Source organism: Frankiales bacterium (genome assembly GCA_016125335.1).
Classification (GTDB): Bacteria; Actinomycetota; Actinomycetes; order S36-B12; family CAIYMF01; genus Longivirga.
In genome coordinates this window covers 55,496-169,310 of record WGLY01000002.1, presented here as the reverse complement: position 1 = coordinate 169,310, position 113,815 = coordinate 55,496, and the positions used below count along the sequence as shown (strand labels likewise).

Sequence of the window (113,815 nt, the reverse complement as noted above, 5' to 3'; positions counted from 1 at the left end):
CGACCCCTCGCCAAGGGCGCCTCCGGCGGCGAGCTCTCGCGCGTCATGCTCGCGGTCGAGGTGGTCCTCGCGGGCACCGAGCCCGTGCCCACCCTGGTGTTCGACGAGGTCGACGCCGGGGTCGGCGGCCGCGCGGCGGTCGAGGTGGGCCGACGCCTGGCCCGGCTGGCGCGCAGCAGCCAGGTGCTCGTCGTCACGCACCTGCCGCAGGTCGCGGCGTTCGCCGACCGCCAGGTGGTGGTGCGCAAGAGCGACGACGGCCGGGTGACCACGTCGGACCTGCGCGTCGTCGCCGACGAGGACCGCGTGCGCGAGCTGGCGCGTATGCTCGCCGGGCTCGAGGGCTCCGAGTCCGCCGCGGCCCACGCCCAGGAGCTGCTCGACCTCGCCGCGGCCGACCGCGCCGCGCCGGGCGCCCCGGGGCGCGGCGCGACCGTCGCCGCGGGCACCACCGCCGCAGCCGCGGCCCACGAACCCGCCACAGCGGACCGCACCGAACCTGTCACCACCCCACGACGCAGGAGGGCACGAGCATGACCGAGGTCTTCGAGTTCGCCGACCGGGCCGTCGAGGCGATCGCCGCCGACCACCCCGTGTTCGCGACGTTCATGGGCGTCGCGGGCTACGACGACCGGATGTCCGACTGGAGCCTCGCCGCGGCCGACGCCCGCTACGCCCGGCACCAGGAGTGGCTCGTGGCGCTCGACGCCATGCCGATCGCCAACGACGACGACCGGCTCGCGGTCGCCTTCATGCGCGAGCGGCTCGGGGCCCAGGTGGAGCAGCACCGGCTCGGCGAGCACCTGCGCGATGTCAACGTGATCGGCAGCCCGGTGCAGGCCTGCCGCGACGTGTTCACGCTCATGGCCACCGCGACCGACGACGACTGGCGCACGATCGCGGCCCGCCTCGAGGCCGTGCCGTGGTCGCTGGGCACGCTGCGCAGCGTGTACGAGGAGGGCATCGCGCGCGGCGTGCTGCCGGCCCGGCGCCAGGTGCTCGGCGGTGCCGACATGGCCGCCGTGGCCGCGGGCCTGGCCGCCGACGGCACCCGGGGCGAGTCCTGGTTCGACGGCTTCGTGGCCCAGTACGCCGGCGGCGACGACGCGCTCTCCGCCCGGCTGCGCGAGGCCGCGGCGGGCGCGGCCGCGGCGTACGCCGACCTCGCCCTGTGGATGCGCGGCACCTGGGCGCCCGTGGCGCTGGAGCAGGACGGCGTCGGCCGCGACCGCTACACCGCGATGGCGCGGGTGTACCTCGGGGCGGAGATCGACCCGGAGGAGACCTACGCCTGGGGCTGGCAGGAGCTGGCCGCGCTCACCCACCGGATGAACGACGTCGCCTCGCGGCTCTACGGCGGCGTGACCCCGGCCGAGGCCCAGGCCCGGCTCGACACCGACCCCGCCTACCGGCAGGGCGACGCCGAGGGCACCCGCGCCTGGCTGCAGCAGGTCACCGACGAGACCATCGCGTCGTTCAACGGCACCTACTTCGACATCCCGGAGGAGATGCTGCGCTGCGAGGTGGTGATCGCACCTCCGGGCGCCGCCGCCGCGCCCTACTACACCCCGCCGAGCGAGGACTTCAGCCGGTCCGGCCGCACCTGGCTGCCGGTGCTCGACGAGTCGTCGCTGCGGGCCTGGTGGCTGCTGTCGGTCTGGTACCACGAGGCGGTGCCGGGCCACCACCTCCAGGTCGCCTACGCGATGCTCCAGCGCGAGCGGCTCTCCCGGTTCCAGCGCGTGGAGTTCGTGTCCGGCCACGGCGAGGGCTGGGCGCTCTACGCCGAGCGGCTCATGGACGAGCTCGGCTACTTCTCCGACCCGGGCTACGAGCTCGGGTTCCTGTCCAACCAGGCGATGCGCGCGGTGCGCATCGTGCTCGACATCGGCCTGCACCTCGGCCTGGAGGTGCCCGCCGACATCGACCCCGTGCTGGTGGAGGGCCTGGCCGCCGACCCGCGCGGACGGGTGTGGGACCGCGAGACCGCCCGCGACTTCCTCGCGGTGCGCGGGCTCCAGTCCGACACGTTCGCCGCCAGCGAGGTCGACCGCTACCTCGGCATCCCCGGCCAGGCGATCTCCTACAAGGTGGGGGAGCGGGTCTGGCTGGCCGCCCGCGAGGACGCGAAGGCGCGCGAGGGCGAGGCGTTCGACCTCAAGGCCTGGCACATGCGTGCCCTCGCCCTCGGGTCGGTCGGTCTCGACGTGCTGCGCGCCGAGCTCGCACGCGGCTGAGCCGCGACCGGTGATCCGCGCGCGGGCCCGCGGGGCCGTGGCCGCTGCAGCGCTCGCGCTCGCCGCGGCCGCGGTCCCGCTGGTCGCCGCGCCGGCGGCCGTCGGCGTCGATCAGCAGCAGCCCGCGGCGCTGCGCTCCCCGGTGAGCGTCACCCGCCACTGGCGGGCGAGCGCGCCGCAGCGGATCGTGCTCGGCCGCTCGGTGCAGGGCCGCACGATCATGGCGCTGCGCCGGGGCCGGCCGGACGCGCCGTACGTGCTGCTGCTGCTCGGCCAGATGCACGGCAGCGAGCCCGGCGGCCGGGCGGTGGCGGCCAAGGTCGCCCGGATGAACCCGCCGGCCGGCCTGCAGGTGTGGGTGGTCAGCACCATGAACCCCGACGGCGCCGCGGCGCACCGCCGCACCAACGCCCACGGCGTCGACCTCAACCGCAACTTCCCCTACCGGTGGAGCCCCACGACGTCGAGCCCCGCCTACGCCCCGGGGCGCCGGCCGCTGAGCGAGCCCGAGTCGCGGGCCATGGCGGCCTTCCTCGACCGGCTGCGCCCGGACCTCGTGGTGTCGCTGCACCAGGCCTACCGCTCGGTCGACGTGAGCAGCGCCAAGACCCGCACCTACGCGCGCCGGCTGGCCGCCGCGCTGCGGCTGCGCACGGTGCGGGTGCCGTGCGGCACCGGTCCGTGCCACGGCACCATGACCAGCTGGTACAACGCGCTCTACGTCGGCCAGGCGATCACCGTCGAGCTGCCGGCCTCCGTGCCGCCGAGCTGGGCGACCCTCGACGCGCGCGGGATCATGTCCGTGGCGGCGCAGCTCGTGCCCACGCCGACCCCGACGCCCACGCCGACCCCGACGCCCACACCGACGCCGACACCCACCCCGACCACCACGGCCACGAGCGCGCCGGCCGCCTGAACGGGTCGTGCCCCGGCACGCGGCCGGGCCCCTCGCGGCGTCCGGCGCCCGCCGGCGTCCGACGCCGGACCCGCGCGGCGAACACGCCGGGCGCGACCGGTCCGGCGGTCGCCGGGCACTGATAGCCTGGACCTCCGTGAACCCGCAGACCACGAAGCACCTGTTCGTCACCGGAGGGGTCGCCTCCTCCCTCGGCAAGGGGCTCACAGCCTCCTCGCTCGGCAACCTGCTGAAGGCTCGCGGGCTGCGCGTGACCATGCAGAAGCTCGATCCCTACCTCAACGTGGATCCGGGCACGATGAACCCGTTCCAGCACGGCGAGGTCTTCGTCACCAACGACGGGGCCGAGACCGACCTGGACATCGGCCACTACGAGCGCTTCCTCGACGTCGACCTGCACGGGTCGGCCAACGTCACCACCGGCCAGGTCTACTCGCAGGTGATCGCGAAGGAGCGCCGCGGCGAGTACCTCGGCGACACGGTGCAGGTGATCCCGCACATCACCAACGAGATCAAGGCCCGGATCCGGCGCATGGCCGGCCCCGAGGTCGACGTCGTCATCACCGAGGTCGGCGGCACGGTCGGCGACATCGAGTCGCTGCCGTTCCTCGAGGCGGTGCGCCAGATCCGCCACGAGGTCGGCCGCGACAACGTCTTCTTCCTGCACGTGTCGCTGCTGCCCTACATCGGGCCCTCGGGCGAGCTGAAGACCAAGCCCACCCAGCACTCCGTGGCCGCGCTGCGCAGCATCGGCATCCAGCCCGACGCGATCGTGCTGCGCGCCGACCGCGAGGTGCCCACCAGCATCAAGCGCAAGATCTCGCTCATGTGCGACGTCGACGTCGAGGCCGTCGTGGCCGCGGTCGACGCGCCGAGCATCTACGACATCCCCAAGGTGCTGCACGGCGAGGGGCTCGACGCCTACGTCGTGCGCCGGCTCGGGCTGCCGTTCCGCGACGTCGACTGGACCGACTGGGACGAGCTGCTGCGCCGGGTGCACCACCCCGCGCACGAGGTCACCGTCGCCCTGGTCGGCAAGTACGTCGACCTGCCCGACGCCTACCTCTCGGTCACCGAGGCGCTGCGCGCGGGCGGGTTCGCCCACGACTGCCGGGTGAACGTGCGCTGGGTGACCTCCGACGAGTGCGTCACTCCCGAGGGCGCCGAGCGGCTGCTCGGCGACGTCGACGCCGTGTGCGTGCCCGGCGGCTTCGGCGTCCGCGGCATCGAGGGCAAGCTGGCCGCGCTGCGGTTCACCCGGGAGCGCGGCATCCCCACGCTCGGGCTGTGCCTGGGCCTGCAGTGCATGGTGATCGAGTACGCCCGCGACGTCGCCGGGCTCGAGGGCGCCGGCTCGGCCGAGTTCGACGAGTCGACGCCGCACCCGGTGATCGCCACCATGGCCGACCAGCGCGACGTGGTCGCGGGGGAGCGCGACATGGGCGGCACCATGCGCCTGGGCCTCTACCCGGCCAAGCTCGCCGAGGGCAGCATCGTGCGCGAGGTCTACGGCGAGACCTACGTCGACGAGCGGCACCGCCACCGCTACGAGGTCAACAACGACTACCGCGCGCAGCTCGAGTCGGCCGGCCTGTGGTTCTCCGGCACCTCTCCGGACGGCCGCCTCGTGGAGTTCGTCGAGCTGCCGCGCGACGTGCACCCCTACTACGTGGCCACCCAGGCCCACCCCGAGCTGCGCTCGCGCCCCACCAAGGCGCACCCGCTGTTCGCCGGTCTCGTGGCCGCCGCGCTGGCGCGGCGCGGCACGACCGTCACGCTCGCCCACGCCTGAGCAGGTGAGCGACCCCGGCCTCGGCGGCGTGCCGCCGTCGGACGACGACGTCGTGCTGGCGCCCACCTGGCCCGGCGACGTCGACTCCCTGGTCGACGAGCCGGACCCGCGCACGGTCGAGCGCAGCGAGGTGGTGCACCACGGGCTGGTGTGGGACCTGCGCCGCGACACCGTCGACCTCGGCGACGGCCAGCGCGTGGTGCGCGAGTTCGTCGCGCACCCCGGGGCGGTGGCCGTGCTCGCGCTCGACTCCCGCGACCGCGTGTACCTGCTGCGCCAGTACCGCCACCCGATCGGGATGTCCGTGTGGGAGCCCGTCGCCGGCCTGCTCGACGTCGCGGGCGAGTCCCCGTGGGACGGCGCGGCCCGCGAGCTGGTGGAGGAGGCCGGCCTCACCGCCGCCCGCTGGGACGTGCTGGTGGACCTCGAGAACTCGCCCGGCGGGTCGAGCGAGACGATCCGCTGCTACCTCGCGCGCGACCTGGCCCCTGCGCCCGGCGGCCGACCGGCCGGCGACGGCGAGGAGCGCGACCTCCCGCACGTGTGGGTGCCGCTCGAGAGCGCGGTGGCCGGGGTGCTCGCCGGTCGCCTCACCGCGCCGCTGACGGTGGCCGGGGTGCTCGCGGCGTACGCCGCACGCCAGGCGTCGTGGAGCACGCTGCGCCGGGTGGACGCGCCCTGGCCGGTGCGCGCCCACGTGACGGGCAGCGGCCGCGCCCGGCTGCCCGGCTCGTCGGGCGGCTGAGGCCGGGCCCCGTCACAGGGCGATGCCGGCCCCGGGGAAGTGGTCGAACACGAGGCTGGTCTGGGTCGACTCGGTCTCCGGGCGGGCCGAGAGCGTCTGGGTCACGAAGTTGCGCAGGCCCTCGGTGTCCGACGCCGCGACGTGCACGAGGAAGTCGAAGGCCCCGGCGACGAAGTAGACGTTGAGCACGCCCGGCTCGTGGGCGAGCCGCTGCCCGAGCTCCACGAGGCTGTTGCGCGCGCCGGGGCGCACGCGCACGGACACGATCGCCTGCAGATCCGCGCCCACCCGGGCGTGGTCGACGTCGGCCCGGAACCCGCGGATGACCCCGCGCCGCACCAGGTTCTGGGTGCGCAGCAGGCACGTCGAGGGGGCGATGCCCAGCCGCTCGGCCAGCACGTTGTTGGGCAGCCGGCCGTCGCGCACCAGCTCGCCGAGGATCTGCCGGTCGAGGGCGTCCAGGGGCTTCTGCACCGGATTCGGCGTGGACCGGGACGCCGGGGCGCTCCTCGAACGGGGTGCAGGCATGGCCAGATGATACTGAACCCAGTGCGGCGCCTCTACCGCTTGGCCGGTCCCAGGTTCATCCTCCTGCCCAACCGGCAACGCCCGGCGACGACGGCGAGCAGCGGAGGTAGTCGTGAAGGTCGCAATCCCGCGCGAGGTCAAGGACAACGAGTTCCGCGTGGCGATCACGCCGGCGGGGGTGTTCGAGCTCGCCCGCCACGGCCACGAGGTCTACGTCGAGCAGGGTGCCGGCGTCGGCTCGTCGATCACCGACGAGGAGTACGTCGCGGCCGGCGCGACGATCCTGCCCACCGCGGACGACGTCTGGGGCACCGGCGAGCTCGTGCTCAAGGTGAAGGAGCCCATCGCGGAGGAGTACCACCGCATGCGCAAGGGCCAGACCCTCTTCACCTACCTGCACCTCGCCGCCTCGCGCGAGTGCACCGAGGCGCTGGTCTCCTCCGGCGTCACGGCGATCGCGTACGAGACCGTCGAGCTGCCCGACCGCTCGCTGCCGCTGCTCGCCCCGATGTCCGAGGTGGCCGGGCGCCTGGCCCCGCAGGTGGGCGCCCACGCGCTCATGCGCGCCAACGGCGGTCGCGGCGTGCTCATGGGCGGCGTGTCGGGCACCTACGCCGCCAAGGTCGTCGTGCTCGGCGCGGGCGTGTCCGGGCAGAACGCGGCCGCGATCGCGCTCGGCATGCAGGCCGAGGTGCTGCTGCTCGACCTCAACATCGCGCGGCTGCGGCAGGTCGACGCGATCTACCAGGGCCACATGCAGACCGTCGCGTCCAACGCCTACGAGGTGGAGCGCGCCGTGCTCGACGCCGACCTCGTCATCGGCGCGGTGCTCGTGCCCGGGGCGAAGGCGCCCAAGCTGATCAGCAACGAGCTGGTGTCGAGGATGAAGCCGGGCTCGGTGCTCGTGGACATCGCGATCGACCAGGGCGGCTGCTTCGAGGACTCGCGCCCGACCACGCACTCGCACCCCACGTACACCGTGCACGACTCGGTCTTCTACTGCGTGGCGAACATGCCGGGCGCGGTGCCCAACACCTCGACCTACGCCCTGACCAACGTCACGCTGCCCTACGCCGTCGCGCTGGCGAACAAGGGCTGGGCCCAGGCGCTGCGCGACGACGCCTCGCTGGCCCTCGGCCTCAACACCCACGAGGGCAGCATCACCTACGGCGCCGTGGCCGAGGCCTTCCCCGACATCGCCTCGGTCTCGCTGGAGTCCGTGCTCGCCTGATCAGCGGGCCGCGCGCGGCCACGAGCCCCGGCACCCCTCGGTCATCGGCCGGGGAGCCGGGGCTCGTGCGTTATGTCAGGTAAGGTCGGGGGGTCATGACCGCGACCCCGCCCACCCCGCTCGCGCGCGCCGTGCGCGCCTACCTCGACCACCTCACGGTGGAGCGGGGGCTGGCGGCCAACTCCCTGGCCGCCTACCGGCGCGACCTCGCCCGCTACGAGGCGTTCTGCGCCGAGCACGGCATCACCGACCCGGCCCGCGTGTCGGAGGCCGACGTCGCCGACTTCCTGGTCGCGCTGCGCTCCGGGGACGCCGAGCACCGGCCGCTGGCCGCCTCGTCGGCCGGGCGCGCCGTCGTGGCGGTGCGCGGCTTCCACCGCTTCGCGGCGCGCGAGGGGCTCGCCGAGGCCGATCCCGGCCGGGCCGTGCGCCCCCCGGCGCTGCCCAAGCGGCTGCCCAAGGCCATCTCCGTCGCGGAGGTCGAGGCGATCCTCGAGGCGGCCGGCGCCGACGGCACGCCCCGGTCGTTGCGCGACCGCGCGCTGCTCGAGGTGCTCTACGGCACCGGGGCGCGGATCTCCGAGGCGGTCGGCCTCGACGTGGACGACCTCGACCGCGACGACGCGTCGGTGCTGCTGCGCGGCAAGGGCGGCAAGGAGCGGCGCGTGCCCGTCGGGCGCCCGGCGCTCGCGGCCGTCGAGGCCTACCTCGTGCGCGGTCGGCCGGCCCTGGCCGCGGCGGGACGCGGGGGACCTGCCCTGTTCCTCAACCACCGCGGCGGACGGCTCACCCGGCAGAGCGCGTGGTCGGTGCTGGCGGCGGCCGTGGGGCGCTCGGGGGTGACGGCCGAGGTCTCGCCGCACACCTTCCGGCACAGCTTCGCCACGCACCTGCTCGACGGGGGCGCCGACGTGCGGGTCGTGCAGGAGCTGCTCGGCCACGCGTCGGTCACCACCACCCAGATCTACACGCTGGTCACGGTCGACCGGCTGCGCGAGGTGTACGCCCTCGCCCACCCCCGCGCACGCTCCTGACCTGCGGCGTCGCCTCGCGCCGCGGCGGGCCCGGTGCGGCGCGGGCCGCGGCGCCCGGCCCCGGACGGGTGCCGGCGTCCGCCGTCGCCTTGCCTGGCCGGTCCCCGGGCCCCTAGGGTGACGCTCCATCGCCAAGGCGATCAGGTGCTGTATCGAATCAGAGGCGAGTCTGCTTGTGGCTAAGTCGACATTAGCGGCGGGGGTCGGGGAGATGGACGGCGGCGCGGGTCCGCGCGCGACAGGGTCCGAGGCGCCCACGGCCGCCGTGGGCGGGGAGCAGCCGGGCCCCCCGGCCGCGCTCGCGCTCGAGGAGGTCCTCGACGCCACCGGGCGCCCCCGGGTGAGCTTCCCGGAGCCGGCCCCGCTCGAGCACCACGGCCCGGCACGGGTGATCTCCCTGTGCAACCAGAAGGGCGGCGTCGGCAAGACCACGACGACCATCAACCTCGGCGCGGCCCTGGCCGAGGCCGGGCGGCGGGTGCTCCTGGTCGACTTCGACCCCCAGGGTGCCCTGTCGGTGGGGCTCGGGGTCAACCCGCACGAGCTCGACCTCACCGTCTACAACCTGCTCATGCAGCGCGACGTCGCCATCGACGAGGTGCTGCTCAAGACCGGCGTGCCGGGCCTGGACCTGCTGCCGGGCAACATCGACCTGTCGGCCGCGGAGGTGCAGCTGGTCTCCGAGGTAGCCCGGGAGCAGACCCTGAGCCGGGTGCTGGCCCCGGTGCTGGGGGAGTACGACGTCGTGCTCATCGACTGCCAGCCCTCGCTGGGCCTGCTCACGGTCAACGCGCTGGCGGCGTCCGACGGTGTGATCATCCCGCTCGAGTGCGAGTACTTCGCGCTCCGAGGTGTCGCCCTCCTCATGGATACCATCCAGCGGGTGCAGGACCGGATCAACCCTCGACTTGAGGTTGAGGGAATCCTGGCGACGATGTTCGACTCCCGCACGCTGCACGGTCGCGAGGTGCTGGCCCGCGTGGTCGACGCCTTCGGCGACAAGGTGTTCCACACCGTGATCGCCCGCACGGTCCGCTTCCCCGAGACGACCGTCGCGGGCGAACCCATCACGACGTACGCGTCGAGCTCGACGGGCGCCGCGGCGTACCGCCAGCTCGCCCGGGAGGTGCTGGCCCAATGAGCCGACGAGCGACGCTGCCGGGGGCCGACGAGCTCTTCCGCCGGACCTCCGAGGCGGTCGAGGCGCCCGCGCCGGGCGCCACCGCCACCGCGGTGGCCCCCGAGCCGGAGGCGCCGGTCGCGTCCCGGCCGGCCGAGGAGGCGACGGCGGCCGAGCCGGCAGCCGCGACCGAGCCGGTGCGCAGCCGGCCGACCCCCCGGCGGCGCAGCCGGGGCGGCGACCGGCGTCCCACCGGGCGCGAGCGCCACGACGAGAAGATCACCGTGTACGTCTCGCCCGAGGAGCTCGTGGACATCGAGCAGGCCAAGCTGGCCCTGCGGGCGCAGCACGGGCTCGCGGTCGACCGCGGGCGCATCGTGCGCGAGGCCGTGGCCGTGGTGATCGCCGACCTCGAGGCCAAGGGCGAGGAGAGCATCCTCGTGCGGCGCCTGCGCGGCGTCTGAGCCGGCGCAGGATCCGGCTGGCCGTCCGGGCCGGCTGGTCCGGCGCGGGGCCCGGCACCGTCCGCCACCTGCGGTGCGCCGGCAGCAGCAGCACCGGCGCGAGCGCGGATGCAGTTCCGGCGGCGGTGGCTGCGGGCCCCCGGCGCTCCGGCGCCACCCGGTGATGTCGGAGCGCCTGCGGGAACGTCTGCGCAGGTCAGGAGCCGTGGATTCGTCGACTTGGCGGTGAAGCGCCTCGTCAAGGCCCGCGCCGCGCGGGTCCGGCCGCCGGGCGGGTCGGCGTCCCGGGCCCCGCGCGGCAGGTACGGTTCCCGGCGTGATCGAGACCGCGGCCGCGAGCGCCCCCGGACCGGCGTCGCCCGCCGACGACGGGTCGCCGGACGCACCGGCCCCCGCGGCCGGGGCCGGCAGCGCCGCGCCCGCCGCGGGCTCGGGCTTCTCGGTCCGGCTCGAGGAGTTCGAGGGCCCGTTCGACCTGCTGCTCTCGCTCATCGCCAAGCACCGGCTCGACGTCACCGTGCTGGCCCTGCACACGGTCATCGACGACTTCCTCGCCCACATCCGCCGCCACGGTCCGGACTGGGACCTCGACGAGGCCACGGAGTTCCTCGTCGTCGCCTCCACGCTGCTCGACCTCAAGGCGGCGCGGCTGCTGCCCTCCGGCGAGGTGGAGGACGAGGAGGACCTCGCCCTGCTCGAGGCGCGCGACCTGCTCTTCGCCCGCCTGCTGCAGTACCGCGCCTACAAGGAGGTCTCCGGCGTCTTCGCCGAGATGATCGCCTCCGGGGGCCGGCGCCACCCGCGCCAGGTGGGCCTGGACCCGGAGTTCGCGGGCCTGCTGCCGGAGGTGCTGCTCGGCCTCGGGCCGGAGGAGTTCGCGTCGCTGGCGGGCCGCGCCCTGGCGCCGAGACCCGTTGCGGCCGTGTCGGTCTCGCACATCCACGCGGTGCGGGTGAGCGTGCGCGAGCAGGCCGCCGTCCTCGTCGACCGGCTGCGCCGCCACCCCTCGTCGACGTTCCGCGGCCTCATCGCCGACTGCGACTCGACCCTGCTGGTCGTGGCCCGGTTCCTCGCGCTGCTCGAGCTCTACCGCGAGGGCTCGGTGGCCTTCGACCAGCTCTCGCCCCTCGGCGAGCTGCACGTGCGCTGGACCGGGAGCGCCGAGGGCGAGGTCGAGGTCGCCGCCGAGGAGTACGACGGCGCCCCCCAGGCTGCTCCGGCGCCCGAGCCGGACGCGCCGCAGGCCACCGCCGACGACGTGGCCGCCTACCTCGAGGCGCTCGGCACAGGCATGGACCAGGACACACCGGACACGCCGGACATCCCGGGCGTGTCCCACGCGGTCAGCGGTGCGGCCGGCGGCGGCACGACGGACGAGGCGGAGGAGCACGGGTGAGCGAGCCGGACGACCGGACGCCGGAGGCGTCCGCGCAGGCACCCACGGGGGCGCTTGGGGCCGACGAGGCAGCAGCGGGCCCGCCGAGCCCCCCTGCGCCTCCTGAGGCCGCAGAGGGCCCTCAGGAGGCGCAGGAGCCGCCGGAGGCGGCGGAGAGCGCCGCGGCGCCGGACGGCACCGAGGAGGACGACGTCCCCGAGGCGACCCTGGGCGCCCCGAGCCTCGACGCCGCGCTCGAGGCGGTGCTGCTCGTGACCGACCAGCCGCTCGACGTGGCCAGCCTGGCCACGCTCGTGCGCCGTCCGGTGGGGGAGGTGGCCGAGCGCCTGGTGGCGCTCGCTGCCGACTACGCCGAGCAGGGGCGCGGCTTCGAGCTGCGGGAGGTGGCCGGGGGCTGGCGCTTCTACACCAGTGTCGCCTGCGCCGAGGTGGTCGAGCGGTTCGTGCGTGACGGCCAGCAGGCGCGGCTCACCCAGGCGGCGCTGGAGACCCTGGCCGTGGTCGCCTACCGGCAGCCGGTGAGCCGGGCACGCATCTCCGCGGTGCGCGGGGTCAACGTCGACGGCGTCATGCGCACGCTCACCACGCGCGGGCTGGTCGCCGAGGCGGGCCACGACGAGACGACCGGAGCGATCCTCTACCGGACCACCGAGCTCTTCCTCGAGCGGCTGGGGATCCGGTCGCTGGAGGAACTGCCGCCCGTCGCAGACTATCTGCCCGATATCGAGATGCTTGATGAATTCATCGAGCAGACCTCAAGTTGAGGTATAGCCATGAATCGTGATCGTGAAGATGTCAGCGAGATCCGACTCCAGAAGGTCCTGGCCGCGGCCGGGCTGGGCAGCCGGCGGGCCTGCGAGCAGCTGATCGACGAGGGCCGGGTCGAGGTCGACGGCCAGGTCGTGCTCGAGCAGGGCATGCGGGTGGATCCGTCCCGCGCGGTGATCAAGGTCGACGGCATGCGGATCCCCACCGCGCCGGGCCACGTCGTCCTCGCCCTCAACAAGCCGCGCGGGGTGCAGTCGACGATGAGCGACGAGCGCGGCCGCCCGTGCGTGGGGGACTACCTGCGCGGGCGCAAGGAGCGGCTGTTCCACGTCGGCCGCCTCGACGCCGACACCGAGGGGCTCCTGCTGTTCACCAACGACGGCGAGCTCGCCCAGCGCCTGGCCCATCCCTCGCACGGGGTGACCAAGACCTATCTGGCGCAGGTGCGCGGGTCCATCGAGCGGGGCCTCGGCAAGCGGCTGCGCGACGGGGTGGACCTCGAGGACGGGCTGGTGCGGGTCGACCGCTTCCGGGTGGTCACCTCCGCCCCGGGGCGCTCCCTCGTGGAGGTCGTGCTGCACGAGGGACGCAAGCACGTGGTGCGCCGGCTGCTCGCCGAGGTGGGCCACCCCGTCGAGGGACTGGTCCGGGTCAAGGTCGGGCCGATCGGCCTGGGGGACCTGCGCTCGGGCAAGGTGCGCACGCTGTCGATGCAGGAGGTCGGCGAGCTCTACGCCGCCGTCGGGCTCTGAGCGCTCGGGCTCCGACCGGTCCGGGACGGTCGACGCGGCCCCGGAGGTGCGCGCCCCGCGGCCTCCCGCGTGCGCTCCCGTGGCCGGCGAACGCCGGTCACGTTGGCACTCCCAGAACGACGTAGCGCCTGGTCGCTTCGTCGACAAAGCGCCGTGCAGACCGATCTCCCCCGGTCCACCACGGAGCACTAGATCCCTTTGTCGACAACGGCGGAGCGAGGGCGCCTCGTGCCGGGCGTCGTTTCGTCGACAAATCGCTGCGGAGCCCCGTCAGCGCCGGCGGCCGCCCGACCCCCCGCCGCGCCGCAGCGTTTGTGCTGGTCAGCAGCCCTTCACCGGCGGTGACGGTGGCGGACCCACACCGACATGACCCGGCTGGACGCACCGCGGCGCAGCTCTCGCCGCGCACGGCGGGCACGAGGGCCGCATCGCTCCCGTGGCGCGGTGGGCGTCCGGGGGAGGAGTCGGCTGGGAGACGTGTCGCATCGCCGTCAGATCGTCACGTCGCTGCTTCGACAGAAGGTTTGATCGGCATATCGACATCCTGTTATAGCGTTCCATCGGTACATCGGCAGCACGATGTACCGACCAGTCGGGGAACCGATGTGCAGACATGACGGCGACTCGGTGAGTCGCTACGTCGCGTCGTCGCGTCATCGCTAGGGTGACCTGCGACGACCAGCGAGGAGGAGCCGACGTGGCACTGCGAGCGATCCGGGGTGCCACCCGGTTGCGGGCCGACGACGCTGAGGAGATGGCTGAGGCCGTGGTCGAGCTCGTGGCGACGATGCTCGAGCGCAACGGCATCACCGGCGAGGACCTCGTGTCGATGATCTTCACCGCCACCCCCGATCTGGTGTGCATGTTCCCGGCGGCAGCGGCGCGCGGGCTCGGCCTGGGCGACGTCCCGCTCATCTGCGCCCAGGAGATCGACGTGCCCGGCGCGCTCAGCCGCGTCGTGCGGGTGATGGCCCACGCCGAGCTCGACCGGCCCCGGTCCGCGGTCAGCCACGTCTACCTGCGCGGTGCCGAGGTGCTGCGCCAGGACCTGGCGCAGTGAGCGACGTCGGCGCCACGGGGCCCCGGGGGGCGGGGGAGCGGCCGCCGGCCGAGGCGGGGCCGCCCGCCCGCGTGCTGGTGGTCGGCTCCGGGCTGATCGGGGCGTCGGTCGCCCTCGGCCTGCGCCGCCAGGGCGTCGAGGTGTGGGTCGACGACGCCGATCCGGAGGCGGTGGCGGTCGCGGTGGGCAGGGGAGCGGGCCGCGCAGGGCGCCCCAGCGACGCCCCCGACGTCGTGGTGGTGGCCGTTCCCCCTGCCGCGGCGGCTGCAGTCATCGATGCGATCCTCCGTATGTACGTCGATGCGACCGTGAGTGATGTGGCGAGCACTAAGTCTCATCTTCAACACGAGGTCGAGAGTCGAGGGTCGGATCTGTCCCGATATGTGCCCGGCCACCCCTTGGCCGGGCGCGAGGTGTCCGGCGCCGCCGCGGCCCGTGCTGATCTGTTCGCGGACCGGGTGTGGGCGCTGGCCCCGACGGCGGTGACCGATCCGGCGCGGGTCGACGTCGTGCGGCGGATGGTGGAGAGCCTCGGCGCGGTCGTGGTGCTCACCGCAGCGGCCCGGCACGACCGGGCCGTCGCGCTCACCTCGCACACCCCGCAGGTGGTCTCCTCGCTCGTGGCGGCCGGGCTCGACGGCCTCGGCGAGGCGGACGTGCGCCTGTCCGGCCAGGGCCTGCGGGACGTGACCCGGCTGGCGGCGTCGGATCCCGACCTGTGGACCGAGATCCTCACGAGCAACGCCGGCCCCGTCGCGGACGCGCTCGACGGGCTCATCGGCCGCCTGGAGGCCGTGCGGGACGGGCTGCGTGCCGGGGGCCCGCCGGGGGCCGACCGCGTGCGGGCGGCCCTGGCCGCCGGGGTCGCGGGGTCGCGCCTGGTGCCGGGCAAGCACGGCGCCGGGGCCGTGGCCTACACCGTGGTGCCCGTCGTGGTGGCCGACCGCCCCGGCGAGCTGGGGCGGCTGTTCGCCGACGTCGCCAGCACGGGGGTCAACCTCGAGGACGTCCGCATCGACCACGCGCAGGGACGCCCGACCGGTCTGGTGGAGCTCGAGGTCGCCCCTGAGCGGGCCGAGGCGCTCGCGGCCGGGCTCCGGGGCCGGGGCTGGGAGCTGCGCGTCTGACCTGCCGCTGCGCCGGGCCGGAGGAGACGGCCCGCGCTTCGACGGCGTCGCTGCCGGCGCGGTCACGGCGGTGCGCGGCCGGCGTCGGGCCCGTGGTTTGTCGTCGTGGTGGCTTGTCGACAAAGCGTGATCCGGCATGTGCGGTCCTCCGGTGGTCACGAGGAGCAGGTCCGCGGCCCGGACGCGTGCGCGAGAAGTCGACAAGCAGATTCGCCGCTGTGGCGGCACGGCGCCGCGGTGCGCACCGTGCCTGGTCGCCCGCTGGCCTAGAGTCGGGTGCCGCAGCAGGCCCTCACGTCGCCCCCGAGCCGGCCGCCGCGACCGCCCCGCGAGCCCCGCCCGACCGCCAGCCAGTCCGCCAGCCCCGACCGTCAGCCCCGACCGCCGGCCCCCACCGCCCGCGAGCCCGACCACCCGGAGGACCGACCGTGACCCGCCGCCCCAGCCCCGCCACGGCCGTCGTCGCCGTCGACGGCCCCTCGGGGTCCGGCAAGTCCAGCGTGTCGCGGGGGGTCGCCCGGGCGCTGGGCCTGCGCTACCTCGACACCGGGGCCATGTACCGGGCCATGACCTGGGCGGCGCTGCGCGACGGGATCGACCTCGCCGACGCCGACGCCGTGGCCCGCACGACGGCGTCGGCCCGCCTGGAGTGGTCCACCGACCCGGACGAGTCGCGGGTGAGCGTCGACGGCACCGACGTCTCCCGGGCCATCCGCGAGGAGGCGGTGACGGCCACGGTGTCGCAGGTGGCGGCCGAGGCCCGCACCCGCGCCGTGCTCGTCGCGCTGCAGCGCGAGGCGGTGCAGGACGCCCTCGACGCCGGGACCGGGATCGTGGTGGAGGGCCGCGACATCGGCTCGGTGGTGCTGCCCGACGCCGACCTCAAGGTCTGGCTGGTGGCCGACCCCGAGGTGCGCGCCGCCCGGCGGGCCGCCGAGGACGCCGCCGCCGGCCGCGTCGCCGCGCCGACGGCCGGCACGCTGGACGCCGTGGTGGCCGACCTCGCGCGCCGGGACGCCCACGACGCCACACGGGCGGCGTCCCCGGCCACGCGCGCCCCGGACGCCGTCGTCGTGGACGCCACGCACCTCACCCTGGCCGACGTGGTCGACGCCGTGGTGCGCCTGGTGCGCGAGCGCACCGGCGACGCCGTCGACGAGGGCGCATGACGCCGCCCCGCGGCAGCGCGGTCCGCCGCCACGCCCGCGCGGGAGGTCCGCGGTGAGCGGCCTGGTCCCGCACCGTCGCTCGGGAGGCCCGCCCGCCCCGGGGAGCGGCGCCGACTCACAGGTGCCGGGCTCCGCGACGGCGGCCGCCCCGTCGACGGCGCGGGCGGCCACCGGCCGCAACCTCGCCGCTCTGGCCGTCAAGGCCTGGCGGGTGCGCGGCCACGGTGCGGACCTGGTCCCGCGCGAGGGTCCGGTCGTGCTCGTGGCCAACCACGCGGGCGTGCTCGACGGCGTGCTCGTCGCCGCGCGCTGCCCCCGTCCGGTGCACGTCCTCGTCTCGGCCGACCTCGCGGTCCCGCCGTTCACCCACCTGCTGGCCACCACCGGGCAGATCCCGATGAGCTCGGCGTACCCGGACCGCGTCTCGCTGCGTGCGGCGTCGGCCGTGCTCGGGGGCGGCGGCGTGGTGGCGCTGTTCCCGGAGGGGGAGGCCGGGGCCGGCGACGTGCGGCACGCGCACCACGGTGCGGCGTACCTCGCCCTGACGTGCGGCGCCCCCGTGGTGCCGGTGGCGGTCCTCGGCTCGCGCCCCCGCGGCGCCCGACGCGACGCGCTGCCGCGGCTGCGCTCCGCGGTCGACGTCGTGTTCGGGGCCCCGGTGCTCCTGCGGCCCGAGGGCGATCCGCGCCGGCGGGCCGTGCTCACCGGCGCGGGCGAGCGCGTCCGGCAGCTGCTCGCCGACCATGTGGGCGCGGCGATGGCCGCGACCGGTCAGACTCTTCCCGGTCCACCGCCCCTCCCCGACACCCCGCGCCGGAGCCACACGTGAGCAGCGACGAGACGCCGACCGACCCCCGCCCGCAGGACGGGGTCGACCGCGACCTGCTCGACGACGACCTGGGCTACGACGCCGACACGGCGGCCTGGGACGACGACGAGGAGTACGAGGTCGACGACCTCGACGGCGACGCCGGCCTGCCCGACCTCGGCGACCTCGGCGACGACGAGGAACTCGACGCCGCGGCCTTCGCCGCGCTGGGCTACGACCTGGACGACCTCGCCGTCTTCGACGACGACGAGTACGGGCTGCTCCCGGTGGTGGCCATCGTGGGCCGTCCCAACGTGGGGAAGTCCACGCTCGTCAACCGGATCCTCGGCCGGCGCGAGGCGGTCGTGGAGGACGTCCCGGGCGTCACCCGCGACCGCGTCACCTACGAGGCGGAGTGGGCCGGGCACCGGTTTCTGCTGCTCGACACCGGCGGCTGGGAGCGCGACCCGCGCGGGATGGCCGCGCAGGTGGCGGCCCAGGCCGAGCGGGCCATGGACGAGGCCGACGTCATCCTCTTCGTGCTCGACGCTGCTGTGGGCGCCACCGACGCCGACGAGGACGTCGTGCGCCGGCTGCGCCGCACCAGCAGGCCCGTGCTGCTGGTGGCCAACAAGGTCGACGACCAGCGCGGCGACGCCGACGCCGCGATGCTCTGGTCGCTCGGTCTCGGCGAGCCCTACGCCGTGTCCGCGCTGCACGGGCGTGGCTCGGGCGACCTGCTCGACGCCGTCGTCGCCGCCTTCCCCGAGGAGGGCAGCCGTGCGCCGCAGCCCCGGGGCCCGCGCCGCGTCGCCCTGCTCGGCAAGCCCAACGTCGGGAAGTCGAGCCTGCTCAACCGGCTCGCCGGGGAGTCGCGCGTGGTGGTCGACTCCGTCGCCGGCACCACCGTCGACCCGGTCGACGAGCTCGTCGAGATCGCCGGCGTCACCTGGCGGTTCGTGGACACTGCCGGCATCCGCCGCCGCGTGCGGGAGGCCAGCGGGCACGAGTACTACGCCTCGCTGCGCACGCGGGCCGCGCTGGAGAAGGCCGAGGTGGCCGTCGTGTTGCTGGAGGCCCAGGAGCCGCTCACGGAGCAGGACACCCGCATCCTCACGATGGTCGTCGAGAGCGGCCGCGCCCTGGTGCTCGCGTTCAACAAGTGGGACCTCGTCGACGACGAGCGGCGGCGCTACCTCGAGCGCGAGATCGAGCGCGACCTCATCGGGGTGCGCTGGGCGCCGCGGGTCAACGTGAGCGCGCGCACGGGTCGCCACACCGACCGGCTGGTGCCCGCCCTCGAGACCGCGCTGAGCAGCTGGGAGACGCGGGTGCCCACCTCGAGGCTCAACGCGTTCCTGGCCACGCTGGTGGCCGCGCACCCCCACCCGGTGCGCGGCGGCAAGCAGCCGCGGATCCTGTTCGGCACGCAGGCCGCGGTGCGCCCGCCGACCTTCGTGCTGTTCACCTCCGGCTTCCTCGAGGCCGGCTACCGGCGCTTCATCGAGCGCCGCCTGCGCGAGGAGTTCGGCTTCGAGGGGACGCCGATCCGGGTGAGCCTGCGGGTGCGCACCAAGCGCCCCCGGCGCTGAGGTCCGGGTTTCGGGGCGGCCCGGCCCATGGGGTAGCCTTCGGCGAGCCGATCGGCGGTCCGCCGTGCGACGGCGGCTCGGGCTGTGGCGCAGCTTGGTAGCGCACTTGACTGGGGGTCAAGGGGTCGCAGGTTCAAATCCTGTCAGCCCGACCGAGGAAAGGCCCACTCCCGCAACGACTCTGCGAGGGTGGGCCTTTCGCCGTCCGGGCGGGCCGTGCCTGTCCGCTCGCGTCGCCTCTCCGCGCGACGGCGGCGTGGCGGCGGCGCACCCCCGCGGCGCGGCCGCTACGCGTGCCGGGTGCCGGCGGCGTCGAGCTCCATCACGCGCTGCAGCGCGGCGGCCTTCATGTCGTCGGGGATCTCGACCGGTCCGCCGATGCTCGCCGCGGCGATGCCGCACTGAGCCGCCTCCTCCACGACACCGCCCACCAGGATCGCGAGGTCGGGCGTGCGGTGGAACACGAGGACGCCGTGGTTGGCCAGCAGCACGGCCGGGGTGCCCGGCACGACCGCGGCGCGGATGTTGGCGATCGCGACGTCGGACCCGCGCGGGCCGTACGCCGCCACGGGGACGCCGGTCGGCAGGCCGAACATCGCCAGCGCCTCGTTCCAGCACCCGATCGGCCGGTGGGCGACGGCGAAGGCGGTGGCGTAGGGGGAGTGGGTGTGCAGCACGCACCCGACCTGCTCGTGGTCGGCGTACATCGCCGTGTGCATCGCGACGACCGCTCCCTGGATCGGCGGGAGGTCGCCCTCGAGCAGCGTGCCGTCGAGGCCGACCCGCACGACGGCCTCGCGCGGGTGGTCGCGCAGCGACGGCCCGGCGGTGAAGTACATCTCCTCGGCGCCCGGCACGCGGATGCTCACGTTGCCGTGCCCGTTGGCCGTGATCGCGCCCCCGGCCACGACCCGGCGCGCGGTGTCGATCACCTGGTCGACGAGGTCCTTGTCCACGTACCGCTCCCTCCGGGGGGTCGTCGACGCTCGCTGTCGGCGCGGTGAGTCTGGTGCCACGCGTGGTCGCGGGCAAGGCCCGCCCGCCCGGCCGACTCCGATGGCGGCCGGGCGGGGGTGCCGCTGGTGGTGCTCAGGCCGGTCCGGGGACCTCGTGCACCTGCACCTGCTGCACGATCAGCGGCCCGGACGCGTACACGAGCGGCTTGACCGGGCCCGGTACGTCCCGGCTGATGGTCACGTCGACCGTGTCGACGTAGCGGGCCGGCCCGTTGTCGACGAGGGCCAGCTTCACCTGCACCGTGCTGCCGGGGGCGAGGCCGGAGGTGCCCGGGTCGGCGACCGTCGCGATCCCGTTCACCTGCGCCTGCACGGCGTCGTCGGCCGGGAGACCGGCTGCGAGAGCCTCGTGGTCGCCGCACCCGCCGTCGTCACCGCCGCAGGAGCCGCCGCCGAGGTCCACGCGGTGCACGTCCAGACCGGTGAGGCGCAGTCCGCCTAGTTCGGGGACCCGCAGCACCAGGGACCCCCAGCAGCGGATGGTGCGGTCCTGGGGGCGGCAGGACGGGTCGGTCACGTCACCGGTGCGCTCCGAGTGCGCGGTGAGCGCGAGCATGACGTCGCCCGCCTCCGGGTGGGTGCCGGGGTTCACGGCCACGACCGTGATCCCGGTGGTGGAGCCGCCGCCCGCGGCGGAGGCGTTCGTCGCGAACCCGACGAGCGACGCCGCGACCAGCGCGAGCAGGCCGGCCAGCGCCGGCCATCGGGCGTGGGTCGTGCTCATGGACCCTCCTCGCGTGGAGAGGCTGCTGGGGGACCCGGGCCGGGTCGGCGCGCCGGCAGTGACGGCGCGCCGACCGGTCGGACGCCGAGGCCGCGCGGGCCCGGCGTCACCGGGTGCTACTTCCGTCCGCCCCCGCCGCCACCGCCGCGGCTGCCCGCGACCGTGATGGTGAGCGAGACCGAGTGCGTCGCGAACGAGCCGGCGTCGGTGCCGGTGATCGAGACGGTCGGGATCGTGAAGGTGATGGTGTAGTCGCCGACCGTCGTCACGCGCAGGTTGTAGCCGTAGACGACCGCGCCGGTGGCGTTGATCTCGGCCGTGGCCGCGGTGCCGACCGGCACGACGTAGGCACCCGTCGCGTCGTTCTTGATGCTGAACGTGGCACCGCCGTCGTAGACGCGCTGCGCCGCCGCGGCGAAGGTCGTCGGCGTGGCCGAGTAGCCCGTGGTGCCGGCGGTCGCCAGCGTGCCGTAGGCCGACTCACGGTCCAGCGCGTTCGGGTCGAGCTTGACGACCGTGTAGCCGTCCATGGCCGCGGCCGAGGCGTCGGAGTTGAACAGGCCCAGTTCGACGCGGATCGGGCTGTTGGTCTTCAGAGCGGCGTCACCCGTGAGGTTGTCTCCCCATGCGGCCGTGGCGCTCGCCGTCGTGGCCGTGTAGCACTGAGCGGTCCACGTGTTGAGGCCCTGCACGTAGTAGAAGGCCAGCGGGTCGATCGGGTACCCGGTGCGCGGGTCGCCCGAAGGTGTCACCAGCGCCGCCGGCGTGCCGGCCGGGCAGTTGACGTTGGTGAACCCGCCGCCGACCATGACCGTGGGCACCGAGAGGTTGTTGGTCAGCGTGGTCTCGCCGCCGCCGTGACCGCCCCCTCGGCCCTGGCCTGCGCCGGGCGGCGGTCCCTGGGCGGCCACCGCCGCCGTGAGCGACACCGCGAGCAGCGCGGTCGTGCTGGCGACCACGCCGATGGCCCGCGCGAGAGACGTCCTCATGTCGATCCCCCTCCTCCGGGAGCCGAACGGCACGTGCGGCCCGCGTGTGCCCGTGCACGAGGACGCACCTGACGTCTTCCATGCTCGTGCCGCAGGTACCGGGCGGTAGTGCCGTCCGACCCTCAGCGGTCCGCCGGAGGTCCCGTCACGGCTCAGACCGGGTCGTCGACGGCGGACTCGAGCACCGGCTCGGCCTCGCCGGACCGCTGCGAGCGGGCTGCTGCACGCCGACCCGCCGCCTGCTCGAGCCCCGTGGCGACCCCGACTCCGGCGAGGAGCACCACGGCGCCGCCGACGACGTCGAGCACGTAGTGGTTCGCGGTCACCACGACGACGAGCCCGGTGAGGACCGGCACGGCCCACACGGCTGCGCGCAGCCAGCGCCGGCTCGTGAGCGCCGCGACCACGCACGCGACCCACAGCGCCCACGCCGTGTGCAGGCTGGGCATCGCGGCGTAGGGGTTGCTCAGCTCCGACACCAGCGTGGAGTGCGGCGTCCAGGGCCCGGGGAAGGCCACCAGCGTGTCGACGAAGCCCGACGGCGCCCCGTGCCCGGTCTCGTCGAGCAGCCGCGGCGGTGCCACGGGGAAGAGCCAGAAGCCGACGAGCGCCAGCCCGGTGGTCGCCGCGAGGGCGTTGCGCCAGAACAGGTATCGGGCCGGCGCTGCCGTGCGGAACGCCCACACGAGCACGGCCACGGTGGACACCGCGTACACGCTCGCGTAGAACGCGTCGGCCGCCTCGACCACCCAGGGGCGCTCGAGCGTCCACTGCTGCACCGGCAGCTCGACGGCGAGGCCCATGGCGCGCTCGGCCGACAGCACCCGCAGGGCGTCGGCATACGCCCGGGACGCCGTGCTCGTGACGGTGTCGCGCACCGCCTCGTAGACGAGGTAGAGCGCCAGCACCAGCAGCAGCTCGCGCCACCAGCGCAAGGCCTCGCGCGGCCGGCCGCGGTCACCGCCGGGCGCGGGTGCACCGGTGCCCCCGGGGTCGTCGGGGCGGCCGGGCGGCACGGGGCGGATCTGCGGCACCGAACCTCCCGCGGACGCGCGCCGGTCCGGGGGCCCGGGCCGGTCGGGTCCCATCCTGGGCGAGGCGACTCCCCGACGGGCACCCGGCGCCCGTGTCTCAGCGAACCGACAGGAGGCTCACGGTCGCGTCACGGGTGGCTGCGCCAGCCTCGGAGCACAGCCGAGCGGGGAGGTCGCGATGGACGACGGTGGGACGACGGTGCTGGCGACGGGGCTCCGGCTGGACGGTCCGCTCACGTGGCGGGAGTCGCAGGTCGTGCGCGAGCGGGTCCACGACCTGCTCGACGGGCCCGGTGCCGTGACGGTCTGGCTCGATGTCCGCGACGTCACCGACATCGACCGGGTCGGCGTCGCGGTGCTGATCGGCGCGCACCACCGCGCGCACGCGCTCGGCCGCGAGCTCGCGCTCATCGACGACGGCGGCCCGGTCGAGCAGGGCCTGCTCCGCCACGGCGGCCTCGACCGGATCCGGGTGGTGGCCGGCCGGCTGCACTCCTGGGCCTGAGGCCGCGGCTCGCTCAGCCGTTCGGCGCGCCGCCGGCGTCGAGCACCACGGCGACCCGTTCGCCCGTCACGCGCTCGATGGACTCGGCGAGCGCCTCGGCGAACTGCGGGCGCCTCGTCCGCTCGAACTCGTGCGTGCCGGCGAGCTTCGTGGCGTCGGAGAAGTCGAGCGTGAGCACCCCGTCCGCGAGCCCGGCCAGCCGGCCGTCGAACAGCGCGATCCAGGCGGTGCGGTGGGTCGCCTCGAGGTCGTCGAGGACGTCGTTCCACCGCGACTTGAGCGAGGGCAGGTCGAGCACCGGCCCACCGTAGCGAGCGGGTGCGCTGCTCCCTCGTCCGGCTCGCGGGCGCCCGAGCTGGCCCGTCGCCGTGTCCTGCCAGGCCGACACACCCTCGCGGGCACCGGCCCGGTGCCTCCCGCCCGGTTACCGTGACGGGGTGAAGCGGGGACTCCTGGTCGTGCTCGGGATCGTCCTGCTGATCGTGGGCCTCGGCCTCGTCGCCGCGGGCGCCGTCGTGGCGGCCGTGCTCGGCCGCAGCGGCACCCTCACCTCGGCCCCGGCCACGGTGACCGGCAACGGCGTGGCCCTGGTGGCCGACGAGGTGGCCGTGGACGCCGGGAGCGTCCCCGTGCCGTCGTCGCTGGCGGACCTCTCCTTCGTGGTGGCCTCCTCCAACGGCGACCCGGTGTTCGTGGGTGCCGCCCCCGCCCCGGCGGTCGAGCACTACCTCGCCGGCGCGCCCTACGACGTCGTGGTGTCGCTCGAGCAGGGCACGACGGCCACCACGCGCCGCGTGCCCGGCACCCAGCAGCCGCCCCCGCCCGGCACCGAGTCCTTCTGGGTCATGCAGTCCTCGGGCGCCCCGGCCACGGTGCGGTCCGTGCCCTCGGGGACGACCCTCGTGATCATGAACGCCGACGCGACCCCCGGGGTCGCGGTGACGGTCACCGCACGGCTGGTCGTGCGCAACTCCTGGACCGCCGCGTGGGTGGCCGTGGGCGTGGGCGTCCTGGCGCTGGTGCTGGCCGTCGTGGCGTTCTGGCGCGCGCGGGTGGCGGGCCGCCGCCGCCGCGAGGCGCTGGCGGCCGGCGCGGCGGGCTCGCCCGCGACCGTGCTCCCCGCGTCCGCCGAGCCGGAGCCGGCTGCGCCCCCGGCGCCGGAGGTTCCGGCAGCACGTGCCAGGGACGCGGCCGGGGAACCGCTCGCCATCGCCGAGCAGCCCGCCGGCGTCGAGGTGGCGCCGGCCGGGGCCGACGCGCCGGCGCCCGGGCAGCCCGAGCGCGACCCGCGCTACGACGTCGCCCCGCAGGCGCCGTCGGCCTCGCTGGCCGCGCTGGTCGCCGAGGCCGGCCGCCCCAGCCACAGCGCGGGCGCCGGTGACAACGGGGACGCCGGTGACGACGGGGACGACGCGGGGACCGGCAGCCCGGGCGAGTTCGACCCGGGGGAGGCCGCGGGCCCCGGGAGCGGGGGTGCGGGTGCGGGTGCGGACGGCGGGCCCGGCGCCGGCAGCGCCGGACTCGCCGACAGCGTCGACGGCGTCGACAGCATGGACAGCGTCGGGAGCGACGAAAGCGACGACAGCGACGACAGCGACGACCCGGTGTTCGCCGCCATCGCGGAGCGCTTCGGGCTGCGCCCGGGGGAGGAGGCGCAGGACGCGCCGGCCCCGAACCCCGCCGGCCCTGACCCCGCCCACCTGGACGCCGCCGACCCGGACGCCGCCGACCCGGACGCCGCCGACCCCGAGCCGGCCACCGACCGCGACGCCGACGCCGACCCGGCATCCGCCGATCCCGAGGGCCCTGCCGATGAGGGCCCCGCCGTAGGGGGCCCCGCCGGGTCGGACCGGCCCGCGCCCGGGCAGGACGCCGACGCGCCGGACGGGCCGCACGGCGGCCCGAGCGCCGCTGGCCGGCCCCCCGGCTAGGGTCGCGCCGTGGACGTGCAGGAGACCGAGGTCCAGACCGACCGGATCCTCACCATCCCCAACGTCCTGTCGTTCCTGCGGCTGCTCGGCGTCCCGGTCTTCCTCTGGCTCGTCCTGGGCCCGCAGGCCGACGGGTGGGCGTTCGTGCTGCTCATGGTGAGCGGCGCGACCGACTACCTCGACGGCCGGATCGCCCGCGCCACGGGCCAGATCAGCCGGCTCGGCCAGCTGCTCGACCCCCTCGCCGACCGCGCGTACATCGTCGCGACGCTGCTCGGCCTGGCGCTGCGGGGGATCGTGCCCTGGTGGCTGGTCGTGGTGCTGGTCTCGCGCGACCTGGTGCTGGCGGTGGCCCTCGCCCTGCTCAAGCGCCGCGGCATCACCGGTCTGCCGGTGCACTTCCTGGGCAAGGCCGCCACCTTCAACCTGCTCTACGCGTTCCCGCTCCTGCTGCTCGGCAGCGGGGCCACGGGCACGGGGCTCTCGTGGCCGGACCTCGCCCGCACCGTCGGCTGGGCCTTCGCGATCTGGGGCACGGCGCTCTACTGGTGGGCCGGGATCCTCTACCTCGAGCAGGCCCGGCGGATCCTGCGCGGTCCGAGGGCCTGACCGGCAGCAGCCGGACCCGAGGGCGCGACGCCGGGCCGCCGGCCGTTGCAGCGGCTCGACACGCGTCAGTACGCTCGCGGCGCCGCGCCGCCACCGCCCGCGGCCCGACCGACGGAAGGCGTCCCATGGCTGGCCAGACCCCCGAGCACCTGCGCTACACCCGCGAGCACGAGTGGGTCGAGCTGACGGCCGACGGGCACGCCCGCTTCGGGATCACCGACCACGCCCAGGACGCCCTCGGCGACATCGTGTTCGTCACCCTGCCCGCGGTGGGCGCGGCCGTGACGGCGGGCAGCCCCTGCGGCGAGGTCGAGTCGACCAAGAGCGTGTCGGACATCTACGCCCCGGTGAGCGGCACCGTGGTGGCCCGCAACGACGCGGTCGAGACCAGCCCCGAGACGCTCAACTCCGACCCCTACGGCGCCGGCTGGCTGGCCGAGGTGGACCTCGGCGAGGGTGCCGGGCTCGACGAGCTGCTCGACGCGGCCGGCTACCGCGCCCTGCTCGACGGCTGAGGCACCCGCACGCGCCGGCGCGCGACCCCGTGCCTGCCCGAACCCTCATGTGGAGGTCGAGGAAGGTCGTCGGCATTGACCGACCCGGGGGCGGCCCGTACTGTCGGTGAGTCTCGACTCCGGGTCGAGATCTCCCCGGCGTCGGCGACGGAGCCGACGCCGGTGGGCGTCCGCCAGGCAGGGAGCAGTCGATGGGTCGCCAGTGCGCGCGGTGCGGACACCTCGCGGAGGACTTCGACCACTTCTGCTCCTCGTGCGGGGCGCCGCTCGCGCCCCCCGAGGACGCCCTGTCGCAGACCGGCATCCTCGGCCTGCGCCAGGCCAGCGAGGGCGACTCGGTCCCGCTGCCCGCGGTCGACAGCACGAGCGTCACCGGTCTCGGCGAGGGCCACGCCGTCCTCGTCGTCCTGCGCGGGCCGCAGGAGGGGATGCGCTTCGACCTCGACCCCGCCGTGCCGGTCGTGGTGGTGGGCCGGGCCCAGGAGTGCGAGCTGTTCCTCGACGACGTCACGGTCTCGCGCCGCCACGCCGAGCTGCGCTCCGTGGACGGCGAGTGGGAGCTGCACGACCTCGCCAGCCTCAACGGCAGCTACGTCAACCGTCGCCGCATCGACGCGCAGGTGCTCGTCGGCGGCGACGAGGTCCAGATCGGCAAGTACCGCTTCGTCTACCTCGAGGCCGCCTCCGGCGTGGCCCCGACGGGAGGTGCCCAGTCGTGACCGCCGTGGCCGCCCGCGGGCTCATGGGGATCGGCGACGTCCTGGCCGTGCTGCGCCCGGACTTCCCCGACGTCACCATCTCCAAGATCCGCTTCCTCGAGTCCGAGGGCCTCGTCGCCCCTCAGCGCACCTCCAGCGGCTACCGCAAGTTCAGCCACGCCGACGTCGAGCGGCTGCGCTACGTGCTGGCCTGCCAGCGCGACCAGTACCTCCCGCTCAAGGTCATCCGCGAGCACCTCGAGGCGATCGACCGCGGGCTCGAGCCGGCCACCGGCACCGAGGGCCCGCGCGTGCCCCGCGCCCTGGTGTCCACCGACGGGCTGCCCACCTCGGAGACCTTCCGGCCCGGCGGCGCCGACGTCCGGCTCTCCCGCAAGGAGCTCCTCGAGGCCAGCGGCCTCGACGACTCCGTGCTCGCCCAGCTCGAGGGGTTCGGCCTCGTGGTCAAGCGGGGCACCCACTTCGACGGCGAGGCCCTCGTCGTGGCGAGCACGGTGGCCGAGATGTCCGCCTTCGGCATCGAGCCGCGCCACCTGCGCGCGTTCAAGGTCGCGGCCGACCGCGAGGTGGGCCTCGTCGAGCAGGTCGTCACGCCCCTGCTGCGCCAGCGCGACCCGGAGGGCCAGCAGCGCGCCGACGACGCCATCCGCCAGCTCGCCTCCCTCTCGGTGCGGCTGCACGCGGCACTGGTCAAGGCCGGCCTGGCCGCCGAGCTGCGCCGCTGACGCGGCGGGCGACCGCTGCGGGCCGACCGGCCGGGGGCTCACGGCGTCCTCGACCACCCACCCGATCCGCCCGGTCCACCCGCCCGGCTCCGGCCGCCGTCCGTCGGGCCGGGTCCGTGCCCCTGCGCGGCACCGGCACGCCGGGTGCGTCCGGGCCCCCGCGGCTAGGGTGGTGGCATGCGCCAGATGGACGTCGTGGGAGTCCGCGTCGAGATGCCCTCGAACCAGCCGATCGTGCTGCTGCGGGAGGTCGACGGCGAGCGCTACCTGCCCATCTGGATCGGCGCCGTGGAGGCCACCGCGATCGCCTTCGCCCAGCAGGGCGTGGTGCCGGCCCGGCCGCTCACCCACGACCTGCTCCGCGACGTCCTCACGGCGCTCGGCCGCCGGCTCGAGCAGGTGCGCATCACCGAGCTCAGCGACGGGGTGTTCTTCGCCGTGCTGGTCTTCGACGGCGGCGTGGAGGTCAGCGCCCGCCCCTCGGACGCGATCGCGCTCGCGCTGCGCACCGGGACCGCGATCCACTGCGCCGAGGAGGTGCTCGGCGAGGCCGGGATCGCCGTGCCCGACGAGCAGGAGGACGAGGTCGAGCGGTTCCGCGAGTTCCTCGACCAGATCAGCCCCGACGACTTCCTCGGCGGGTCCAGCGGGTCCGGGGCGCCCGAGGAGCCCTGACCAGCCCGGCCGGTCCGCCCGACCCGGGACGCCCTGGTCCGGGCGGAACGGACCCTCGACCCTCGACCTCCACATGAGGCTTCGGCCCGCCCCGGGCCCGGGACGGCGTGTCGCGGTCCCGGACGTTGACCCGTCCCGTGCCGGCGCCTAGCGTTCGAGTCGAACGTCGACGGTGTAACTCTCGCGGTGTGCTTTCCCCCATCCCGCGGCATCGAGGCGGATGCGGGAGGTCGTGCCATGAGCGGACTCGACGAGGGCCTCACGACCCCGGACGAGCAGGTCGTGAGCGCCGGGCGCGCCCGCGCCACCGACGAGGCCGGCCGCCAGGGGCTGCTGTTCGGCGACGACATCCAGGCGATGCCCGACGACGTCGGGTTCCGCGGGCCGGTGGCCTGCAACGCGGCCGGGATCACCTACCGCCAGCTCGACTACTGGGCCCGCACCGGCCTGGTCGAGCCCAGCGTGCGCACGGCGACCGGCTCGGGCAGCCAGCGCCTCTACAGCTTCCGCGACATCCTCGTGCTCAAGGTGATCAAGCGCCTGCTCGACACCGGGGTCTCGCTGCAGAACATCCGCACCGCCGTGGAGCACCTGCGCGACAGCGGCGTCGACGACCTGGCCCAGGTGACGCTCATGAGCGACGGCGCCAGCGTCTACGAGTGCCGCAGCCAGGACGAGGTGATCGACCTGGTCCAGGGCGGCCAGGGAGTCTTCGGCATCGCCGTGGGCCGGGTGTGGCGCGAGGTCGAGGGCAGCCTCGCCGAGCTGCCCAGCGAGAAGGTCGAGCCCGGCCCCGCGGACGCGGTCGCCGGCGACGAGCTCGCCGTCCGGCGGGCGGCCCGCGCCACCGGCTGACCCCGCCGGTCGCTCCGGTTCCTCGCGCCCGCGACGCGGGCGCGGTCACGCAGGCCCGACGGCGCGCGGGCGGGTAGTCTCGGCCCCACGCCGTCCCACCCGTGCGGGAGAGATCCGTCGCAGCCAGCGGCGGACGCCGAAGGAGCAACTCCCCGTCAACCTCGCAGGCACCCCGGACCGCACGGGCAGGCGACTCTGGAAAGCGGGACCCACGTCCCCGCCGACGGTGCAAGCCGCGCCCGCGCGGTGAAGCTCTCAGGCGCGCGAACCGCGCGGACACAGAGGGGGGCTCGCCGCCGCGCGTGCGCGTGGCCGCGGACCCCGGGAGAGCCGCCGTGACCGACACCCTCACCCCCGCGGACCGCTCGGTCCTCGACGCCGACCTGCCCTTCGCCGAGCGCCACATCGGCCCCGGCGAAGACGCCGTCGCCCGGATGCTCGCCGTCGTCGGCCACGAGTCGCTCGACGCCCTGAGCCGGGCCGCCGTGCCCGAGGCGATCCGGTGGACCGAGGGCCTGGCGCTGCCCCCGGCGCAGTCCGAGCCCGAGGTGGCCGCCGAGCTGCGCGCCCTCGCGGCGCGCAACACCGTCGCCCGGTCGATGATCGGCCTGGGCTACCACGACACGCACACCCCCGCGGTGGTGCGGCGCAACGTGCTGGAGAGCCCGGCCTGGTACACGGCGTACACGCCCTACCAGCCCGAGATCAGCCAGGGCCGCCTCGAGGCGCTGCTCGCCTTCCAGACCGTGGTGGAGGACCTCACCGGGCTGCCGGTGGCGGGGGCGAGCCTGCTCGACGAGCCGACCGCGGCGGCCGAGGCCATGACCCTCGCGCGGCGCACGTCCGGGTCCGCCTCGGCCAGGTTCGTCGTCGACGCCGACACCCACCCGCAGACCCTCGCCGTCATCGGCACCCGGGCCGAGCCGCTGGGCATCGAGGTCGTCGTCGCCGACCTCGCGCAGGGCCTGCCGGAGGGCGAGCTGTTCGGGCTGCTCGTCTCCTACCCGGCGTCCTCGGGCCAGGTGCGCGACATCGCCCCGCTGGTGGACGCCGCCCACGAGCGCGGCGCCGTGGTCGCGGTGGCCTCGGACCTGCTCGCGCTCACCCTCCTCACGCCGCCGGGCGAGCTCGGCGCCGACGTCGTCGTCGGGTCGGCGCAGCGCTTCGGCGTGCCGCTGGGCTTCGGCGGCCCCCACGCCGGCTTCATGTCCGTGCGCCACGGGCTCGAGCGCTCGCTGCCCGGGCGGCTCGTCGGCGTCAGCGTCGACGCCGACGGCCACCCCGCGTACCGCCTCGCGCTGCAGACCCGTGAGCAGCACATCCGGCGCGAGAAGGCGACGAGCAACATCTGCACGGCGCAGGTGCTGCTCGCCGTCGTCGCGGCCTGTTACGCCGCCTACCACGGCCCGGACGGCCTGGTGCGCATCGCCGAGCGCACGCACCGGCACGCGACGACGCTCGCGGAGGGGCTCGTGCGTCTCGGCGCCGAGGTGGTGACCACCCGCTTCTTCGACACCGTGCAGATGCGCGTGCCGGGCCGGGCGGTGCAGGTGGTGCACGCCGCTGAGGAGCTCGGCGTCAACCTGCGCCTCGTCGACGACGACACCGTGGGCGTCAGCACCGACGAGACCACCACGCGACGCGACCTGCTGGCCGTGTGGACTGCCGTAGCCGGCGTGCTCTCGGCCCCCGCCCTACACGAGTCCGACGTCGACGCTCTCGCCGCCGCGACCACGTACGTGCTGCCCGCGCAGGCGCGGCGCACCTCGCCGTTCCTCACCCACCCCACGTTCCACGACCACCGCAGCGAGACCGCGATGCTGCGCTACCTGCGCGCGCTCTCGGACCAGGACATCGCCCTCGACCGGGCGATGATCCCGCTGGGCTCGTGCACGATGAAGCTCAACGCGACCACGGAGATGGAGCCGATCACCCAGCCGGGCTGGGCCGGGGTGCACCCCTTCGCCCCGCTGCACCAGGCCGCGGGCTACCTCGACCTCGTGCGCTCGCTCGAGGCGTACCTCGTGGAGATCACCGGGTACGACGCGGTCTCGCTGCAGCCGAACGCGGGCAGCCAGGGCGAGTTCTCCGGCCTGCTCGCGATCCGCGGCTACCACCGCGACCGCGGCGACCTGCACCGCGACGTGTGCCTCATCCCCAGCAGCGCGCACGGGACCAACGCGGCGAGCGCCGTGATGGCCGGGATGCGCGTGGTGGTCGTGGCGTGCACCGACGCCGGCGACGTCGACGTCGAGGACCTCCGGGCGAAGATCGCCGAGCACGGCGAGCGGCTGGCCGCGCTCATGATCACCTACCCGTCGACGTTCGGCGTCTACGAGGAGACCGTCAGCGAGATCTGCGCCCTGGTGCACGACGCCGGCGGCCAGGTGTACGTCGACGGGGCGAACCTCAACGCCCTCGTGGGCCTGGCCAAGCCCGGGCGCTTCGGCGCCGACGTGTCCCACCTGAACCTGCACAAGACCTTCTGCATCCCGCACGGCGGCGGCGGTCCCGGCGTGGGCCCGGTCGCGGTGCGGTCGCACCTCGCGCCCTACCTGCCCGGCCACCCGCTGCGCCCCGAGGCCGGCCCGGTCGGGCGGGGGCACCGCGACGGCGGCACCGGCCCGGTGAGCGGGGCGCCGTGGGGGAGCGCGGGCATCCTGCCCATCCCGTGGGCCTACATCCGCCTGATGGGCGGCGACGGCCTCACCCGGGCGACGCAGGTGGCGGTGCTCTCCGCCAACTACGTCGCGGCCCGGCTGCGCGACCGCTACCCCGTGCTCTACACCGGGCGGGGCGGGCTGGTGGCCCACGAGTGCATCGTCGACCTGCGCGAGATCACGAAGCAGACCGGCGTCACCGTCGACGACGTCGCCAAGCGGCTCATCGACTACGGCTTCCACGCCCCGACGATGAGCTTCCCCGTGGCCGGCACGCTCATGATCGAGCCCACCGAGAGCGAGGACCTCGAGGAGCTCGACCGGTTCTGCGACGCGATGCTCGCGATCCGCGCTGAGATCGACGAGGTCGCCGCCGGCACCTGGCCGGTGGAGCAGTCGCCGCTGCGCGGCGCGCCGCACACGGCGGAGTGCCTGCTCGGCGAGTGGGACCGGCCCTACTCGCGCGAGACCGCGGCGTTCCCGGTCGCGTCGCTGCGGCGCCGCAAGTACTGGTCCCCGGTCCGGCGCATCGACGGCGCGTACGGCGACCGCAACCTGGTGTGCGCCTGCCCGGCGCCCGAGGCGTTCGAGGTCTGAGAGCGCGCCGCGTCAGGTGAGGTAGGCGGGCTCGACCTCGCTCGTGGCGGAGTCGATGCACGGCTTGGGCTTGCTGAACAGGTAGCCCTGGCCGTGCGTCCAGCCGTGCCGGCGCAGGGTGCGCGCCTGATCGAGCGTCTCGACGCCCTCCGCGATGCCGATGAGGTGCAGACCGGCGGCGAGCGCGGCGAGGCCCTCGGAGAGCACGCCCGCGGTCTCGTCGTCGTCGAGGTGCGCGGTGAACGACCGGTCGAGCTTGAGGCCGGTCACCGGCAGGTCGCGCAGCAGCGAGATCGAGGAGTAGCCGGTGCCGAAGTCGTCGACGTGCACGCCGACCCCCAGGTCGCGCAGCGCTCGGAGGTCGTCGCGGGCCTGGTCGATCACCGACAGCACGGCGGTCTCGGTCACCTCGACCACCAGGCGGCCCGGGTCGACGTCGTGCTCGCGCAGCGTGGCCAGGAACGCCTCCCGCCAGCCGCGGCCCGCGATCTGGACCGGTGACTTGTTCACGCTGACCGGGCCCGGGAGGTCGCGCCGCTCGGCGAGCAGCGCGCACACCTGGTGCAGCACCTGGTGGCCGATCTCGACGATGAGGCCGGACTCCTCGGCAACCGCCAGGAAGTCGGACGGCGGCAGCAGGCCACGGTCCGGGTGGTTCCACCGGATGAGCGCCTCGTGCCCCGTCACGACGCCGGTGCCCAGGGCCACGATGGGCTGGTAGTGCACGACGAACTCGCCGGCGGCGACCGCGCGGCGCAGCTCGTCCTCGGTCGTGAGCCGCGCGACGGCCTGCGCGTGCATCTCCTCGTCGAAGAAGTGCCAGCGCGCCCGGCCCGCGGCCTTGGCCCGGAAAAGCGCCGAGTCGGTGTCGCGCAGCAGGCTCGCGGGGGTGGACTCCGGGGTGGACAGGGCGATCCCCAGCGAGGCCGAGGGGACGATGCGGTGCCCCTCGACGTCGAGCTCCTGGCCGATGGCCCGGCTGATCCGCTCGGCCACCTGCTCGACGTCGAGGCTGTCCTCGACCGCGGGCACCACGACGACGAACTCGTCGCCGCCGAACCGGCCGACCCGGTCGGTCGGGCGGAGCACCTCGGCGATGCGCCGGGCGATCGCGGCGAGCACCGTGTCGCCGGCGAGGTGGCCGAGGCTGTCGTTGACCAGCTTGAAGTTGTCGAGGTCGACGAAGAGCACGCCCACCCGGCCCCCGGTCCGGCGCACGGCGCGCAGGTCGGCCTCGAGCGCGTCGAGGATCCAGGCCCGGTTGCGCAGCCCGGTGAGCGGGTCGTGGAAGGCGCGGTAGGCCAGCTCGTCGCGGGCGGCCCGCTCGGCCGTCACGTCGCTGAGCGCCACCACGGCACCCGTGGGCCCGCCGTCGTCGCCGCGCAGCAGGTGCGGGCGCACCGACATCCAGCGCAGCGCGCCGCTCGCCGAGCGGTAGCGCGCGGTCAGCGCGTCGACCGTCCCGGTCCTCGCCAGAGTATCGAGCGCCGCGGCCACCGCCGGGCGGTCGTCGGGGTGCACGAGGACCTCGCACGGCTCGCCGACCAGCTCGTCGGGCTGCCAGCCCAGCGCCTGCGCGACGGCGGGGGAGATCCACGTGATCGTCCGGTCCGGGCTGCACTGGTAGACGATGTCGCTGGCGTTCTCGGCCAGCAGCCGGAACCGGCCCTCTGACTCCGCGAGGCTGCGCGAGGCCTCGTGCCGCTCGCTCACGTCGCGCCACGTGCAGAAGAGCCGGCCGCCGATCCGGAGCGCCTGGACGTCGTAGACGCGGTCGTCGTCGAGGAGCTCCTGGTGGTAGGCGAGGTCTGTGGCGACGTAGGGGGTGCCGGTCTCCATGACCTCCACGTAGCTCGCCAGGAGCCCGGACTCCGCGTGCCCGGGGAGCAGCCCGAGCAGCGTGGTGCCCACGAGCTGCTCGCGCGACATCCCGTTGTAGCGGCAGGCGGCACGGTTGGCGTCCTCGAGGCGGAAGTCCACGATGCGCCCGTCGTCGTCGCGCACCGGCGTCATCACGGTGTGGGGGTCGCTCAGCGAGTCGAGGGTCGAGCGCAGCACGGCGCGCCCCTCGGCCGCGTCCTCCCGGGCCCGCACGAGGTCCTCGACGTCGCGGACGCCGACCACGGTCGCCGCGTCCGGGCGCCCCTCCGCCGGCATCGGCGTGCGCTTGAGCGAGACCGACCGGTACCCGCCGTCGCGCGTCTTGAGGCGCACGACGGCGCTGCCGGCGTCGTCGTCGGGATGCACGAGGTCGCCGAGCCGCCGGCCGACCAGCTCGTCCGGCCGCCACCCGAAGGGGCTGTCCTCCGCCGCCGCGGCCCACACCACGGTGCCGTCCCCGTCGATCCGCAGAGCGAGGTCGGAGGCGTTCTCGGCCAGGACGCGGACGTCGTCCTCCGCGCGGTGCAGGCGCCGGTCGCGCCGCCGCATGCTCCGGACCAGGAGGACGGCACCGGCCGCGACGGCGACCTGGATCGCGAAGCGCACCCAGAACTCGGGCAGGCCCAGCTGGCCCCAGCGCGCGCCGAAGAGGATCGCGACGCCGAGCGTCGCCAGGCTGAGCAGCGTGACCGCGCGGACCGAGCCGAACCAGGCCGCGAACGCGACCACCACCCACAGCAGGGGGACCAGGCGGATCGAGTCCTGGTCGACCGCGATGCCGGTGACGACCACGTAGCAGATCAGCACGATCCACCAGCGCGGGTCGGTGGAGCCGGGTCGTCCCCCGGCCTCGGCCGGCCCCTCCGTCGTCGCGGGTTCGGGCATCGCACCACCTCCGCGTGTCAGCACGTGTGTACCCCTCCCGCCTCCTGGAGTCATGCCCGGGGCCCCCACCGTGGCCGGTTCGTGCCCGGGCGGGACGGGCCCCGGCCCCTAGGGTTGGGGGCGTGACGGACCAGGGACTCGCGCTGGTGCTCCTCGGCGCAGCAGCGGTGGCGACGGCCGGGGTCTGCCGCTGGCGCGGCATCTCGCCCGCCCTCCCGCTGCTCGTCGTCGGGCTCGCCCTCTCGTTCGTGCCCGGCCTCGTCGGCCAGGTGCCGGACCCCGAGCAGGTGCTGGTGTTCCTGCTCGCACCCCTGGTGTTCGCGCTCGCGCTGGAGACCTCCTACCTCGACCTGAGGTCGGCGTCGCGCCCGATCCTGGTCCTCGCCGTCGGGCTCGTGGTCGTGACCACACTGGTGATCGGCGGCGCGATCTCGACCATCGACGGGCGCGTGCCGCTGGCGGTCGCCTGCGTGCTCGGGGCCGTCCTCGCCCCCACCGACGCGGTGGCGGCGAGCACGGTGGGCCGCAAGGCGGGGCTGCCGCGCCGGGTGCTGACGATCATCGAGGGCGAGAGCCTGGTCAACGACGGCACGGCGCTCACGCTGCTGCGCGTCGCGCTCGCGGCGGTGGCGGCGGGCAGCGTCACGGTGGGGCAGGTGGCCTGGACGCTCACGCTCTCGGTGGTCGTGGGCGCCGGCCTCGGCGCGCTGGTCGGCGCGCTCGTGTCCTTCCTGCTGAGCCGGGTCGACGACCAGGTCGTCGGCAACGCGGCCATCCTCGTGACCCCGTTCGCGGTGTACCTCGGCGCGGAGCGGTTCGGCGGATCCGGGTTGCTCGGCGTCGTCGTGGCCGGCGTGTGGATCTCGCACGCCGGCAGCACCCGCGCGCAGGCCGAGGTGCGGCTGACCTCGAGCGTGCTCTGGGGCGAGTTCGCGTTCCTCCTCGAGTCCGTCGCGTTCCTCTTCGTCGGCCTCGAGCTGCTGTCCACGGTGGAGTCCATGACCCAGCTCACCTGGGTCGGGTTCATCGCCTCCACGCTGGTGGTCGTCGTCATCCTGCTGGTGACCCGGGCGCTGTTCATCCTCGGCGTGCGCATGATCACGCCGCGCGCGCAGCGGGTCGGGTGGCGCACGTCGGTCGTCATCGTGTGGGCCGGCACCCGCGGGCCGATCTCCGCGCTGGCCGCCTTCTCGGTCCCGGTGGTGCTCGACGACGGCACCGCGTTCCCCGGTCGGTCGGCGATCCTCGCCGTCACGTTCGGGGTCATCGTCGTGACGTTGCTGCTCTCGCTCACGCTCGGTCCGCTGGTGCGCCGGCTCGGGTTCGAGGAGGAGGACGACGCCGAGGTCGTGGCCGAGGCGCGCGACCGTGCCGCCGAGGCCGGGCTGGCGCGCCTCGACGAGCTCGTCGACGCCGCCCGCGCCGACGGCGAGGAGGTGCCCGAGCGGCTGGTGTCCGGTCTTCGCGGGGCGGTCATGGTCCGCCGGCACATCGCGACGCGGTCGCACCGCATGACCGAGGTCTACCTGGACTGGCGGCGCGAGATGCTCGATGCCGAGCGGGCCGAGCTGCACGACATGCGGGACTCCGGTCGCCTGCCGGACCCGGTGATGCGCGACCTGCTGCACGAGATCGACCGGCGCGAGGCCACCCTCAACTCCGACCGGCCCTCGGCCTGACCCGCCCGCGCCTCAGGTGAGCCCCTCGGCCTCCTGGGCGTCGAAGAGGGTCTGCTGCTCGGACCGGCCGGCGTGCATCCACGTCGCGTGCACCACCGGCCAGCCCTCCTGGGCCAGCACCCGCACCACGGCGTCGTCGTCGTCGACCACCACCACGACCCGTGCCGAGGCGGCGATGCGCCGCAGCGCCGAGGGCTTGAACTGCCGGGCTGGGCGCCGGTCCGACGACGGGCGCATGACGAGCCGGCCCTCGGGCAGCCCCTGCTCGCGCATCCACCGCTCGGTGAGGCCGCGGTGGGCCTCCTGGCGTCCGGTGAGGTAGACGATGCCGTGGCCCGCCTCGTCGAGCAGGCGGGCGAGCTCGATGCCCACCTCCAGCGGGCCGTCGGCGTCCATGGCGGCGAAGAACGCGCCCCAGTCCTTGGGCGTCCGCTCGACGTGGTGCAAGCGGTGGCGCACGTCGGCCAGCACGCCGTCGACGTCGAGGACCGCCACGGTGGAGCCGTCCGCCGGCTCCGCGAGGGCGGCCCTGGCGGCGGCGGACACCGAGCCGTCCGCGCGTGCAGCGGGCCCCGGGGGCGGCGTCGCGCTCAGGTCACCGGTCACCGCGCCAGCGTAGGCTCTGCGGCCATGACCACCGCCCTCGCCGACGTCGCCGCCGGGCTGCGCGCCGCCGTGCCCCTGGTGTCCACCCTCGGCCTGGAGTTCCTCTCCCTCGAGGGCGACACCGCGGTGCTGCGACTTCCGGACCAGGAGCCGTTCCGCAACCACATCGGCGGCCCGCACGCGGGCGCGATGTTCACGGTGGGCGAGTCGGCCTCCGGGGCGCTCGTGATCGCGCACTTCGGCCCCCTGCTCGCCGAGGTCACGCCGCTGGCCGTCGAGGCCACGATCCGCTACCTCAAGGTGGCGATGGGGCCGGTCACCGCGACGGCGACGCTGCGCGGCTCGGTCGCCGAGGCGATGGCCGCGCTCGACCGCGGCGAGCGCCCGGAGTTCAGCGTCGACGTCGAGCTGTCCACCGGCGAGGGCGACGAGCGGCTCGTGACCGGCGCCATGACGGTCCTGTGGACGCTGCGGCCGAACAACCGGTGAGCTACGCCGGCGCCGCCACGGTGGGCGCCGCGAGGTGCGCGGAGCGCCGGAGCAGCACCGTCGAGCGGATCGCCAGGTTGCCGGCCGCCGCGAGCAGGAACAGCACGAGGCACCCGGTCCACAGCCAGAACTGCCCGAACCGCTCGTAGGTGCTCGGGCCCACCAGGGGCGCGATGAGGTCGGCGATGCCGAACGAGAGGCCGAACAGGCCCATGTAGCGGCCCCGCGCGGCAGGGTCGGCGAGGTCGGACACGATCGCGCTCGCGTGGCCGGAGATGCCGATCTCGCCGAGGGTCCAGACCACCGTGACCGCCACGAACTGGGGGAGCGTGCGGGCGAAGGTGGTGAGCCAGAAGCCGAAGCCTGCGATCGCGAGCGACACCGCGATGGTGCGCGAGGGGTCCAGCCGGCTGACCCAGCGCACGGCGACGGGCTGGAGCAGCACGATGACGACCCCGTTGGTCGCCGCGACGATGCCGTAGGCCGACGTCGAGAGCCCCGCGTCGGTGACCGACAGCGGCAGCGTGAGCCCGACCTGGAAGTACGCCGTGGCCTGCAGAACCCAGCAGCCGAGCAGCACCAGGAAGGCGCGGTCGCGCAGGGCGGTGCGGAAGCCGGGCGGCTCGCCGTCGTCAGGGTCGTGCACCGGCCGCGGCGGGTCGCGCCGGATGCCGACGAGGACCACCACGGCGTAGGCGGCGCAGGTGGCGGCGTCGAGGGCGAACAGGAGCCAGTAGCCGCGCTCGGCGAGGAAGCCGGCCGTGACCGCGGCCACGGAGAACCCGAGGTTGACCACCCAGAAGATGAGCCCGAACGCGTAGGGCCGCTGCTCGGGGTCGACGACGTCGGCGACGAGGGCCTGCGACGCCGGCCGGTACATGTCGCCGAAGAGGCCGACCACGGCGGCCGCCACGGTGATGCCGACGGCACCGCGGGCGGCGCCGAGCGCGATCAGGCTGGCCGCCGAGGACAGCAGCGCGAGCGCCAGGGTGGTGCGGCGGCCGACGCGGTCGGTGAGCCAGCCCCCGACGACCTGCGAGGCCAGGGCGCCCACGCCGTAGCCGACCAGGACGACGCCCGCGCCCGAGGCGCTGAAGCCGCGCTGGGTGGTGAGGTAGAGGATGAGGAAGGGCGCGACGAACGTGCCGGCGCGGTTGACCAGCGTGCCGATGAGCACGACGTGGAACTCGCGAGGCAGCGGCGGGCGGCGCGTCACCCGGCGATGCTCGCAGCCGCCTCCGACACCGGTCGACCCGGTTCGCCGGCGTCCGGGCGGACGCCGCCGGCGCACCCGCCGGGGCGCCGCGGCCGGGGCTCAGCCCTTGGGTGGGCGCACCAGGCTCTCCAGCGACAGACGCGCGATCGGCGCGTAGGTGAGCACCGCGGCGGCCGGGCCGTCGGCCACGAGGGTGGTGCTCGTGCCGCCGCCCAGGCGGGACTCGCTGCGGTGGTCGAGGTGCATCCGCACCGGGCCGGCCACGACGTCCCAGGCCCAGCGGTGCTGCTCCTCGACCAGCTCCACCACCTCGAACCGGGCGCCGAGGTTGGGGACCACGCCGAAGACCGTGCCGGTCGAGCCGACCTCGAGCCGGTCGGTCGAGCACTCCACCCGGCGGATCTGCGGCGCCCAGGTGGACCACAGCTCCGGCTGCGAGTAGCGCCGCCAGACCAGCTCGAGGTCGGCGGCGCCGTCGGCGCGGAGGGTGAGACGCATGGGCAGCATCCTGCGCCATGGCCGCCGCCGGCCGGCCACCCGGGTGCGCCGCGGCGCGTCGCGCCCCCGCTCGGACCGTGGCCCGCCGGCGCCGAGGTCCGCGGTGTGCGACCGCCGTCGAGAGCCTGAGGCACCCGCGGCGGGTCCGGGGCGTCCGTCCCGGCCGACCCCGTAGCGTGTGCGCCGTGAGCGAGATGACCGACGCGCGCCCAGGCTGGCTCTCGCGCGAGGAGCTCGAGCAGTCCCGCGAGCGGCTGCCGATCGTCTACGTCGACGCCGTCCCGGTGCGCGTCGACGACCGCGGCCGGGTGACCGCCGTCGGCCTGCTGCTGCGGGCGATGCCGGACGGGAGCATCAGCCGGGCCCCGGTCTCGGGCCGCGTCCTCTACGGCGAGCGGGTGCGCGACGCGCTGCTGCGCCACCTCGAGAAGGACCTCGGCCCGATGGCGCTGCCGCGCATCCCGGCGTCGCCCTCGCCGTTCACCGTCGTCGAGTACTTCCCCGACCCCGAGGTGTCCGGCTTCCACGACCCGCGCCAGCACGCCGTGTCGCTGGCCTTCGTCGTCCCGGTGGCGGGCGACTGCACGCCGTCCACCGACGCGCTCGACCTGCAGTGGATGACGCCCGACGAGGCCGCCAGCGACGCCGTGGCCCTGGAGATGACCGGCGGCCAGGACCGCCTGGTGCGCCTCGCCCTGGCCTCGGTCGGGGCCCTGCCGTGACGTTGCTGCGCACCCCGCGCCTGCTGCTCGAGACGCTCTCCGACGACGAGGCCGCGGCTGTGCGCAGCGGCGACCGCGACGGCCGTGCCTGGGCCGACGACTACCCCACGGAGGGCGACGTCCTCGTGGCCGGCGTCGTCCTCGAGGCCGGCGAGCACCGCGACCCGTCCGGACCCCTCGGGGTGTTCCAGGTGCGGCTGCGCGAGGGCGGGGACGCCGTCGGAGGCATCGGGTTCCTGTCCGCGCCCACGGCCGACGGCGAGGCGGAGGTCGGCTACGGCCTCGCCGAGTCGGTGCGGGGACGGGGCCTGGCGACCGAGGCGCTGCGGGCCGTGTGCGCCCACGCCGCGGAGCACGGGGTGCGCGTGGTGCTGGCGCTCACGGACCCGGACAACGTCGCGTCGCAGCGCGTGCTCGAGCACGTGGGCTTCGTGCGCGACGAGGTGCCCGAGCAGACCGAGTCCGGCCCGATGCTGCGGTGGACCCTGCCCGTCGGCGGGTGACGCGTCCGAGCCGACCGCCCTGGGTGCGTCAGGGCGTGCGCCGGCGCAGCGTGGCGGCGCCCGCCGCGAGCAGAAGCACGGCCATGGCGGACACCACGGCGAGGTCGACCCAGAAGCGCGCGTCCGGCGTCGGGTCCACCGCGACGCGCTGCAGCGCGTCGAAGGTGTACGTCAGCGGCAGCAGCCACGACAGCCACTCGAGCACCGGGGGCAGCTGGTCGGTCGGCACGATGAGCCCGCACAGCAGCAGCTGGGGGAGCAGGGCGACGGGCATGAACTGCACGGCCTGGAACTCGGTCTGCGCGAAGGCGCTCACGAACAGGCCGAGCGCCGTCCCGGTGAGCCCGTCGACGACGGCGAGCAGCACCACCAGCCACGTGCTGCCCGCGACGTGCAGGCCGAGCCACCAGAACGAGACGCCGGCGACGACGAGCGCCTGCACCACGGCCAGCAGCGAGAACGCGAGCGCGTAGCCGAAGACGAAGTCGCCCTTGCCCGTGGGCATCGAGAGCAGGCGCTCCAGCGTGCCGCTGGTGCGCTCGCGCAGGGTGGCGACGGACGTGACGAGGAACATCACGAGCATCGGGAAGATGCCGAGCAGCGGGGGTCCGTACTTCTCGAAGTCCGCGTCGTCGAGGATCCAGGCCAGCAGGGCCATGAGCAGCGTGGGGACGACGAGGATGAGCCCGATCGTGCGCGGGTCGTGGCGCAGCTGGTCGAGCACCCGTCGGGCCGTGGCCAGCGTGCGCGTCGCGGTCACGTCGGCCCTCCCTCGACGAGGTGCAGGAACGCGTGCTCGACGTCGTCGGCCCCGGTGCGCCGCAGCAGCTCCTCGGGCGTGCCGTCGGCGAGGAGACGGCCGTCGCGCATGAGCAGCAGCCGGTCGCAGCGCGAGGCCTCGTCCATCACGTGGCTCGACACGAGCAGGGCGACCCCGGAGTCGGCGAGCCGGTGGAACAGCGCCCACAGGTCGCGGCGCAGCACGGGGTCGAGCCCCACCGTGGGCTCGTCGAGGACGAGCACCTCAGGCCCGTCGAGCAGCGCGGTGGCCAGCGACACGCGGCTGCGCTGGCCGCCGGAGAGCCGGCCCACCAGGCGGTCGGCCTCGCGGGTGAGGTCGACTGCCTCGAGCACGCGGTCGACCTCCGAGCGGGGCGCTCCCAGGATCGTGGCGAAGTAGCGCAGGTTGCCCGCGACGGTGAGGTCGGCGTACACCGACGGCGCCTGCGTCACGTAGCCGACGCGCGAGCGCAGGCCGCGCGACCCGGCCGGCTCGCCGAGCACGGTGACGCTGCCCGACTCGACCACCTGCACGCCGACGACCGACCGCATCAGCGTGGTCTTGCCGCAGCCGCTGGGGCCGAGGAGCCCCGTGACCTCGCCCGAGGGCACCTCGAAGGAGATCGCGTCGAGGGCGAGGACGCCGCCGCGCCGGACCGTCAGGTCCGTGACCGTGATGGCCGCGAGGGCCGGCGTCGTCACGCCCTCGACGCTAGCGCTCGCGCACGGGCGAAGGCCGGACGACGAGCGAGTCGAGCAGGTGCTCGGTGGCGTGGGCGATCTCGTCGACCGCGCGGTCGAACGCCTCACGGTTGGCGTTCGACGGCGCGCGCATGCCGGCGACCTTGCGCACGTACTGGAGCGCCGCGGCGCGGGCGTCGTCCGGCGTCGCGTCCTCGGTGTACGGAGGACGCAGGGTCTTGATGCTGCGGCACACGGTGGTCTCCTTCGTCGGGTGGGTCGGACGTCCGCGGCCCCGCGCCGTCCCGGTGCTCCCACGGACGCTAGTCCGCGGCGATCTCCTCGACCCTGCCGTCCTCGACGTGCCAGCGCCGGGTGAGCCGCACGGTGTCGAGCATCCGCCGGTCGTGGGTGACCAGCACGACCGTGCCGTCGAAGGACTCGAGCGCCTCCTCGAGCTGCTCGATGGCCGGCAGGTCGAGGTGGTTGGTCGGCTCGTCGAGCACGAGCAGGTTCGTGCCCCGGGCTTGCAGCAGGGCCAGGCCGGCCCGGGTGCGCTCGCCCGGCGACAGCGAGGACGCCGGGCGGCCCACCTGGTCCGAGCCGAGCCCGAACTTGGCCAGCAGCGTGCGCACGTCGGCGGTGGGCCACGACGGCACCTCGCGCGCGAAGGCGTCGACGAGCGGGTCGTCGGTCTCGAACGCGGCGCGCGCCTGGTCGACCTCGCCCACGAGCACGCCCGAGCCCACGCTCACCAGACCGGAGCTGGGGGGAGTGCGACCGAGCAGGAGGCCCAGCAGCGTGGTCTTGCCGGCGCCGTTGGGCCCGGTCACCGCGACGCGGTCGCGCAGGTGCAGCTGGAGGTCGACCGGACCCAGCGTGAAGGACCCCCGGCTCACCGTCGCGTTGCGGGCCACGCTGACGATCTCGCCGGAGCGCGGGGCCGCGGCGATCGAGAACTGCAGCTGCCACTCCTTGCGCGGCTCGTCCACCACCTCGAGACGCTCGATGAGCCGCTCGGTCTGCCGGGCCTTGGCCGCCTGCTTCTCGCTGGACTCCGCCCGGAAGTGGATGACGTTCTTGTCGTTGTCGCGGGCCTTGCGCCGGGCGTTCCTGACCCCCTTGGCCATCCAGGCGCGCTGCTTGCGCGCCCGGGCCTCCAGCTCGGCCCGGCGCCCGGCGTACTCCTCGTAGGCGAGCCGGGCGCGACGGCGGGCCACGGAGCGCTCGTCGAGATAGGCCTCGTAGCCGCCGCCGTAGGTGGTGATCCGCTGCAGGCTCCGGTCGATCTCGACGACTGTCGTCACGGTGCGGGCCAGGAACTCGCGGTCGTGGCTCACCACGACCACCGGGGCCTCGAGACCCGCGACGAACTCCTCGAGCAGGTCGAGCCCGTCGGCGTCGAGGTCGTTGGTCGGCTCGTCGAGCAGGTAGGCGTCGAACCGGGACAGGAGCAGGGCGGCCAGACCCGTGCGGGCCGCCTGACCGCCGGAGAGCGCCGTCGTGGGCAGATCGAGGTCGATGTCGAGCCCGATGTCGTCGACGACGACGGCCAGCCGCTCGTCGAAGTCCGCTCCGCCCAGGGCGAGCCAGGTGTCCAGCGCGTCGGAGTACGCGACGTCGGCACCGCTCGCGCCCTCGGCGAGCGCGTGCGCGGCGGCGTCGAGCGCCCGGTGCGCCGGCGCGACGCCGGTGCGTCGCGCCAGGTGGTCGCGGACGGTCTCGCCGGCGACCAGCTCGGGCTCCTGGCTCAGGTGGCCCACGTGGGCGGTGGGCGGCGTGAGCACCACCGTGCCGGAGTCGGGGGCGCGCAGCCCGGCCAGGATCCGCAGCAGGGTGGACTTGCCCGCCCCGTTGGGACCGACGAGGCCGATGACGTCGCCCTCGGCCACCACCAGGTCCAGGCCGGAGAACAGCACCCGGTCGCCGTGGCCGGCGGACACGCCCCGGGCCTGGATCGTCGCGCTCACCGGAGCATCCTGCACCGGGGACGCCGGTGCGCACGCCGAGGTTTGGGCGTGGCGGGCGGTCAGGCGGCGGCGGGCTCCGCGGCCGCGACCCGCGACGACGGCGCCCGGGTGGCCCAGAACGAGCCGAGCAGCACCAGCGGGAACCCGATGAGCGTGCCCACGGTGAGCGGCTCGCTGAGCACCACGATGCCGAGGACGACGGCGACCGCGGGGTTGACGAAGGTGATGACGGTGGCGCGCACCGGGCCGGCCTCGGCGATGAGCGCGAAGAAGAGCACGAACGCCAGCGCGGTGCACACGAACGCCAGCACGAGCACCGAGACGACCACCTCGGTCGAGGGCAGCCCGGGCGCCAGGCCGAGGAAGGTCCAGGGCAGGTACAGCACGGCCACGACGCCGAGCGAGCCCGCGATGACGCCCACCGACGGCACGTGCGCCAGCCGGCGCGCGGCCATCGCGGGGGCCACGGCGTAGAGCGTGGCGACGGCGAGCAGCTCCACCACGCTCAGCAGGTCGATGGTGCCGCCCGCGAGGTCGAGGCCCACCAGACCCGCGACGCCGAGCACGCCGACCGCCAGGCCCGCGAGGCGGACCGGCGTGAGCGCGTGCCGCTCGCCGAGCAGCCACGCGACGACGGTGCCCACGATGGGGACGGCGGCGAGCATCAGCCCGGCGAAGCCGCTCGGCACGCGCTGCTCGGCGTGGCCGAGCAGCACCCAGGGCACGGCCATCTCCATGAGGCCGAACGCGACGACGTAGGGCCAGGCGCGCAGCGCCGGACGCAGGGCGCCGGCCCGCGCGGCCAGCGGCAGCAGCACGAGGGCGCCCAGCAGCGTGCGCAGGCCCGCGATCGTGACCGGCGAGAGCTCGACGACGGCGATCTTGATGAACAGGTAGGGGATGCCCCAGATCACGCCCATGGCGGCGAACAGCGCCCACGCCCGCGGCGACATGGCGGCAGCGCCCGACGCGGACGACGGCGCGCCCTCACCGGGACCGACCGAGGTGCTCATGCGCCGGAGCCTACGACCCGGCACCGACGACGACCGGCGGGTATCGGACCTCGCGCCGCCGCCCTGCCCGGGTCAGCCGAGGTAGTCCTCCTCGGTGTCCTCCTCCTCGCGCGACGACGTCAGCCACGAGGGCAGCGAGGCGGGGTCGATGTGGAACCGGGTCGCGACCGTCTCCGGGTCGACGCCCCACGACGTGAGCTTCGCCAGCGCGCTCTCGCGCGCGTCGTCGAGCCGCTTGCTCAGCAGCCGGCGCACCGACCACGACAGCTCGCGCTCGCGCAGCGCAGCCTCGACCAGCTCCTCGTCGTCGAACGGCAGGCCGTACGCGCGCGACACCCCGGCCGCCGTGTCGTAGCGGTAGTCGTGCCCGGGGGAGGGGGCGAAGTCGCCGGGGCGCAGGTTCATCGCGTTCTTCACGTCGAACAGGTGCACCAGGAACGACACCAGTGGCACGTGGGTGCCGTGCGGCCGGCCCCAGTAGTCCGTGGCGTGGCGCACCAGCGTCGTCGGGTCGGCGACGGCGACCGGGTCGGTGGGGTGGGTCACGTTCACGTGGCCGGCGTCGGCCGACAGCGCCTGCTCGCGCCCGCCCACGTACTGGAGGCCCCCGCTCGTGAGCACCTCGGGGTGGCGCGGCCGCAGCGCGCGGTCGGTGCGGCTGTACACGGGGACGCCGCAGTACAGGCCGCCGGAGAAGCCGAGCGAGCCCAGCTCGTCGACCAGGCCGGGACCGAACGCGTCGAGGGCGATGATCGACCCGAGCGACTCGCCGAACGTCACCAGCCGCATCGCGGGGTTGACCTCGGCCGCGCGGGCTGCGACGGCCCGCGCGTAGACGGCGAAGGCGGCGGAGGCGCGGGCCCGGCGGGGCATCGCGACGGCGGAGGGGACGTTCGCGTAGGGCACGGCGGCGGTCGTGCAGTCGCCGGCGGTGAGCAGCTCGGCGCTCTCGGTCTGCACGTAGGAGACGTAGCCGTCGCCGGTGGGCGCGGCGAGCACCAGCAGCGAGCGCGAGAAGCCGCCGAGGCGCTCGATCTCCTCCACGAGGGACCGGGCGTCCTTCTCGGGGTCGCCGCTGAGGGCCTCGTAGGGCAGCCAGGCGCGCACCGGGTCCGTGCACGGGCGTCCCAGCACCTGCTCGAGCTCCTCGGCCGAGTACGCCTGGGACACGAAGCGCCGGCCCTCGCGGCCGAGGTCGGCGAACTCGTAGGCCGAGCTGATGCCGCCCGTGACCCCGGGCCGCGAGGGCACCGCGGCGTACGCGGCCTCGAGCAGCCGCTCCTGCACGGCGACGCGCGAGGAGTAGAAGGCGAAGCCGGCGGCCCCGGCGAGCAGCACGCCTCCGACGAGCACGGCGTGGCCGCCCGCGACCGCGGCCGTGGGCGGGTCCTGCGAGCCGGTGAAGAACTTGGCGAGCGCGACGGCGGCGGCGCGGTCGACCGCGAGGCCGGCCACCGTCGCCCCGGCCACGGCGGCGGACCTCGCCAGCGCCATCGGGAGGTTGGCGCCCTCCTGGAAGGCGGGCGGTGCGACCCGGGCGCCGGGTGTCGGGGGCAGCGAGAGCCACTCGACCATGCGGGGGTGCCGAGCTCCCGCGCCGAGCACCGCCCCGGCGAGCACCACGCCGACCCCGCGCACGGCGGGGTGGGTCGCGCGCCAGGGCCCGGGCAGGGTCAGCAGTGTGGCGTCGCCGACCGAGACGAGCGTGGTGGCGCCCGCCGCCACCGTGAGCAGCTCCGCCCCGGCACCGAGCGCCGCCTCGCCGAGGGGCATGCGCTCGCCGTTGCCGGCGAGGGTCGACGCCGTCGAGCGCACCCGCGCGGCGAGCACCGCCGAGCCCGCCGTGACGGCGCCGGCGACGACAGCGGTGCGCACCGACTGCCGGACCCGGGACGGGTCGCCGAGACCCTGGCTCGTGCGCAGCGCGGCCGTGGACAGGCGCGCGGCCTGGAAGGCCACCGCCATGCTGACGCCGGACACCAGGGCGCGGTCGAACGGCGGCCGCGGCAGGGTGCCGGCCAGCCGGCTGAGCGGGTAGACGGCGCTGGCGGCGAGCAGGCCGGCGCGCCGGGCCTCGGTGAGCCTCGGCTCGAACCGCGCCATGACGTCCACCTCCTCCCTTCCGCCCCTCCGGCGGGCGGGGCGGGGCGAGGCCGCCGCCGGGTCCCGCACCAGCGCGCACCCATCCTGCCGGACGGCGGCCCGCCGCCCCGGGCGAACGGGCGTCCCGCCGGGCGGCCCGCGTCGGTTCGGGGTCGTCGGGCCGGGCCGGCCGGTCGCGCCGTCCGGGCCGGGTTCCGTGGCGACGGGTCGGGCCGGATCCTTCCGGGAGTACCGGGCGCGCACGCAGGGCCGCGGCTAGCGTGAGCCGCGCCGTACGGAGGAGGTGGCCGAGGTGCGCCGCGCCGCGCTCGTGCTCGCCCTCGTCGCGGTGGTGGTGCCGCCCCTCGGCCCCGGTGCGGCGTACGGCGCGGTCCTGCCGGCGACGGCGCGGCCCGCCCCGACGGTCGGTCCGACGGACGCGTCGGCCGGACCCGCCGCGGATGCGGGGAGCCCGGCGCTGCCCCCGCGCGACCCGGCGCCCGCCGGGGCCCACCACCGGCGCCTGCCGCTGCCGTGGACCGGCCCGGTGTTCGCCGTGGGCGACTCGGTGATGCTCGGCGCGCTGCGCTGCCTGCCGGCGTACCGGATCGAGGCCGACGCGCGGGGCAACCGGCAGGCCTGGCAGGGCGCTGCCCTGCTCGCGGCCCGGCGGTCGCACCTGCCCCACGTCGTCGTGGTGCACCTGGGGACCAACGGCGGCATCGACCGCACGTGGATCGACACGATCATGCGCACGCTCGGCCACGGCCGGCGCGTGGTGTGGGTGACGCTCCAGCTGCGCAACGACTACGCGCGCTACAGCTACGAGGACAGCAGCAACGCGGCGATCCGCGCCGTGGTCCGCCGGTACCCCAACGCCCGGATGGCGGACTGGAACGCCGTCTCGGAGCCGCACCGCAGCCAGTGGCTGTGGGCGGACGGGATCCACCTGCGGCCCGAGGGCTGCCGCGCGTACGCGCGCCTGGTCGCGCACGTCGCCCGCGCCGCCACGGTGTAGTCCTCGCCCGGGTCCCGCCCCGGCGACGTCACTGGTGGAACGGTCGCCGCCCGGGCCCGGGCGCAGCCGTCGCACCGGTGGCATCCGGCGCCTCGTGGCGCGCCGCGGGCGCGACCCGGCTCGTGGCACGCTGGGCGCGAGGACGACGGCCGCCACGCGGCGCGGGCGGGGCGACAGGACGGAGCGGACGTGGCGACGGCGGGCGCGGAGATCGGGGTCATCGGCGGCTCGGGGCTGTACTCGCTGCTCGAGGGCGGCGAGACCGTGGAGGTCGACACGCCCTACGGGCCGGCGTCGAGCCCGGTCACGGTGGCCGACGTCGACGGGACGCGCGTGGCCTTCCTGGCCCGGCACGGGCTGCGCCACCAGCACCCGCCGCACCGGGTGAACTACCGGGCGAACGCGTGGGCGCTGCATAGCCTGGGCGTGCGGCGCGTGCTCGCCCCGTGCGCGGTCGGCTCCCTGCGCTCCGACGTCGGGCCGGGGTCGCTCGTGGTGCCCGACCAGCTGGTGGACATGACGCGGGGTCGCGTGCAGACCTTCCACGACGTGTTCGAGCACGGACCGGTGCACCCGGGGTTCGCCGACCCGTACTGCCCCACCGTGCGCGCCGCGGCGCTGGCGGCGGCGCGCGGCAGCGGGTGGGACCCGGTGGACGGGGGAGCGATGGTGGTGATCGAGGGTCCGCGCTTCTCCACGCGCGCCGAGTCGCGCTTCTTCGCCGCGCAGGGCTGGCTGCTCGTGAACATGACGGGCCACCCCGAGGCCGTGCTGTGCCGTGAGCTCGGTCTCTGCTACGCGCCGGTCGCGCTCGTCACCGACCTCGACGCCGGGCTCGCCGAGGGAGAGGGCGTCAGCGTCGACGAGGTGATGGCCGAGTTCGCGCGCAGCACGGACCGGCTGCGCTCCGTGCTCCTGGCCGCGGCGTCCGGCCTGGGCGGCGCGCCGGTGGTCTGCGCCTGCGCCGCCGACGCCGGCTGACCCCCAGACCCGACGTCACTGGTGGAACGGTCGTCACCCGGCCCGGGAAGCGACCGTTCCGCCAGTGACATCGCGCCGTAGCGGGGCGCGCATGGGGTCGGTGGCGAACCGGCGGAAGCCCTCGGCGGGGGCGACGAGTGCGCGGAAGCCGAAGGCCTCGGCCGCGCGGGCCGGGGAGGCCGTGACGTGCCGGACGTCGCCCACGCGGTGCTCGCCGGTCACCACCGGCGCCGGTGCGCCCGGCCCGCATCCCGCCGCGACCGCCTCGGCCATCTCGCGCACCGTGCACACGTGGCCGGAGGCGATGTTGAAGGCGCCGCCGACGCGCCCGGGCGCCGTGAGGGCCAGGACGTTGGCCCGGGCCACGTCGTGCACGTGCACGAAGTCGCGGCGCTGGCCGCCGTCCTCGAACACGCGCGGCGCCTCGCCGCGCTCGCAGGCGCTGCGCACGATGCTCGCGACGCCGGCGTAGGGCGTCTCGCGCGGCATCCGCGGCCCGTACACGTTGTGGTACCGCAGCGAGACGACGTCGGCCCCGGTCGCGTCGGCGTACGCCGCGGCCAGGTGCTCCTGGTGCAGCTTGGTGGCGGCGTAGACGTTGCGCGGGTCGGTTCGCGCGTCCTCGGTCACCAGCGCCGGCGTCAGGGGAGCGCCGCACGTCGGGCACGGCGGCTCGAACATCCCGCGGTCCAGGTCCTGCCGCCGGCGCGGTGCCGGCACCACTCGGCCGTGCCGAGGGCAGTCGTAGGCGCCCTCGCCGTACACGACCATGCTCGACGCCTGCACGAGTCGACCGCGGAACCCGTTGCGGTGCATGGCCTCCAGCAGGGTCGCCGTCCCCAGCGCGTTGTCCTCGACGTAGTGGCGGACGTCGCCGAAGTCGACGCCGAGGCCCACCCGTGCGGCCTGGTGGCACACGGCGTCGGCGCCTCGCACGGCGTCCAGCACCGCGTCGAGGTCGCCCACGCGGGCGCGCCGGTGCTCCGCGCCGTGATGGAGGTAGTCGGGCTCGACGGCGTGCGCCGCGGGCGACACCGAGTCGAGGGACACGACGTCGTGGCCGTCGGCCACCAGCAGGTCGACCACGTGCGAGCCGATGAAGCCGGCGCCGCCGGTGACGAGCACCCTCATGCGCGCGCCGCCCGGGTCACGGCCGCGCCGGCGAGGCGGGCGACGGTCGCGGCGAAACGGCCCTGCGGCGCCAGCGCGGCGACGGCGAGCGCGTCGTCCCAGCGGTCGACGTCGCGCAACGTGGGCAGCGGCTCGGGCTCGAGCCCGAGCGCGCGCAGCCGCCGGCGCTGACGCTCGCCGGTGCTCGCGTCGCTCATGGGGACGCCGGCGAACATGCCGCGCCGCGGCTCGCGCACCGCGAGCGCCCACCAGCCGCCGTCCTCCGCCGGGCCGAGGGCGGCCGGACCGTGCTCGGCGAGCCGCAGCGCCTCGTCGACTCCGGCTGCCGTGAGCTGCGGGGTGTCCATGCCGATCTGGAGCGTGGGCCCGCGCATGTGCGCCCACGCGTTCTCCAGCCGCTCGGCGAACGAGCCACCGCGCTGCGCGACGACGTGGGCCCGGCGGGGCAGCCACGGTCCCGGCGTGCCGTCGAGCGCCACCACGCACTCCTCCGCGCCGCTCGCCAGCACGGCGTCGAGGGTGTCGTGCAGCGCGGCTGCCGCCACCTCGGCGGCGCCGGCGGGGTCCAGCGGCGGGCACAGGCGCGTCTTCACCCGGCCCGGCACCGGCTCCTTGGCCATCACGAGGACCCTCATCCCGCCTCCCGCAGCAGCCGCGACATGTCCCGCCCGGCCCGCGCGGTGCCGCGCAGCGTGCCGGTCACCTTCGAGCGCCCGATCCGCGGCCGGTAGGCCACGGGCACCTCCTCCACGCGCCACCCGGCCCGGCCGGCCAGCAGCACCATCTCCAGCGGCCAGCCGAAGCGCCGGTCGCGGATCCCCAGCGACAGCAGGGACTCTCGGCGCGCGGCGCGCATCGGCCCGAGGTCGCTCACCGCGACCCCCGCGAGCCGGCGCACCTCGTGGGCGAGGTAGCGGTTGGCCAGCCGGGCGTGCCAGGGCCAGGCGTCGCCCCCGCCCGCCCGCGCCCCGAGCACGAGGTCGGCCGTGCCGTCGGCCACCGGGCCCGTCACCCGCGGCAGCTCGACCGGGTCGAGGCTCGCGTCGGCGTCGAGGAACGCCACGACGTCCGCCGTGCAGGTGAGCAGGCCGGCCCAGCACGCCGCGCCGAAGCCGCGCCGCGGCTCCACGACGACGTGGGCTCCGTGCCTGCGCGCGACCTCGGCCGAGCCGTCGGTGGAGCCGTTGTCGACCACTACCGGCCGGTGCCCGTCGGGCATGCGCGAGAGCACCCAGGGGAGGGCCGCCGCCTCGTCGAGCACCGGCAGCACGACGTCGACCGTCACGGCTGGGACTCCTTGCGCACGTAGAGCAGAGCGGGCTTGGTCGCGACGTCGGTCGGGGGGAGGAACACGTCCCCGGGCACGAGGTCGGTCGTGACGAGGGTGAAGTCGCGCTCGAGCCGGCCGCCGAACAGCGCTGCGTGCTCGGGGCTGTCGAGCACGACGGCGTCGACGCCGTCCAGGGACCACGGCAGCTGGGCCGCGAGCGCGTCCCGGGCCGGCCCTGGCCGGGTGGCCAGCAGGTCGTCGACCGCGATGAGGGACGCGTGCGGCGGCGCGCCGGCCAGCCGTGCGTAGTAGGGGTGCGAGAGGACGAGCACGGGGCCGGGGAGCCGGGAGAGCTGCGCGACCAGCGCGTCGCCGGCCGCGCGGTCGGCGGCGGTCGGGACCAGCCCCGTGTGCCAGCGCGTCATCACGACCACCTGGAGCGCCACCAACGCGGCCGCGCCGAGCCCGACGAGCGCCCGCCGGGTGCGCAGCACCGCGGCGATGCCGAGGCCGAGCAGCACGGCCGTCGCGGCGTGCACCGGGATCGCGACGTTGACGTAGCCGCCGTCGTGCAGCCGCCCGGCGAGCGCGGCGAGCGCGAGGCCGAGGCACGCGGCGAGCACGAGCTGCGTGTCCTCGCCGGGGCGACGCGGCCACGGCCGGCCGCGGTGCACCCACAGCAGGAGCGCGCCGAGCAGCACGACGGCGAAGGGCAGGGCGACGTCGACCACCCAGAAGGCCGCGAGCCACTGGAGGTCCGCCCCCTGCCCCAGCAGCTGGCCCACGACGTACGGCGAGTACCAGCCCCCGGTGAGCGCGTCGCCGAGCAGCACCGACCCCACCGCCCCGCCCGCGAGGAGGGCGGACGCCGCGACGCCCGCGGAGCGCCGCCGCCAGAGCAGCCAGGCCAGCACGGGGGCGGCCACGGCCAGCGCGTTCTGCTTGGTGAGGAACGCGAGCAGGAACAGCGCGCCCACGAGGAGACCGCCGCGCCAGGTGCGCGCGCGCAGGGCGGCGTAGGCGGCGCCCAGCACGAGCGCGAGCAGCAGCGAGTCGACCCGGGCGGCGTCGAACCACGCGGCGCTGACCCAGTAGGTGCCGGCGAACAGCCCGGCCGCACCCAGCCCCGCGGCGAGGGAGCCGGACACGTGCCGCACCACGAGGACGACCAGCGCCAGGGCGGCGAGGCTCGCCACGAACGAGACGGCGCGCAGCGTGGGCAGCGACAGCCCCGTGACCCGGGCCAGCTCGCCGGTGACCCAGAAGTACAGCGGCGGGTACGGCCAGGGCGTGAAGCCGGTGGTGGGGGCCGCGTAGAGCGGGAGCCCCTCGGTGACCCGGGCCGACACCTCCACGGTGCTGCCCTCGAAGTACTGGAGCTCGTAGGGGTAGCCGATGCGCGCGAGCGCTGTGAGCACGTAGGCCAGCACCGCTCCCACGCCCACGGCGCCGACCGCGACCGCTGCGGGTGAGCGCGGCGCGAGCCCCGTCGTGCCGTCCGGGCGCGCGCCGGGGCGCGGTCGGGTGAGCAGCACGTCCTCGACGCTAGGTGCCGGTGCGACCGGCTCCCAGGCCTCGCGCGGGCACGTAAGGGATCCGTAGCACCTGCGCCGCGGTCCCGGTGCCGGGCGTCGCGACGTCACGAGTCCGTAAGCGCGTGGCCGGTCCGGCTCCGCGGCGCCGTCCCTAGCGTGACGAGGGTGCGAGACGACGAGGTGGACGCAGCGCCGCGCGGGCCGAGGTGCGCGTGGCGCGGACCCGACGGGCGGCGGGCGTGAGCACGGCCGTGGTGGCCGGTGCGTGGCCCGACGCACTGCTGGGCAGCACGTCCCGGCACCGCCGCACGGTCACGATCCACACCGACACCGGCAGCGCGTACGGCGTCGACGTGGCCCGGTGGCACGCGGCGGCCGACGACGCCGACCTCTCGGTGCTCGAGCGGGCCGTGGGGCCGGTGCTCGACATCGGGTGCGGGCCGGGCCGGATCCTCGAGGCCCTGCGGTCGCGCCACGTCCCCGCGTTCGGCATCGACGTGAGCGCGGCGGCGGTGCGCGCGGCACGCGCCCGCGGTGCTGCTGCCGGGCGCGTCGACGTCTTCGGCGCGGTACCGGGTGCCGGGCGCTGGTCGACGGCGCTGCTCCTCGACGGCAACGTGGGGATCGGCGGCGACCCGGACCGGCTGCTGCGCCGCGTGCGCGAGCTGACCGGGCCGCGCGGCCGGGTGCTGCTCGAGGCCTGGCCCGAGCCGGTCCCGGTGCGCAGCCGCCTGATCCGCGTGGCCCACCGCGGCCTGCTGTCGGACTGGTTCCCCTGGGCGCTCGTCACCGTCGAGCAGGTGGCCGACCACGCGGCGGCCGCCGGCTGGCGGGTGGCCGACGTCTGGCGCAGCGGCGGCCGCTGCTTCGTGGCGCTGGACGGGCGGCCGTGACGGCGACCGGGCCCCGGCGGCGGGTGCGACCCGTGCGGGATGCGGGGGCGCCGCCGGACCTGCCCGTGTTCGCCGACGACGCGTTCCCGAGCCCGCTGCGCCACGCGTGGCTGGTCACGCGGGCCGGGGCGCTGCTCGCCACGGCCATCTCGGTGTGCTTCCTCACCGGTCTCGTGAGCCACCTGCACCAGCACCCGGTGGCCTGGCTCCCGCTGCCGCCGGACCCGGCGTGGGGCTACCGGCTCACCCAGGGGATCCACGTGACGACCGGGCTCGCCGCGATCCCGCTGCTGGGGCTGAAGCTGTGGTCGGTGTACCCGCGCCTGTGGGCGTGGCCACCGGTGCGCTCCGCCGGCCACGCGCTGGAGCGGCTCAGCGTGGGGCTGCTCGCGGCCGCCACCGCCTTCGAGCTCGTGACCGGCACGCTCAACCTCGCGCACCTCTACCTGTGGTCGTTCCTGTTCCCGGTCGCGCACTACGCGGTCGCGTGGGTGGTGTTGGGCTCGGTGCTGATCCACCTCGCGGTCAAGTGGCCCCTGGTCGTCGAGGCGTGGCACGCGCGCGCCGGCGGGGGACCGGCGGACGACGACCCGCCGGGGGAGGGGGCCCTGGACGGGAGCCGGGTCCTCTCCCGCCGCGGCGTGCTCGGCGCCGCGCTGCTGGGGTCGGCCGCCGTCGCCGCCGTCACCGTGGGCCAGACGCTGCGACCGCTGGGCTGGGCCGGGCTGCTCGCGCCGCGCTCGCCGCAGGACGTGCCGCTCGGCGTGCCGGTCAACCGCACCGCCGTGGACGCCGGCGTCGTCCCGGCGGCGCAGCACACCGGGTACGCGCTGACCGTCCACGGACCGACGCCGCGCTCGTTCGCCCTCGCGGACCTCGCCGCCCTCCCGCAGCACGAGGTGGAGCTGCCGCTGGCCTGCGTCGAGGGCTGGAGCGCCGTCGCGACCTGGGGCGGGGTGCGCCTGCGCGACGTGCTCGACCTGTGCGGGGTCGACGGCGGCTCCACCGTGCGCGTCGTGTCGCTGGAGACGGACGGCCTCTACGCCACCGCAGAGGTGCCGCCGCAGTTCGCGCGGCACGAGGACACCCTGCTGGCGCTGCGGCTGGCCGGCGCGCCGCTCACGCTCGACCACGGCTACCCGGTGCGGCTGATCGCGCCGGACCGCCCGGGCGTCCTCCAGACCAAGTGGGTTTCCCGGATCGAGGTCGTGTGACCGGCCGGCGGGTGGTGGGCGGCATCGGCGTCCTGGCGATCCTCGTGGGCGTGCTCGAGGTCGTCACCAACTGGGATGCCGCCTCGCCCTTCGGCCTCGCGGCGTTCCTGGTGGCCATGGTGGTGCTCGACGACGTCGTGCTCGTCCCGGTGGCGCTGGGCGTCGGCTGGCTGCTGCGCCGCACGGTCCCCGGCTCGGCCCGCCCGCCGGTGCAGGCGGGGCTCGTCGTGCTGACCGGCCTGGCGCTGGTGGCGCTGCCGTTCGCGCTCTCGCCAGCCCGCGGCGGCGAGAGCGGCACGCTGCTCACCCAGCCCTACCTGCGCAACCTGGTGCTGCTCGCCGGAGTGGTCGCCGTGGTGGTGGCGGCCGCCGTCGTCGTGCGCCGGTCCCGTCGGGATCAGCGCAGCAGCGAGACGGGCAGCCGCAGCCGGCGGTAGAGGGCGTGGTCGACGTAGCCGGTGGGCCGCAGGCCGTGGCGCGACTGGAACCGGATGACGGCGGCCCGGGTCTGCGTGCCGAAGTAGCCCGACTGCGTCACCTTGAGCTGGCGCTGGAGGGCCTTCACGGCCGCGCCGCGCGAGCGCAGGTGCAGCACCGCGGGCCGCAGCCGCGGGGTGGCCGAGACGACGGGCGCGGTCGGCGTCGACGGGGTGAGCACCGGCAGGCGCATCCGCCGGTAGAGCGCGTTGTCGACGTACCCGGTCGGGGTCAGGCCGTGGCGCGACTGCCAGCGCGCCACGTAGGACTTCGTGAGCGGGCCGAAGTAGCCGGTGGGCGTGACGCCGAGGTGCTGCTGCAGCGCCTTCACCGCCGGGCCGCTCATGCCCAGCCGCAGCACGGCCGGGCGCAGCGTGCTGGACGCTGCCGGCGTCGACGTCGGCGACGGGGACGCGCTCGGGGGCGGCGTGGGCGTCGGTGTCGGCGTCGGGGTGGGTGTCGGGGTCGGGGTCGGGGTGGGCGTGGGGGTCGGGGCCGGGGTCGCGCCCACGACCGCGAACCACGTCGAGCGCAGCCCGGAGGACGCACCCGGCCACGACCACGCCGAGCGCAGCGCCGACGGCGACGTCGTGGTGCGGTGCAGGTCGCCGGTGGGCGACACGGAGTCGAGCACGACCACGGTGGGGGTGCCCCCGAGGTCGCCGAGCCCGTCGCGACCGCCGATCGCCATCGACGTGAGCCGGTCGCCGGACGGGATGAACCGCGTGAGCACGCTCACCGGCAGGCTGGCCGACCACGCGTGGCTCGACGACTTCGACAGCGCGTCCCACGGGTCGGCCTGGGCCGGCAGGTAGGGCATCCCGCCGCTGCGCGAGTAGCCGCCGTTGGCCGCCGCGAACATGGTGAGCGCCGGCGCGCCGCGGTAGGTGAGCACGCGGTCGCGCGTGGCCGTGACGGCCGCCGTCGTGGAGGCGTAGCCGCGCGGCACGTCCTTGCTGCGGCCGCCGGCCACCGTGCCCGTCGCGACCCCCGGGTAGTACTGGCAGGTCGCCGCGCACACGTCGTAGTTGCGCGAGCCGCCGTACACGTAGGCGAGCCGCGCGGCGTAGGAGCGGGCCGCGATCGCCTGGGCCTGGAGCGTGGCCGGTGCCGACGACGGCCCGATCTCCGAGGCGACCACGGACGGCAGGTAGGCCTCGGGGTCGACCATCGACACGGTGATCCACGAGTGGGACGTCGCGGTGGTCGTGCGCAGGGCCACGGTGCTCGGTTCGGTGCGCGTCGTGCCGTTGACCAGCTCGATGCGCACGCCGTCGGACTCGGTGAACCCGGTGCCGTAGGGCACGACACTCAGGTTGCGCCACGGCGTCCCGGCGCCCTGGTACTGCAGGCGCAGCCCCAGCGACGGGTTGCCCTTGTTGTAGGGGATCATCCGCCACCGCTGCGGCGACGGGGCCGCCGGCAGCGCGAGCACCTGGCCGTCGGGGGAGGCCAGGCGCAGCTTCGGGCTGGTGGTGACCGCGAGCTTGAGACCGTCGTTCGCCTCGACGTAGACGCGCAGCACCGGCCGGGTCGCGCCGGCCGGGGTGCCCGGCCAGAAGCGCTGCCAGCTGGTCGGGGCGACCACGGAGTTGGTGGTGCCGGGGTAGTAGTGCGACAGGATCTGCGCGGCCGTGAAGCCGGCGCGGCCGGCGTACTGGGCGCCCACCTGCGACATGCCGATGCGGTGCCCCCAGCTGCGGCCGGTGATCGGGAACGCGCCGCTCGAGGGGACGGCCGAGGAGACGTAGCCGGCGGGCAGCGCGGGCAGGCCGCCCGCCGCGGACGCGACGGAGCTGAGCGCGGGGAAGCCGACCAGGCCCACCGCGCCCGCCGTGAGCGCGACGACCGACCACCGGGCGAGACGTCGTGCGCTCATGCGGTGGCCGGGGTCGTCGGGATCGTCGTCGCCATACCCAGTGCCTCGGCCGCCCGCGCGCCGGGCTGAAGCGGCGGCGGGAGGGTGCGCGGGTCCGACGTCCCATGCGTCCGATAGAAGGACGGCAGTCGGCTGCCGTGCCGCCTTGCGGGACACGGGCGGCCACCCCGACGGATCTGGTCCGGGTCCTGGACAGGTCTGGGGCGACCCCGCGCCGCCGGGACGTTTTCCTGGGCCCGCGAGGGGTACGCGCGCCCTTCAGCGACTCGGTGCGGCACCTGGAGGGCACATGTGGAGGCGAGCACGACACGGTCATCCCTGGGACCTCGCGCAGGTGGCCATCCTGGCCGGCGTGGTCGCGACGCTCGTGGCCCTGCTCGCGGGGCTGCGGTGGGGCGTCCTCGCCGGCCTCGTGACCGGGCTGGCGCTCGGCGCCGGCGTCGTCACGACCTACGGCATGCTGCTGCGCCGGCACCTGGTGGCGGTCCGTCGCCAGGCCCGGGCCGGCATCCTCGCGCTGTCGTCGATGCTCGAGCAGGCGGCCGCCGTCGACGGGCACCCGGCGGAGTCCGAGCCCCGCGAGGACTGAGCGTCGCGGCACGGCCCGCGGGCCGGCCGGTACGACGCCGACGAACGGCGTGACGCGGGCCGTCGCGTCGCCGGGACGCCGCGGGGCGCCAGGGCATACGGTGCGTCCGACCTGGCCGCCCCGTCCCTGGAGACCGCCGCGTGAGCATCGAGGCTGCGGGCCCGCCCCCGGCGTCGACGACGCCTGAGGCCACCTCCCGCCTGCGCCGGCGGATCACCGGCGTCTCCCTCTGGTCCTCGGCCGCGGACGCCCCGTTCGAGCGCCGCCCCACCGACGCCGTGCTGCTGGCGCTGTGCCTGGCCGCGGTCGCGCTGCTCTCGATCGCGGCTCCGGGGCCCACCACGGTCGACGACGCGGCGTCCTCGCTCATCGACGCCCTGCCCGGCCTGCTCGGCTGGTTCTGGGAGACCGCGTACGCGCTGGCGCTGATCTGGGCCGTCCTGCTCGTGCTGCTCGCGGCGTCCTCCCGCGGCCGCCGGCGGCTGCTGGGCGCGCAGGTGGCCGTGGCGCTGCTCACCGCGCTCGCCGCGAGCGCGCTGGCGCTCGGGGGCGGGGCCACGTGGGGCCAGATCGGCTCGGCCCTCGGCTCGTCCGAGGCCTCGGCCACCTACCCGGCCATCCGCCTGGCCGTGGTGCTGGCCGTCGTCGCGGTGTCGGCGCCGTACGTGTCACGCCCGCTGCGGCGCACGGGGTGGACCCTCGTGCTCGGCGGCGCCGTGGCCGGTGTCGCCATCGGCATCGACACGGTGCTCGGGATCGCGACCGGGGTGGTGGTGGGCGCCGGGTCGGCCGCCCTCGTGCACCTGGCCATCGGCTCGCCCGGGGGGCGGGTGCCGCTCGACCTGGTCGCCGCCGAGCTCGCCGACCTCGGGGCGTCGGTGACCGGTCTCGAGCACGCGCCGGCCGACCCGCGCGGCGTCATGACGGCCGTGGGCCGCGACGACGCCGGACGCCGGGTGCTCGTGCGCATCTACGGCCGCGACGCGTCGGAGAGCTCGCTGCTGACGAGCCTGTGGTCGCGGCTGTGGTACCGCGGCGGCGTCCTCTCGACCCGCGTCGGGCGCCAGACCCAGGTGGAGCACGAGGCGTTCCTCACCCTGGTGGCCGAGCGGGCCGGCGTGCCCGTGCAGCCCGTCATCACGGCGGGGACGGCGTTCGGCCGCGACGCGCTGCTCGCGCGGTGGGACGAGGGCCGCACCCTCGCCGACCTCGACCGCGACGAGGTGACGCCCGAGGTCCTGGCGGGGCTGTGGGCGGCTCTCGGCGCGCTGCACGCGGCCGGGCTCAGCCACGGCCGCGTGCGCCCCCGCTCGCTGGTGGTGCGGGACGACGGCTACGCCCTCGCGGACCTGTCCTCGGGGTCCACCGGCCCGGCGGGGGCCGAGCTGGCGGCCGACGACGCGCAGCTTCTCGTGTGCACCGCGGCGGCCACCGACGTCGCGACCGCCGTCGCGGCCGCCCACGCGGCGCTGCCGCAGGAAAGGCTCGTCGCCCTGGTCGCCTACCTCCAGCCGGCCGCGCTCGACCCGGACACGCGTGCTTCGGCGAAGGCCGCGCCGTGGTCGATGGAGGACCTGCGCGCCGCGGTGGTCGAGGTCACCGGCGTCGAGGCGCCGCCGCTGGAGAAGCTGCGCCGGGTCACCCTCGCCTCGGTGGGCATGGTGCTCGTGCTCGGGCTGGTGGCCTACGCGCTCATCTCGGCGGTCGCCGGCATCGGGCTGAGCACGATCGTGCAGTCCTTCCAAGGTGCGCAGTGGGGCTGGGTGCTCGCGGCGGTGCTGCTGGCTCCCGTGATCCAGGTCGGCCAGGCGGTCGCGACGCTGGGTGCCTCGACCACCAAGCTGCGCTTCGGCCCGCTGCTCGGCCTCCAGTACGCGATCGCGTTCATCGGCCTGGCCGTCCCGTCGTCGGCCGGGCGCATCGCGCTGACGATCCGGTTCTTCCAGCTCGTGGGCAGCAACCCGACCGCCGCGGTGACCATCAGCCTCATCAACACGATCGGCGGCCTGCTCGTGCAGATCGCCGTCATCCTGGTGACGCTGGTGTCGGGGCTGGTGTCGCTCACTCCGCCCGCGCAGACCGACGAGCCGTCGCTGCGGCAGGCGCTGGCCGGCGTCGACTGGGGCAAGGTGCTGGTCATCGTCGTGCTGCTGGCCCTGGCCGCGGTGCTCATCGCGCTCGCCATCCCTCGCGTGCGCGGCTTCATCCGGGCCCGCACCGCCGACACCCGCGTGGCGCTGCGGGTGCTGCGCTCCCCGCGCAAGGTGCTGCTCATCGTCGTCGGCAGCGTGGTGTGGAACGTGGTCGCCGCCATGGTGCTCGGCACCTCGCTGCGCGCGTTCGGCGGCGAGGCGACCTTCGCGGAGCTCATCCTCATCAACACGCTGGTCGCGCTGTTCGCCGGGCTGATGCCGATCCCGGGCAACATCGGGGTGTCGGAGGCGGCGCTCACCGCGGGCCTGGTCGCCATCGGCGTCGACCAAGTGGTGGCGCTCTCGACGGCGCTGGTCTACCGCGCCGCCACCTTCTACATCCCGCCGATCTACGGCGCTGTCGCGCTCAAGGGCCTGCGCAACCGCGGCTACCTCTGAGCCCCGCAACGATGATCGCCCCAGGCGGAGTACCTGGGGCGATCATCGAGATGTGGTGTCCGAGGGGGGACTTGAACCCCCATGCCCTTTCGGGCACTAGCACCTCAAGCTAGCGCGTCTGCCTATTCCGCCACCCGGACGTGCGCACGGCGATCACCTCGCCGGACGACCCGCAGAGCATACAACCGTCCCCGACGCGGGACGAAACCGACGACCTGCGCCAGGATGGCCGGGTGACCGAGACCACCGCCGCCGCGCTGCCCGCACCGCTCCCGGACGCAGAGGCCGAGGTGGTCGAGCTGGTCCGCGACCTGATCCGGATCGACACGTCGAACTACGGCGACGGCTCCGGGCCGGGCGAGGCGGAGGCCGCGGAGTACGTCGAGGGCCGCCTGCGCGAGGTGGGACTGGACCCGCAGCGGTACTCGTGCGGGCCCCGGCGCGACGGCGTCGTCGTCCGCATCCCCGGCCGCGATGCCTCCCGCGGCGCGCTCATGGTGCACGGGCACCTAGACGTCGTGCCCGCCCGCGCCGAGGACTGGTCGCGGCCGCCCTTCGCCGCGGAGGTCGACGACGACCTGGGCGTGCCCATGGTCTGGGGCCGTGGGGCCGTGGACATGAAGGACATGTGCGGCATGACCCTGGCCGTCGTCCGCTCGTGGGCGCGGGCCGGGATCGTGCCGGAGCGCGACATCGTGGTGAACTTCCTGCCCGACGAGGAGGCGGGTGGGGAGATCGGCTCCCACTGGCTGGTCGAGCACACACCCGAGATGTTCGAGGGCGTGACCGAGGCCGTCGGCGAGGTGGGCGGGTTCTCCCTGACCGTCCGCGACGACCTGCGGCTCTACCTGGTGCAGACGGCGGAGAAGGGCATCGGCTGGCTGCGCCTGCGCGCCACGGGGCGCGCCGGCCACGGGTCCATGCTCAACGACGACAACAGCGTCACGGCCCTGTGCGAGACGGTCGCCCGGCTCGGCCGGCTCGACCTGCCGGTGCACGTCACGCCGGCGGTGCGCGACTTCCTCGCCGTGCTCTCCGAGGCGACCGGGGCCGACCTCGACCCCGACGACATGGACGCGACCCTGGCCAAGCTCGGTCCCATGGCCACGCTGGTCGGGGCGACGCTGAAGAACACGGTGAACCCCACGATGCTCTCCGCCGGCTACAAGGTGAACGTCATCCCCGGCGAGGCCGAGGCGCACGTCGACGCCCGGTACCTGCCGGGGCACGAGGACGAGATGTGGGCCGCTGTGGACGCCGCCCTCGGGGAGGGCGTCGTCCGGGAGTTCGTGCACCAGGACATCGCCGTGGAGACCACCTTCGACGGCCCGAGCATCGACCTCATGGCGGCGGCGCTGCGCGCGGAGGACGAGCACGCCGTGCCGGTGCCCTACATGCTCTCCGGCGGCACGGACGCGAAGGCGTTCTCCACCCTGGGCATCCGCTGCTACGGCTTCGCGCCGCTGCGGCTGCCCCCGGCGCTCAACTTCGGCGCGCTGTTCCACGGCGTCGACGAGCGCGTGCCGGTGGACGCGCTGCACTTCGGCACCCGGGTGCTCGGGCGCTTCCTGCGCGCCGTGTGACGCCCGGCCGCGACCCGGAGGAGGCTCAGGCCGTGCGCACCGCGCGGAGCACGCGGCGGCGCAGCCGCACGCGGCGGCGACCGTCCGGGTAGAGGCGCAGCCGGGCCAGCTCCCACGAGCCGTGCTCGGCCAGCTCGACGAGGGCGGCCCGGGCGGCGTCGCGCGGGGTGCCCCGGGGCAGGGTGATGTCGCGGTACTCCCAGGTGGAGCTCCGGGCCGCCGTCATGCGCGACATTGTGCGCCCGGGCCGCCCTGGGCAGGGCGAGACCCTCCCGGTGCGAGGTCGCAATCGTGCCTCAGACCAGGGCCGGGCCGGCCCCGCTCGCCCAGTGCAGCAGCTCGACCAGCCGGGTGCGGCGGGGCCGGTCGGTCGTGCCCGCCACGAGCTGGGTCAGCGCAGCGGTGCCCATGCCGTGCACCACGCTGACGTGCTCCGTGCCGGCGCGCATCCCGGCGTAGAGCACGGCGCGGGTGAGCGAGGCGGGGGCGCTGCCGGGCAGCACGATCACCACGGCGCGCCAGGCCTGGGCCGGCACACCCGCGAGCGGCACCACCTGCGGCGGGGTCCCGTCCAGGCCGTCGACGACCTGCGCGGGCTCGAGCGCGCCCTCGGCCAGCAGCACGCCCACCTCGGCGGCGGGCACGCCGAACGCGCGGGGGATCGACGTCGTGAGCAGCTGGTGAACGCGCCGGACGGCCTCGTCCGGCGAGGCGACCGGCACCGTCACCCACGACCGGTCCTCGCCGGCGCCCTCGCCGGAGGGCCAGCGCCCGGCGGCGACCTCCTCGCGCGCCTGGTCGAGCAGCCGCGGGCCGGGGCTCTCGTCGGCGCGCAGCACGGGGCACACGCCGGAGGCCGCCAGGTCGAGCGCCACCGCCCCCGGGCCCGGCCCGAGGGGCAGCGCGTGGTCGAGCGAGAACGCCAGGACGGCGTCCTCGGGCAGGTCCTCCACGGCGGCCGCCGCGTCCTCCACCGTGGTGAGGTGCGCGTCGTCGAGGACCACGCACGGCATCCCGGGCGGCAGGGCGGCGTCCAGCTTCCGGCGACGCGCCTGCGGCTGCGAGCCGGTGACGACCGCGAGGCGGTTCTCCGCGGCGAGCGCGGCGAGCCCCTCGGCCAGCAGCTCCTCGTCCTCGGCGAGGTCGGTCAGGGCCACGGCCCGGGCCCCGCGCCACGGGAGCTCGGTGACCTCGCCGGCGTCGATCGCGTCGCCGACGGCGTCCGCCGGGCAGAGGCGGGTGACGATCTCGTAGGGCAGCACGGTGTGACCCGCTGCCGAGGCGGCGAGCAGGAGCTCCACGGCGGCGTTCAGCGCGACGCCCCGGGGTGGTCGGGGTAGCCCAGGGCCGGCGCGGAGACGTCCTCGAGCGCCGTGACGATCTCGTCGGGCAGCTCGAGCTCCTCCACCGTGAGCGCGCCCCGCAGCTGGGCCGCGGTGCGCGCCCCGAGGATCGGCGCGACGACCCCGGGGCGGTCGCGCACCCACGCCAGGGCCACCTCGAGGGGCGCCACGCCGAGCCCCTCGGCGGCGGTGCAGACGGCGTCGACGACGCTGCGCGAGGTGTCGTCCAGATAGGGGGAGACGAACCGCGCGAAGTGCGAGGAGGCCGCGCGCGAGTCGGCCGGCGTGCCGTGCCGGTACTTGCCCGTGAGGACGCCGCGGCCCAGTGGCGACCACGGCAGGATCCCGAGGCCCGCGTCCGCCGCCGCGTCGACGACCTCGCGCTCGATCCCGCGCTGGAGCAGGGAGTACTCGACCTGCGTGCTGACGAGCGGCGCCGCGTGCGAGCGCGCCGCCTGCAGCGCGGCGGCCTTGGCGGTCTGCCACCCCGAGTAGTTGGAGACGCCGACGTAGCGCACCTTGCCCGAGCGCACCGCGGCGTCGAGCGCCGAGAGGGTCTCCTCGAGGGGTGTCGCCGGGTCGAAGGCGTGCAGCTGCCAGAGGTCGACGTGGTCGACCCGCAGCCGGCGCAGCGAGGCGTCGAGGGCAGCGAGCAGGTGCCCGCGCGAGGCGTCGAGGCGCCGGGCCGTCCCCGGGCGGGAGACGGCCTTGGTGGCGACCACGACCGCGTCGCGGCCCACCTCGTCGAGCAGCGCGCCGAGGACCTCCTCGGACATGCCGTCGGCGTAGACGTCCGCGGTGTCGACCAGCGTGCCGCCGGCCTCGAGGAAGGCGAGCAGCTGGTCGCGGGCCTCGTGCCGGTCGGTGTCGCGGCCCCAGGTCATCGTGCCGAGCGCGAGCCGGGAGACGTGCAGGCCCGACCGGCCGAGGGGACGCTGCTCCATGGCGCGAGACCCTATCCGGGACGGCGGCGCCACGAGGGCTAGGCTCCGCGGGGATCGCCGCCACGAGAGAGGTCAGTCCATGCGCCTGGGAGTCAACCTCGGCTACTGGGGGGCGGGCAACGACGCCGAGAGCCTCGAGCTCGCCCGCGAGGCCGACCGCCTCGGCTACTCCGTCGCGTGGGTCGCAGAGGCCTACGGCTCCGACGCCGCCACGGTGCTCGCCTGGATCGCGGCGCAGACCGAGCAGATCGACGTCGGCTCGGCGATCTTCCAGATCCCCGGCCGCACCCCGGCCCTGACGGCCATGACGGCCGCGACCCTCGACACCCTGTCCGGCGGCCGGTTCCGGCTCGGCCTCGGCGTCTCGGGACCGCAGGTGTCCGAGGGCTGGCACGGCGTCCGGTTCGACAAGCCCCTGGCCCGCACGCGCGAGTACGTCGAGATCGTGCGCAAGGCGCTGGCCCGGGAGAAGGTCGTGCACGACGGCGAGTTCTTCACGCTGCCGCTGCCCGACGGCCCCGGCAAGGCGCTGACGCTCACCGTGCACCCCGTCCGCGAGCGCATCCCGATCTACATCGCCGCCATCGGCCCGAAGAACCTCGAGCTCACCGGCGAGATCGCCGACGGCTGGCTGGCCGTGTTCTTCGCCCCCGAGTTCGCCGAGGAGCTCACCTCCTCGCTCGCGGCGGGGCGCGCTCGCGCGGGTCGCACCATGGAGGGCTTCGACGTCGTGCCCACGGTGCCGGTGGTGATCGGCGACAACGTCGCCGCGTGCGCCGACGCCGTCCGTGCGTACAGCGCGCTCTACATCGGGGGCATGGGCAGCCGCGAGAAGAACTTCTACAACCGCCTGGTCTCGCGGATGGGCTACGAGGACGCCGCCGCGGAGGTGCAGGAGAAGTACCTCGCCCGCGACTACGCCGGCGCCGGCGCGGCCGTGCCGCTGGAGTTCATCGACCGCACGGCGCTGATCGGGCCGCGCGAGCGCATCCAGGAGCGCCTGCACGCCTACGCCGAGGCCGGCGTCACCACCCTCACCCTCGCCACCTACGCCGGCACCATCGAGCAGCGCGTGGCCACCCTGCGGACCATGACCGAGGTGCTCGACGCCTCGGGACTGGGGGAGTGAGCGTGAGCTACTTCGAGGCCCTCGTCCTCGGCATCGTCCAGGGGCTCACCGAGTTCCTGCCCATCTCCTCCACCGCCCACCTGCGGATCGTGCCGGCCCTCGTCGGGTGGGGGGACCCCGGTGCGGCGTTCACCGCCGTCGTGCAGCTGGGCACGATGGCCGCGGTGCTGGTGTTCTTCTGGCGCGACCTGTGGCGCATCGCGTCGAGCTGGGTGCGTGCGCTCTACCAGCCCGAGCCGCGCGGCACGCTCGACGTCCGGCTCGGCTGGTACCTCGTGTACGGCACCATCCCGATCGCGGTGCTGGGCCTGGCGTTCCGCAACCAGATCGAGACGGGCGCGCGCGACCTGCGCCTCATCGGGTGGGTGCTGATCCTGTTCGGCATCGTCCTCTGGGCGGTCGACCGCATGTTCCCGCAGCGCAAGACGATCGCGGACCTGCACCTGCGCGACGGCCTGCTCTACGGGTTGGCGCAGTCGCTGGCGCTGGTGCCCGGGGTGTCGCGCTCCGGGGCGACGATCACGGCTGGTCGCGCCCTCACCTACACCCGGGCCGACGCCGCGCGCTTCTCGTTCCTGCTCTCCGTGCCCGCGGTGGTGCTCTCCGGGCTCTTCGAGGCGCGCAAGGTGGGCGAGGCGGGCGGTCCCGCCTGGGGCCCCACAGTCCTCGCCACCCTGGCCGCCTTCGTCGTCGGTTACGCGTCCATCGCGTGGCTGCTGCGCTGGCTGGGCAGCCACTCGATGCTGGTGTTCGGCGTCTACCGCGTCGCGCTCGGGGCGCTCGTGCTGGTGCTGGTGTACGGCGGTCACCTCGCCGCGACGTGACGCGGGCTCCTAGAGCCAGCCGCTGCGCTTGAACGCGCGGTAGAGCAGCAGGCAGATCACGAGCATCAGGGCGAGGGTGACCGGGTAGCCCCACGGCTGGTCGAGCTCGGGCATGAACTTGAAGTTCATGCCCTCGATGCCGGCGATCATCGTGGGGACGGCGGCGATCGCGACCCAGGCCGAGATCTTGCGCATGTCGTCGTTCTGCTGGACGGCCTGCCGCGACCGCGAGGCCTCGAGCACGGTGCCGAGCAGGGCGTCGTGCTGGGCGGACTGCTCCTGCACCCGCAGCAGGTGGTCGCCCAGGTCGCGGTAGTAGGGGGCGAGGTCGTCGGGGATGGCCACGAGCTGCTGGCCGATGAGCCGGTCCGCGACGGGGCGCAGCGGGTCGAGCGCCCGGCGGACCTCGAGGTTCTCCCGCTTGAGCTTGTAGATCGTCGGCGCGTCGTCGGTGCGCTCGGGCGAGAACACCTGCTCCTCGATCTGCTCGATGTCGATGGCGAGCTCGTCGACCACCGCCTGGTAGCCGTCGACGACGACGTCGAGGATCCCGTGCAGCACGGCCATCGGTCCGCAGCGCAGCATGTCCGCGTCGCTCTCGAGCTGCGTGCGCAGCCGCGAGAGGTCGCCCGGCTGGCCGAGCCGCACGGACAGGACGTAGGAGGGGCCGACGAAGACGGCGATCTGGCCGGTCTCGACGTCGGAGGTGGCGTCGACGTAGCCGAGCACCTTGAACACCGCGAACACGTGGTCGCCCTGCACCTCCACGCGGGCGCGCTGGCCGATGGACATGGCGTCCTCGACCTGGAGCTCGTCGATCCCGAACACGCCGGCCGCCCGCTCGAACTCCGCCAGCGCGCAGTCGCGCAGCCCGAGCCACACGAAGCTGTCCGGACCGCCGTCGCGGGCCTGATCCCACGCGCGCCGGAGCTCGGGCACCTTCTCCCGGCTCAGGCGCGTGCCGCGCTCGACCGTCGTCACCAGGTCGTGGCGCGGCTCGCCGTCGCTGTAGAGCCCGAAACCGCGGATCACGGCCCCATCGTGTCAGCACCCAGCGGTGACGCGGCGTGCCGCGCCGCGTGGCACGCCGTAGGGTCGCGCTGTGCCCACGGTGATCCTGGTCCGACACGGCCGCACCGCGGCGAACGCGAGCGGCGTGCTGGCCGGCTGGACCCCCGGGGTGCACCTCGACGACGAGGGACGCCGTCAGGCCGCCGCGGTGGCCGAGCGGCTCGCACCGGTGCCGCTCGCGGCCGTCGTCACCAGCCCGCTCGAGCGCACCCGCGAGACGGCGGAGGCCATCCTCGCCGTGCGTGAGCAGGCTCCGCCGCTGCACGTCGACGAGCGGGTGGGGGAGGCCCGCTACGGCGACTGGACGAACCGTCCGCTGAAGTCGCTGGCCAAGGACCCGATGTGGAAGGTGGTCCAGTCGCACCCGAGCGCCGCCGTCTTCCCGGGGCCCGAGGGGGAGTCGCTCGCCCAGATGTCCGCACGCGCCGTGGGCGCCGTGCGCGACTGGGGCGCGCGGCTGGCGCAGCCCGGCGCCCCGGACCCCACGTTCGTCGTGGTCTCCCACGGCGACGTCATCAAGGCCGTGCTCGCCGACGCCCTGGGCCTGCACCTCGACGGGTTCCAGCGGATCACGGTGGACCCGTGCTCGGTGAGCGTCGTCCGCTACACCGACCTGCGCCCGTTCGTGCTGCGCACCAACGACACCGGCGGCGACCTGTCCGGCCTCGTGCCCCGGCCCTCGCGCCGCCGCACGCGCCGGCCGTCGTCGGACGCCGCCGTCGGTGGGGGCGCCGGGTCCTGACCGCCGGGATAGGGTCTCCGGGTGGCGCGACAGGTCTTCCTCTTCGACCAGCCCGACCGGTTCGTCGCCGGGACGGTGGGTCAGCCGGGCGAGCGGCAGTTCTACCTGCAGGCGCGCGACGGCGCGCGCGTCGTGAGCGTGGCGCTCGAGAAGCAGCAGGTGCAGGTGCTCGCCGAGCGGGTCGACGGCCTGCTCGACGAGGTCGTGCGCCGCTCGGGCGGCGACACCACGGTGCCGGCGACGGCGCCGCTGGGCAGCGACGACCTCGAGCCGCTCGACATGCCGGTGTCCGAGGAGTTCCGCGTCGGGGCGATGGCCCTGGGCTGGAACGGCGACACCGAGCTGGTCATCATCGAGGCGCACGAGGTGGTCGAGGACGAGGACGACGTGCCCGACCTCGAGGAGGACCCGGACGAGGGCCCGCCCGTGCTGCGCGTGCGGCTGTCCGGCGCGCAGGCGCGCGCCTTCGCCAAGCGGGCGCTCGCGGTGGTCTCGGCGGGGCGCCCGCCCTGCCCGTTCTGCAACCTGCCGCTCGAGCCCAGCGGCCACGTCTGCCCCCGCGCCAACGGCTACCGGCGCTGACCGTCGTGCTGGCCACCGACGAGCTGCTCGAGGTGCTCTCGCGCGGCGACCTCACCGTCGAGGGCCGGCTCGTCGACGCCAGCAACGCCACGCTGCTCGGCACGGTGCGGCTCTCCGGCGTCGAGGTGCGCTGCGTCTACAAGCCCACCGCGGGGGAGCGGCCGCTGTGGGACTTCCCCGACCGCACGCTGGGGCTGCGCGAGGTGGCCGCGTACGAGGTCTCCGCGGCGCTCGGGTGGCACCTCGTGCCGCCGACCGCCTGGCGCGACGACGGCCCCTTCGGCGCCGGGATGGCGCAGGCGTGGGTGTCCGGTCCTGACGGCGAGGAGGTCCCGCTGGGCGGTGGGCTCGTCGACGTCGTGGAGCGCGGCGCCACACCGGCGGGCTGGCGCGAGGTGCTCGACGCGCACGGCGCGGCCGGGCAGCCCGTCACCCTCGTGCACGCCGACGACCCGGACCTGCGGCGCATGGCGGTGCTCGACAGCATCCTCAACAACGCCGACCGCAAGGGCGGACACGTGCTGCGCGGCGTGCTGCAGCCGGGCGCCGAGGTGGCGACCTTCGGCGTCGACCACGGGGTGACGTTCAGCGAGGACGAGAAGCTGCGCACGGTGCTGTGGGGCTGGGCGGGCGAGCCCCTGGACGCCGAGGCGCTCGACGACCTGGAGCGCCTGCGGGACGCGCTCGACGGCGACCTCGCCGTGCGGCTCGCCGAGCTGCTCACGCGCCGCGAGCTCACCCGCACCCGCCAGCGGGTGACCCGGCGCGTGCGCGAGGCGGCCTACCCGCTCCCGGGCGACGGCTGGCCGTCGCTGCCCTGGCCCGCCTTCTGACCGCGTGCGCCGTCGCCGCGCCGAGCCCCCCGGTGCGGCTCGCCGGGCGCGACGCGGGGCCCGGCATAGGATCGCGGGCATGCACTCGTGGCCCCGTCCGGACGTCCCGTCGCTGCCCGGCCGGGGCCTCCCGCTGCGCCTGCACGACACGGCGTCCGGCGAGGTCCGCGCGACGGCGCCCGGGCCGGTCGCGCAGATCTACGTCTGCGGCATCACCCCCTACGACGCCACGCACATGGGGCACGCGGCCACGTACGTCGCGTTCGACCTCGTCCAGCGCGTGTGGCTCGACTCCGGGCACGACGTCGCCTACGTCCAGAACGTGACCGACGTCGACGACCCCCTGCTGGCGCGCGCGCTGGAGACCGGTGACGACTGGATGGAGCTCGCCGACCGCGAGACCCAGCTCTTCCGGGAGGACATGGAGGCCCTCGAGGTGCTGCCGCCGCAGCACTACGTGGGTGCGGTGGAGTCCATCCCCGCGGTGCTCGACTACATCGGCAAGCTGCAGACCGCCGGCGCGGTCTACGACGTCGACGGCGACCTGTACTTCCGCGTGCACTCCGACGAGCGGTTCGGCTCGATCGCGAACCTGTCCGCCGAGCAGATGCTGCGCGTGTTCGCCGAGCGCGGCGGCGACCCCGACCGGCCCGGCAAGGAGCACCCGCTGGACTGCCTGCTCTGGCAGCGGGAGCGCCCGGGCGAGCCGGCCTGGGACAGCCCTTACGGGCGCGGCCGGCCGGGCTGGCACATCGAGTGCTCGGCGATCGCGCTGGACCACCTCAGCTCGCCGCTGGACGTGCAGGGCGGCGGCAGCGACCTCGCGTTCCCCCACCACGAGATGGGTGCCGCCGAGGCGCAGGTGGCCACTGGTCAGTGGCCGTACGCGCGGCACTACACGCACGCCGGGATGGTGCGCCTCGACGGCGAGAAGATGAGCAAGTCGCGCGGCAACCTCGTGTTCGTCTCGCGGCTGCGCGGCGCCGGTGTCGAGCCCGCCGCGATCCGGCTGGCGATCCTCGCCCACCACTACCGCGAGGACTGGGACTGGACCGACGAGGGCCTGGCCGCCGCGCAGCGCCGGCTGGCCGCCTGGCGCGCGGCGGTGAGCGCGCCGCTGGCGCCGTCGGCGCAGGGCGTGCTCGACGGCGTCCGGCGCCACCTCGCCGATGACCTCGACGCCCCGGGCGCCCTCGAGGTGGTCGACCGCTGGGCCGAGGAGACCCGCGTGCGCGGCGGAGGGCCGGGGGCGCAGGACGCGTCCGCGGGAGCGCTGGTCTCGGACGTGGTGCGCGCGCTGCTCGGGGTGCGGGTCTGACGTGACCCTCGCCGCGACCCGCACCTGGGGGTGGGTCGCATCCCCCAAGGTTCGGGGGTCCTACGACCCGCCGTGCGAAGTCCTCGCGCCGGGACCTGCCGAGCCCCTAGCGTGTCGGGAGTCGGGGTCGGGGTCGTGGGAGAACGGGCTGTGTGGTGAGTGACGTCCGCTGGTCGACGAGTGCGACCGAGACGCTGCGCGACGCAGCCGTGATCGACCTGCGCGACGACAGCGCCGTCGTCGTCCTGGACTCCACGGGTGCCGTGGTGGGCGCCGACGACGGCGCGGCGACGCTGCTCGGCGTCGAGTCGCAGACACTGCTCGAGCGCGCACCCGGTGGCGGGCTGCGCCTCGTCGGCACCGACGGGCACGTCCTGACCGGTCGCGAGGACCCGGTCGTGCGCGCCCTCGAGTCCGGCCTCCCCGTCGTCGGCGAGGTGGTGGGCGTCGAGCCGGCGTCACCCACGACGACCGGGCGCTTCTCGTGGGTGGAGGTCGCCGCCTACCCGGTGCGCGACGCCGCCGGGGCCGTGGCCGGGGCCACCACCACGTTGCGCGACGTGTCCGCGACCGAGGTGGGCCGCCGGGCCACCGCCTCCGTCCTCCACGCGCTGCAGCAGGTGTCCCGCGCCTACGCCGAGGACGAGGCGCGGTTCCGGCTGCTCGCCGAGAACTCCGCGGACGTCGTCATCCAGGCCGACGTCACCGGCCGGTGGGTGTGGGTGTCGCCGTCGGTGCGCGAGGTGCTCGGGTGGGAGCCCTCCCAGGTGCTCGGCCAGTCGTTCGCGCCGCTGCTGCACCCCGACGACCGCGAGCGCGCGAACGACCTGCGACTGGCTGCGCTGGCGGAGGACAGCACCGGTGTCGCCCCGAGGCTCGAGCTGCGCTACGCCACGGCCGACGGCGGCTGGCGCTGGATGAGCGCGTTGTCGCGCCCGCTGCGCGACCCCGCGGGCCGCACCGTCGGCAGCCTCACCGCCCTGCGCGACATCCAGGACGAGGTCGACAGCCGCGAGGAGCTGCGCTACCTCGCCGGGCACGACGCGCTCACCGGTCTGCTCAACCGCGACGCGGCGCTGCGAGCGCTCGACCGGGCTCTGCGCCGCACCCGGGAGTCCGAGCGGTGGCTCGGCGTGCTCTACGTCGACGTCGACCACTTCAAGGACGTCAACGACACCTACGGCCACCCCGCCGGCGACCGCCTCCTCGTGGAGGTGGGGCACCGCCTCACGGCCGCGCTGCGCGACACCGACGTGGTGGCGCGCCTGGGCGGCGACGAGTTCCTCGTGATCCTCACCTCGCTGCGCGAGCCGGTGAACGCCGAGAAGCGGGCCCACGCGCTGCTCGGCGCCGTGGGCGAGGACGACTCGGGCGGCCTGCCCAACACCACCGTCAGCATCGGCCTCGTGACCGACGACGGCACCGGCGAGGCGGGCGGCATCCTGGCCGCCGCCGACGCCGCCCTCTACCGGGCCAAGCAGGCCGGCCGCAACCGCGTCTCCCAGTAGAACCCCGTCGTTACTGCCCGAATGACCGGAAACCGCAACGGTTTCCGGTCATTCGGCGTGTAACGACGCAGCGGCTGGGGGTGTCAGGCCTGCTTCTCGTGGTGGCCGCCGAACTGGCGGCGCATCGCGGAGAGCACCTTGTCGCCGTACGTGGCGTTGCCGCGGCTGGAGAACCGCGCGAACAGCGCCGCCGAGAGCACCGGGGCGGGGATCCCCTCCTCGACGGCGGCGATCGCGGTCCACCGGCCCTCGCCGGAGTCCGACACCCGGCCGGAGAACCCCTCGAGCTCGGGCGACTCGTGCAGCGCCCCGGCCGTGAGGTCGAGCAGCCACGACGCGACGACGGACCCGCGGCGCCACACCTCGGTCACCGCCGGCACGTCGATCTGGTACTGGTAGAACTCCGGGTGCTCGAGGGGAGCGGTCTCGGCGTCCTTGTCCCGCGCGCGCATCCCCTCGTCGGCGTTCTGCAGGATGTTGAGGCCCTCGGCGTAGGCCGCCATGAGGCCGTACTCGATGCCGTTGTGCACCATCTTGACGAAGTGGCCCGCGCCCACGGGGCCGCAGTGCAGCCAGCCCTCCTCCTCGGGGGCCACGTCGCCGGTGCGCCCGGGCGTCCGGTCGGCGGCCGCGACCCCGGGGGCGATGGACCGCCAGATGGGGGCGAGCCGCTCCACGGCGACGTCGTCGCCGCCGATCATGAGGCAGAAGCCGCGCTCGAGGCCGAAGACCCCGCCGGACGTCCCGCAGTCGACGTAGTGGATGCCGCGCCCGCCCAGCTCCTGGGCGCGACGGATGTCGTCGCGGTAGTAGCTGTTGCCGCCGTCGATCACGGTGTCGCCGGGCTCGAGCGCCTCGGCGACGCCGGCCACCGTGGTCTCGGTGATCTCGCCGGCCGGCACCATCACCCAGACGTTGCGCGGCGCGTCCATGCGCGCGGCGAGATCGGCGTACGACGTGGCGCCCACGGCGCCCTCGGCCACGAGGGCCGCCACGGCGTCCGGGTTGACGTCGTACACGACGCACGTGTGCCCGTCGCGCATCGCCCGGCGCACGAGGTTCGCGCCCATGCGTCCGAGTCCGACCATGCCGAGCTGCATCGGGGAGTCCGTGGCCATGGTGCGCGCCCTCCGGGTCGCTGGGGCGGCGGTGCCGCCGCTGGTGGTGGCCCTCGCGGTCCTCGCTAGGGTCGTACTGCGAGGTTAGGGGACATCCGACGTCCTCGGGCCACGGGGCGAGGAGGACGTCGTGGGCGCAGCATCGGGGACGTCGTGGGACCGAGGTCCGGTGGCCGCGTCGGCCGCCTGGGCCGCGCTCGCGGAGCACCGGGCGCAGTGGGGCGACCGCACCATCCGCTCGCTGTTCGCGACCGACGTCGGCCGGGCGTCGCGCCTGACCGTCGACGCCGCAGGTGTGCACGCCGACCTCTCGAAGCACCTCGTCACCGACGAGACGCTGCGGCTGCTGGTGCGCCTCGCCGAGGAGCGCGGCCTGCCCGAGCGCATCTCCGCGATGCGCAGCGGCGCACGCATCAACACCACCGAGAACCGCTCCGTGCTCCACGTGGCCCTGCGCATGCCGCGCGGTGAGAGCCTCGTCGTCGACGGGGTCGACGTCGTCGCCGAGGTGCACGCGGTGCTGGACCGCATGGCGGCGTTCTCCGAGCGGGTGCGCTCGGGCGACTGGCGGGGCAGCACCGGACGCCGGATCAGCGCGGTGGTCAACATCGGCATCGGCGGCTCGGACCTCGGGCCCGTGATGGCCTACCGCGCGCTGCGGCACCGGTCGCGCCGCGACATCGCGTTCCGGTTCGTCTCCAACGTCGACGGTACGGACATCGTCGAGGCGACCGGCGACCTCGACCCGGCCGAGACCCTGTTCATCGTGTCGAGCAAGACCTTCACCACCCAGGAGACCATGACCAACGCGCTCACGGCGCGGTCGTGGCTGCTGGCCGGACTGGGCCCGGACGCCGACGTGTCGAAGCACTTCGTGGCGGTGTCGACCAACGCCGCGGAGGTCGAGCGGTTCGGCATCGACACCGCGAACATGTTCGGCTTCTGGGAGTGGGTGGGCGGCCGCTACTCGATGGACTCCGCCATCGGGCTCTCGCTCATGCTGGCGATCGGTCCGGAGGCCTTCCACGAGATGCTGGCCGGGTTCCACGCGATGGACGAGCACCTGGCCGGTGCCGACCTCGACCGCAACCTGCCGGCCCTCATGGGGCTGCTCGGCGTCTGGTACCGCGACTTCTGGGGGGCGCAGGCGCACGTGGTGCTGCCCTACGAGCAGTACCTCGAGCGGTTCCCGGCGTACCTCCAGCAGCTGACCATGGAGAGCAACGGCAAGTCGGTCACGCTCGGCGGCGAGCCCGTCGGCGTCGACACGGGCGCCATCTGGTGGGGTGAGCCGGGCACCAACGGCCAGCACAGCTTCTACCAGCTGCTCCACCAGGGCACGACCCCCGTGCCCGCGGACTTCCTGCTGTTCGCGCAGCCGGTCAACGCCGTCGGCGACCACCACGACAAGCTGGTCTCCAACGTGCTCGCGCAGGCGCACGTCCTCGCCTTCGGCCGCACGGCCGACGAGGTCCGCGCCGCCGGCGTCCCGGAGCACCTCGTGCCGCACAAGGTGATGCCGGGCAACCGGCCGTCCACCACCCTCATGCTCGAGCACCTCACGCCGTACGCCCTCGGCTCCCTCGTCGCGCTCTACGAGCACGTCGTGCTGACCCAGGGGGTGGTGTGGGGCGTCGACTCCTTCGACCAGTGGGGCGTGGAGCTCGGGAAGGAGATGGCCGGACGCCTGCTGCCGGCGCTGACCTCCGACGACCTCCCCGACCTGTCCGCCTTCGACGCCAGCACCGCCGCCCTCGCGCTGCGCTACCGCGCCCTGCGCGACCGCTGACTCGCACGGCCCGGTGCCCTCCGGCGGCTCGGGGTCCGCAGGGCGCCGCTCGCGCCGGGGTCACGCGTCGAGGAACCGTCCGAGCACGACACTGTCCTGGTCGACGTAGCCGAGGCGCTCGTAGAAGCCCACCACCGCGGCGTTCGAGCTGCGCACCATGAGCTGGATCTTCGGCACGCCCTGCGCGCGCACCCAGTGCTCGCACGCGCGCATCAGCTCCCGGCCGACCCCGTCGCGCTGACGTCCCGGGCTCACGGCGAGGTAGTAGACCCAGCCGCGGTGCCCGTCGTGGCCGACCATCGCGGTGCCGACCAGGCCCCCCGACGCGTCGAGAGCCGCGAGCACCGTCGACGTCGGCCCGTCGAGGGCGCGGCGCAGGTCGGCGTCCGGGTCGTTCCAGGGACGGGTCAGTCCGGTCTCGTGCCAGAGGCCGACCGCCTGCGCGTGCAGGTGGTCGGGGAGGTCGACGATGCGCACGGCGCGACCGTAGCCGCACCACGGCCCGGCCGTGCTCGGGCGTGACCGCCGGCAGCGCCCGGGTGCCCTGGAACCGGGGACGGAGGGTCAGGCCTTGGGGGGCTCGGAGGCGCGCCGGCGCAGGTAGCGCTCGAACTCGCGGGCGATGGCGTCGCCGGAGGCCTCGGGCAGCTCCGCGGTGTCCACGGCCTCCTCGAGCTGGCGGACGTACTGCGCGATCTCGTCGTCCTCGCCGGCCAGCTCGTCGACGCCGATCTGCCAGGCGCGGGACTCCTCCGGCAGGTCGCCGAGCGGCACCGGCACGTCGAGCAGGTCCTCGACGCGCGCCAGCAGCGCCAGCGTTGCCTTCGGGCACGGCGGCTGGGCGACGTAATGCGGCACTGCCGCCCACAGGGAGACCGCGGGGATCCCGGCCTCCTGGCAGGCGTCCTGGAGCACGCCCACGATCCCGGTGGGCCCCTCGTACGTCGACGGCTCGTAGCCCAGGCGCAGCGTGAGGTCGCGGTCGCTCGAGGTGCCGGAGACCGGCACGGGCCGCGTGTGGGGCGTGTCGGCGAGCAGGGCGCCGAGCGTGACCACCATCTGGACGCCGAGGTCGCGCGCGGCCCCGAGCAGCTCCTGGGTGAAGGACCGCCAGCGCATCGACGGCTCGATCCCGTGCACGAGCACGACGTCGCGGGTGGCCAGCGGGATCCGGGCCACGGACAACCGGGTGGTGGGCCAGGTGATCGAGCGGACGCCGTCCTCGATCACGACCTCCGGCCGGTTCACCTGGAAGTCGTAGTAGTCCTCGGGGTCCATCTCGGCGATCTGGGTAGCCGACCAGACGTCCTCGAGGTGCAGCACCGCGCCGCTGGCGGCGTCGCCGGCGTCGTTCCAACCCTCGAAGGCGCAGAGCATGACGGGGTCGACGAGGTCGGGGAGCGCGCCGGGCAGGCCCTCGTACTCGATCACCGGTCACCCTCCGCACCGAAGCCGGCGCCCGGCCGCCTCCGGCGGGCCCGGGCCTCCGCCCAACCTACGCCAGCGGGCGGGCCGCTGCGCCAGTGCCGCGCGGACGGTCCGGCCCGGTGCGGCCGATAGGCTGATGCCCCTATGGCCGCCTCCTCGCACGACCCCGCCCGCGCCGCCGCGCTGCGCGCCGCCCTGGCCTCCCGCGTGGTGGTGGCCGACGGCGCCATGGGCACGATGCTCCAGGCCCACGACCTCAGCCTGGACGACTTCGAGGGCTACGAGGGCTGCAACGAGATCCTCAACGTCACCCGGCCCGACGTCGTGCGCGCGGGGCACGACGCCTACTTCGCCGTCGGGGTCGACGCCGTCGAGACCAACACCTTCGGGGCCAACCTGGCCAACCTCGGCGAGTACGGGATCGCCGGGCGGATCGAGGAGCTGGCCGAGGCCGGCGCCCGTCACGCTCGCGAGGTGGCCGACTCGTACTCCGCGCCCGGCCGGCCGCGCTGGGTGCTGGGCTCGGTGGGCCCGGGCACCAAGCTGCCGACGTTCGGGCACGCTCCCTACGCCCAGCTGCGCGACGCCTACCAGGCGCAGGCCCGCGGCCTGATCGCCGGCGGGGCCGACGCGATCATCGTCGAGACGGCCCAGGACCTGCTCCAGGCCAAGTCGGCCGTCGTCGGCGCGCGTCGTGCCCTGGCGGCTGCCGGGGCCGACCTGCCCCTCATCGTCTCGGTCACGGTGGAGACCACCGGCACGATGCTCGTGGGGTCCGAGATCGGCGCCGCGCTCACGGCGCTCGAGCCGCTCGGCGTCGACATGATCGGCCTCAACTGCGCGACCGGCCCGGCGGAGATGAGCGAGCACCTGCGCCACCTCGCGCGCCACGCGCAGGTGGGGCTGTCGTGCATGCCCAACGCCGGCCTACCGGTGCTCCAGGGCGACGGCGCGCACTACCCGCTCACGCCGGAGCAGCTCGCGCAGGCGCACGACGCCTTCACCCGCGAGTACGGGCTCGGCCTGGTCGGAGGCTGCTGCGGCACCACCCCCGAGCACCTGCGGCTCGTGGTCGAGCGGGTGCAGGGCCGCGAGGTCGCCGACCGCCAGGCCCGGCGCGAGGCCGGCGCGTCGAGCATCTACCAGCACGTGCCCTTCCGTCAGGACACCGCCTACCTCTCGATCGGCGAGCGCACCAACGCCAACGGCTCCAAGGCGTTCCGCGAGGCGATGCTGGAGCAGCGGTGGGACGACTGCGTCCGCATCGCGAAGGACCAGATCCGCGACGGCGCGCACCTGCTCGACGTCTGCGTCGACTACGTCGGGCGCGACGGCGTGGCCGACGTCCGCGAGGTGGTCGGCCGGCTCGCCACCGCCTCCACGATCCCGCTCGTGATCGACTCCACCGAGCCGCCCGTGGTGGAGGCCGCGCTCGAGCTGCTCGGCGGCCGCGCGGTGGTCAACTCCGTGAACTACGAGGACGGGGACGGCCCCGGCTCGCGGATCCGGCAGATGATGCCGATCGTCGTCGAGCACGGCGCGGCGGTGGTCGCGCTGACCATCGACGAGGAGGGCCAGGCGCGCACGGCCGAGTGGAAGGTGCGCGTGGCCGACCGCCTGGTGCGCGACCTCGTCGGCACGTGGGGCATGCGCCCCGAGGACATCCTGGTCGACTGCCTCACCTTCCCGATCGCGACCGGTCAGGAGGAGACGCGCCGCGACGGGCTCGAGACCATCGAGGCGATCCGCGAGCTCAAGCGGCTGCACCCGCAGGTGCAGACCACGCTCGGCGTCTCCAACGTCTCCTTCGGGCTCAACCCCGCGGCCCGGGTGGTGCTCAACTCGGTCTTCCTCCACGAGTGCGTGCAGGCGGGCCTGGACTCCGCGATCGTCCACGCCTCCAAGATCGTGCCCGTCTCGCGCATCCCCGACGAGCAGCGCGAGGCCGCGCTCGACCTCGTGCACGACCGCCGTCGCTACGACGAGGCCGGCGTCCTCGTGCACGACCCGCTGTCGCGGTTCCTGGAGCTCTTCGAGGGCGTCGACGCCGCGGAGCTGGCCAGGGCCCGCGCCGACGAGCTGCTCTCGCTCCCGCTCGAGGAGCGCCTGCAGCGCCGCATCGTCGACGGCGAGCGGCGCGGCCTGGAGGACGACCTCGACCTGGCCCTCGTCGACCACTCCGCCCTCGAGATCGTCAACGACATCCTCCTCGAGGGCATGAAGACGGTCGGCGACCTGTTCGGCCGCGGCGAGATGCAGCTGCCGTTCGTGCTGCAAAGCGCCGAGGTCATGAAGACGGCCGTCGCGCACCTCGAGCCCCACATGGAGCGCAGCGGCGACGAGGGCAAGGGCACGATCGTGCTCGCCACGGTCAAGGGCGACGTCCACGACATCGGCAAGAACCTCGTCGACATCATCCTGAGCAACAACGGCTACGACGTCGTCAACATCGGCATCAAGGTGCCGGTGAGCGAGATCATCGAGCAGGCCGAGCAGAACGGCGCCGACGTCATCGGCATGAGCGGCCTGCTCGTGAAGAGCACGCTGGTGATGCGCGAGAACCTCGAGGAGCTCAACCTGCGCGGCGTGGCGCAGAAGTACCCGGTGCTGCTGGGCGGGGCCGCGCTCACCCGGGCCTACGTGGAGCAGGACCTCGCGGAGATCTACCAGGGCGAGGTGCGCTACGCGCGCGACGCGTTCGAGGGGCTGCGCCTCATGGACGCCGTCATGGGCGTCAAGCGCGGCGTGCCGGGGGCGGCCCTGCCGGAGCTGCGCGGCCGGCGCGTGACGTCCGCGACCGTGCGTCCCGACGAGGTGGCCGTCGGCGACCTGCCGGCCCGCTCGGACGTCGCCGTCGACAACCCGGTCCCCACGCCGCCGTTCTGGGGGTCGCGCGTGGTGCGCGGTCTCCAGCTGGCGGACTACGTGGGCTACCTCGACGAGCGCGCCACGTTCCTCGGCCAGTGGGGGCTCAAGCCCGGCCGGGGTGAGTCCGGGGCCACCTACGAGGAGCTGGTCGAGACCGAGGGCCGGCCGCGGCTGCGCATGTGGCTCGACCGCATCCACACCGACGGCCTGCTCGAGGCCGCGGTCGCCTACGGCTACTTCCCGTGCTGGTCGGAGGGCGACGACCTCGTCATCGCGCACCACGAGGGCGAGCTGGCCGGCCAGGAGCGGCTCCGGCTCACCTTCCCCCGCCAGCGGCGCGACCGGCACCTGTGCCTGGCCGACTTCTTCCGTCCACGCGAGTCGGGTGAGACCGACGTCATCGCCTTCCACGTCGTGACGATGGGCAACCGCGTGGCCGAGGCCACCGGCAAGCTGTTCGCCGAGAACGCCTACCGCGACTACCTCGAGCTGCACGGACTGTCGGTGCAGCTCACCGAGGCGCTCGCCGAGATGTGGCACGCACGCGTGCGCGACGAGCTCGGCTTCGGCGGCGACGACGACTCCGACATGGACACCCTCATCGCGAAGCAGGGCTACCGCGGCTCCCGGTACTCCTTCGGCTACCCGGCCTGCCCCGACGTCGAGCAGCAGGCGGCGCTGGTCGAGCTGCTGGAGCCGGGGCGCATCGGCGTCCAGCTGTCCGAGGAGTTCCAGCTGCACCCCGAGCAGTCCACCTCGGCCCTGATCGTGCACCACCCCGAGGCGAAGTACTTCAACGCGACATGACCGGGCCCGTGCCGGGCGCCGGGCCGCTGCTGCCCGCCGCCGTGCTGTTCGACATGGACGGCCTGCTCGTCGAGACCGAGCACATCTGGTACGCCGCGGAGACGCGGATCATGGAGGCATTCGAGGTCGACTGGGGTCCCGAGCACCAGGCCGCGCTCGTGGGCGGCCCGGTGGAGAAGGCCGTCGACTACATGGTCGAGCACGCGGGCGAGCCGCACACCCACGCCGAGGTGCTCGCGATGCTCGTCGCCTCGATGGAGCGGCTCATGCGCACCGAGCCGGTGCACTGGCGGCCCGGCGCCCGGCGGCTGCTGCTGGCCCTCGAGCAGGCGGGGGTGCCCTGCGCCCTGGTGTCCGCCTCGTGGCGCAACCTGGTGGACGCCGTGTGCGACGCGGTGCTGCACGAGGTCGGGCACGGGGTGTTCGCGACGACGGTGGCCAGCGGCGAGCTGCCGCGCACCAAGCCGTTCCCCGACCCCTACCTGCTCGCGGCCGAGCGGCTCGGCGTGGAGCCGGCGCACTGCGTCGTGCTCGAGGACTCGCACACGGGCGTCACCGCCGGGATGGCGTCGGGCGCCCTCGTCGTGGGCGTCCCCTCGCTCGTGCCGATCGAGCCGCAGGCGGGCCTGCGCGTGGTGGGCTCGCTGGAGGACCTCACCCCGGAGCTGCTCGGCGCGTGGTCGCACGAGTGGGCGCCGCGGGCCGCGGCGCGCTGAGCGGCACCCGCGCGGAGACCCTCGACGACCGCGGGGCGCGGGTCAGGGGAGGCGGCAGCGACGCGACGTCAGTCCTCGAGCACGCGCACGGACTCGAGGCGGACCTCGGTGCCGCGGCGCAGCGACTCGGGGATCTCGGCGATCCGGTCGACGTGGCGCACCAGCTCCTCGAGGTCCGCCCGCGGGGCGGGGCCGCCCACCTCGACCTCGTACCCGATGCCGGTGGACACCGCGGGGTCGCCGGCGAACGCGCCGTGCGCGGTGACCACCACGCGGGTCAGCGCGATACCGCGTGCGGCCGCCTCGCGGAACAGGTCGTTCGAGACGCACCCGGCCACCGCCAGGTGCAGCAGCTCGCCGCCGTTGAAGCCGTGCCCGCCGCCGCCGGCCGCCTCCGGCCGGTCGACCACGACGGTGAAGGGTCCGGCCGATCCCACGGCGGTGACGGAGCCGTGGACGTTGCGGACCTCGACGTCGAACACGGGGACCTCCCTGGCGTGGCGGCGGGACGACGCCGACACCGTCTCACGCGGCGGCGCCGCCCCGGGTCACTCCGAGGCGACGGCGCGGATGACGTTGAGGCGGGCGGCGGTGAACGCCGGCCACAGGGAGGCCAGGACGCCGCCGACGACGGCCAGCACCAGGAACTGCACGATCTGGCCACCCGGCACCGCGAGGCGGGTGATGCCCTGCGGCTCCAGCACCTTCTGGAGCAGGGCGCCGTAGGCCAGCCCGAGCCCGATGCCGATGACGGCCCCGAGCACCGCGATGAGCACGGCCTCGAGCACGACCATCCGGCGCACCTGCGGGCGGCTCGTGCCCACGGCGCGCAGCAGGCCCACCTCCCGGCGGCGCTCGTGCACCGACAGGGCGAGCGTGTTGACGATCCCGAGGAAGGCCACGATCACCGCGAGCGCGAGCAGGGCGTAGATGAACCCGAAGACCTGGTCGAACTGGCTGTTGATCTGGTCCTTGAGGCTGGTCTGGTCCTGCACGGTCACTGTGGGGTTGCCGGCCAGCTCGGCGTCGAGCGAGGCGCGCACCGCCGCCGGGTCGCCGCCGGGCGCCACCTTCACGTAGACCGCGGAGTCGAGCTCGCGGGCGCCGATGGACATCAGCGTCGGGATGCTCGTGATCCAGCCCGTGTAGGGCCCGGCCTGGGTGTAGACCGCCGCGAGCTCGACGGTGGAGGAGCCGTTGACGAAGGTGGCCGGCACGCGGTCGCCCACGGCGAGCCCGAGCGAGGCCGCGGTCTTGTCGTCGACGGCGACCTGGCCGAGCGCGAGGTCCGAGATCGAGCCGCTGACCATCGTGAGGTCGACCACGGTGCCGAACTGGTCGGTCTGCACGCCGGTGAGCAGGGACTTGTCGTCCTTGACCTGGATCGGCACCTGGCGCACGAAGGTGACGGCCGACGTGCCCGGGGTGTCCTTCACCGCCTGGTAGACCTCGGGGGAGAAGGGCTGGAACTTGGCGCCGAACACGATGTAGTCGGCGCCGATCGTGGTGTCGATGACGTCGGCCACCGAGGCCTTGGTCGAGGACGCGATGACGCCGATGGCGGTCATGAGCGCCAGGCCGATGGCCAGGGCGCTGGACGTGGCGGCCGTCCGACGCGGGTTGCGCCGGCCGTTCTCGCGCGCGAGCCGGCCCACCACCAGCCGGGAGAAGGGCCAGCCCATGACGAGCAGCGCGCCCCGGCCGACGATCGGGGCGACCGCGATCACGGCGACGAGCGCGCTGAGCGCCGACAGCCCGGCCAGCTGGGCGGCTCGTGTGGCGTCGTCGGGCGTGGCCAGCGCCCGCTGCGCCAGGAGCACCGCCAGCACGAGCAGCACCGCGCCGATGACGCTGCGCGTCACCAGGGACCGCTGGGGCAGGGTGACCTCGTCGCGCATGGCGGCGACCGGGGGCACCACGGCGGCGCGCCGGGCCGGCACGTAGGCGGACACCAGGGTGACGAGCACGCCCACCACGAGCGACACGACGACCGTGCGCGCCTCGATCACCAGCGGGCCCGAGGGCAGGTCGGCGCCGAACCCCTTGAGCAGCAGCCGCAGCCCCTGCGAGACGCCGATGCCGCCCACGACGCCGAGGGCGGCGGCGAGCAGCCCGAGCACGACCGCTTCTGCCAGGACCGAGCGGCGTACCTGGCCCCGGCTGGCGCCCACGGCCCGCAGCAGCGCGAGCTCGCGCGTGCGCTGGGCCACGAGCATCGAGAACGTGTTGAAGATGAGGAAGACCGCGACGAACAGCGCGATGAAGGCGAACGTGAGCAGGAAGACGTTGATGAACTGGAACGCCGTGGCCAGCCGGTCGGCGATGTCGGCCTGGCGCTGGGCGCCGGTCTGGGTGCTCGCCTGCGGCGGCAGGACGGCCTGCACCCGCTGCGCCAGCACGTCCTGGGAGACGCCGGGCGCGGCGCGCACCGAGATGCCGGTGACGCGGTCCTGGCCCGGTCCGAGCAGCACCTTCTGCGCCGTCGGCAGGTCGAAGGACGCGTAGGTGCCGCCGTCGCTGCCCGAGATGCCGCGGGTGAGCAGGCCCACGACGGTGAACGTGCCGCCGGACGCCGGGCCCTCGATGCGCACCTGGTCGCCCACGCCGACGCCGGCCGCCTGCGCGGTGGCCTCGAGCAGCGCGACCTCGGAGCCCCCGCGCGGGGCGCGGCCGGTGGTGATCGAGATCGGGCTGATCGCCGGGTCCGGGACGAACGTGCCGCCCCGGGCGGGCGTGCCCTCGCGGCCGACGACGGTGCCGTCCTTGCCGATCACCAGCACGGCGTCGCCGCCGACCGTGCCGTAGGCGGCGGCCACGCCGTCGACGGCCGAGACGGTGGCGACGAGCGAGCCCGGCAGGGTGGGCACCTGGTCGTTGGTGGCCGGCCCGCCGCCGCCCTCGCCGCCCTGGCCGCCGAGCGCGGTCTCGACCCGCACCTGGACGTCGGGCTGCGGCGCCTGGAACAGCGCGTCGAAGGACCGCTTGAGCGAGTCGGTGAAGATGTAGGTGCCGGCGACGAAGGCGACGCCGACCACCACAGCGACGAGGGTGAGCGCGAGCCGCAGCTTGTGCTGCAGCAGGGAGCGCAGGGACGCGCGGAGCACCGCTCAGCCCCGGCTGGCCTCGAACGCCTTCATGCGCTCGAGGACCCGGTCGGCGGAGGGGTCGGTCATCTCGTCGACGATGCGGCCGTCGGCGAGGAAGAGCACGCGGTCGGCGTAGGACGCCGCCCCCGGGTCGTGCGTGACCATGACGATCGTCTGGCCGAACTCGTCGACGCTGCGGCGCAGGAAGCCGAGCACCTCGGCACCGGAGCGCGAGTCGAGGTTGCCCGTGGGCTCGTCGGCGAACACGATCGTGGGCCGGCTGGCCAGCGCCCGGGCGCAGGCGACGCGCTGCTGCTGACCGCCGGAGAGCTCGCTGGGCCGGTGGCGGAGGCGGTCGCGCAGGCCCACCGTGTCGATCACGGTGTCGAGCCAGGCCTGGTCCGGGCGGCGCCCGGCGATGTCGAGGGGCAGCGTGATGTTCTCCAGCGCCGTGAGCGTGGGGACCAGGTTGAACGCCTGGAACACGAAGCCGACGGAGTCGCGCCGCAGCCGGGTGAGGGCCCGGTCGGAGAGGGCGGACAGCTCCACGTCGCCGATGAAGACCTCGCCCTCGCTGATGGAGTCCAGCCCGGCGAGGCAGTGCATCAGCGTGCTCTTGCCCGAGCCCGAGGGGCCCATGATGGCGGTGAACCGGCCGGTCTCGATCTCGACGTCGACCGCGTCGAGCGCGGTGACCCGCGTGTCGCCGGAGCCGTAGACCTTGGTGAGCGCGACGGCTCGGGCGGCGGAGGTCACGGGGGTCACGCTAACCCGACGCGCCGTGGCGGCGCCTGTCCCGTCCCCAGGGCTAGGGGAGCCGGCAGGACGGGTCAGGAGACGTCGTCGGCCGCGACGGGCTGCTCCTGCGGGAGGGCCGCCGGCGGGGCGAGCCGCACGGGCACCGGGCCCGGCAGCGGCGGCGGGGTGCCGCCGAACGCCGGGCAGCGCACCTGGTGGTCGCACCAGTCGCAGAGCCGGGACGGGGAGGGACGCCAGTCGCCGGTCTCGTGGGCACGCAGGATCGCCGCCCACAGCGCGCGCACCTTGCGCTCGGTGGCGACGAGGTCGGCCTCGTCCGGCGCGTAGCGCAGCACGTGCTCGCTGCCGAGGTAGAGCAGCTGGAGCAGCCGCGGCACCACCCCGGTGGCCCGCCAGAGCACGAGCGCGTAGAAGCGCATCTGGAACAGCGCCTTCTGCTCGTACCCCTCGCCGGGGGCCTTGCCGGTCTTGTAGTCGACGACGCGGGTCTCGCCGGCGGCGTTGCGGTCGAGCCGGTCGACGTAGCCGCGCAGGACGAGACCGTCGTCGAGGGTCGTCTCCACCCGCAGCTCGCGCTCGGCGGGGTCGAGGGTGGTCGGGTCCTCGAGGCGGAAGTAGGCCTCGAGCAGCGGCTGCGCCGTCGCGAGCCATGCGGCGGCCTCGTCGGCCGACTCGAACAGCTGCTCGGCCAGCCCCGGCTCCGACTCCTGCACGGTGTCCCACGCGTGGGGGAGCAGCTCCACGGCCTGCTCGAGCGTGCGCCGGCCGGGCGGCAGGTCGAACAGGTCCTCGAGGACCTGGTGGACCACCGTGCCCCGCACCGCGACCGGGCTGGGCCGCTCGGGGATGCGGTCGACCGTGCGGAAGCGGTAGAGCAGCGGGCAGGTCATGAAGTCGCCCGCCCTCGAGGGCGAGAGGCTGGCGACCAGGGCCGGTCCGGTCTCCCATGCCTCGGCGGGGTCCACCGCCGCGGTTGCGGACCCCGACGGGGGACCGGTCGGCGGGGTCTGCGTCGACGCGGTGGCGTCCGGGTCCGGCGCGACCGGTGCCGCGGCGGCCAGCGGGTGCTCGACGGCGGGCTCGGCCATGCGGGCACCTTACGGCGCACCGGTGACACGGGCCCTCGCCCCGCCGTCGCGGCGGGCGGTGCGCTTAGGGTGAGGCGATGAGCAGCGAGAGCGCCGTCGAGCCCGAGGGGCCCGCGGGCACCCGGGGCGGCACGCTGGGCTTCCGGCTCGGGAGCGTGCCGGTGCTCATGCCGTGGAGCACGCTCGTCGGCATCGGCATCATCGCGTTCCTGTGGCTCGACTCCTTCCAGATCGACCCGAGCCAGCCCACTCAGGCCCTGGTGCTCGCGCTGGTGTTCGCCGTGCTCTTCTACGCCTGCATCCTCGGCCACGAGCTCGCCCACGCCTGGGCGGCACGGCTGGCCGGCTTCCCGGTGCGCAGCATCACGCTCTGGGCCCTGGGCGGCTACACCTCCTACGAGCGTCGCGAGCCCTCCCCGGGCCGCGAGGCGCTGATCGCGGCGTCGGGGCCGATCAGCTCGGTGCTCATCGGGGTCGCCTGCAACGCGGCGGCGTCCGCGACGTACTACGGCGACCTGCGGGTGTACGTCGTGCTGCACGCGCTGGGCTTCTCCAACGTCATCCTCGGCATCTACAACGCGCTGCCGGGGCTGCCGCTCGACGGGGGAGCGGTGCTCAAGGCCGTCCTGTGGGGCGTCACCCGAGACGAGCGCCGCTCCACCGTGGTGGCCGCGTGGGCCGGCCGCGTGGTCGCCGTCCTGGTGTTCCTCGTCCCGCAGTACCTGGTCTGGCGGCGCGGCGGTGCGCCGGACCTCGGGTCGATCCTCATCGGGCTGCTCATCTCCAGCTACCTGTACTCGGGCGCCTCGCAGGTGCTCGCCCAGGCCCGGATCGCGGGCCGGGTCCCCACGCTGTCCGCGCGCGAGCTCGCGGTGCCCGCCGTGGCCATGGCGCACGACACCCCGCTGTCGGAGGCGCTGCGCCTGCGCGAGGAGGCCGGGGCCCGCTCGATGGTCGCGATCGACTCCGAGGGCCGCCCGCGCGGCGTCTCGCAGGAGTCCGCGCTCGCGGCGGTGCCGGCCGAGCGCCGGCCCTGGGTCCCGCTGTCGTCGGTGTGCGTCAACCTCGACGCCCGTGCGGTCCTCGTCGGCGACCTGCGCGGCGAGGACCTCATCAACGCAATGCTCGCGATCGAGGCCCCGCAGTACCTCGTCATCGACCCGCAGGGCGGGTGGTACGGCACGCTGGCGCGGGCCGACGTCGAGCGGGTGCTCGCCGGCCACCGGTAGCCGGCGTCGCCACCCGCCTATCCTTGGCCGCCATGACGACGCCTCCCGCACCCACGGGTGCCGACATGCGCCGGGGCGAGCTGCGCGAGGGCGACCGCGTGCAGCTCACGGACCCCAAGCGTCGGATGCACACGATCACGCTGGGCCGGGGCCGGTCGTTCCACACCTCCAAGGGCGCCATCGAGCACGACGCCCTCATCGGCCGGCCCGAGGGGATCGTCGTCACGTCCACGCAGGGGGTGCCCTACCTGGCGCTGCGCCCGCTGCTGTCGGACTTCGTGCTGGCCATGCCGCGCGGCGCGACGATCGTGTACCCGAAGGACGCCGCCGCGATCGTGGGCCTCGCCGACGTCTACCCCGGCGCCCGCGTGCTCGAGGCCGGGGTCGGGTCCGGCGCGCTCACCTGCTCCCTGCTGCGCGCGGTCGGCGACACGGGCCGGGTCTCGTCCTACGAGCGGCGCGCCGACTTCGCCGAGGTCGCGGCCTCGAACATCGAGCTGTTCTTCGGCGCCCCCCACCCGGCCCACACGCTGACGGTCGGCGACCTGACGCCCACGCTGCGGGCCCGGCGCAGGGAGGGGCACGACCTCGAGTTCGACCGCGCGGTGCTCGACATGCTCGCGCCGTGGGACTGCATCGACGTGGTGGCCGAGTCGCTGGTGCCCGGCGGGGTGCTGGTGGTCTACGTCGCTACCACCACGCAGATGTCGCGCACGGTCGAGGCGCTGCGCACCGACGGCAGGTGGACCGAGCCGCACGCGCAGGAGACCCTGCTGCGCACCTGGCACCTCGAGGGGCTGGCCGTGCGCCCGGACCACCGGATGAACGGCCACACCGGCTTCCTCGTCTCCACCCGCCGGCTCGCGGACGGCACCGTGCTCCCGCCGCGGCGCAGCCGGCCCGCCAAGGGCGCCTACGGCGAGGACTACGAGGCCCCGGCCTCCTGACGCGCGGCCCCCGCTCCCGCACCTGGCGGCGTCGCCCTGCGCCGGGCCCGTCCCGCCGCGCGGGACGGCGGCGCCGCGACCGGAGTCCGGGCGCCCCCGGAACGTGCGCTCGGGACGGGAACAGGTCGCGTGTTACGGCTGGGTTGCGACTCGCGCGGGCCCGCTTACCGCGAGCGCCCCCGCGCCCGACGTGGGTAGGGTCGAGCAGAGCCGGGAGGTGATCGCACGTGAGCTACTCCGACGACCGCGCACAGGACCTGCGCGTCTCCGCCCTGCAGGCCGAGCTGGCGGCGGCGACCGCCCAGAACCAGCGACTGGTCGCCACGCTGCGCGAGGCGCGCGACCAGATCGTGGCGCTCAAGGAGGAGGTCGACCGCCTCGCCGAGCCACCCAGCGGCTACGGGGTCTTCCTCGAGCGGCTCGAGGACGGCTCCGTCGACGTGTTCGCCTCCGGCCGCAAGATGCGCGTGGTCGTCAGCCCCGACGTCGACGCCGAGTCGCTGCGTCCCGGCCAGGAGGTCGTGCTCAACGAGGCCATGAACGTGGTCGCCGCCCGGGAGTTCGAGCGCCACGGCGAGATCGTGATGCTCAAGGAGCTGCTCGAGGACGGCGAGCGGGCCCTGGTCATCTCGCACTCCGACGAGGAGAAGGTGGTGCGCCTCGCCGCGCCGCTGCTCGGGAGCAGCGTGCGCCCGGGCGACTCCCTGCTGCTGGAGCCGCGCTCGCAGTACGTGTTCGAGAAAATCCCCAAGGCCGAGGTCGAGGAGCTGGTCCTCGAGGAGGTCCCGGACATCGACTACGCCGACATCGGCGGCCTCGCCTCCCAGATCGACGCGATCCGCGACGCGGTCGAGCTGCCCTACCTGCACGCGTCGCTGTTCCTCGAGCACAAGCTGCGCCCGCCCAAGGGGATCCTGCTCTACGGCCCGCCGGGCTGCGGCAAGACGCTCATCGCCAAGGCCGTGGCGAACTCCCTGGCCAAGAAGGTGGCCGAGGTCGAGGGGCGTCCCGAGGGCCGCTCGTTCTTCCTCAACATCAAGGGCCCCGAGCTGCTCAACAAGTACGTCGGCGAGACTGAGCGGCACATCCGGCTGGTGTTCCAGCGCGCCCGCGAGAAGGCGTCCGAGGGCATGCCGGTCATCGTGTTCTTCGACGAGATGGACTCGCTGTTCCGCACGCGCGGCACCGGTGTGTCCAGCGACGTCGAGAACACGATCGTGCCCCAGCTGCTCAGCGAGATCGACGGCGTCGAGAGCCTCGAGAACGTCATCGTGATCGGCGCCTCGAACCGCGAGGACATGATCGACCCGGCGATCCTGCGGCCAGGCCGCCTCGACGTGAAGATCAAGATCGAGCGTCCCGACGCCCAGGGTGCCGGCGACATCTTCTCGAAGTACCTCACCCCGGACCTCCCGCTGCACGCCGACGACCTCGCCGAGCACGGGGGCGACGCGGCGGCCACCTGCGCCGGGATGATCCAGCGCGCGGTCGAGCGGATGTACACCGAGAGCGAGGAGAACCGGTTCCTGGAGGTCACCTACGCCAACGGCGACAAGGAGACCCTCTACTTCAAGGACTTCAACTCCGGCGCCATGATCGAGAACATCGTGAGCCGGGCCAAGAAGATGGCGATCAAGGACCTGCTCGACACCGGCCAGCGCGGCATCCGCGTGCAGCACCTGCTGGCCGCCTGCGTCGACGAGTTCCGCGAGAACGAGGACCTGCCGAACACGACCAACCCGGACGACTGGGCGCGCATCTCCGGCAAGAAGGGCGAGCGCATCGTGTTCATCCGCACCCTCATCCAGGGCAAGCAGGGCACCGAGGCGGGGCGCAGCATCGACACGGTGGCGCCCACCGGCCAGTACCTCTGACGCCGGCCGTGCCGCTGCCCGGCCGCCCGGGCCGGCAGCCGCGCGTCCGCGCGTCGGTCGCGCGGGTGGCGCCGCCCGCGGCGGGGCGACGTACGCTCGTGCCATGACCGTGCACCGCGTCATGGGGATCGAGACGGAGTACGGGATCTCCGTCCCGGGCCACCCGCACGTCAACTCGATGCTCACCAGCTCTCAGGTGGTCAACGCCTACGGCAGCGCCGTCACGCTGCCGGCCCGGCTCCAGGCGCGGTGGGACTACGACGAGGAGACGCCGCTGCGCGACGCGCGGGGGTTCGACCTCACCCGCGCCGAGGCCGATCCCACCCAGCTCACCGACGAGGACCTCGGTCTCGCCAACCTCATCCTCACCAACGGGGCCCGCTTCTACGTCGACCACGCGCACCCCGAGTACTCCAGCCCCGAGGTCACCAACCCGCTCGACGCCGTCGTCTGGGACAAGGCGGGGGAGCGCATCATGGCCCGCGCGGCGGAGCTGGTCACCCAGATCCCGGGTGCCAACCCGGTGAACCTCTACAAGAACAACGTCGACAACAAGGGCGCGTCGTACGGCACCCACGAGAACTACCTCATGCGCCGCACGACCCCGTTCGCCGACATCGTGCGGCACCTGACGCCGTTCTTCGTCTCCCGCCAGGTGGTCACCGGGTCCGGCCGCGTGGGCCTCGGGCAGGAGGGGCGCCGGCACGGCTACCAGCTCTCGCAGCGCGCCGACTACTTCGAGGTCGAGGTCGGGCTCGAGACCACGCTCAAGCGCCCGATCATCAACACCCGCGATGAGCCGCACGCCGATCCCGAGAAGTACCGGCGGCTGCACGTCATCGTCGGCGACGCGAACCTGGCGGAGGTGTCGACTTACCTCAAGCTCGGCACCACGTCGCTCGTGATCGCGATGGTCGAGGACGGCTTCCTCGACCTCGACCAGGTGATGGACAACCCGGTGCGGGAGATGCACGAGGTCTCCCACGACCCGGGCCTGCGCCACCTCGTCACCATGAGGTCGGGCCGGCGGATCACCGCGGTGCAGATGCAGCTGGAGTTCCTCGAGCAGGCGCGCAAGTACGTCGAGGACCGCAGCGGGTCCGACGTCGACCCGCAGACCGCCGACGTGCTCGACCGCTGGGAGTCCGTGCTCACCCGGCTCGAGACCGACCCCATGCTGCTCAAGGGCGAGCTGGACTGGGTCGCGAAGCTGTCCGTCCTCCAGGGCTTCCGCGACCGCGACGGGCTCGACTGGGACAACGCCCGGCTGCACCTCGTGGACCTCCAGTACAGCGACGTGCGTCCGGACAAGGGCCTGGCCCAGCGGCTCATGGCGCGCGGGGCGCTGGAGCGCCTCACCACCGACGAGCAGGTCCGCGCCGCGGTGGTGACGCCCCCGACCGACACCCGCGCGTGGTTCCGCGGGGAGTGCATGCGCCGCTACCCGGAGTCGGTCGCGGCCGCGTCCTGGGACTCGGTGATCTTCGACGTGCCGGGGCACGAGGCGCTGCAGCGCGTGCCCACCCTGGAGCCGCTGCGCGGCACGCAGGCGCACGTGGGCCGCCTGCTCGACGGGTCGCCCACCGCGCGCGACCTGCTCGCCGCGCTGCACCGCGAGCCCTGAGCGGGCGTCCGCGGCACCCGGCGGGTCGCCGGGCCTCGTCCGGCGGGCGTACGGTCGCGTGGGTAGGGTCGTGACGACGCCGGCAGCCGGCCGGGTCGGGAGCTTCGGAGGCCGACATGCCCACGCGTGACAGCGGCGAGCAGCAGCACCGGTCCCGTACGGAGGGGACCGAGGAGGTCGAGGAGTCGGCGGCACCGTCGTCCGACCTCTCCGCACGCAAGGAGGCGCTCGACGCCGACATCGACGCGATCCTCGACGACATCGACGAGGCGCTCGAGACCAACGCGGAGGAGTTCGTCCGCGGGTTCGTCCAGAAGGGTGGCCAGTGACCGACCACCGTCCGGCGGGGGCGTCCCTGCCGCCTGCGTTCCTCCGCGCGGGGACGTCGTCGTTCGCCGAGTTCCTGGCCGGCCACGACCCGAGCCTGCTCCCCGGCGGCCGCACGCTGCCCCCGGGCGCGACCGTCGAGGCCGTGCACGGCACCACGATCGTCGCGCTGACCTACCCCGGTGGCGTGGTGATGGCCGGCGACCGGCGCGCCACGATGGGCAACGTCATCGCCCAGCGCGACATCGAGAAGGTCTTCCCCGCCGACGAGTGGAGCTGCGTGGGCATCGCCGGCACCGCCGGGCTCGCCGTCGAGATGGTCAAGCTCTTCCAGGTCGAGCTCGAGCACTACGAGAAGATCGAGGGCGCGCAGCTGTCCGTGGACGGCAAGGCCAACCGGCTCGCCACCCTCATCCGGGGCAACCTGGCCATGGCGATGCAGGGACTCGCCGTGGTGCCGCTCTTCGCCGGCTACGACGCCGACAGCGCGGGCGGGCGCATCTTCAGCTTCGACGTGACGGGCGGTCGGTACGAGGAGCACCGGCACCACGGCGTCGGCTCCGGCTCGCTGTTCGCGCGCGGCGCGCTCAAGAAGCTGTGGCGCGACGACCTCAGCCGCGAGGAGGCCGTCCGGGTCGCGATCGAGAGCCTCTACGACGCGGCCGACGACGACTCCGCCACCGGAGGCCCGGACCTCGCCCGCGGCATCCTGCCCGTGGTGGCCGTCGTCGACGCCGGCGGCTACCGACGGGTGCCGGAGGGTGAGCTCGACCCGATCGCGCGCGCCGTGGTGGCGGCCCGAACCGTGCGGCCCGACGGCCCGGTCGCACCGATCACGGGGGAGCGCTCGTGAGCATCCCGTTCTACGTCTCGCCCGAGCAGGTCATCCGCGACAAGGCGGACTACGCGCGCAAGGGCATCTCGCGCGGGCGCAGCGTGATCGTGCTCCAGTACGCGGGCGGCCTGCTGTTCGTCGCCGAGAACCGCTCTCGGGCGCTGCACAAGATCTCCGAGATCTACGACCGCATCGCCTTCGCGGCGGTCGGCAAGTACAACGAGTTCGAGAACCTCCGGGTGGCCGGGGTGCGCCTGGCCGACCTGCGCGGCTACTCCTACGACCGGCGCGACGTCACCGGCCGCAGCCTGGCCAACGCCTACGCGCAGACGCTCGGCACGATCTTCACCGAGACGCAGAAGCCGTACGAGGTCGAGATCGTCGTGGCCGAGGTCGGCGACACCCCGCACGACGACCAGCTCTACCGGCTCACCTTCGACGGCTCCGTCGGCGACGAGCACGGCTTCGTGGCCATGGGCGGCTCGGCCGACACCATCACCGCGGCCCTGCGGGAGCGCTGGAGCGAGGGCATGGCCTTCGAGGACGCGCTGCGCCTGGCCGTGGAGCTGCTCGGCGTGGCCGACCCGGCTGCGGCCCCCAACGGGGGCGGGCCCGGCACGGACGCCGGGCCCCGGGTGCTCACGCCGGGGCAGCTCGAGGTGGCGGTGCTCGACCGCGACCGGCCCCGCCGCAAGTTCCGGCGCATCCCCGGCCAGGCCCTCGCCGAGATCCTCCAGGTGGACGACGACAGCGACGACGGCGGCGGCGACCTCGCTTGAGCCGCACGCCGGCGCCCCACGCGGCGGCGCGCCGGTGGGCGGGCGCCCCGGCCCGTGCCTAGGGTGAGGACGTGGACCGCAGGATCTTCGGGATCGAGACGGAGTACGGCGTCACCTGCACGTTCCGCGGGCAGCGCCGGCTCTCGCCGGACGAGGTGGCCCGCTACCTCTTCCGCCGGGTGGTGTCCTGGGGCCGCTCCAGCAACGTGTTCCTGCGCAACGGCGCCCGGCTCTACCTCGACGTCGGCAGCCACCCGGAGTACGCCACGCCCGAGTGCGACCGCATCCCGGACCTCGTCACGCACGACAAGGCGGGCGAGCGGATCCTCGAGGGCCTGCTGGTGGACGCCGAGAGGCGCCTCCAGGAGGAGGGCATCGCGGGGGACGTCTACCTGTTCAAGAACAACACGGACTCGGCCGGCAACTCCTACGGCTGCCACGAGAACTACCTCGTCGGCCGGCACGGCGAGTTCTCCCGGCTCGCCGACACCCTCATCCCGTTCCTGGTGTCGCGCCAGATCGTCGCGGGCGCCGGCAAGGTGCTCCAGACGCCCCGCGGGGCGGTCTACTGCGTGAGCCAGCGGGCCGAGCACATCTGGGAGGGCGTCTCGAGCGCCACCACCCGCTCGCGCCCGATCATCAACACCCGCGACGAGCCGCACGCCGACGCCGAGCGCTACCGCCGGCTGCACGTCATCGTGGGCGACAGCAACATGAGCGAGACCACCACCATGCTGAAGGTGGGCGCCACGGACCTCGTGCTGCGGATGCTCGAGCACGGCACGGTGCTGCGCGACATGACCCTGGAGAACCCGATCCGGGCCATCCGCGAGATCAGCCACGACCCCACCGGCCGCAAGACGGTGAAGCTGGCCAACGGCCGCGAGCTCTCCGCGCTCCAGATCCAGACCGAGTTCCTCGAGCGCGCGCAGGACTTCGCGCAGCGGCGGGGCCTGCTCGACGACCCGGCCGGCGTCCCGGCCCGGGTGCTCGACCTGTGGGGCCGCACGGTCCGCGCCGTCGACACCGGCGACCTGTCGCTCGTCGAGCGCGAGATCGACTGGGTGATCAAGCTGCGCCTGCTCGAGCGCTACATGGCCAAGCACGACCTCGAGCTGTCGAGCCCGCGGATCGCCCAGCTCGACCTCGCCTACCACGACATCACCCGCTCGCGCGGGCTGTACTACCTGCTCGAGCAGCGCGGCGCCGTGGCCAGGGTCGCGACCGACCTCGGCGTGTTCGAGGCCAAGTCCGTCCCGCCGCAGAGCACCCGCGCCAAGCTGCGCGGCGACTTCATCCGCCGCGCCCAGGAGCGCCGGCGGGACTTCACAGTGGACTGGGTCCACCTCAAGCTCAACGACCAGGCCCAGCGCACCGTGCTGTGCAAGGACCCCTTCCGCGCCGTGGACGACCGGGTCGACAAGCTCATCGCCAGCATGTGAGTGCGGCTCCCGGCCGGGCGCCAGGCCGCTCCCAGCGGGCTGCCAGGCGGGTGCGCTGTGTCAGGGACACCGCCCGCGGCGGGTTAGGGTCGTCCCTCGTGACCCCCCGACGTGCCCGATCCCTCGTGCCCGCGGCCGCCGCGCTGGCCGCCGTCCTCGCCCTGGCCGCCTGCGGCTCGTCGACGACGTCGGACACGACGCCCTCGGCCTCCTCCAGCAGCGGCGGCAGCGCCGCCGCGGGGGAGTGCGCCGGCACCCCCACCAGCCCGGACTACACCGTCGGCACCGCGGGGGTGACGGTGACCGGCGACCTGGGTGCCAAGCCCCAGGTCACCGTGGGCAGCGCCGCCGCCGGCGTCACCGCGCTCACCGTCTGCGACCTCGTGGTCGGCACCGGCGACGCCGTGGCGGCGGGCTCGACGATCACCGCCCAGTACGTCGGGATCGGCGCCCAGTCCCAGAAGCAGTTCGACTCCTCGTGGGACCGCGGCCAGCCGGCGAAGTTCTCGCTGAGCCAGGTCATCCCGGGCTGGACCAACGGCATCCCCGGCATGAAGATCGGCGGCCGCCGCCTGCTCGTGATCCCCGGCGCGCAGGCCTACGGGGCCAACCCGCCGTCGGCCGACATCGGCGCGAACGAGGCGCTGGTGTTCGTCGTCGACGCCGTGCCCGCAGTCGTCCCGACCGTGGGCCCGCACGTGGAGGGCACCGCCGGGGTCACCGTGACCGGCGACGCGGGCAAGGAGCCGGCGGTGTCGGTCTCGGCCGAGACCGCGGCGGTCAAGGACCTCACCGTGCACGACATCACCGTCGGCACCGGCGCCGAGGCCAAGCCCGGTGACACGGTCACCGTGCAGTACGTCGGCGTCGCCGGCCAGACCGGCAAGGTGTTCGACTCGAGCTGGAAGAACGGCTCCCCGGTGCAGTTCGACCTGTCCCAGATCATCACCGGCATCGCCGACGGCGTGCCCGGGATGAAGGTCGGGGGACGCCGGCTCATCGTGATGCCGGGCGACCTCGGCTTCGGGGCCAAGCCGCCGACCGGGTTCGACATCAAGGCCGGCGAGCCGCTCGTGTTCGTGATCGATCTCGTGTCGGTGCCCTGACCGGGGCCCTGGCACGGCAGCATCTACCCCGACGTCCCCACCGCGCCCGCCGGCCCGTCCGGCGTCCGCCCCGCCCCCTGGAGGCACCGATGAGCGAGAAGCCCGAGATCGACTTCCCGGGCGGCCCCGCGCCCACCGAGCTCGAGATCGCCGACCTCGTCGTCGGCGAGGGTGCCGAGGCGGTCGCCGGCGCCACCGTGCTGGTGCACTACGTCGGGGTCGAGTTCGACAGCGGCGAGCAGTTCGACGCCAGCTGGGACCGCGGCGAGCCGATCGAGTTCCCGCTGCGCGGGCTGATCCAGGGCTGGCAGGACGGCATCCCCGGCATGCGCGTGGGCGGACGCCGCCAGCTGACCATCCCGCCGGAGCAGGCCTACGGCCCCGCCGGCGGCGGCCACCGGCTCTCCGGCAAGACCCTCGTGTTCGTGATCGACCTGCTCGGGGTGCGCTGACCGGGCCGGTCCCCGGGCACGAGGCACGACGGCGCGACCAGCGGGAGGACCCGTGAGCCAGAAGGACCGCACGGAGCGGCTGCTCAACCTGCTCTTCGCGCTCATGGCGTCCGCCCGGCCGGTGCCCAAGCACGTGCTCCGGGAGGCGATCGACGCCTACCGCGAGAGCCCGTCCGACGAGGCGTTCGAGCGCATGTTCGAGCGCGACAAGGACGAGCTGCGCAGCATGGGCGTCCCGGTCGAGACCGTCGAGGGCTCCGACGGCGTCGGGGGCATCGAGGGCTACCGGGTGGCCGCGGACGACTACGCCCTGCCCGCGGTGGACTTCACCGCGGACGAGCTGGCGGTGCTCGGCCTGGCCGCGCGGGTGTGGGAGCAGGCCAGCCTCGGGCCCGCGGCGCAGCGGGCGCTGCGCAAGCTCGAGACGGCCGGCGCCGGCGCCGTGGTGGACGGCCCGGTAGGCATCGAGACCCGCATCGGCACCGCGGAGCCGGCGTTCCCGGTGCTCCTGGAGGCGCTGCGCACCCGGCGTCGGGTCCGGTTCGCTTACCGCAAGCCGGAGGACGCCGAGCCCGCCCCGCGCGAGGTCGAGCCCTACGGCGTGGCCTCCCGGCGCGGGCACTGGTACCTCATCGGCCGCGACACCGGCCGCGGCGCCGAGCGCGTGTTCCGCCTCTCGCGGGTCGTCGGCACGGCCTCGCTCGTCGGCCCGGCCGGCGCCTACGAGATCCCCGAGGGCGTGGACCTCGCCGGGTCGATCGCGGCCTCGCCCGCCGGGCGCGTGGGTGCGCTCACCGCCCGCCTGCGGGTGGCGCCGGGCCGCGGCAACGGCCTGCGGCGCCGGGCGATCTCGGTCGACCCCGCGGAGGGCACCGACGTCGTGGTGCTCACCTACAGCGACGACGAGGCCCTGGCCTCCGAGCTCGTGGGGCTCGGAGCGGCGGTCACCGTGCTGGAGCCGCCGACCCTGCGCGCCGCGGTCGTGCGCCGCCTGCGGGTGGCCGCGGGCCTGACGGCAGGGGGTGCGGCATGAGCGTGCGCACGGCGCCGGACACCGCCGCCACGCGGCTCTCGCGGCTGCTCGCGCTGGTGCCCTGGCTCTCCGCCCACGAGGGCGTCACGATCGACGAGGCCGCGGCCCACTTCGGGGTCACCGCCGACCAGCTGCAGGCCGACCTGTGGCTGCTCATCTGCACCGGGCGGCCCGGTCACATGCACGGCGACCTCGTCGACATCCAGTTCTGGGAGGAGGACGGCCGCATCACGGTCGTCGACCCGCAGACCCTCGACCGGCCGCTGCGGCTGTCCGCCGACGAGGCGGCGTCGCTGCTGGTGGCGCTGCGCGTGCTGGCCCAGGTGCCCGGGCCCCACGACCGCGCCTCGCTGGCCTCGGCCACCGCGAAGCTGGAGGCGGCCGCGGGGGAGGCCCTGCGCGCCGCCGACGGGCTGGCCGTCTCGGTGGACACCTCGCGCGACCCGCACGTGCTCGAGGCCGTCTCGCAGGCCCTGGCCGAGGGGCGCCGCATGCACCTGCGCTACGTCGGGGCCACCGACGAGGCCACCGAGCGCGACGTCGACCCGATGCGCGTGCTCACCCTCGACGGGCGCACCTACCTCGAGGCGTGGTGCCGGCGCGCCGAGGCGGTGCGCACCTTCCGGCTGGACCGGATCGAGGAGGTCGCGGTGCTCGACCTGCCCGCCGAGGTGCCCGGGGACGCCGTCCCGCGCGACCTCGGCGCCGGGGCGCTGCGCCCGGAGGGCCCGCTGGTGACCCTGCGCCTGGCGCCGCAGGTGGCCTGGATCGCCGAGGAGAACCCGGTGGAGCGGGTCACCGAGCACCCGGACGGCAGCCTCGAGGTGGCGCTGCCCGTCGGCGACGAGCGCTGGCTGGTGCGGCTGCTGCTCCGGATGGGTGACGCCGTCACCGTGCTCGACCGGCCCGACCTGGTCGAACGCGTCCGCGACGAGGCGCTCGCGGCCCTCGCCGCCTACGACGCCTGAGCCCGCGCGGGCCCTCCGCCCGCCGCCGCCGGTCCGGCGACGGTCCCGCGGCGGCTCCTCCGTCCGTCCCCCGCGACGTGGCCCGGGTGCCCGGGCCGGGGTCGTCCGTGCGGGTCCGTGACCGTTCCGTGGCCATTTACCTCGGTCCCGGGGGCTCAAGAACCCCCGGGGGTCGTGCCGAGACTCCCTGCGTCGGTCCGAGAGGGACATGCAGGGAGGAGGGCCCGATGGCCACCATCAAGGCGACCTGTCCGATGTGCGGTGACGTCGACCTCACCCCGCGCCAGGTCCGCGTCCGCGTCATCGAGGCGATCAGCGAGTGCGACTCGCGCAGCAGCTACGTGTTCGGCTGCCCGCAGTGCCGCACCGACGTCGAGAAGCCGGCCGACGACGAGGTCGTGCGCCTGCTCACCTCGGCCGGGGTCCGCGTGGAGCGCGTGGCGGTGCCCGCCGAGGCCCGCGAGCCCCACGACGGCGGCCCCATCGGCTACGACGACCTGCTCGACCTGGTGCTCTTCCTCGAGACGCACGACGCGATCGCCGAGGAGGTCGGCCTCACCCTCGGCCGCTGACGGGCGCCCGAGGGGGCTCGTCGTCCCCGCAGCGAGGTCGCCCCGCGTGCGGGGGAGCGGTGACGAACCGGTGACGAACGCCGCGGGAGTTCGGCACGCCCCTCGGCCCGGGCGGCCAGCGCGGGTTATCGTGGACCACCACGTCCGGGGACGTACCGGGCGAAACGCGCAGTCAGTGAGGACCGCCCGATGTCATTCCTGAGAGAGCCAGGCGTCTGGATCGTCATCCTCGTGGTGATCCTGCTCTTCGGGGCCAAGCGCCTTCCCGACGTCGCCCGCGGCGTCGGTCGCTCCCTGCGCATCTTCAAGGCCGAGACGGAGGGCCTGCGCTCGGACTCCTCCAGCGAGACCCCCGCGCCCCCGGCCGTGACGGCCGCCCCGGCCCAGCCCGCCCCGCAGGCCCAGCCGGCGCCGCAGCAGGCGGCGCCCGCGGCGGCGGAGGGCCCCCGCTACCTCGTCGACCCGGTCACGGGTCAGCAGGTCCTCGCCCAGCCGGTGACGCCGCCGGCTGACGGCGCCCCGCGCGCCTAGCAGCGGCCGCAGGACGACCCCCCGTGGTCACCGAGGACGTGGGCGCCCGGCGCCGACGGCGGGGCCGGCGCCCGTCCAACCCCGAGGGGGCGATGACCCTCTGGGAGCACCTGCGCGAGTTCCAGGTGCGGCTCTTCCGCTCCGTGCTGGCGATCCTCGCGGGCTCGGCCGTGGCCTGGTTCTTCTACGACCAGATCCTCGCGTTCATCCAGGCCCCGTTCACGCGCGTCGTCGAGCAGGCCCGGGCCGAGGGCAAGACCGTCGAGCTCGTGCTCAGCACCGTCACCGACGCGTTCACCCTCCAGCTGCAGGTCGTCGTCGTCTCGGGCCTGATCATCTCGCTGCCCTTCTGGCTCTACCAGCTGTGGCGCTTCCTGGCCCCGGGCCTCAAGGGCAACGAGCGCAAGTGGGCCTACATCTTCGTGGGCGCGGCCACCCCGCTGTTCCTGTTCGGCGCGGCCATCGCCTACTGGGCGATGCCCAACCTGCTCACGCTGCTGCTCGGGTTCACGCCGCAGAACATCGCGAACCTGATCCACGTCAACGAGTACCTGGCGTTCATGATCCAGGTGCTGCTCTTCTTCGGCATCGGGGCGATCATCCCGCTGATCTTCGTGATGCTGAACTTCGCGGGCGTGCTGTCCGGGGCCCGGCTGCTGCGGCACTGGCGCTGGCTGGTCATCGGCGTGCTCACGTTCGCCGCCGTGGCCACCCCCACGCCGGACCCGTTCACGATGCTGGCCGTGGCCCTGCCGTTCATGGGGATCGTCGCGGTGGCCGTGTCGATCATGCTCGTCAACGACCGGCGCCGGGCCCGCCGGGCGCTGCGCGAGGGCTTCGGACCGCTCTCCGACGACGAGGCCTCCGCCCTGCCCGAGCGCATCGTCGACCCCGCCGACGAACGGCCCAGCCGGCTCGACGACGACATCACCTGAGCGGCGCCCGGCCCCACGTGAGCCGGCGCGGCACTAGAGTCCGGCGCCGTGACCACACCCGAGCCCGCCGGGCCCGCTGCCGGGCGCGGCCGGGTCGTCCTGCTGCTCAACCCCACGTCGGGCAAGGGGCGCGCCTCCGCCGCCGCGCCGCTCGCCGTGGCCCGCCTGCAGGACCGCGGCCACGAGGTGGTCGTCGTGGTCGGCCACGACGCGGACGACGCCGCGCGCCGCCTGCGCGCCGCGCTGCAGGCCGCTCCCACCGCGGCCGTGGTGGCCTGCGGCGGGGACGGCACGGTGCACCTGTGCCTGCAGGCGGTGGCCGGCACGGACGTCCCGCTCGGCCTGCTCCCGACCGGCACCGGGAACGACAGCGCCACCCTGCTCGGCGTGCCGCACGACCCGGTGGCGGCGGCCGACGTGGTGGCCGACGCGCTGGCCTCCGGGAAGGCGCGCACGGTGGACGCCGGCCACGTCACCTCCGCCGACGGCGTGGAGCGCTACTACCTCGCGGTGCTCTCCAGCGGCTTCGACTCCATGGTCAACGAGCGCGCCAACCGCATGACCTGGCCGAGCGGGAGGGCGCGCTACCTGCGGGCGATCCTCGCGGAGCTGCGCAGCTTCCGGGCCGTGCCCTACACGATGGTGGTCGACGAGGGCCTGCCCACCGAGGTGCGGGTCGACAAGCGCGGGATGCTCGTGGCGGTGGGCAACGGGACCTCCTACGGCGGCGGCATGAAGGTGTGCCCCGGGGCGCTGCTCGACGACGGCCTGCTCTCGCTGATCTTCCTCGACGAGGTGTCCACCCCGACGTTCCTGCGCGTGTTCCCGCGGGTCTTCGCCGGCACCCACGTGGACATCCCCGAGGTGCACGAGCACGCGGCCACCACCGTGCGGCTCGACGCGCCGGGCCAGGTGGCCTACGCGGACGGCGAGCGCGTGGGTCCGCTGCCCGTCGAGGTCCGCGTCGTCCCCGGCGCCGTCCGCCTGCTCGTCCCCGCCTGAGCGACGGTCGCCCGTCGGGGACATAGCCTGTCGGAGTGGAATCGCCGGCCGACCAGTACGCCGCCGCGGTCCGCCGCTCGAGGGCGGCGCACCCGGCGCTCGAGGAGTTCCGCGGGCTCAACCCCTTCCCGCTCGACGGGTTCCAGGTGAGCGCGTGCGAGGCCCTCGAGGACGGTGCCGGGGTGCTGGTGGCCGCGCCCACGGGGGCCGGCAAGACCGTCGTGGGGGAGTTCGCCGTCCACCTCGCGCTGCGCGAGGGGCGCAAGTGCTTCTACACCGCGCCCATCAAGGCGCTGTCGAACCAGAAGTACCACGACCTGGTCGACCGGTACGGGCCCGAGCGGGTGGGGCTGCTCACGGGCGACAACACGGTCAACGGCGAGGCGCCGGTGGTGGTGATGACCACCGAGGTGCTGCGCAACATGCTCTACGCCGGGTCGCGCACGCTGGAGGGCCTCTCCTACGTCGTGATGGACGAGGTGCACTACCTCGCCGACCGGTTCCGCGGCGCCGTGTGGGAGGAGGTGATCATCCACCTCCCCGAGCACGTCGCCGTCGTGGCGCTCTCGGCCACGGTGAGCAACGCCGAGGAGTTCGGCGAGTGGCTCGCCACCGTGCGCGGCGACACCCGGGTGGTGGTGGAGGAGCACCGACCGGTCCCGCTCTGGCAGCACGTGATGGCCGGCGACCGGCTGTTCGACCTGTTCGTCGACGACGAGCAGCACCGGGTCAACCCCGAGCTGGTGCGGCTGGCCCGCGAGGACGACCGCATCGCCAAGATGTCGCGCGACGCGCGACGCGACGGCGACCGCAGCCCCGGCCCACGGCCCGGGCGCGGGGGGCGGCGCCCGCGCAACGTGCACGTGCCGCTGCGCTACGAGATGGTCGAGCGGCTCAACCGCGACCGCCTGCTGCCCGCCATCACCTTCATCTTCAGCCGGATCGGCTGCGACGCCGCGGTGGAGCAGTGCCTGGCGGCCGGCCTGCGGCTGACCTCGAACGAGGAGCGGCTGCTCATCCGCGGGATCGTGGAGCAGCGGTGCGCCGACCTCCCGCAGGACGACCTGGTGGTCCTCGGCTACCTCGACTGGCTCGACGGCCTCGAGCGCGGCTTCGCCGCGCACCACGCCGGGATGCTGCCCACCTTCAAGGAGACCGTGGAGGAGCTGTTCCAGCAGGGGCTGGTCAAGATGGTGTTCGCCACCGAGACCCTGGCGCTGGGCATCAACATGCCGGCCAAGACCGTGGTGCTCGAGAAGCTGGTGAAGTGGAACGGCGAGACCCACGCCGACGTCACGCCCGCCGAGTACACCCAGCTGACCGGCCGGGCCGGACGACGCGGCATCGACATCGAGGGCAACGCCGTCGTGGTGTGGCACCAGGGGTTCGACCCGTCGGCCCTCGCCGGGCTCGCCTCCACCCGCACCTATCCGCTGCGGTCGTCGTTCCACCCCTCGTACAACATGGCGGTCAACCTCGTCGGCTCGGTGGGCCACCACGCCGCGCGCGAGCTGCTGGAGACCTCGTTCGCGCAGTTCCAGGCCGACCGCGCCGTGGTGGGCCTGGTCACGCAGGTGCGCAAGCACGAGGAGGCGCTCGAGGGCTACCGCGAGGCCATGACCTGCCACCTGGGCGACTTCGCGGAGTACGCCGAGCTGCGCCGCCGCCTCACCGAGCGCGAGAAGGAGCTCGCCCGCGACGGGGCGGTGCGCCGGCGGGCCGCGGCGGCGCGCTCGCTCGAGGCGCTCAAGCCCGGCGACGTCATCGTGGTGCCGGCCGGGCGGCGCAGCGGGCTGGCCGTGGTGCTCGACCCCGGCCTGCACGAGCGGGACGAGCCCCGGCCCTCCGTGCTCACCATGGACCGCCAGGTGCGCCGGCTGTCGGTGGTCGACTTCCCGACACCGGTGGAGCCGGTGCAGACCCTGCGCATCCCGGCGCGGTTCAACCCGCGCTCGGCCAACAGCCGGCGCGACCTGGCCCAGCGCCTGAAGGAGGCGATGGGCGAGGTGCAGGTGGACCGGCCGCGCAAGCAGCGCAGCGGGACGGGCGACGACCCGCAGGTGCTCGAGCTGCGCCGGCTCATCCGGCAGCACCCCTGCCACGGCTGCGACGACCGCGAGCAGCACGCCCGGTGGGCCGAGCGGCACGCCCGCCTCTCGCGCGAGACCCGGGGCCTGGAGCGGCGCGTGGAGAGCCGCACGAACTCCATCGCGCGCCAGTTCGACCGGGTGTGCGCGATCCTCACCCGGCTCGGCTACCTCACGACCGACGACGACGCCGGCAGCGTCACCGACGCCGGTCGCATGCTCCAGCGGCTCTACAACGACATGGACCTCGTGGCCGCCGAGTGCCTGCGCCGCGGGCTGTGGGTCGGACTCGACCCGGCCGAGCTGGCGGCGGCGGCGTCCGTGCTGGTGTTCGAGGCGCGCCAGTCCGACGACGCCGTGCCGCCGCGCCTGCCCACCGGGAGGGTCCGCGACGTGCTCGCGGAGACCGTCACCCTGTGGGGCGAGCTGTCCTCGCTCGAGGCCGAGGAGCGCGTGTCGTTCCTGCGCGAGCCCGATCTCGGCTTCGCCTGGGCCGCCCACCGCTGGGCGTCGGGCAACCGGCTCGAGCCGGTGCTGCGCGACGCCGACCTCGCCGCCGGCGACTTCGTCCGCTGGTGCAAGATGCTCGCCGACCTGCTCGGGCAGGTGGCCGAGGCCGCAGCCTCGCTGGGCACCCCCGACGGCCTGGCGCTCTCGCGCACGGCCCGGGCCGCGGTGGACGCCGTCAAGCGCGGCGTCGTGGCCTTCTCGTCGGTGTGAGCGGGGAGCGCCGTGCGACCGGCCGCGGGCGCCGGGGTAGCGTCGCGGCGACCACGAGGAGCCCGATGACCCGCACACCCACCCGCACCGCCTCGCACCGGCGCCGCGCCGCGGCGCTGGCGGCGGTGTCCCTGTCGCTCGCGGCGTGCGGCGGTCCCTCCTCGACGTCCACGAACGGCCCCGCCTCCGCCGGCGTCTCGGCGGCCAGCACGGCCCCAGCGGGATCACCAACGGCGATCGGCCCGACGGTGCCCGGACCCACGTCGGCGTCGGCGTCGGCCGTCGGGTTCGCCGTGCTTCCCGAGTCCGTCCTCACGCCCGTGCCGCCGCTCACCTACGCCAGCGACCCCACCGCCGACGTCCAGATGGCCGCCCAGGGGGCCGCGCCCGCGGTGTCGCGGGTGTTCCTCGGGGGAGTGGCCCGCACGCTGGTCTACAAGGGCTCCGACGTCGGCGGGGTGCAGCTCTACCGCTTCGCGCCCACGGTGCCGCAGAGCGGCCGCGCGGCCTACGTGCCGCTCATGGTGCAGGGCTTCGCGCAGGTGGTGCCGGCCGCGTCCACCCTCGCCGGCCAGGACGTCGCGATAGCCGACCAGGTGCGCGGCACGACGACGGCGGCCATCGGGTGGTGGCACGGCGACGACGTCGTGATCGTGTGGGCCACGGGGATGCTGGCGGCGCAGCAGATCGCGACCGAGTACATCCAGCGCAGCGCGTCGGGCTGAGCCGGCGGCGCGGGCCGGCACCGGCCGCCTCAGCGGCGTCGGCCCTCGCGCCCGGCCCCCCCACGACCTGCGTCGCGAGTCAGGCTCTGCCGCCTCACGCGAGCAGCGCGGGTCGTCCGCCTGCCACCCCGGCCGTGCGGGTGGCAGGCGGACGCCGTCATCGCCCGGCCGTCAGCCGGCCACGGGGTTCGCGCACTGGCCGAGGGCCCGGTGCCCCACGGTGTTGGCCTCCCCGGGGAAGAAGCCGAACGACAGCGCCGGCCCGAGGCCGAAGCACGCCAGGTTGTGGCCGATGACGTTGCGCACGACGTAGACGGGCGGGACGGGGTCCTCCGGGTCGGTCGCGGTGATGCGGACCAGGGTCACGTTGCCGTCCACGTGGTTGAACAGCGCGCCGAACCAGTCGGCGGTGATGCCGACGGCGGTGAGGTTGCGCCCGATCGCGTTGTTCTTGACCGACCAGGGGATGTCGCCGCCGCCGCCGACCAGCGTGACGTTGCCGACCACCGTGACGCCGTTGAGCAGCACGGTGTTCGCCCGGACAGCGGTGATGTTGCCCTTCACCGTGATCTCGGAGGCCGAGCAGCCGAAGGGGTTCTCGACCTTGGGGTCGCACGGGTAGTCGTGGTCCGGGACGGTCGGATCGCTGTCGTCGGGGTCGAACATGGCGCCGCACTCGTGCCCGGTGTTGTGCGGGAAGTCCGGCTGGCAGCCCAGGCCCAGCAGAGCGCCGGCGCCGGCGATCACGTCGTGCCCGACGGTGATGGTCGACGGCACGGTCTGCGCGTCGAAGACCCCACCGGGCGCGACCTTGATGTTCCCGAGCACGGTGATGGTGGCGTACGGGTCGACGTCGCAGGCGCCGGTGACGGTGATGCTGGAGTAGGCGCCGGAGTGGATGTGCGTGAACGTGCCGGTGGAGAAGTCCCCGCCGGCGCACGTGAGGGCGGGTGGTGACGGGTGGGCGGCCACCGGCGCACTGGCGCCGATCAGGAGGGCCGCGACCGATGCGATGACGAGCAGGACTCGTTTCATGTCGCCTCCGACGGGAGGTACCACCGGCGGATCGGCGTGCCCGTCAGGCAGCGTCCGCTGCCACGCCGTGGCCAGGTGGTCCCGGCCGCCGGGTGCCCCGCATGCTCCTCCGCGGAGGCTGCGAGGCGCAGTCGATTGACGCAATCCCGACCGATGTCGGGCGACCTACCCGCCGGGCCGCTACGAGCCGGGCCGCCTCCTCGCGACGAGTCGTCCCCGGCGGGTGGTGGGCAGGGGAGGTCAGGCTGCAGCTGCGGCCAGGACGGCGGTGAGCCGGGCCACCGGCGTCCCCAGGTTCCACCGGTCGGCCAGCGCGGCCAGGGCGTCCGGGTCCGCGGGGGAGGCGGGGAGCCGATCGTCGAGGTCCGGCAGGGGCACGTCGGTGGCCACGCGCACCACGGTGGGCGCCACCGCGAGGTAGTCGCGCGCCGCGAGCACCTTGCCGAGCACGCTGGCCCGCGCCCCCGGGTCGCCCGCCTCGGCCGCGCGGACGACGCCGGCGAGCGACCCGTACTGCGTGATGAGGGCGGCCGCGGTCTTCTCGCCGATGCCGGGCACGCCGGGCAGCCCGTCGGAGGGGTCGCCGCGCAGCGCGGCGAAGTCGGCGTAGGCGGTGCCGGGGATGCCGTAGCGCTCGGCCACCACGGCCTCGGTGACGACGTCGGCCCGGCCCACGCCGCCCTTCGCGGTGTAGAGCACCCGCACGCTGCGGGCGTCGTCGACCACCTGGAACAGGTCGCGGTCGCCGGTGACGACGTCGGTCGGCACCGTCGCGCGGGCGGCCAGCGTGCCGATGACGTCGTCGGCCTCGTAGCCCGCGGCGCCCACGCGGGCGATCCCGAGCGCGGCGAGGACGTCGGCGATCACCGGCACCTGCGGCGCGAGCGTGTCCGGCACCTCCTCGGCGTTGGCCTCGGCGTCGGCAACGCGGTGGGTCTTGTACGACGGGATCGCCTCCACGCGGAACTGGGGACGCCAGTCGTCGTCCCAGCAGCAGACCACGCGGGTCGCGCCCTGGTCGACCACGAGGCGGCTGATGAAGTCGAGGAAGCCGCGGACCGCGTGCACGGGCGTGCCGTCGGGCGCGAGCACCGGGTCCTTCATGCCGTAGAACGCGCGGAAGTAGAGGGAGGCGGAGTCGATCAAAACGAGTTTTTCAGGTCGAGCGGTCATGGCGACACGCTAGGTCACCGGACGGCCCGGTGTAGCGAGGAACCCGTAGCCTTCTGCTGTGGCGCGGGCTGACTTCGACAAGCTATTGGACGGGCTGTCCCCGCCCGCACAGTGGAGCGGCGGGGTCGACGCCTGGAAGGCCCTCGTCACGTACTTCAGCACCGATGCGGCCGAACCTCCCGACCTTCACGAGAACATGCGGCGTATGGCGGACTCGCCGGACGCGATGAAGTTGTCGATCACGCTCGGCGCGCACATTGGGACAGCGTCAACCGTGCTGGTCTGGGAGCCGGGGGAGCCGTCGAGCACAGCCGCGCCGGGGCTGACGCTGTTCGACCGCTTCGCTGCCGACTGGAAGCCGGACCTTCCGGATCTCCACAGAGACGCGCAGGCCAGCCTTCTGCGGGCAGTCGAGCGGCTGGCCGACTCGTGCTCGGACGGGCATCAGTTGCTCGCCATTGCCGAGGCGTACCTTCGGCTTCCCGCGCCGACGGAGGACTTCCCGGAGGACTAGTCGCGGGAAACGACTAGCGCGAGACGACGCGCGATCCCCTGTGCCGCAACGAATTCCGCGATTTCCATACCTTGCGCCCGGGGCGCCGGCAGTCCTAGCCTGACCACGTCGCACAGCGGAGGCGGCCCCGGCGGAGCGTTGCGACCGCTGCGCCGGGGCCTGACGCACCACCTGAGCAAGCAGGGAGCGCGCTATGGGAAGCATGGGGGCCGGTGAGCCCACGGTCTACGTCGGGTCCGCGATCGACGAGATCGCCTTCGGGGAGGTCTACGAGCAGCTCACGGCGGCCGGGTTTCGGCCGATCGGCGCGGGGGCGGTCCTGGAGATCGACCTCGACGGACTGCTCGGCGCGGACTACCGGCTCGGACTCAACTGGGTCGAGGCGACGATCGCCGAAGGGTTCGCCGTCCCGGTCGTCGGCACGGTCGAGGAGATTCTCGGGGCTGCCTGACTAACCAGCGATGGGAGCCTGGCCTCGCTTTCCCCGTTGCGGAGCCGGGCGCCCTCGCCTGTCCTTCGGGCGGAACTGAGTCCCAGCAGGACGTCACGATGTGAGCCGCATCACAATTAGAATCGGTATGGAACGGGAGAAATCTCCCTTGACCACAGGCCGTCCACACGCTAATCCCCAGCGCTCATGGGCTTGTCCCCAGGACAATCCACAGAATTGTCCACAGGGGATGACGGCTAGTCACACGCTTGTAAGTAAGCCCAGGTAGCCTGTCCCCTGAGTGACGAAGGCCTCGGACAAGTGGTCCGTGGTCCGGACCCCTCGACCGAGGCTTCGTGTCTACCTGGCAGTAGCGCGAAGGTAGCACGGCCAGCGCCATGGAGCGCGCTGGCTGTGCCCTCTGTCACACGAGGTGTCCTCACTCAGAGCTGCTCACGCGACATTCGCCGCGGAGCGGAAGGTGAAGGAACACGATGAACGGAATCATGGTCTCCTACGACCTCCAGCGGCCGGGGCAGAACTACTCCGGTCTGATCGAGGCCATCAAGGGCCTCGGTGCGTACAGGCACTGCCTGCAGTCGACGTGGCTTGTGGCCACCGCTCACAGCCCCGCGGCCGTGTGGGACTCGCTCGCGGGGCACGTGGACAAGAACGACCGAGTGCTGGTCATGACTGTGGGCGGCACCGCCGCTGGCTGGCTGAACAAGGCTGATTGGGACTGGATCAACACGCACATCTAGTCCACACGAGCGAGTACGACGCCCGCCTCCGAGCCACGGAGGCGGGCGTCGTGCTGTCAGTCGCGACGTCGGCGAGAACGTCGTAGAGGTTGTGGGTGTATGTGTGAGACGCCGCTACCCATCACTCCCACAGGCATCGCGAAGTTGACGAGTGCGCCAGGTCGAATGCCTGGACCGAGGACGTCGCAGTAGAACGCGTCGTCGACCGTGGCGTCGCTGTGGAGCCAGACGACGAGGCATTCCTGCCCAACGACCGGACCGGACGAGCGCTTGATGAAGCCGACAAGCACCTGAGCCACGGCCATTGGGTTCGATCTGACCTTGGGAATCGCCTTGTGCAGCAGGTCGAGCGATGCCTGCGATGGTGGAACGCCGAGAGTGAAGAACTCCTCGTGGTAGTCCTGCAACGAGGTCGCCACGAATAGCCGGGCGGGATGACTCCGGATGGTGCCGTCAGCCATGTGCATGTTGCTGATCAGCGCGAGCGTGGGCCGCCGATCGAGGAAGCCGATCCCGGCGAAGGCGAGCTTCCGCCGAGGATTTCGCAGGGCGACTCGATTGAGCCTCTTTGTCACCGCCGCGAGATCCAGGCGCCTGGCGCTTCCGGCTAAGGCAGATGCAGCGAGATCCTTCGCCAGCCAGTCGATAGACCGAACCTGTTGCCCAGAGACGTTCAGGTAGGCGGCGCCCGTCAGACCGAAGACCAACCCCCCGTCCCACGTCAGCAACTTCGTGTAGCTGTCCTCCTTGATGGTTCCGTCCGGCAACGTCACCCGTCGGTCCGCGGCCACGACTGCGAAGTCCCTGTTCGCGTAGAAGGCGATGAGCGTCACGCTGGCTCCCTCGTTTCGGCGGCGGGCTTGCGTCAGCGCGGCCGCGTGCCGCTCAGCATGCTGCATCTGATCGCGGTGCGCGCCCGGCCCACGGCCCCCGCTGAGGGAAGGGTCGGGGGCCGGGCGCAGCGTTCAGTCGCGATGCTCGTCCTCGATCGCTGCGAGGGCCTCGTCGAGGTCGTCGGGCTCCGGGGCGGGCTCCGGGGCGGCAGGTTGCGCCGGGGGTGCCTTGCGCTTCTCGGAGAACTCGGCGGCGGTGGCGGTCAGGGCGCTGTGCTCCTCGGCGGGCATGCCGATGGGGCACGACGCCCTGACGAAGTTGTGGCCGGTCATCGGCTCACCTCCTGGATCCAGGCGCCGGCCACGGCCGCGCGCAGGTTGGACGCACGCGCAGCGATCTGCTGCGCGACGATGCTGTCGGGCTCGCCGGGGCCGGTGCCGTAGTCGTCGACCCCGCGCAGCGAGTCGACGACGAGGGCCGGAGCTGCGACCGAGACGACGTAGCGGCGAGTGGCGCGGTCGTCGGTGTGCCCGGCTTCGAGTGCCGCCGGGAGGAGCAGGCCGTACAGCGCCCTCGCGTGGGCGGTGTAGGTGTCGGGGTCGCTCACCGGGAGGTGGTCGCGAACTACGTTCGGCGCCGTCTCGACGCGGCGGGGGCGGCGGCTCACGGCTCCGCGCCGTCGGGGACGACGAGGCGGCCCTTCGAGTCGGTGTAGGCGCGGGGCGGGTAGCCCAGATCCTTGAGGCGCTCGTTGTGAGCGTCGAAGACCTCTTCCCGAGTGGGGGCGCGGGGCGGCGGGTTCTCGGTGCGCTCCAGCGCGGCGGCGACGGCGGCCTTGACGGGGTCGTGGGTGGTCATCGTGGTCTCCTAGACGGCGCGGAGGGTGCCGACGCGGCCCGACGGGAGGCCGCTACGACGCCGGGCGGCCTCGGCGTTCTCGGCGGCTCGGGTGGCTGCGAGGCGGTCGGGGGCGGGGGTGCGGGTGCCCTCGATGAACGTCGGCGTCGGGATGCGCAGCGCGAGGGGGAGGTCTCCGCCTCGCAGGGCGGCGGTGCGGCGGGCGACGAGGACCCGGTCGTCCTCCGCCTGGCGGGCCAGGTTGTCGACGTCCTGGGCGGCCTCGGTCGGGCGGACGCCGGAGGCGATCAGGGCGCGCCGGTCGATCTCACGGAGGAGCCTTGCTGCCTGCTCGGTGGCGGCGACGGCCTGCTCGGCTGCGGCGAGCGCGGTGCGGGCGGTCTCTGCCGTCGCCTCCATGGCGGCGTGCGCGGCGGCTCGGGCGTCGCCGACGGAGGCGGTGTCGACCGCCTCGTCGAGGGCCGTCGCGGCGTGCGAGGCGGCCCTGTCGAGGGCGGCGTAGCTGCGGTGCGCGACGTGGGCGGCGGCGATCGCTGCGGTCGCGTCCGGCTCCTTGGCCTTCGCGTCGCCGGAGCGGACCGTGAGCTGGTACGCGGCCTGCGCGTCCTGGAAGTCCTGGGCGATCTCGGCTCCGGCGTCGCGGGCGGCCTCGGCGGCGGCGAGCGCGGCGGCGTAGGCCTCGGCGGCCGAGGCCACGGCGGGGTCATGCTGCGCGAGGAGCGCGACCAGCGCCGGGGCGGATTTGGGCTCGCGCTGCGGGCCGCCGAGGTGGGTCTTCGGGTCGAGGACGCTCCTCCCGTTGGGGAGCAGAGCGGCGGTGTTCTCGGTCATTCGGGTGTGACCTCCTGGGTCACCGGGCGCGCCGGGTAGGACGGCGGGCGCGCTATCGCCGTGGAGTCGGGGGGTGCGGGGGTTGTCAGCTCACGCGCCCGTGGTCTCTGGCGAAGTCCTGGGCGAGGGTCCGAGCGACGGAGCCGTCGACCGGGGCACCGGGGTGGGCGGCGCGGTAGCGGGTGGCGGCGTCGAAGGCGGCGCGGAGGATCGAGCCGCGCGCGGTGGCGACGTCGGCGGGGGTGAGGGGCGGCGGGGGCGGGAGTGCCGGCGCTGAGGCGGTCGTCGTGGTGGGCCGCCTCATCGCGAGGCCCAGCGCTTGCGGACGAGCGCAGCGCCGGCCGCCGAGGCGGAGGAGGCGGTCGGGGTCAGCCCGGCCGCCTTCAGCGCGACGACGGCGGCGGCGCGGGCGAGACGCGCCTCGCCGATGAGCGGGTTCGCGACGGGCTGGCCCCGGTAGCCGGGAACGGTGACCGACTCGCCGATCGAGGCCTCGCAGGTGTCGGCGAGGGAGATCAGGCGACACGCCTGGACGAGCGCGTGGAAGCGGTGCGCGTCCAGTTCCGGGTCGGCTTCGAGTACGTCGAGGAACAGGTCCCGGGCGTCGTCGGAGAGGCCCTCCGGGACAGCGGGGGCGGGCATGCGGCCTCCAGGAGGCAGGTAGGTGGGTCAGAGGTCGATACGTAACCGGGCCGAGGCGCGATGCCGTCCAGGACGCACGAGGGGGGTGGAGGGGGGTCGGGTGCCAGGGGTCTGCGCCTGCCAGCTCAGAGCAGGCCGGGGTGACGCTCGGGCTCGCGGTTGCGCGAGGCTCGCGCGCGGCGCGCGGCGGCGGCCTGGCGGTTGGTGAGGATCCGGTGGTGGAAGGCGCAGAGGGTGCGGAGGTTCATCGGCGAGTGGTCCGTGGGGTCGCCGATGTGATCGACCTCAAGGCGACCGCCGGGACCGGAGCCTGTCTCGGCGCAGCGCCGACGCGAGGCGCCGTCGTAGTCGACCCAGACGCACCGACCACCGTCGCGGCGGATCACGACGTTGCGGATCTGGCGCCAGTTGACGGGCAGCGGTGAGGTTCGCCAGGACGAGGAGGAAGAGGCAGGCATCGGGGTTCCCTTCGAGAGCAGCAGGAGCCGCGCCACGCCCCGCCGGACCAAGACCGAGGACGGTCCGAAGGGGCGCGGCGCAGCCGAGCACGCTGCGGCGGCCGGGCTCGCGGAAGGACGGGCGCGAGCGGCGCGCGGCGTGCGGTCTAGGAGCCGCGGCGCAGGTAGCGCGCAGCGACGGAGTCGTCGGGCACAGGGCGGCCCGTGTAGGCGTAGAAGGCGACGACGCAGCGGACCCACGCCGGAGGGCGGTAGGTCGCGCGGCGGGCCGCGAGGCGGGCTTCGTCGGCCCGGAGCGCGGGCGCCGAGGGCCAGAGGGCGAGGTGGCCGAGGCCGTCGTCGTCGGCGGTCATGCCTCCCGCCGCTGGGACAGGTAGCCGGAGAAGAGCAGCGCGAAGTCCGCCGGGTCGAGGACGTGCTCCAGGGCGTCGAGCGGCACGCCGTAGAGGCTGCCGTCGAGGTCATGGTGAGCGGCGCCAGAAGGTGGCGCGAGGAGCCAGACGCGGCCGGCGTCGTCGGCGGCGAGGAGGAGGGCGCCGCTTCGGTAGGTGCCGTCGACCGAAGCGGTCACGGCCGGGTCGAAGTTGACGGTCTCGTAGGTCGCGGCGCCGGTACGGACGCGGTGGGGGCGGTAGGTCGTGGTCGTCATGTGACGGGTTCCCTTCGTGGTCGTGGGTTC

General features: G+C 74.7%; 113 protein-coding genes, 2 tRNA genes and 2 riboswitches (1 of these 117 only partly in view). Of the genes, 70 read left to right on the top strand and 45 right to left on the bottom strand.

Annotation, left to right across the window (positions count from 1 at the left end):
- From recN to GC157_01690, 5 genes are all read left to right on the top strand, one after another.
- Window positions 1-537, top strand: partial view of a DNA repair protein RecN gene (gene recN, locus GC157_01710; protein ID MBI1376193.1) — the 3' end only. Its footprint begins 1,326 nt before the window's first position; 537 of the gene's 1,863 nt are visible here — the last part of the coding sequence; its start codon lies off the left edge, out of view; its stop codon occupies window positions 535-537.
- Window positions 534-2,237 (top strand): DUF885 family protein, encoded by a 1,704-nt coding sequence (locus GC157_01705; GenBank protein ID MBI1376192.1) that lies wholly within the window; start codon window positions 534-536, stop codon window positions 2,235-2,237. The genes recN and GC157_01705 overlap by 4 nt, the downstream gene beginning before the upstream one ends.
- Before the next feature lie 37 nt (window positions 2,238-2,274).
- The gene (locus GC157_01700; GenBank protein MBI1376191.1) at window positions 2,275-3,153 is read left to right on the top strand and encodes a DUF2817 domain-containing protein; all 879 of its coding nucleotides are present in this window, start codon (window positions 2,275-2,277) and stop codon (window positions 3,151-3,153) included.
- A gap of 160 nt (window positions 3,154-3,313) precedes the next feature.
- Window positions 3,314-4,945 (top strand): CTP synthase, encoded by a 1,632-nt coding sequence (locus tag GC157_01695; GenBank protein ID MBI1376190.1) that lies wholly within the window; start codon window positions 3,314-3,316, stop codon window positions 4,943-4,945.
- A 55-nt stretch (window positions 4,946-5,000) separates the two neighbouring features.
- A complete protein-coding gene (locus GC157_01690; GenBank protein MBI1376189.1) occupies window positions 5,001-5,690 on the top strand; it encodes an NUDIX domain-containing protein in 690 nt (229 codons plus the stop codon).
- A gap of 12 nt (window positions 5,691-5,702) precedes the next feature.
- Here the strand turns inward: GC157_01690 and GC157_01685 are convergent, their stop codons facing one another.
- Entirely contained in the window at window positions 5,703-6,218 is a 516-nt protein-coding gene (locus GC157_01685) for a winged helix-turn-helix transcriptional regulator (GenBank protein MBI1376188.1), read from the bottom strand.
- 112 nt (window positions 6,219-6,330) lie between these two features.
- On the opposite strand from GC157_01685, the gene ald reads away from it, so the two are divergent.
- The 13 genes from ald to GC157_01620 all read left to right on the top strand — a co-directional run bounded on the left by ald (window position 6,331) and on the right by GC157_01620 (window position 18,891).
- The gene (gene ald / locus GC157_01680; GenBank protein ID MBI1376187.1) at window positions 6,331-7,449 is read left to right on the top strand and encodes an alanine dehydrogenase; all 1,119 of its coding nucleotides are present in this window, start codon (window positions 6,331-6,333) and stop codon (window positions 7,447-7,449) included.
- Between the two features lie 95 nt (window positions 7,450-7,544).
- Complete coding sequence (gene xerD, locus GC157_01675) at window positions 7,545-8,483, top strand: site-specific tyrosine recombinase XerD (protein MBI1376186.1); 939 nt, start codon at window positions 7,545-7,547, stop codon at window positions 8,481-8,483.
- Window positions 8,484-8,694: 211 nt separating this feature from the next.
- Window positions 8,695-9,624, top strand: coding sequence for an AAA family ATPase (locus tag GC157_01670; GenBank protein MBI1376185.1), 930 nt, complete (start codon window positions 8,695-8,697; stop codon window positions 9,622-9,624).
- The gene (locus GC157_01665) at window positions 9,621-10,067 is read left to right on the top strand and encodes a hypothetical protein (GenBank protein ID MBI1376184.1); all 447 of its coding nucleotides are present in this window, start codon (window positions 9,621-9,623) and stop codon (window positions 10,065-10,067) included. Before GC157_01670 ends, GC157_01665 begins: the two co-directional genes overlap by 4 nt.
- Before the next feature lie 316 nt (window positions 10,068-10,383).
- The gene (locus GC157_01660; GenBank protein ID MBI1376183.1) at window positions 10,384-11,463 is read left to right on the top strand and encodes a segregation/condensation protein A; all 1,080 of its coding nucleotides are present in this window, start codon (window positions 10,384-10,386) and stop codon (window positions 11,461-11,463) included.
- Between the two features lie 206 nt (window positions 11,464-11,669).
- On the top strand, window positions 11,670-12,227 hold the full coding sequence (gene scpB / locus GC157_01655) for an SMC-Scp complex subunit ScpB (GenBank protein MBI1376182.1): 558 nt from the start codon (window positions 11,670-11,672) through the stop codon (window positions 12,225-12,227).
- A gap of 9 nt (window positions 12,228-12,236) precedes the next feature.
- A complete protein-coding gene (locus tag GC157_01650) occupies window positions 12,237-12,983 on the top strand; it encodes a pseudouridine synthase (GenBank protein MBI1376181.1) in 747 nt (248 codons plus the stop codon).
- Window positions 12,984-13,680: 697 nt separating this feature from the next.
- Complete coding sequence (gene aroH, locus GC157_01645; protein MBI1376180.1) at window positions 13,681-14,043, top strand: chorismate mutase; 363 nt, start codon at window positions 13,681-13,683, stop codon at window positions 14,041-14,043.
- Window positions 14,044-14,114: 71 nt separating this feature from the next.
- Window positions 14,115-15,170: a prephenate dehydrogenase gene (locus tag GC157_01640; protein ID MBI1376179.1), complete on the top strand. Its 1,056-nt coding sequence runs from the start codon at window positions 14,115-14,117 to the stop codon at window positions 15,168-15,170.
- 428 nt (window positions 15,171-15,598) lie between these two features.
- A complete protein-coding gene (locus GC157_01635; GenBank protein MBI1376178.1) occupies window positions 15,599-16,339 on the top strand; it encodes a (d)CMP kinase in 741 nt (246 codons plus the stop codon).
- 52 nt (window positions 16,340-16,391) lie between these two features.
- Window positions 16,392-17,168 carry a 1-acyl-sn-glycerol-3-phosphate acyltransferase gene (locus tag GC157_01630; GenBank protein ID MBI1376177.1) on the top strand — a complete coding sequence of 259 codons (777 nt, stop codon included), beginning with the start codon at window positions 16,392-16,394 and terminating at the stop codon, window positions 17,166-17,168.
- A 146-nt stretch (window positions 17,169-17,314) separates the two neighbouring features.
- Window positions 17,315-18,739 carry a ribosome biogenesis GTPase Der gene (locus tag GC157_01625; protein MBI1376176.1) on the top strand — a complete coding sequence of 475 codons (1,425 nt, stop codon included), beginning with the start codon at window positions 17,315-17,317 and terminating at the stop codon, window positions 18,737-18,739.
- Between the two features lie 78 nt (window positions 18,740-18,817).
- A tRNA-Pro gene (locus tag GC157_01620) sits at window positions 18,818-18,891 on the top strand.
- A gap of 135 nt (window positions 18,892-19,026) precedes the next feature.
- Here the strand turns inward: GC157_01620 and GC157_01615 are convergent.
- The 4 genes from GC157_01615 to GC157_01600 all read right to left on the bottom strand — a co-directional run bounded on the left by GC157_01615 (window position 19,027) and on the right by GC157_01600 (window position 22,556).
- On the bottom strand, window positions 19,027-19,797 hold the full coding sequence (locus GC157_01615; GenBank protein ID MBI1376175.1) for a class II aldolase/adducin family protein: 771 nt from the start codon (window positions 19,795-19,797) through the stop codon (window positions 19,027-19,029).
- Window positions 19,798-19,828: 31 nt separating this feature from the next.
- Entirely contained in the window at window positions 19,829-20,479 is a 651-nt protein-coding gene (locus tag GC157_01610; protein MBI1376174.1) for a hypothetical protein, read from the bottom strand.
- A gap of 116 nt (window positions 20,480-20,595) precedes the next feature.
- The gene (locus tag GC157_01605; GenBank protein MBI1376173.1) at window positions 20,596-21,468 is read right to left on the bottom strand and encodes a hypothetical protein; all 873 of its coding nucleotides are present in this window, start codon (window positions 21,466-21,468) and stop codon (window positions 20,596-20,598) included.
- A 152-nt stretch (window positions 21,469-21,620) separates the two neighbouring features.
- Window positions 21,621-22,556, bottom strand: coding sequence for a PAP2 family protein (locus tag GC157_01600; protein MBI1376172.1), 936 nt, complete (start codon window positions 22,554-22,556; stop codon window positions 21,621-21,623).
- A 124-nt stretch (window positions 22,557-22,680) separates the two neighbouring features.
- Here GC157_01600 and GC157_01595 point away from each other — a divergent pair, with 124 nt between their 5' ends.
- A complete protein-coding gene (locus GC157_01595) occupies window positions 22,681-23,007 on the top strand; it encodes an STAS domain-containing protein (GenBank protein ID MBI1376171.1) in 327 nt (108 codons plus the stop codon).
- A 13-nt stretch (window positions 23,008-23,020) separates the two neighbouring features.
- Here the strand turns inward: GC157_01595 and GC157_01590 are convergent, their stop codons facing one another.
- Window positions 23,021-23,305, bottom strand: a complete 285-nt coding sequence (locus GC157_01590; GenBank protein MBI1376170.1) for a hypothetical protein — start codon at window positions 23,303-23,305, stop codon at window positions 23,021-23,023.
- Between the two features lie 139 nt (window positions 23,306-23,444).
- On the opposite strand from GC157_01590, the gene GC157_01585 reads away from it, so the two are divergent.
- From GC157_01585 to gcvP, 8 genes are all read left to right on the top strand, one after another.
- Window positions 23,445-24,938 carry a hypothetical protein gene (locus GC157_01585; GenBank protein MBI1376169.1) on the top strand — a complete coding sequence of 498 codons (1,494 nt, stop codon included), beginning with the start codon at window positions 23,445-23,447 and terminating at the stop codon, window positions 24,936-24,938.
- A 9-nt stretch (window positions 24,939-24,947) separates the two neighbouring features.
- Window positions 24,948-25,547: a CDP-alcohol phosphatidyltransferase family protein gene (locus GC157_01580; GenBank protein ID MBI1376168.1), complete on the top strand. Its 600-nt coding sequence runs from the start codon at window positions 24,948-24,950 to the stop codon at window positions 25,545-25,547.
- A gap of 125 nt (window positions 25,548-25,672) precedes the next feature.
- Window positions 25,673-26,062 carry a glycine cleavage system protein GcvH gene (gcvH, locus tag GC157_01575; protein MBI1376167.1) on the top strand — a complete coding sequence of 130 codons (390 nt, stop codon included), beginning with the start codon at window positions 25,673-25,675 and terminating at the stop codon, window positions 26,060-26,062.
- 191 nt (window positions 26,063-26,253) lie between these two features.
- The gene (locus GC157_01570; GenBank protein MBI1376166.1) at window positions 26,254-26,781 is read left to right on the top strand and encodes an FHA domain-containing protein; all 528 of its coding nucleotides are present in this window, start codon (window positions 26,254-26,256) and stop codon (window positions 26,779-26,781) included.
- 23 nt (window positions 26,782-26,804) lie between these two features.
- Complete coding sequence (locus GC157_01565; GenBank protein ID MBI1376165.1) at window positions 26,805-27,506, top strand: MerR family DNA-binding transcriptional regulator; 702 nt, start codon at window positions 26,805-26,807, stop codon at window positions 27,504-27,506.
- Between the two features lie 177 nt (window positions 27,507-27,683).
- Window positions 27,684-28,181, top strand: a complete 498-nt coding sequence (locus GC157_01560; GenBank protein MBI1376164.1) for a bifunctional nuclease family protein — start codon at window positions 27,684-27,686, stop codon at window positions 28,179-28,181.
- A 237-nt stretch (window positions 28,182-28,418) separates the two neighbouring features.
- Complete coding sequence (locus GC157_01555) at window positions 28,419-29,036, top strand: MerR family transcriptional regulator (protein MBI1376163.1); 618 nt, start codon at window positions 28,419-28,421, stop codon at window positions 29,034-29,036.
- A gap of 94 nt (window positions 29,037-29,130) precedes the next feature.
- Window positions 29,131-29,226: riboswitch (glycine riboswitch) on the top strand.
- A 7-nt stretch (window positions 29,227-29,233) separates the two neighbouring features.
- Window positions 29,234-29,305: riboswitch (glycine riboswitch) on the top strand.
- A gap of 66 nt (window positions 29,306-29,371) precedes the next feature.
- Window positions 29,372-32,293, top strand: coding sequence for an aminomethyl-transferring glycine dehydrogenase (gene gcvP / locus GC157_01550; GenBank protein MBI1376162.1), 2,922 nt, complete (start codon window positions 29,372-29,374; stop codon window positions 32,291-32,293).
- 12 nt (window positions 32,294-32,305) lie between these two features.
- On the opposite strand, the gene GC157_01545 is transcribed toward gcvP, so the two are convergent.
- A complete protein-coding gene (locus tag GC157_01545) occupies window positions 32,306-35,113 on the bottom strand; it encodes an EAL domain-containing protein (protein MBI1376161.1) in 2,808 nt (935 codons plus the stop codon).
- Between GC157_01545 and GC157_01540 the strand changes: the two genes are divergently transcribed.
- Window positions 35,074-36,738 (top strand): Na+/H+ antiporter, encoded by a 1,665-nt coding sequence (locus tag GC157_01540; protein MBI1376160.1) that lies wholly within the window; start codon window positions 35,074-35,076, stop codon window positions 36,736-36,738. The two genes, GC157_01545 and GC157_01540, sit on opposite strands and share 40 nt — an antisense overlap.
- A gap of 12 nt (window positions 36,739-36,750) precedes the next feature.
- Here the strand turns inward: GC157_01540 and GC157_01535 are convergent, their stop codons facing one another.
- Window positions 36,751-37,284 carry a hypothetical protein gene (locus GC157_01535; GenBank protein MBI1376159.1) on the bottom strand — a complete coding sequence of 178 codons (534 nt, stop codon included), beginning with the start codon at window positions 37,282-37,284 and terminating at the stop codon, window positions 36,751-36,753.
- 84 nt (window positions 37,285-37,368) lie between these two features.
- Here GC157_01535 and GC157_01530 point away from each other — a divergent pair, with 84 nt between their 5' ends.
- On the top strand, window positions 37,369-37,833 hold the full coding sequence (locus GC157_01530; protein ID MBI1376158.1) for a DUF4442 domain-containing protein: 465 nt from the start codon (window positions 37,369-37,371) through the stop codon (window positions 37,831-37,833).
- Window position 37,834: 1 nt separating this feature from the next.
- On the opposite strand, the gene GC157_01525 is transcribed toward GC157_01530, so the two are convergent.
- Together GC157_01525 and GC157_01520 are read right to left on the bottom strand one after the other, a co-directional pair.
- Window positions 37,835-39,124: an MFS transporter gene (locus GC157_01525; GenBank protein ID MBI1376157.1), complete on the bottom strand. Its 1,290-nt coding sequence runs from the start codon at window positions 39,122-39,124 to the stop codon at window positions 37,835-37,837.
- Window positions 39,125-39,148: 24 nt separating this feature from the next.
- Window positions 39,149-39,547: an SRPBCC family protein gene (locus GC157_01520; GenBank protein ID MBI1376156.1), complete on the bottom strand. Its 399-nt coding sequence runs from the start codon at window positions 39,545-39,547 to the stop codon at window positions 39,149-39,151.
- A 185-nt stretch (window positions 39,548-39,732) separates the two neighbouring features.
- Here GC157_01520 and GC157_01515 point away from each other — a divergent pair, with 185 nt between their 5' ends.
- A complete protein-coding gene (locus GC157_01515) occupies window positions 39,733-40,269 on the top strand; it encodes a DUF4916 domain-containing protein (protein ID MBI1376155.1) in 537 nt (178 codons plus the stop codon).
- Window positions 40,161-40,772: a GNAT family N-acetyltransferase gene (locus tag GC157_01510; protein MBI1376154.1), complete on the top strand. Its 612-nt coding sequence runs from the start codon at window positions 40,161-40,163 to the stop codon at window positions 40,770-40,772. Before GC157_01515 ends, GC157_01510 begins: the two co-directional genes overlap by 109 nt.
- Before the next feature lie 28 nt (window positions 40,773-40,800).
- On the opposite strand, the gene GC157_01505 is transcribed toward GC157_01510, so the two are convergent.
- The 6 genes from GC157_01505 to GC157_01480 form a co-directional block, all read right to left on the bottom strand.
- The gene (locus tag GC157_01505; protein MBI1376153.1) at window positions 40,801-41,532 is read right to left on the bottom strand and encodes an ABC transporter permease subunit; all 732 of its coding nucleotides are present in this window, start codon (window positions 41,530-41,532) and stop codon (window positions 40,801-40,803) included.
- Complete coding sequence (locus tag GC157_01500) at window positions 41,529-42,254, bottom strand: ATP-binding cassette domain-containing protein (GenBank protein ID MBI1376152.1); 726 nt, start codon at window positions 42,252-42,254, stop codon at window positions 41,529-41,531. The genes GC157_01505 and GC157_01500 overlap by 4 nt, the downstream gene beginning before the upstream one ends.
- 10 nt (window positions 42,255-42,264) lie before the next feature.
- Window positions 42,265-42,489: a DUF2277 family protein gene (locus tag GC157_01495; protein ID MBI1376151.1), complete on the bottom strand. Its 225-nt coding sequence runs from the start codon at window positions 42,487-42,489 to the stop codon at window positions 42,265-42,267.
- A gap of 67 nt (window positions 42,490-42,556) precedes the next feature.
- Complete coding sequence (locus GC157_01490) at window positions 42,557-44,203, bottom strand: ATP-binding cassette domain-containing protein (GenBank protein ID MBI1376150.1); 1,647 nt, start codon at window positions 44,201-44,203, stop codon at window positions 42,557-42,559.
- 59 nt (window positions 44,204-44,262) lie between these two features.
- The gene (locus tag GC157_01485) at window positions 44,263-45,156 is read right to left on the bottom strand and encodes an EamA family transporter (protein ID MBI1376149.1); all 894 of its coding nucleotides are present in this window, start codon (window positions 45,154-45,156) and stop codon (window positions 44,263-44,265) included.
- Between the two features lie 132 nt (window positions 45,157-45,288).
- Window positions 45,289-47,319, bottom strand: a complete 2,031-nt coding sequence (locus GC157_01480; protein MBI1376148.1) for a hypothetical protein — start codon at window positions 47,317-47,319, stop codon at window positions 45,289-45,291.
- 292 nt (window positions 47,320-47,611) lie between these two features.
- Here GC157_01480 and GC157_01475 point away from each other — a divergent pair, with 292 nt between their 5' ends.
- Complete coding sequence (locus GC157_01475; protein MBI1376147.1) at window positions 47,612-48,316, top strand: hypothetical protein; 705 nt, start codon at window positions 47,612-47,614, stop codon at window positions 48,314-48,316.
- A 189-nt stretch (window positions 48,317-48,505) separates the two neighbouring features.
- Window positions 48,506-49,297, top strand: coding sequence for an S-methyl-5'-thioadenosine phosphorylase (locus GC157_01470; protein ID MBI1376146.1), 792 nt, complete (start codon window positions 48,506-48,508; stop codon window positions 49,295-49,297).
- Between the two features lie 33 nt (window positions 49,298-49,330).
- On the opposite strand, the gene GC157_01465 is transcribed toward GC157_01470, so the two are convergent.
- The 4 genes from GC157_01465 to GC157_01450 all read right to left on the bottom strand — a co-directional run bounded on the left by GC157_01465 (window position 49,331) and on the right by GC157_01450 (window position 53,512).
- Window positions 49,331-50,428: an NAD-dependent epimerase/dehydratase family protein gene (locus tag GC157_01465; protein MBI1376145.1), complete on the bottom strand. Its 1,098-nt coding sequence runs from the start codon at window positions 50,426-50,428 to the stop codon at window positions 49,331-49,333.
- A complete protein-coding gene (locus GC157_01460) occupies window positions 50,425-51,063 on the bottom strand; it encodes a DUF2064 domain-containing protein (GenBank protein ID MBI1376144.1) in 639 nt (212 codons plus the stop codon). Before GC157_01460 ends, GC157_01465 begins: the two co-directional genes overlap by 4 nt.
- Window positions 51,060-51,647 (bottom strand): glycosyltransferase, encoded by a 588-nt coding sequence (locus GC157_01455; protein ID MBI1376143.1) that lies wholly within the window; start codon window positions 51,645-51,647, stop codon window positions 51,060-51,062. The genes GC157_01460 and GC157_01455 overlap by 4 nt, the downstream gene beginning before the upstream one ends.
- A 62-nt stretch (window positions 51,648-51,709) precedes the next feature.
- The gene (locus GC157_01450; GenBank protein MBI1376142.1) at window positions 51,710-53,512 is read right to left on the bottom strand and encodes a hypothetical protein; all 1,803 of its coding nucleotides are present in this window, start codon (window positions 53,510-53,512) and stop codon (window positions 51,710-51,712) included.
- Between GC157_01450 and GC157_01445 the strand changes: the two genes are divergently transcribed.
- Genes GC157_01445 through GC157_01435 form a run of 3 tightly spaced genes read left to right on the top strand, consistent with a single transcriptional unit; the run spans window position 53,440 to window position 55,777 of the window.
- Window positions 53,440-54,126, top strand: a complete 687-nt coding sequence (locus tag GC157_01445; GenBank protein MBI1376141.1) for a methyltransferase domain-containing protein — start codon at window positions 53,440-53,442, stop codon at window positions 54,124-54,126. The genes GC157_01450 and GC157_01445 overlap by 73 nt on opposite strands.
- A gap of 32 nt (window positions 54,127-54,158) precedes the next feature.
- Window positions 54,159-55,340, top strand: a complete 1,182-nt coding sequence (locus tag GC157_01440; GenBank protein MBI1376140.1) for a molybdopterin-dependent oxidoreductase — start codon at window positions 54,159-54,161, stop codon at window positions 55,338-55,340.
- Window positions 55,313-55,777, top strand: a complete 465-nt coding sequence (locus GC157_01435; GenBank protein ID MBI1376139.1) for a hypothetical protein — start codon at window positions 55,313-55,315, stop codon at window positions 55,775-55,777. The genes GC157_01440 and GC157_01435 overlap by 28 nt, the downstream gene beginning before the upstream one ends.
- On the opposite strand, the gene GC157_01430 is transcribed toward GC157_01435, so the two are convergent.
- Window positions 55,738-57,696 (bottom strand): hypothetical protein, encoded by a 1,959-nt coding sequence (locus GC157_01430; GenBank protein ID MBI1376138.1) that lies wholly within the window; start codon window positions 57,694-57,696, stop codon window positions 55,738-55,740. The genes GC157_01435 and GC157_01430 overlap by 40 nt on opposite strands.
- Before the next feature lie 352 nt (window positions 57,697-58,048).
- On the opposite strand from GC157_01430, the gene GC157_01425 reads away from it, so the two are divergent.
- Together GC157_01425 and GC157_01420 are read left to right on the top strand one after the other, a co-directional pair.
- A complete protein-coding gene (locus GC157_01425) occupies window positions 58,049-58,285 on the top strand; it encodes a hypothetical protein (GenBank protein MBI1376137.1) in 237 nt (78 codons plus the stop codon).
- A 140-nt stretch (window positions 58,286-58,425) separates the two neighbouring features.
- Window positions 58,426-60,876, top strand: coding sequence for a hypothetical protein (locus GC157_01420; GenBank protein MBI1376136.1), 2,451 nt, complete (start codon window positions 58,426-58,428; stop codon window positions 60,874-60,876).
- 53 nt (window positions 60,877-60,929) lie between these two features.
- On the opposite strand, the gene GC157_01415 is transcribed toward GC157_01420, so the two are convergent.
- A tRNA-Leu gene (locus GC157_01415) sits at window positions 60,930-61,016 on the bottom strand.
- Between the two features lie 117 nt (window positions 61,017-61,133).
- On the opposite strand from GC157_01415, the gene GC157_01410 reads away from it, so the two are divergent.
- A complete protein-coding gene (locus GC157_01410; protein ID MBI1376135.1) occupies window positions 61,134-62,459 on the top strand; it encodes a M20/M25/M40 family metallo-hydrolase in 1,326 nt (441 codons plus the stop codon).
- Between the two features lie 25 nt (window positions 62,460-62,484).
- Here the strand turns inward: GC157_01410 and GC157_01405 are convergent, their stop codons facing one another.
- The 3 genes from GC157_01405 to GC157_01395 form a co-directional block, all read right to left on the bottom strand.
- Complete coding sequence (locus GC157_01405) at window positions 62,485-62,685, bottom strand: hypothetical protein (protein MBI1376134.1); 201 nt, start codon at window positions 62,683-62,685, stop codon at window positions 62,485-62,487.
- Between the two features lie 70 nt (window positions 62,686-62,755).
- Window positions 62,756-63,760, bottom strand: a complete 1,005-nt coding sequence (locus tag GC157_01400) for a hypothetical protein (protein MBI1376133.1) — start codon at window positions 63,758-63,760, stop codon at window positions 62,756-62,758.
- An 8-nt stretch (window positions 63,761-63,768) separates the two neighbouring features.
- A complete protein-coding gene (locus GC157_01395) occupies window positions 63,769-64,746 on the bottom strand; it encodes an aldo/keto reductase (protein MBI1376132.1) in 978 nt (325 codons plus the stop codon).
- A 79-nt stretch (window positions 64,747-64,825) separates the two neighbouring features.
- On the opposite strand from GC157_01395, the gene GC157_01390 reads away from it, so the two are divergent.
- Together GC157_01390 and GC157_01385 are read left to right on the top strand one after the other, a co-directional pair.
- Window positions 64,826-65,875, top strand: coding sequence for an LLM class F420-dependent oxidoreductase (locus GC157_01390; GenBank protein ID MBI1376131.1), 1,050 nt, complete (start codon window positions 64,826-64,828; stop codon window positions 65,873-65,875).
- 2 nt (window positions 65,876-65,877) lie between these two features.
- Window positions 65,878-66,699 carry an undecaprenyl-diphosphate phosphatase gene (locus GC157_01385; protein ID MBI1376130.1) on the top strand — a complete coding sequence of 274 codons (822 nt, stop codon included), beginning with the start codon at window positions 65,878-65,880 and terminating at the stop codon, window positions 66,697-66,699.
- A gap of 9 nt (window positions 66,700-66,708) precedes the next feature.
- Here GC157_01385 and GC157_01380 read toward each other — a convergent pair whose 3' ends face one another.
- Window positions 66,709-67,731, bottom strand: a complete 1,023-nt coding sequence (locus GC157_01380) for a magnesium transporter CorA (protein MBI1376129.1) — start codon at window positions 67,729-67,731, stop codon at window positions 66,709-66,711.
- Window positions 67,732-67,801: 70 nt separating this feature from the next.
- Here GC157_01380 and GC157_01375 point away from each other — a divergent pair, with 70 nt between their 5' ends.
- From GC157_01375 to GC157_01355, 5 genes are all read left to right on the top strand, one after another.
- Window positions 67,802-68,512, top strand: a complete 711-nt coding sequence (locus GC157_01375) for an MSMEG_4193 family putative phosphomutase (protein MBI1376128.1) — start codon at window positions 67,802-67,804, stop codon at window positions 68,510-68,512.
- Window positions 68,513-68,533: 21 nt separating this feature from the next.
- The gene (locus GC157_01370) at window positions 68,534-69,094 is read left to right on the top strand and encodes a DUF3090 family protein (protein MBI1376127.1); all 561 of its coding nucleotides are present in this window, start codon (window positions 68,534-68,536) and stop codon (window positions 69,092-69,094) included.
- Window positions 69,095-69,099: 5 nt separating this feature from the next.
- Window positions 69,100-69,927, top strand: coding sequence for an SCO1664 family protein (locus GC157_01365; GenBank protein ID MBI1376126.1), 828 nt, complete (start codon window positions 69,100-69,102; stop codon window positions 69,925-69,927).
- A gap of 79 nt (window positions 69,928-70,006) precedes the next feature.
- A complete protein-coding gene (locus tag GC157_01360; protein MBI1376125.1) occupies window positions 70,007-71,245 on the top strand; it encodes a cysteine--1-D-myo-inosityl 2-amino-2-deoxy-alpha-D-glucopyranoside ligase in 1,239 nt (412 codons plus the stop codon).
- Window positions 71,246-71,397: 152 nt separating this feature from the next.
- Window positions 71,398-72,753, top strand: coding sequence for a diguanylate cyclase (locus GC157_01355; protein ID MBI1376124.1), 1,356 nt, complete (start codon window positions 71,398-71,400; stop codon window positions 72,751-72,753).
- Between the two features lie 83 nt (window positions 72,754-72,836).
- On the opposite strand, the gene gnd is transcribed toward GC157_01355, so the two are convergent.
- Window positions 72,837-73,853, bottom strand: a complete 1,017-nt coding sequence (gnd, locus tag GC157_01350) for a decarboxylating 6-phosphogluconate dehydrogenase (GenBank protein ID MBI1376123.1) — start codon at window positions 73,851-73,853, stop codon at window positions 72,837-72,839.
- 187 nt (window positions 73,854-74,040) lie between these two features.
- Here gnd and GC157_01345 point away from each other — a divergent pair, with 187 nt between their 5' ends.
- The gene (locus GC157_01345) at window positions 74,041-75,660 is read left to right on the top strand and encodes a glucose-6-phosphate isomerase (GenBank protein ID MBI1376122.1); all 1,620 of its coding nucleotides are present in this window, start codon (window positions 74,041-74,043) and stop codon (window positions 75,658-75,660) included.
- A gap of 60 nt (window positions 75,661-75,720) precedes the next feature.
- Here GC157_01345 and GC157_01340 read toward each other — a convergent pair whose 3' ends face one another.
- Window positions 75,721-76,137 (bottom strand): GNAT family acetyltransferase, encoded by a 417-nt coding sequence (locus GC157_01340; protein MBI1376121.1) that lies wholly within the window; start codon window positions 76,135-76,137, stop codon window positions 75,721-75,723.
- Window positions 76,138-76,224: 87 nt separating this feature from the next.
- Window positions 76,225-77,091 carry a PAC2 family protein gene (locus GC157_01335; protein MBI1376120.1) on the bottom strand — a complete coding sequence of 289 codons (867 nt, stop codon included), beginning with the start codon at window positions 77,089-77,091 and terminating at the stop codon, window positions 76,225-76,227.
- Between the two features lie 141 nt (window positions 77,092-77,232).
- Between GC157_01335 and metH the strand changes: the two genes are divergently transcribed.
- Together metH and GC157_01325 are read left to right on the top strand one after the other, a co-directional pair.
- Window positions 77,233-80,763 carry a methionine synthase gene (gene metH / locus GC157_01330; protein MBI1376119.1) on the top strand — a complete coding sequence of 1,177 codons (3,531 nt, stop codon included), beginning with the start codon at window positions 77,233-77,235 and terminating at the stop codon, window positions 80,761-80,763.
- Window positions 80,760-81,479, top strand: a complete 720-nt coding sequence (locus GC157_01325; protein ID MBI1376118.1) for an HAD-IA family hydrolase — start codon at window positions 80,760-80,762, stop codon at window positions 81,477-81,479. Before metH ends, GC157_01325 begins: the two co-directional genes overlap by 4 nt.
- 68 nt (window positions 81,480-81,547) lie before the next feature.
- Here the strand turns inward: GC157_01325 and GC157_01320 are convergent, their stop codons facing one another.
- The 4 genes from GC157_01320 to GC157_01305 all read right to left on the bottom strand — a co-directional run bounded on the left by GC157_01320 (window position 81,548) and on the right by GC157_01305 (window position 86,412).
- On the bottom strand, window positions 81,548-81,961 hold the full coding sequence (locus tag GC157_01320) for an OsmC family peroxiredoxin (protein ID MBI1376117.1): 414 nt from the start codon (window positions 81,959-81,961) through the stop codon (window positions 81,548-81,550).
- A gap of 66 nt (window positions 81,962-82,027) precedes the next feature.
- Window positions 82,028-84,583 carry an FtsX-like permease family protein gene (locus GC157_01315; protein MBI1376116.1) on the bottom strand — a complete coding sequence of 852 codons (2,556 nt, stop codon included), beginning with the start codon at window positions 84,581-84,583 and terminating at the stop codon, window positions 82,028-82,030.
- A 3-nt stretch (window positions 84,584-84,586) separates the two neighbouring features.
- Complete coding sequence (locus tag GC157_01310; protein MBI1376115.1) at window positions 84,587-85,330, bottom strand: ATP-binding cassette domain-containing protein; 744 nt, start codon at window positions 85,328-85,330, stop codon at window positions 84,587-84,589.
- A gap of 65 nt (window positions 85,331-85,395) precedes the next feature.
- On the bottom strand, window positions 85,396-86,412 hold the full coding sequence (locus tag GC157_01305; protein ID MBI1376114.1) for a DUF2800 domain-containing protein: 1,017 nt from the start codon (window positions 86,410-86,412) through the stop codon (window positions 85,396-85,398).
- 77 nt (window positions 86,413-86,489) lie between these two features.
- Between GC157_01305 and GC157_01300 the strand changes: the two genes are divergently transcribed.
- The 18 genes from GC157_01300 (at window position 86,490) to GC157_01215 (ending at window position 105,600) form a co-directional block, all read left to right on the top strand.
- Entirely contained in the window at window positions 86,490-87,641 is a 1,152-nt protein-coding gene (locus GC157_01300) for a site-2 protease family protein (GenBank protein ID MBI1376113.1), read from the top strand.
- Between the two features lie 32 nt (window positions 87,642-87,673).
- The gene (locus GC157_01295) at window positions 87,674-88,588 is read left to right on the top strand and encodes a tRNA (adenine-N1)-methyltransferase (protein MBI1376112.1); all 915 of its coding nucleotides are present in this window, start codon (window positions 87,674-87,676) and stop codon (window positions 88,586-88,588) included.
- Between the two features lie 227 nt (window positions 88,589-88,815).
- Window positions 88,816-90,462 carry a proteasome ATPase gene (arc, locus tag GC157_01290; protein MBI1376111.1) on the top strand — a complete coding sequence of 549 codons (1,647 nt, stop codon included), beginning with the start codon at window positions 88,816-88,818 and terminating at the stop codon, window positions 90,460-90,462.
- Window positions 90,463-90,565: 103 nt separating this feature from the next.
- The gene (locus GC157_01285; protein ID MBI1376110.1) at window positions 90,566-92,086 is read left to right on the top strand and encodes a proteasome accessory factor PafA2; all 1,521 of its coding nucleotides are present in this window, start codon (window positions 90,566-90,568) and stop codon (window positions 92,084-92,086) included.
- Between the two features lie 116 nt (window positions 92,087-92,202).
- Window positions 92,203-92,415 carry a ubiquitin-like protein Pup gene (locus GC157_01280; protein MBI1376109.1) on the top strand — a complete coding sequence of 71 codons (213 nt, stop codon included), beginning with the start codon at window positions 92,203-92,205 and terminating at the stop codon, window positions 92,413-92,415.
- Entirely contained in the window at window positions 92,412-93,266 is an 855-nt protein-coding gene (gene prcB / locus GC157_01275) for a proteasome subunit beta (protein MBI1376108.1), read from the top strand. Before GC157_01280 ends, prcB begins: the two co-directional genes overlap by 4 nt.
- Window positions 93,263-94,027 carry a proteasome subunit alpha gene (gene prcA / locus GC157_01270; protein ID MBI1376107.1) on the top strand — a complete coding sequence of 255 codons (765 nt, stop codon included), beginning with the start codon at window positions 93,263-93,265 and terminating at the stop codon, window positions 94,025-94,027. The genes prcB and prcA overlap by 4 nt, the downstream gene beginning before the upstream one ends.
- 71 nt (window positions 94,028-94,098) lie before the next feature.
- Complete coding sequence (pafA, locus tag GC157_01265; GenBank protein MBI1376106.1) at window positions 94,099-95,469, top strand: Pup--protein ligase; 1,371 nt, start codon at window positions 94,099-94,101, stop codon at window positions 95,467-95,469.
- 98 nt (window positions 95,470-95,567) lie between these two features.
- On the top strand, window positions 95,568-96,575 hold the full coding sequence (locus GC157_01260; GenBank protein ID MBI1376105.1) for a peptidylprolyl isomerase: 1,008 nt from the start codon (window positions 95,568-95,570) through the stop codon (window positions 96,573-96,575).
- An 89-nt stretch (window positions 96,576-96,664) separates the two neighbouring features.
- The gene (locus tag GC157_01255) at window positions 96,665-97,027 is read left to right on the top strand and encodes an FKBP-type peptidyl-prolyl cis-trans isomerase (GenBank protein MBI1376104.1); all 363 of its coding nucleotides are present in this window, start codon (window positions 96,665-96,667) and stop codon (window positions 97,025-97,027) included.
- Window positions 97,028-97,079: 52 nt separating this feature from the next.
- The gene (locus GC157_01250; GenBank protein MBI1376103.1) at window positions 97,080-98,060 is read left to right on the top strand and encodes a WYL domain-containing protein; all 981 of its coding nucleotides are present in this window, start codon (window positions 97,080-97,082) and stop codon (window positions 98,058-98,060) included.
- The gene (locus GC157_01245) at window positions 98,057-99,028 is read left to right on the top strand and encodes a WYL domain-containing protein (protein MBI1376102.1); all 972 of its coding nucleotides are present in this window, start codon (window positions 98,057-98,059) and stop codon (window positions 99,026-99,028) included. Before GC157_01250 ends, GC157_01245 begins: the two co-directional genes overlap by 4 nt.
- 227 nt (window positions 99,029-99,255) lie before the next feature.
- Window positions 99,256-99,600: a hypothetical protein gene (locus tag GC157_01240; protein ID MBI1376101.1), complete on the top strand. Its 345-nt coding sequence runs from the start codon at window positions 99,256-99,258 to the stop codon at window positions 99,598-99,600.
- A 189-nt stretch (window positions 99,601-99,789) separates the two neighbouring features.
- A complete protein-coding gene (gene tatA / locus GC157_01235; GenBank protein ID MBI1376100.1) occupies window positions 99,790-100,131 on the top strand; it encodes a Sec-independent protein translocase subunit TatA in 342 nt (113 codons plus the stop codon).
- Between the two features lie 23 nt (window positions 100,132-100,154).
- Window positions 100,155-101,066, top strand: a complete 912-nt coding sequence (gene tatC / locus GC157_01230; protein ID MBI1376099.1) for a twin-arginine translocase subunit TatC — start codon at window positions 100,155-100,157, stop codon at window positions 101,064-101,066.
- A gap of 99 nt (window positions 101,067-101,165) precedes the next feature.
- Window positions 101,166-102,068 carry a diacylglycerol kinase gene (locus tag GC157_01225; GenBank protein MBI1376098.1) on the top strand — a complete coding sequence of 301 codons (903 nt, stop codon included), beginning with the start codon at window positions 101,166-101,168 and terminating at the stop codon, window positions 102,066-102,068.
- 35 nt (window positions 102,069-102,103) lie between these two features.
- Window positions 102,104-104,875 carry a DEAD/DEAH box helicase gene (locus tag GC157_01220; protein MBI1376097.1) on the top strand — a complete coding sequence of 924 codons (2,772 nt, stop codon included), beginning with the start codon at window positions 102,104-102,106 and terminating at the stop codon, window positions 104,873-104,875.
- Between the two features lie 65 nt (window positions 104,876-104,940).
- Complete coding sequence (locus GC157_01215; protein MBI1376096.1) at window positions 104,941-105,600, top strand: hypothetical protein; 660 nt, start codon at window positions 104,941-104,943, stop codon at window positions 105,598-105,600.
- 171 nt (window positions 105,601-105,771) lie between these two features.
- Here GC157_01215 and GC157_01210 read toward each other — a convergent pair whose 3' ends face one another.
- Together GC157_01210 and GC157_01205 are read right to left on the bottom strand one after the other, a co-directional pair.
- On the bottom strand, window positions 105,772-106,635 hold the full coding sequence (locus GC157_01210) for a hypothetical protein (protein ID MBI1376095.1): 864 nt from the start codon (window positions 106,633-106,635) through the stop codon (window positions 105,772-105,774).
- A 240-nt stretch (window positions 106,636-106,875) separates the two neighbouring features.
- Window positions 106,876-107,808 (bottom strand): flap endonuclease, encoded by a 933-nt coding sequence (locus GC157_01205; GenBank protein MBI1376094.1) that lies wholly within the window; start codon window positions 107,806-107,808, stop codon window positions 106,876-106,878.
- Between the two features lie 111 nt (window positions 107,809-107,919).
- Between GC157_01205 and GC157_01200 the strand changes: the two genes are divergently transcribed.
- The 3 genes from GC157_01200 (at window position 107,920) to GC157_01190 (ending at window position 109,513) form a co-directional block, all read left to right on the top strand.
- Window positions 107,920-108,339, top strand: coding sequence for a hypothetical protein (locus GC157_01200; protein ID MBI1376093.1), 420 nt, complete (start codon window positions 107,920-107,922; stop codon window positions 108,337-108,339).
- A 176-nt stretch (window positions 108,340-108,515) separates the two neighbouring features.
- On the top strand, window positions 108,516-108,773 hold the full coding sequence (locus tag GC157_01195; protein ID MBI1376092.1) for a hypothetical protein: 258 nt from the start codon (window positions 108,516-108,518) through the stop codon (window positions 108,771-108,773).
- A gap of 485 nt (window positions 108,774-109,258) precedes the next feature.
- Window positions 109,259-109,513, top strand: a complete 255-nt coding sequence (locus GC157_01190; protein MBI1376091.1) for a hypothetical protein — start codon at window positions 109,259-109,261, stop codon at window positions 109,511-109,513.
- 56 nt (window positions 109,514-109,569) lie between these two features.
- Here GC157_01190 and GC157_01185 read toward each other — a convergent pair whose 3' ends face one another.
- The 10 genes from GC157_01185 to GC157_01140 all read right to left on the bottom strand — a co-directional run bounded on the left by GC157_01185 (window position 109,570) and on the right by GC157_01140 (window position 113,785).
- Window positions 109,570-110,346: a hypothetical protein gene (locus GC157_01185; protein MBI1376090.1), complete on the bottom strand. Its 777-nt coding sequence runs from the start codon at window positions 110,344-110,346 to the stop codon at window positions 109,570-109,572.
- Window positions 110,347-110,478: 132 nt separating this feature from the next.
- The gene (locus GC157_01180; GenBank protein MBI1376089.1) at window positions 110,479-110,679 is read right to left on the bottom strand and encodes a hypothetical protein; all 201 of its coding nucleotides are present in this window, start codon (window positions 110,677-110,679) and stop codon (window positions 110,479-110,481) included.
- On the bottom strand, window positions 110,676-110,954 hold the full coding sequence (locus GC157_01175) for a hypothetical protein (GenBank protein ID MBI1376088.1): 279 nt from the start codon (window positions 110,952-110,954) through the stop codon (window positions 110,676-110,678). Before GC157_01175 ends, GC157_01180 begins: the two co-directional genes overlap by 4 nt.
- 56 nt (window positions 110,955-111,010) lie before the next feature.
- The gene (locus GC157_01170; protein ID MBI1376087.1) at window positions 111,011-111,205 is read right to left on the bottom strand and encodes a hypothetical protein; all 195 of its coding nucleotides are present in this window, start codon (window positions 111,203-111,205) and stop codon (window positions 111,011-111,013) included.
- A 9-nt stretch (window positions 111,206-111,214) separates the two neighbouring features.
- Window positions 111,215-112,036 (bottom strand): hypothetical protein, encoded by an 822-nt coding sequence (locus GC157_01165; protein MBI1376086.1) that lies wholly within the window; start codon window positions 112,034-112,036, stop codon window positions 111,215-111,217.
- An 85-nt stretch (window positions 112,037-112,121) separates the two neighbouring features.
- On the bottom strand, window positions 112,122-112,340 hold the full coding sequence (locus GC157_01160; GenBank protein MBI1376085.1) for a hypothetical protein: 219 nt from the start codon (window positions 112,338-112,340) through the stop codon (window positions 112,122-112,124).
- Window positions 112,337-112,678: a hypothetical protein gene (locus GC157_01155; GenBank protein ID MBI1376084.1), complete on the bottom strand. Its 342-nt coding sequence runs from the start codon at window positions 112,676-112,678 to the stop codon at window positions 112,337-112,339. Before GC157_01155 ends, GC157_01160 begins: the two co-directional genes overlap by 4 nt.
- A 125-nt stretch (window positions 112,679-112,803) precedes the next feature.
- Complete coding sequence (locus GC157_01150; GenBank protein ID MBI1376083.1) at window positions 112,804-113,136, bottom strand: HNH endonuclease; 333 nt, start codon at window positions 113,134-113,136, stop codon at window positions 112,804-112,806.
- Between the two features lie 146 nt (window positions 113,137-113,282).
- The gene (locus GC157_01145; protein MBI1376082.1) at window positions 113,283-113,489 is read right to left on the bottom strand and encodes a hypothetical protein; all 207 of its coding nucleotides are present in this window, start codon (window positions 113,487-113,489) and stop codon (window positions 113,283-113,285) included.
- Window positions 113,486-113,785 carry a hypothetical protein gene (locus GC157_01140; protein ID MBI1376081.1) on the bottom strand — a complete coding sequence of 100 codons (300 nt, stop codon included), beginning with the start codon at window positions 113,783-113,785 and terminating at the stop codon, window positions 113,486-113,488. Before GC157_01140 ends, GC157_01145 begins: the two co-directional genes overlap by 4 nt.
- Window positions 113,786-113,815 lie beyond the last annotated feature (30 nt).

Excerpts from the sequence above, each read along its gene's own strand:
- GC157_01705 (MBI1376192.1), top strand. The coding sequence starts at position 534 with ATGACCGAGGTCTTCGAGTTCGCCGACCGGGCCGTCGAGGCGATCGCC.
- GC157_01685 (MBI1376188.1), bottom strand. The coding sequence starts at position 6,218 with ATGCCTGCACCCCGTTCGAGGAGCGCCCCGGCGTCCCGGTCCACGCCG.
- xerD (MBI1376186.1), top strand. The coding sequence starts at position 7,545 with ATGACCGCGACCCCGCCCACCCCGCTCGCGCGCGCCGTGCGCGCCTAC.
- GC157_01670 (MBI1376185.1), top strand. The coding sequence starts at position 8,695 with ATGGACGGCGGCGCGGGTCCGCGCGCGACAGGGTCCGAGGCGCCCACG.
- GC157_01665 (MBI1376184.1), top strand. The coding sequence starts at position 9,621 with ATGAGCCGACGAGCGACGCTGCCGGGGGCCGACGAGCTCTTCCGCCGG.
- GC157_01650 (MBI1376181.1), top strand. The coding sequence starts at position 12,237 with ATGAATCGTGATCGTGAAGATGTCAGCGAGATCCGACTCCAGAAGGTC.
- GC157_01610 (MBI1376174.1), bottom strand. The coding sequence starts at position 20,479 with ATGAGCACGACCCACGCCCGATGGCCGGCGCTGGCCGGCCTGCTCGCG.
- GC157_01605 (MBI1376173.1), bottom strand. The coding sequence starts at position 21,468 with ATGAGGACGTCTCTCGCGCGGGCCATCGGCGTGGTCGCCAGCACGACC.
- GC157_01600 (MBI1376172.1), bottom strand. The coding sequence starts at position 22,556 with ATGGGACCCGACCGGCCCGGGCCCCCGGACCGGCGCGCGTCCGCGGGA.
- GC157_01595 (MBI1376171.1), top strand. The coding sequence starts at position 22,681 with ATGGACGACGGTGGGACGACGGTGCTGGCGACGGGGCTCCGGCTGGAC.
- gcvH (MBI1376167.1), top strand. The coding sequence starts at position 25,673 with ATGGCTGGCCAGACCCCCGAGCACCTGCGCTACACCCGCGAGCACGAG.
- GC157_01570 (MBI1376166.1), top strand. The coding sequence starts at position 26,254 with ATGGGTCGCCAGTGCGCGCGGTGCGGACACCTCGCGGAGGACTTCGAC.
- GC157_01565 (MBI1376165.1), top strand. The coding sequence starts at position 26,805 with ATGGGGATCGGCGACGTCCTGGCCGTGCTGCGCCCGGACTTCCCCGAC.
- GC157_01560 (MBI1376164.1), top strand. The coding sequence starts at position 27,684 with ATGCGCCAGATGGACGTCGTGGGAGTCCGCGTCGAGATGCCCTCGAAC.
- GC157_01555 (MBI1376163.1), top strand. The coding sequence starts at position 28,419 with ATGAGCGGACTCGACGAGGGCCTCACGACCCCGGACGAGCAGGTCGTG.
- GC157_01545 (MBI1376161.1), bottom strand. The coding sequence starts at position 35,113 with ATGACTCCAGGAGGCGGGAGGGGTACACACGTGCTGACACGCGGAGGT.
- GC157_01530 (MBI1376158.1), top strand. The coding sequence starts at position 37,369 with ATGACCACCGCCCTCGCCGACGTCGCCGCCGGGCTGCGCGCCGCCGTG.
- GC157_01520 (MBI1376156.1), bottom strand. The coding sequence starts at position 39,547 with ATGCGTCTCACCCTCCGCGCCGACGGCGCCGCCGACCTCGAGCTGGTC.
- GC157_01485 (MBI1376149.1), bottom strand. The coding sequence starts at position 45,156 with ATGTCGCCGCGGGCGTGGGCGCTGTTCGCCGCCATGGGCGTGATCTGG.
- GC157_01480 (MBI1376148.1), bottom strand. The coding sequence starts at position 47,319 with ATGGCGCGGTTCGAGCCGAGGCTCACCGAGGCCCGGCGCGCCGGCCTG.
- GC157_01465 (MBI1376145.1), bottom strand. The coding sequence starts at position 50,428 with ATGAGGGTGCTCGTCACCGGCGGCGCCGGCTTCATCGGCTCGCACGTG.
- GC157_01460 (MBI1376144.1), bottom strand. The coding sequence starts at position 51,063 with ATGAGGGTCCTCGTGATGGCCAAGGAGCCGGTGCCGGGCCGGGTGAAG.
- GC157_01455 (MBI1376143.1), bottom strand. The coding sequence starts at position 51,647 with ATGCCCGACGGGCACCGGCCGGTAGTGGTCGACAACGGCTCCACCGAC.
- GC157_01430 (MBI1376138.1), bottom strand. The coding sequence starts at position 57,696 with ATGAGCGCACGACGTCTCGCCCGGTGGTCGGTCGTCGCGCTCACGGCG.
- GC157_01405 (MBI1376134.1), bottom strand. The coding sequence starts at position 62,685 with ATGACGGCGGCCCGGAGCTCCACCTGGGAGTACCGCGACATCACCCTG.
- GC157_01395 (MBI1376132.1), bottom strand. The coding sequence starts at position 64,746 with ATGGAGCAGCGTCCCCTCGGCCGGTCGGGCCTGCACGTCTCCCGGCTC.
- GC157_01390 (MBI1376131.1), top strand. The coding sequence starts at position 64,826 with ATGCGCCTGGGAGTCAACCTCGGCTACTGGGGGGCGGGCAACGACGCC.
- GC157_01360 (MBI1376125.1), top strand. The coding sequence starts at position 70,007 with ATGCACTCGTGGCCCCGTCCGGACGTCCCGTCGCTGCCCGGCCGGGGC.
- gnd (MBI1376123.1), bottom strand. The coding sequence starts at position 73,853 with ATGCAGCTCGGCATGGTCGGACTCGGACGCATGGGCGCGAACCTCGTG.
- metH (MBI1376119.1), top strand. The coding sequence starts at position 77,233 with ATGGCCGCCTCCTCGCACGACCCCGCCCGCGCCGCCGCGCTGCGCGCC.
- GC157_01325 (MBI1376118.1), top strand. The coding sequence starts at position 80,760 with ATGACCGGGCCCGTGCCGGGCGCCGGGCCGCTGCTGCCCGCCGCCGTG.
- GC157_01305 (MBI1376114.1), bottom strand. The coding sequence starts at position 86,412 with ATGGCCGAGCCCGCCGTCGAGCACCCGCTGGCCGCCGCGGCACCGGTC.
- GC157_01300 (MBI1376113.1), top strand. The coding sequence starts at position 86,490 with ATGAGCAGCGAGAGCGCCGTCGAGCCCGAGGGGCCCGCGGGCACCCGG.
- GC157_01295 (MBI1376112.1), top strand. The coding sequence starts at position 87,674 with ATGACGACGCCTCCCGCACCCACGGGTGCCGACATGCGCCGGGGCGAG.
- GC157_01285 (MBI1376110.1), top strand. The coding sequence starts at position 90,566 with ATGACCGTGCACCGCGTCATGGGGATCGAGACGGAGTACGGGATCTCC.
- GC157_01280 (MBI1376109.1), top strand. The coding sequence starts at position 92,203 with ATGCCCACGCGTGACAGCGGCGAGCAGCAGCACCGGTCCCGTACGGAG.
- GC157_01255 (MBI1376104.1), top strand. The coding sequence starts at position 96,665 with ATGAGCGAGAAGCCCGAGATCGACTTCCCGGGCGGCCCCGCGCCCACC.
- GC157_01245 (MBI1376102.1), top strand. The coding sequence starts at position 98,057 with ATGAGCGTGCGCACGGCGCCGGACACCGCCGCCACGCGGCTCTCGCGG.
- GC157_01240 (MBI1376101.1), top strand. The coding sequence starts at position 99,256 with ATGGCCACCATCAAGGCGACCTGTCCGATGTGCGGTGACGTCGACCTC.
- tatA (MBI1376100.1), top strand. The coding sequence starts at position 99,790 with ATGTCATTCCTGAGAGAGCCAGGCGTCTGGATCGTCATCCTCGTGGTG.
- GC157_01215 (MBI1376096.1), top strand. The coding sequence starts at position 104,941 with ATGACCCGCACACCCACCCGCACCGCCTCGCACCGGCGCCGCGCCGCG.
- GC157_01210 (MBI1376095.1), bottom strand. The coding sequence starts at position 106,635 with ATGAAACGAGTCCTGCTCGTCATCGCATCGGTCGCGGCCCTCCTGATC.
- GC157_01205 (MBI1376094.1), bottom strand. The coding sequence starts at position 107,808 with ATGACCGCTCGACCTGAAAAACTCGTTTTGATCGACTCCGCCTCCCTC.
- GC157_01195 (MBI1376092.1), top strand. The coding sequence starts at position 108,516 with ATGGGAAGCATGGGGGCCGGTGAGCCCACGGTCTACGTCGGGTCCGCG.
- GC157_01190 (MBI1376091.1), top strand. The coding sequence starts at position 109,259 with ATGGTCTCCTACGACCTCCAGCGGCCGGGGCAGAACTACTCCGGTCTG.
- GC157_01180 (MBI1376089.1), bottom strand. The coding sequence starts at position 110,679 with ATGACCGGCCACAACTTCGTCAGGGCGTCGTGCCCCATCGGCATGCCC.
- GC157_01170 (MBI1376087.1), bottom strand. The coding sequence starts at position 111,205 with ATGACCACCCACGACCCCGTCAAGGCCGCCGTCGCCGCCGCGCTGGAG.
- GC157_01165 (MBI1376086.1), bottom strand. The coding sequence starts at position 112,036 with ATGACCGAGAACACCGCCGCTCTGCTCCCCAACGGGAGGAGCGTCCTC.
- GC157_01160 (MBI1376085.1), bottom strand. The coding sequence starts at position 112,340 with ATGAGGCGGCCCACCACGACGACCGCCTCAGCGCCGGCACTCCCGCCC.
- GC157_01155 (MBI1376084.1), bottom strand. The coding sequence starts at position 112,678 with ATGCCCGCCCCCGCTGTCCCGGAGGGCCTCTCCGACGACGCCCGGGAC.
- GC157_01150 (MBI1376083.1), bottom strand. The coding sequence starts at position 113,136 with ATGCCTGCCTCTTCCTCCTCGTCCTGGCGAACCTCACCGCTGCCCGTC.
- GC157_01145 (MBI1376082.1), bottom strand. The coding sequence starts at position 113,489 with ATGACCGCCGACGACGACGGCCTCGGCCACCTCGCCCTCTGGCCCTCG.
- GC157_01140 (MBI1376081.1), bottom strand. The coding sequence starts at position 113,785 with ATGACGACCACGACCTACCGCCCCCACCGCGTCCGTACCGGCGCCGCG.